81 protein-coding genes, 1 pseudogene and 1 CRISPR repeat array are annotated in these 100,322 nt (G+C 67.7%); of the genes and pseudogenes, 48 read left to right on the top strand and 34 right to left on the bottom strand.

The annotated features are described in order from the left end of the window. The first annotated feature begins 122 nt into the window (after positions 1-122). A CRISPR array of direct repeats spans positions 123-3,332; the repeat unit is 28 nt; unit sequence TTTCTGAGCTGCCTGTGCGGCAGTGAAC. Between the two features lie 130 nt (positions 3,333-3,462). The 7 genes and pseudogenes from cas6f to M0L44_RS19125 form a co-directional block, all read right to left on the bottom strand. After that, positions 3,463-4,023, bottom strand: a complete 561-nt coding sequence (gene cas6f / locus M0L44_RS19095) for a type I-F CRISPR-associated endoribonuclease Cas6/Csy4 (protein ID WP_252771717.1) — start codon at positions 4,021-4,023, stop codon at positions 3,463-3,465. Positions 4,024-4,030: 7 nt separating this feature from the next. Continuing rightward, a complete protein-coding gene (gene csy3, locus M0L44_RS19100) occupies positions 4,031-5,071 on the bottom strand; it encodes a type I-F CRISPR-associated protein Csy3 (protein ID WP_252771719.1) in 1,041 nt (346 codons plus the stop codon). An 18-nt stretch (positions 5,072-5,089) separates the two neighbouring features. Further along, positions 5,090-6,109: a type I-F CRISPR-associated protein Csy2 gene (gene csy2 / locus M0L44_RS19105; protein WP_252771720.1), complete on the bottom strand. Its 1,020-nt coding sequence runs from the start codon at positions 6,107-6,109 to the stop codon at positions 5,090-5,092. Further along, positions 6,106-7,437: a type I-F CRISPR-associated protein Csy1 gene (csy1, locus tag M0L44_RS19110; RefSeq protein ID WP_252771722.1), complete on the bottom strand. Its 1,332-nt coding sequence runs from the start codon at positions 7,435-7,437 to the stop codon at positions 6,106-6,108. Before csy1 ends, csy2 begins: the two co-directional genes overlap by 4 nt. Next, the gene (gene cas3f / locus M0L44_RS19115) at positions 7,434-10,847 is read right to left on the bottom strand and encodes a type I-F CRISPR-associated helicase Cas3f (RefSeq protein WP_252771724.1); all 3,414 of its coding nucleotides are present in this window, start codon (positions 10,845-10,847) and stop codon (positions 7,434-7,436) included. Before cas3f ends, csy1 begins: the two co-directional genes overlap by 4 nt. After that, positions 10,844-11,857 carry a type I-F CRISPR-associated endonuclease Cas1f gene (gene cas1f / locus M0L44_RS19120; protein WP_252771726.1) on the bottom strand — a complete coding sequence of 338 codons (1,014 nt, stop codon included), beginning with the start codon at positions 11,855-11,857 and terminating at the stop codon, positions 10,844-10,846. The genes cas3f and cas1f overlap by 4 nt, the downstream gene beginning before the upstream one ends. 67 nt (positions 11,858-11,924) lie before the next feature. Continuing rightward, a pseudogene (locus tag M0L44_RS19125) lies at positions 11,925-13,138 on the bottom strand (CaiB/BaiF CoA transferase family protein). Positions 13,139-13,272: 134 nt separating this feature from the next. Here M0L44_RS19125 and aqpZ point away from each other — a divergent pair. Together aqpZ and M0L44_RS19135 are read left to right on the top strand one after the other, a co-directional pair. Beyond that, positions 13,273-13,965 carry an aquaporin Z gene (aqpZ, locus tag M0L44_RS19130; RefSeq protein ID WP_252771727.1) on the top strand — a complete coding sequence of 231 codons (693 nt, stop codon included), beginning with the start codon at positions 13,273-13,275 and terminating at the stop codon, positions 13,963-13,965. Then, the gene (locus M0L44_RS19135) at positions 13,962-14,792 is read left to right on the top strand and encodes a hypothetical protein (protein ID WP_252771729.1); all 831 of its coding nucleotides are present in this window, start codon (positions 13,962-13,964) and stop codon (positions 14,790-14,792) included. Before aqpZ ends, M0L44_RS19135 begins: the two co-directional genes overlap by 4 nt. A gap of 22 nt (positions 14,793-14,814) precedes the next feature. On the opposite strand, the gene M0L44_RS19140 is transcribed toward M0L44_RS19135, so the two are convergent. Continuing rightward, a complete protein-coding gene (locus tag M0L44_RS19140) occupies positions 14,815-15,642 on the bottom strand; it encodes a 23S rRNA (adenine(2030)-N(6))-methyltransferase RlmJ (protein WP_354004153.1) in 828 nt (275 codons plus the stop codon). Between the two features lie 121 nt (positions 15,643-15,763). Here M0L44_RS19140 and M0L44_RS19145 point away from each other — a divergent pair, with 121 nt between their 5' ends. Then, positions 15,764-16,867, top strand: coding sequence for an alkene reductase (locus M0L44_RS19145; RefSeq protein ID WP_252771732.1), 1,104 nt, complete (start codon positions 15,764-15,766; stop codon positions 16,865-16,867). Positions 16,868-16,903: 36 nt separating this feature from the next. Here M0L44_RS19145 and M0L44_RS19150 read toward each other — a convergent pair whose 3' ends face one another. From M0L44_RS19150 to M0L44_RS19175, 6 genes are all read right to left on the bottom strand, one after another. Next, on the bottom strand, positions 16,904-17,497 hold the full coding sequence (locus M0L44_RS19150; RefSeq protein WP_252771855.1) for an MOSC domain-containing protein: 594 nt from the start codon (positions 17,495-17,497) through the stop codon (positions 16,904-16,906). Between the two features lie 47 nt (positions 17,498-17,544). Next, positions 17,545-18,735 carry an Ig-like domain-containing protein gene (locus M0L44_RS19155; protein ID WP_252771856.1) on the bottom strand — a complete coding sequence of 397 codons (1,191 nt, stop codon included), beginning with the start codon at positions 18,733-18,735 and terminating at the stop codon, positions 17,545-17,547. A gap of 18 nt (positions 18,736-18,753) precedes the next feature. Then, positions 18,754-19,644: a hypothetical protein gene (locus tag M0L44_RS19160; protein ID WP_252771734.1), complete on the bottom strand. Its 891-nt coding sequence runs from the start codon at positions 19,642-19,644 to the stop codon at positions 18,754-18,756. Between the two features lie 186 nt (positions 19,645-19,830). Next, positions 19,831-20,088: a hypothetical protein gene (locus M0L44_RS19165; protein WP_252771736.1), complete on the bottom strand. Its 258-nt coding sequence runs from the start codon at positions 20,086-20,088 to the stop codon at positions 19,831-19,833. A 16-nt stretch (positions 20,089-20,104) separates the two neighbouring features. Further along, on the bottom strand, positions 20,105-22,012 hold the full coding sequence (gene feoB, locus M0L44_RS19170; protein ID WP_252771738.1) for a ferrous iron transporter B: 1,908 nt from the start codon (positions 22,010-22,012) through the stop codon (positions 20,105-20,107). A gap of 10 nt (positions 22,013-22,022) precedes the next feature. Then, positions 22,023-22,271: a FeoA family protein gene (locus M0L44_RS19175; protein ID WP_252771740.1), complete on the bottom strand. Its 249-nt coding sequence runs from the start codon at positions 22,269-22,271 to the stop codon at positions 22,023-22,025. A gap of 350 nt (positions 22,272-22,621) precedes the next feature. On the opposite strand from M0L44_RS19175, the gene M0L44_RS19180 reads away from it, so the two are divergent. The 5 genes from M0L44_RS19180 (at position 22,622) to M0L44_RS19200 (ending at position 28,676) form a co-directional block, all read left to right on the top strand. Then, positions 22,622-24,493, top strand: coding sequence for a phosphoenolpyruvate carboxykinase (GTP) (locus tag M0L44_RS19180; protein WP_252771741.1), 1,872 nt, complete (start codon positions 22,622-22,624; stop codon positions 24,491-24,493). A gap of 40 nt (positions 24,494-24,533) precedes the next feature. Further along, positions 24,534-25,310: a metallophosphoesterase gene (locus M0L44_RS19185; RefSeq protein ID WP_252771743.1), complete on the top strand. Its 777-nt coding sequence runs from the start codon at positions 24,534-24,536 to the stop codon at positions 25,308-25,310. A 77-nt stretch (positions 25,311-25,387) separates the two neighbouring features. After that, the gene (locus tag M0L44_RS19190; protein WP_252771745.1) at positions 25,388-25,810 is read left to right on the top strand and encodes a universal stress protein; all 423 of its coding nucleotides are present in this window, start codon (positions 25,388-25,390) and stop codon (positions 25,808-25,810) included. A gap of 150 nt (positions 25,811-25,960) precedes the next feature. After that, a complete protein-coding gene (locus M0L44_RS19195; protein WP_252771746.1) occupies positions 25,961-27,271 on the top strand; it encodes a D-amino acid dehydrogenase in 1,311 nt (436 codons plus the stop codon). Positions 27,272-27,359: 88 nt separating this feature from the next. Continuing rightward, a complete protein-coding gene (locus M0L44_RS19200; RefSeq protein ID WP_252771749.1) occupies positions 27,360-28,676 on the top strand; it encodes an Hsp70 family protein in 1,317 nt (438 codons plus the stop codon). A 27-nt stretch (positions 28,677-28,703) separates the two neighbouring features. Here the strand turns inward: M0L44_RS19200 and M0L44_RS19205 are convergent, their stop codons facing one another. Together M0L44_RS19205 and M0L44_RS19210 are read right to left on the bottom strand one after the other, a co-directional pair. Then, positions 28,704-29,426 (bottom strand): YecA/YgfB family protein, encoded by a 723-nt coding sequence (locus M0L44_RS19205; protein WP_252771751.1) that lies wholly within the window; start codon positions 29,424-29,426, stop codon positions 28,704-28,706. A gap of 180 nt (positions 29,427-29,606) precedes the next feature. Beyond that, positions 29,607-30,578, bottom strand: coding sequence for a LysR family transcriptional regulator (locus M0L44_RS19210; protein ID WP_252771753.1), 972 nt, complete (start codon positions 30,576-30,578; stop codon positions 29,607-29,609). Between the two features lie 93 nt (positions 30,579-30,671). On the opposite strand from M0L44_RS19210, the gene M0L44_RS19215 reads away from it, so the two are divergent. The 3 genes from M0L44_RS19215 to trhA all read left to right on the top strand — a co-directional run bounded on the left by M0L44_RS19215 (position 30,672) and on the right by trhA (position 33,726). After that, complete coding sequence (locus M0L44_RS19215) at positions 30,672-32,192, top strand: CoA-acylating methylmalonate-semialdehyde dehydrogenase (RefSeq protein ID WP_252771755.1); 1,521 nt, start codon at positions 30,672-30,674, stop codon at positions 32,190-32,192. A 107-nt stretch (positions 32,193-32,299) separates the two neighbouring features. Then, entirely contained in the window at positions 32,300-32,971 is a 672-nt protein-coding gene (locus tag M0L44_RS19220) for a class I SAM-dependent methyltransferase (protein ID WP_252771756.1), read from the top strand. Positions 32,972-33,066: 95 nt separating this feature from the next. After that, positions 33,067-33,726: a PAQR family membrane homeostasis protein TrhA gene (gene trhA / locus M0L44_RS19225; protein WP_252771758.1), complete on the top strand. Its 660-nt coding sequence runs from the start codon at positions 33,067-33,069 to the stop codon at positions 33,724-33,726. A gap of 10 nt (positions 33,727-33,736) precedes the next feature. Here trhA and M0L44_RS19230 read toward each other — a convergent pair whose 3' ends face one another. The 10 genes from M0L44_RS19230 to glpD form a co-directional block, all read right to left on the bottom strand. Next, complete coding sequence (locus M0L44_RS19230) at positions 33,737-35,050, bottom strand: sensor domain-containing diguanylate cyclase (protein ID WP_252771760.1); 1,314 nt, start codon at positions 35,048-35,050, stop codon at positions 33,737-33,739. Positions 35,051-35,073: 23 nt separating this feature from the next. Then, positions 35,074-35,601, bottom strand: coding sequence for a YfiR family protein (locus M0L44_RS19235; protein ID WP_252771761.1), 528 nt, complete (start codon positions 35,599-35,601; stop codon positions 35,074-35,076). Continuing rightward, positions 35,598-37,535 (bottom strand): TonB-dependent receptor plug domain-containing protein, encoded by a 1,938-nt coding sequence (locus M0L44_RS19240; protein ID WP_252771763.1) that lies wholly within the window; start codon positions 37,533-37,535, stop codon positions 35,598-35,600. Before M0L44_RS19240 ends, M0L44_RS19235 begins: the two co-directional genes overlap by 4 nt. A 97-nt stretch (positions 37,536-37,632) precedes the next feature. Continuing rightward, positions 37,633-39,366 carry an ABC transporter substrate-binding protein gene (locus M0L44_RS19245; RefSeq protein ID WP_252771765.1) on the bottom strand — a complete coding sequence of 578 codons (1,734 nt, stop codon included), beginning with the start codon at positions 39,364-39,366 and terminating at the stop codon, positions 37,633-37,635. A 108-nt stretch (positions 39,367-39,474) separates the two neighbouring features. Further along, positions 39,475-39,783: a DUF2160 domain-containing protein gene (locus tag M0L44_RS19250; protein ID WP_252771767.1), complete on the bottom strand. Its 309-nt coding sequence runs from the start codon at positions 39,781-39,783 to the stop codon at positions 39,475-39,477. After that, on the bottom strand, positions 39,783-40,595 hold the full coding sequence (locus M0L44_RS19255; protein WP_252771769.1) for a carbohydrate ABC transporter permease: 813 nt from the start codon (positions 40,593-40,595) through the stop codon (positions 39,783-39,785). Before M0L44_RS19255 ends, M0L44_RS19250 begins: the two co-directional genes overlap by 1 nt. Further along, positions 40,588-41,484: a carbohydrate ABC transporter permease gene (locus M0L44_RS19260; protein ID WP_252771771.1), complete on the bottom strand. Its 897-nt coding sequence runs from the start codon at positions 41,482-41,484 to the stop codon at positions 40,588-40,590. Before M0L44_RS19260 ends, M0L44_RS19255 begins: the two co-directional genes overlap by 8 nt. Beyond that, entirely contained in the window at positions 41,481-42,554 is a 1,074-nt protein-coding gene (locus M0L44_RS19265) for an ABC transporter ATP-binding protein (RefSeq protein WP_252771773.1), read from the bottom strand. The genes M0L44_RS19260 and M0L44_RS19265 overlap by 4 nt, the downstream gene beginning before the upstream one ends. Before the next feature lies 1 nt (position 42,555). Next, positions 42,556-43,635: an ABC transporter ATP-binding protein gene (locus M0L44_RS19270; protein ID WP_252771775.1), complete on the bottom strand. Its 1,080-nt coding sequence runs from the start codon at positions 43,633-43,635 to the stop codon at positions 42,556-42,558. Next, positions 43,626-45,209 carry a glycerol-3-phosphate dehydrogenase gene (gene glpD, locus M0L44_RS19275; protein ID WP_252771776.1) on the bottom strand — a complete coding sequence of 528 codons (1,584 nt, stop codon included), beginning with the start codon at positions 45,207-45,209 and terminating at the stop codon, positions 43,626-43,628. Before glpD ends, M0L44_RS19270 begins: the two co-directional genes overlap by 10 nt. A 178-nt stretch (positions 45,210-45,387) precedes the next feature. On the opposite strand from glpD, the gene M0L44_RS19280 reads away from it, so the two are divergent. Together M0L44_RS19280 and glpK are read left to right on the top strand one after the other, a co-directional pair. Continuing rightward, a complete protein-coding gene (locus M0L44_RS19280) occupies positions 45,388-46,155 on the top strand; it encodes a DeoR/GlpR family DNA-binding transcription regulator (RefSeq protein WP_252771779.1) in 768 nt (255 codons plus the stop codon). Between the two features lie 56 nt (positions 46,156-46,211). Next, the gene (glpK, locus tag M0L44_RS19285) at positions 46,212-47,708 is read left to right on the top strand and encodes a glycerol kinase GlpK (protein ID WP_252771781.1); all 1,497 of its coding nucleotides are present in this window, start codon (positions 46,212-46,214) and stop codon (positions 47,706-47,708) included. Positions 47,709-47,748: 40 nt separating this feature from the next. Here the strand turns inward: glpK and M0L44_RS19290 are convergent, their stop codons facing one another. From M0L44_RS19290 to M0L44_RS19305, 4 genes are all read right to left on the bottom strand, one after another. Beyond that, positions 47,749-48,189, bottom strand: coding sequence for a potassium channel family protein (locus M0L44_RS19290; protein WP_252771782.1), 441 nt, complete (start codon positions 48,187-48,189; stop codon positions 47,749-47,751). Positions 48,190-48,208: 19 nt separating this feature from the next. Continuing rightward, positions 48,209-50,050, bottom strand: coding sequence for an AMP-dependent synthetase/ligase (locus M0L44_RS19295; RefSeq protein WP_252771784.1), 1,842 nt, complete (start codon positions 50,048-50,050; stop codon positions 48,209-48,211). A 49-nt stretch (positions 50,051-50,099) separates the two neighbouring features. After that, positions 50,100-51,410, bottom strand: coding sequence for a DUF805 domain-containing protein (locus tag M0L44_RS19300; RefSeq protein ID WP_252771785.1), 1,311 nt, complete (start codon positions 51,408-51,410; stop codon positions 50,100-50,102). A gap of 90 nt (positions 51,411-51,500) precedes the next feature. Then, on the bottom strand, positions 51,501-52,805 hold the full coding sequence (locus M0L44_RS19305) for a tryptophan--tRNA ligase (protein WP_252771787.1): 1,305 nt from the start codon (positions 52,803-52,805) through the stop codon (positions 51,501-51,503). A gap of 131 nt (positions 52,806-52,936) precedes the next feature. Between M0L44_RS19305 and M0L44_RS19310 the strand changes: the two genes are divergently transcribed. The 9 genes from M0L44_RS19310 to M0L44_RS22230 all read left to right on the top strand — a co-directional run bounded on the left by M0L44_RS19310 (position 52,937) and on the right by M0L44_RS22230 (position 67,853). Beyond that, on the top strand, positions 52,937-54,382 hold the full coding sequence (locus M0L44_RS19310) for a HAMP domain-containing sensor histidine kinase (RefSeq protein ID WP_252771790.1): 1,446 nt from the start codon (positions 52,937-52,939) through the stop codon (positions 54,380-54,382). Continuing rightward, the gene (locus M0L44_RS19315) at positions 54,375-54,974 is read left to right on the top strand and encodes a hypothetical protein (RefSeq protein WP_252771792.1); all 600 of its coding nucleotides are present in this window, start codon (positions 54,375-54,377) and stop codon (positions 54,972-54,974) included. Before M0L44_RS19310 ends, M0L44_RS19315 begins: the two co-directional genes overlap by 8 nt. A gap of 44 nt (positions 54,975-55,018) precedes the next feature. Next, a complete protein-coding gene (locus tag M0L44_RS19320) occupies positions 55,019-56,446 on the top strand; it encodes a sigma 54-interacting transcriptional regulator (protein WP_252771794.1) in 1,428 nt (475 codons plus the stop codon). Positions 56,447-56,752: 306 nt separating this feature from the next. Continuing rightward, a complete protein-coding gene (locus M0L44_RS19325) occupies positions 56,753-58,288 on the top strand; it encodes an OpgD/OpgG family glucan biosynthesis protein (protein WP_435526447.1) in 1,536 nt (511 codons plus the stop codon). Between the two features lie 2 nt (positions 58,289-58,290). Further along, a complete protein-coding gene (gene mdoH, locus M0L44_RS19330) occupies positions 58,291-60,465 on the top strand; it encodes a glucans biosynthesis glucosyltransferase MdoH (RefSeq protein ID WP_252771797.1) in 2,175 nt (724 codons plus the stop codon). Between the two features lie 223 nt (positions 60,466-60,688). Beyond that, complete coding sequence (locus M0L44_RS19335) at positions 60,689-63,778, top strand: type VI secretion system Vgr family protein (protein ID WP_252771799.1); 3,090 nt, start codon at positions 60,689-60,691, stop codon at positions 63,776-63,778. Between the two features lies 1 nt (position 63,779). Next, on the top strand, positions 63,780-65,501 hold the full coding sequence (locus tag M0L44_RS19340; RefSeq protein ID WP_252771801.1) for an esterase/lipase family protein: 1,722 nt from the start codon (positions 63,780-63,782) through the stop codon (positions 65,499-65,501). Beyond that, positions 65,498-66,547: a T6SS immunity protein Tli4 family protein gene (locus tag M0L44_RS19345; protein WP_252771803.1), complete on the top strand. Its 1,050-nt coding sequence runs from the start codon at positions 65,498-65,500 to the stop codon at positions 66,545-66,547. Before M0L44_RS19340 ends, M0L44_RS19345 begins: the two co-directional genes overlap by 4 nt. Before the next feature lie 7 nt (positions 66,548-66,554). After that, a complete protein-coding gene (locus M0L44_RS22230; RefSeq protein ID WP_252771805.1) occupies positions 66,555-67,853 on the top strand; it encodes a type VI secretion system Vgr family protein in 1,299 nt (432 codons plus the stop codon). On the opposite strand, the gene M0L44_RS19355 is transcribed toward M0L44_RS22230, so the two are convergent. Further along, positions 67,831-68,957, bottom strand: a protein-coding gene (locus M0L44_RS19355) for an IS3 family transposase (RefSeq protein ID WP_435526446.1) whose coding sequence is annotated in 2 segments (ribosomal slippage) — positions 67,831-68,696 and positions 68,696-68,957 — 1,128 coding nt in all. Because the reading frame shifts where the segments join, the coding sequence is not laid out codon by codon here. The genes M0L44_RS22230 and M0L44_RS19355 overlap by 23 nt on opposite strands. Positions 68,958-69,122: 165 nt before the next feature. On the opposite strand from M0L44_RS19355, the gene M0L44_RS19360 reads away from it, so the two are divergent. Genes M0L44_RS19360 through M0L44_RS19370 form a run of 3 tightly spaced genes read left to right on the top strand, consistent with a single transcriptional unit; the run spans position 69,123 to position 72,219 of the window. Then, complete coding sequence (locus M0L44_RS19360; RefSeq protein WP_252771810.1) at positions 69,123-70,031, top strand: DUF4123 domain-containing protein; 909 nt, start codon at positions 69,123-69,125, stop codon at positions 70,029-70,031. Positions 70,032-70,071: 40 nt separating this feature from the next. Then, positions 70,072-70,533, top strand: coding sequence for a DUF3304 domain-containing protein (locus M0L44_RS19365; RefSeq protein WP_252771811.1), 462 nt, complete (start codon positions 70,072-70,074; stop codon positions 70,531-70,533). A 24-nt stretch (positions 70,534-70,557) separates the two neighbouring features. Then, positions 70,558-72,219 carry a phospholipase effector Tle1 domain-containing protein gene (locus M0L44_RS19370; protein ID WP_252771813.1) on the top strand — a complete coding sequence of 554 codons (1,662 nt, stop codon included), beginning with the start codon at positions 70,558-70,560 and terminating at the stop codon, positions 72,217-72,219. A gap of 92 nt (positions 72,220-72,311) precedes the next feature. On the opposite strand, the gene M0L44_RS19375 is transcribed toward M0L44_RS19370, so the two are convergent. Further along, positions 72,312-73,832: a M16 family metallopeptidase gene (locus M0L44_RS19375; RefSeq protein WP_252771814.1), complete on the bottom strand. Its 1,521-nt coding sequence runs from the start codon at positions 73,830-73,832 to the stop codon at positions 72,312-72,314. Next, a complete protein-coding gene (locus M0L44_RS19380; RefSeq protein ID WP_252771816.1) occupies positions 73,829-75,202 on the bottom strand; it encodes a M16 family metallopeptidase in 1,374 nt (457 codons plus the stop codon). Before M0L44_RS19380 ends, M0L44_RS19375 begins: the two co-directional genes overlap by 4 nt. Before the next feature lie 168 nt (positions 75,203-75,370). Between M0L44_RS19380 and M0L44_RS19385 the strand changes: the two genes are divergently transcribed. From M0L44_RS19385 to M0L44_RS19400, 4 genes are read left to right on the top strand one after another with little or no spacing between them, the layout of a single operon-like run. Next, positions 75,371-75,751: a VOC family protein gene (locus tag M0L44_RS19385; RefSeq protein WP_252771818.1), complete on the top strand. Its 381-nt coding sequence runs from the start codon at positions 75,371-75,373 to the stop codon at positions 75,749-75,751. A gap of 14 nt (positions 75,752-75,765) precedes the next feature. Continuing rightward, positions 75,766-76,473 (top strand): helix-turn-helix transcriptional regulator, encoded by a 708-nt coding sequence (locus M0L44_RS19390; RefSeq protein WP_252771819.1) that lies wholly within the window; start codon positions 75,766-75,768, stop codon positions 76,471-76,473. 25 nt (positions 76,474-76,498) lie between these two features. After that, positions 76,499-77,392, top strand: coding sequence for an EamA family transporter (locus tag M0L44_RS19395; protein WP_252771821.1), 894 nt, complete (start codon positions 76,499-76,501; stop codon positions 77,390-77,392). Between the two features lie 59 nt (positions 77,393-77,451). Further along, positions 77,452-77,739, top strand: a complete 288-nt coding sequence (locus M0L44_RS19400) for a hypothetical protein (RefSeq protein ID WP_252771823.1) — start codon at positions 77,452-77,454, stop codon at positions 77,737-77,739. Positions 77,740-77,754: 15 nt separating this feature from the next. On the opposite strand, the gene M0L44_RS19405 is transcribed toward M0L44_RS19400, so the two are convergent. Then, positions 77,755-79,122, bottom strand: a complete 1,368-nt coding sequence (locus M0L44_RS19405; protein ID WP_252771825.1) for a tetratricopeptide repeat protein — start codon at positions 79,120-79,122, stop codon at positions 77,755-77,757. 395 nt (positions 79,123-79,517) lie between these two features. Here M0L44_RS19405 and M0L44_RS19410 point away from each other — a divergent pair, with 395 nt between their 5' ends. From M0L44_RS19410 to M0L44_RS19500, 19 genes are all read left to right on the top strand, one after another. Further along, positions 79,518-80,489: an EpsD family peptidyl-prolyl cis-trans isomerase gene (locus tag M0L44_RS19410; protein WP_252771826.1), complete on the top strand. Its 972-nt coding sequence runs from the start codon at positions 79,518-79,520 to the stop codon at positions 80,487-80,489. Beyond that, positions 80,486-81,301 carry a polysaccharide export protein EpsE gene (gene epsE, locus M0L44_RS19415; protein WP_252771828.1) on the top strand — a complete coding sequence of 272 codons (816 nt, stop codon included), beginning with the start codon at positions 80,486-80,488 and terminating at the stop codon, positions 81,299-81,301. Before M0L44_RS19410 ends, epsE begins: the two co-directional genes overlap by 4 nt. A gap of 13 nt (positions 81,302-81,314) precedes the next feature. Continuing rightward, complete coding sequence (gene epsF / locus M0L44_RS19420; protein WP_252771830.1) at positions 81,315-82,733, top strand: chain length determinant protein EpsF; 1,419 nt, start codon at positions 81,315-81,317, stop codon at positions 82,731-82,733. Between the two features lie 15 nt (positions 82,734-82,748). Next, complete coding sequence (locus tag M0L44_RS19425) at positions 82,749-83,660, top strand: polysaccharide biosynthesis tyrosine autokinase (protein ID WP_252771832.1); 912 nt, start codon at positions 82,749-82,751, stop codon at positions 83,658-83,660. A gap of 15 nt (positions 83,661-83,675) precedes the next feature. Further along, entirely contained in the window at positions 83,676-84,554 is an 879-nt protein-coding gene (gene xrtB, locus M0L44_RS19430; RefSeq protein WP_252771833.1) for an exosortase B, read from the top strand. After that, complete coding sequence (gene epsI, locus M0L44_RS19435) at positions 84,547-85,257, top strand: exosortase-associated protein EpsI, B-type (protein WP_252771835.1); 711 nt, start codon at positions 84,547-84,549, stop codon at positions 85,255-85,257. The genes xrtB and epsI overlap by 8 nt, the downstream gene beginning before the upstream one ends. 44 nt (positions 85,258-85,301) lie before the next feature. Beyond that, positions 85,302-86,789 carry a flippase gene (locus M0L44_RS19440; protein WP_252771837.1) on the top strand — a complete coding sequence of 496 codons (1,488 nt, stop codon included), beginning with the start codon at positions 85,302-85,304 and terminating at the stop codon, positions 86,787-86,789. Beyond that, entirely contained in the window at positions 86,786-88,231 is a 1,446-nt protein-coding gene (locus M0L44_RS19445; protein WP_252771840.1) for an O-antigen ligase family protein, read from the top strand. The genes M0L44_RS19440 and M0L44_RS19445 overlap by 4 nt, the downstream gene beginning before the upstream one ends. Beyond that, on the top strand, positions 88,228-89,247 hold the full coding sequence (locus tag M0L44_RS19450) for a glycosyltransferase family 2 protein (protein WP_252771842.1): 1,020 nt from the start codon (positions 88,228-88,230) through the stop codon (positions 89,245-89,247). Before M0L44_RS19445 ends, M0L44_RS19450 begins: the two co-directional genes overlap by 4 nt. A 59-nt stretch (positions 89,248-89,306) precedes the next feature. Continuing rightward, positions 89,307-90,449, top strand: a complete 1,143-nt coding sequence (locus tag M0L44_RS19455; protein WP_252771844.1) for a glycosyltransferase family 4 protein — start codon at positions 89,307-89,309, stop codon at positions 90,447-90,449. Beyond that, entirely contained in the window at positions 90,446-91,348 is a 903-nt protein-coding gene (locus M0L44_RS19460) for an acyltransferase family protein (protein WP_252771845.1), read from the top strand. The genes M0L44_RS19455 and M0L44_RS19460 overlap by 4 nt, the downstream gene beginning before the upstream one ends. Before the next feature lie 17 nt (positions 91,349-91,365). Beyond that, positions 91,366-93,252: a WecB/TagA/CpsF family glycosyltransferase gene (locus M0L44_RS19465; RefSeq protein WP_252771847.1), complete on the top strand. Its 1,887-nt coding sequence runs from the start codon at positions 91,366-91,368 to the stop codon at positions 93,250-93,252. Between the two features lie 32 nt (positions 93,253-93,284). After that, complete coding sequence (locus tag M0L44_RS19470; RefSeq protein WP_252771848.1) at positions 93,285-94,469, top strand: glycosyltransferase; 1,185 nt, start codon at positions 93,285-93,287, stop codon at positions 94,467-94,469. Further along, the gene (locus tag M0L44_RS19475) at positions 94,466-95,230 is read left to right on the top strand and encodes a hypothetical protein (protein WP_252771849.1); all 765 of its coding nucleotides are present in this window, start codon (positions 94,466-94,468) and stop codon (positions 95,228-95,230) included. The genes M0L44_RS19470 and M0L44_RS19475 overlap by 4 nt, the downstream gene beginning before the upstream one ends. A gap of 29 nt (positions 95,231-95,259) precedes the next feature. Continuing rightward, positions 95,260-96,267, top strand: a complete 1,008-nt coding sequence (locus M0L44_RS19480) for a glycoside hydrolase family 5 protein (RefSeq protein WP_252771850.1) — start codon at positions 95,260-95,262, stop codon at positions 96,265-96,267. A 100-nt stretch (positions 96,268-96,367) separates the two neighbouring features. Then, the gene (locus M0L44_RS19485) at positions 96,368-97,456 is read left to right on the top strand and encodes an acyltransferase family protein (protein ID WP_252771851.1); all 1,089 of its coding nucleotides are present in this window, start codon (positions 96,368-96,370) and stop codon (positions 97,454-97,456) included. Beyond that, positions 97,456-98,502, top strand: coding sequence for a glycosyltransferase (locus M0L44_RS19490; protein ID WP_252771852.1), 1,047 nt, complete (start codon positions 97,456-97,458; stop codon positions 98,500-98,502). The genes M0L44_RS19485 and M0L44_RS19490 overlap by 1 nt, the downstream gene beginning before the upstream one ends. Positions 98,503-98,554: 52 nt before the next feature. After that, a complete protein-coding gene (locus tag M0L44_RS19495; RefSeq protein WP_252771853.1) occupies positions 98,555-99,742 on the top strand; it encodes an acyltransferase family protein in 1,188 nt (395 codons plus the stop codon). A gap of 6 nt (positions 99,743-99,748) precedes the next feature. Continuing rightward, a partial coding sequence (locus M0L44_RS19500; protein WP_252771854.1) for a dTDP-glucose 4,6-dehydratase occupies positions 99,749-100,322 on the top strand: 574 nt, incomplete at its 3' end.

Raw genomic sequence — 100,322 nt, forward strand, 5'->3', positions numbered from 1 at the left:
ACCAGCGCACCGCCACCATCGACCCCGGCGACGGCATGACCTGGCGCGTGGGCTTCTCGCTGCTGCGCCACGTCGTCGACATCTGATCGAACTTCGTCAAGAGGGCCTTGGGGCCGCGCTTACTTCTGAGCTGCCTGTGCGGCAGTGAACTCGGCCCGGGGCCGGAGACCATCACCCTCACCTTTCTGAGCTGCCTGTGCGGCAGTGAACATCGTCATATCTACGCCGTTGATCTTCATGGTTTTCTGAGCTGCCTGTGCGGCAGTGAACATCAAGGCCAAGATGGGCGAGAGCCACATCAATTTCTGAGCTGCCTGTGCGGCAGTGAACACTCGGCACTGTACGTCTACCTGGTGGCGGATTTTCTGAGCTGCCTGTGCGGCAGTGAACATACATGGCCGAGTGGTGTTTGCGGTACATCCTTTCTGAGCTGCCTGTGCGGCAGTGAACGCTGGCCCTTGCTCGATCAGGCAGGCCAGGATTTTCTGAGCTGCCTGTGCGGCAGTGAACAGCTTCTCGGTTCCCTCATCCAAGGGGGCAATTTTCTGAGCTGCCTGTGCGGCAGTGAACCGCAATCACCCTGCCCGCGTGGGCTTGAAGAATTTCTGAGCTGCCTGTGCGGCAGTGAACCCGCGCGGGTTGCCATGTTCCTGGCGCAGATCTTTCTGAGCTGCCTGTGCGGCAGTGAACACCCGGCGGTAATTGGTGCTGTCGTTCCAATTTTTCTGAGCTGCCTGTGCGGCAGTGAACTCCAATGCCACCGGCGTGGTGAACACAGGCGTTTTCTGAGCTGCCTGTGCGGCAGTGAACAGGAAGAGCCACCGCTGCCAAAGAGGCCGGACTTTCTGAGCTGCCTGTGCGGCAGTGAACTATGTCAATGGCAACACCACAAAGTCCAGGGTTTTCTGAGCTGCCTGTGCGGCAGTGAACCTTCGGTCGGTGGGCGTTGATAGTGCGACAACTTTCTGAGCTGCCTGTGCGGCAGTGAACGTCATAGTCCACCGCCCATAAATCACCGGCCTTTTCTGAGCTGCCTGTGCGGCAGTGAACGCAGCCACGCAACAGGCCGGACAGCTCATATGTTTTCTGAGCTGCCTGTGCGGCAGTGAACCCAGCGTCAGGCCATCATCGACCTCTGGTACGTTTCTGAGCTGCCTGTGCGGCAGTGAACATCCGCCCGGTAAGTTCGGCTTACACACTGGTGTTTCTGAGCTGCCTGTGCGGCAGTGAACGGTCCGCTCGATCAGGCCGCGTGCACGTGCTTTTTCTGAGCTGCCTGTGCGGCAGTGAACTCGGGCGTCATCAAGAGCGGCAGCGCGCCAGCTTTCTGAGCTGCCTGTGCGGCAGTGAACGACCCTGTACGTGCGTGGGGGCTACAGCCAGTTTTCTGAGCTGCCTGTGCGGCAGTGAACGCCAAAGAGACATGGACCAAGCGCGCCTTGTTTTTCTGAGCTGCCTGTGCGGCAGTGAACATGCGGTACAGGCCGCCGTCCTCGATGTCGATTTTCTGAGCTGCCTGTGCGGCAGTGAACGAAGCGACATCAGCTGCGAGGAAGCTGGCATATTTCTGAGCTGCCTGTGCGGCAGTGAACCAGGGCAATTTCGTCGAGGATCAGCTTGGATGTTTCTGAGCTGCCTGTGCGGCAGTGAACGGTGACGGTGAAGGCCGGCGCACCTTCACTGTTTTCTGAGCTGCCTGTGCGGCAGTGAACAACCTGCCTTCGGCTTCACCAGCGTGCTGGACTTTCTGAGCTGCCTGTGCGGCAGTGAACGTTGACACGACTCAGACGCTCTTCATCCGGGTTTTCTGAGCTGCCTGTGCGGCAGTGAACGTCCTACGTGCAGTACACCGGCAGCTCTGTGCTTTCTGAGCTGCCTGTGCGGCAGTGAACTGCGCTGGCGGCAGAGGGGAGGCGGAGAGCATTTTCTGAGCTGCCTGTGCGGCAGTGAACGCCGTTTTCGCCGATGTCGCCCACCTTCAAGCTTTCTGAGCTGCCTGTGCGGCAGTGAACTCACGGGCCTGGCGCTGGGGTCAGTGCTTAACTTTCTGAGCTGCCTGTGCGGCAGTGAACTTCTTCAGGATTGTTCGGCCAGCGTTCACAGTTTTCTGAGCTGCCTGTGCGGCAGTGAACTTCTTGTCCCAGCGCAGGAATTGAGCCGATGCTTTCTGAGCTGCCTGTGCGGCAGTGAACCGCGCCAGTACACGCTGCGTTCAGCGACACCATTTCTGAGCTGCCTGTGCGGCAGTGAACGCACTACGGGCATAACAGCCGCAAGCCGACATTTTCTGAGCTGCCTGTGCGGCAGTGAACGAGTCAGGCGAAGTAATAGCCGAGTGGGGTGTTTTCTGAGCTGCCTGTGCGGCAGTGAACATCGAACGCTTGAAGGCCGTTCGCCCTGATGCTTTCTGAGCTGCCTGTGCGGCAGTGAACGACGGTGACATCGTCGCCTACCGCGTTGTGAATTTCTGAGCTGCCTGTGCGGCAGTGAACATCCAGGCGAAAGGCGTCGATCAGATCAGCATTTTCTGAGCTGCCTGTGCGGCAGTGAACTGCAGGACCGGCACAAGGTGCTGGTGCCCGGCTTTCTGAGCTGCCTGTGCGGCAGTGAACGAAATAATCGCCCGTCATGCCGTCGCGCACGATTTCTGAGCTGCCTGTGCGGCAGTGAACATCGTATCGACCTTCGCAGACCTGCACGCGCATTTCTGAGCTGCCTGTGCGGCAGTGAACAACATCTCGAATGGGATCACCTCGGTCTTGACTTTCTGAGCTGCCTGTGCGGCAGTGAACAGAACCGCTGAACAACACTTCGCCTTGCGCGATTTCTGAGCTGCCTGTGCGGCAGTGAACTGCCGCAGCTTCGCCGGCATTGCGTGCGTCGCTTTCTGAGCTGCCTGTGCGGCAGTGAACTCGTTGAAAGTCATGTCGCTCTCCTGGTTGCGTTTCTGAGCTGCCTGTGCGGCAGTGAACACTACACGCACGGGAATTTTGAAGGTCTGAGCTTTCTGAGCTGCCTGTGCGGCAGTGAACGATGTGGTGAAACACTACAAGCTCGTCAGCATTTTCTGAGCTGCCTGTGCGGCAGTGAACAAGGTGGGCTCCTGCGCTTCGGCCTCGGCGATTTTCTGAGCTGCCTGTGCGGCAGTGAACAGGGGATTGGGCTTCTGCTGTGGACGCGGTGCTTTCTGAGCTGCCTGTGCGGCAGTGAACGACCGGCTCCGAGGCGGGTGCCCTTCCAGGCATTTCTGAGCTGCCTGTGCGGCAGTGAACGGCGCGTTCCTGCCGCCGATCGATGTGCAGATTTTCTGAGCTGCCTGTGCGGCAGTGAACTAGCCTGACCTTGGCTCTAAGTATCTATCGGCCATGACTTTTCGGCTCGGCATGGCTGGTCAACCCTTTCGGCAGGCGTTTGCACAAGTGCTTGAGAATCAAACACTTGCGGCCCCCGCCAGAAAAAGGGTCAGAACCAGGGGATGGTCGCAGTGCCGCTCAGGCCGTAGCCGTTGAAGTCGCCTTCCTGTGCTGCCTGGCAAGGTCCCAGTCGCAGGAAGAGCTTGAAGCGCTGTCCGGTGCTGCCACTGGACAATGACAGGAAGGGCAACCTCAAAGTCTCGGCGCAACTGTCGGGTATCTGTTCCAGTGCTTGTTCCGGCGTTAGGTTGTGCCGGCGCATTTGGCGCCGCCGCAGGCGGTCAGGGCTGCTCTTGGCCTGTACGCGGCGCAGGGGGCGCTGAGAGGCCTCCGCAGGCACAGCTGCCATGGGCCGCACATCCGAATGGTCGTGCATGCCTTGCAGCCAGTTGTGCTCCATCAGCCGTGTCAGCTCGGCTGCAGTGCCGATCAGCCGCAGCGTGCGGCCTAAGGTTGCAGGGGATTCGGCATAGCCCGGAAAGCTCACGGCGATCTGCTGGCTCTGCACCTGTGCCAGCAAACGGTGCAGCTTGCCGAAGAGCGCGGCCATCAATTGGTGCGGTGTGAACTCTGGATCTGGGCGCAGATGGATGTCGATGTAGTGGTGCATGGTCCTTTCACTCCTTGCCGGCGTCGCCAAACACGCCGCCACGGATCAGCGTGGCCATCACGAAGTGCTGCTGATCCACCGGCGGCACTTTGTCCTTGAGCAGCCAGCCATCGAGCAGGTTGTAGAAGTCCAGCTTGTCGGTTGGCTTGCGGCAGGCCTTGCCCAGCGTGGTCACCGAGCCGTAGGGCTCTACGGCAATCGGCCCCAACTCGGCCACGTCGGGGTGCCAGGTGTCGATGGTGCGCAGGGCGTTGCCGAGCTTTTGTGAGTGGATGCCAGCCACGTTCAGTACCTGGTACAGCGTCTTGCTCTTCTTGCTATTGCCCTTGTCCAGAATGAGCTCCTGCGAGGGATAGACCTCCTGCGCAGCACCAATGCGGGCATAGGCCGTGACCTGCAGCAACACGTGGCTGCTGCCGGACAGGCCTTGAGAGATCAGCGCGGCCAGGGCGCCCAGTTCCGATTCGGCTGTTCCCGGCGCCGCGAAATCACGCAGTGGCAGGCTCAGCGCGTCGAACACCCAGGCTCGGGCCGCTTGGCCTTGCACCAGATGGACAACGTGAACCTCCACCTGTTCGGCACCCACTCGGTTGCGCCAGAGGAAGCGTGCATTGGCCAGGTTGTGGGCGTAGCGCCGGGCAAGCTCGGTAAAGCCTTGTGCCTCCACATAGCCCTTCACCGTGCTCAGCAGCTTGGTCTGGTAGTCGGCGTTGTTGCAGGCGGAGGGGAAGCCTGTGCCGCCCAGTACGCGCAGTGTGAAGCTGACCTTCAGCGTATCTGCGTCGGCGGGCAGGGCTGCCACATCCACGGTCTGCAGGTTGGGGTTTTCGATGGCGGCATCCAGCTTGGCCGGATCCTGGTCCTTGGTTTTGAGCCGATTGGAGATCGTTCCCCGCACGGACTTCTCATTGATCGTAACGGGGGCCCACCCTGCACTGTTGCTTCGGCCGTCCCACGTGCCCGCGAAGAACTGTGCGTCGGAGGGGTCCAGCTTGCGCTCAAAGGCGAGCACGGAAGCGGTCTTGAGGGTGGTTTCCTTGGTTGCCATAGTGTTCTCCCTGAAGGTTCAGTTGGGGGTGGCCGCGGTGGCCTGGGGGTCGATAAAGCAGCGATACAGGCCGTGCTCGCTGGGCTGAGTCGGGTCGTGGTCGTGCCCGCTTTGCCAGATCATCTCGTTGACGCACTGCAGCCTGTGCGGGCTGATCCACTGGCCAATGGACCACACGGTTTCGACGAAACGAAAGGGGGTGGCCATGTCCCGCGCACCAGCCACGCTGCCAGCCGCCAGCAGCGGTGACAGCGCGGTGAAGCCCACCGGGATAGGCACGATCCAGCCCGGGCGAGGGTCGGTCACCCACGCGGTGTGGCTGTCTGGCGCGCCTTCGGTATCAGTAGTTGAGCGTGCAACCGCCCGGCTGGTCCAGCGCGTCAGGTCCAGCCAGGCATCCAGCGTGCTGGCTTGTGGATGCTGGACACGCAACTCGGCCAGACGTTGCGCCAGGAGGTCATCGCGCGCAATCAGCGCAAAGCCCGGCATCAAGCGTCGCGCCAGCCGGCGGAACTGCTCGCGCTGCTCCTCGGGATCGTCGGGGACCAAAGCCAGCAGGGGCCGTGACGGCCGTCGTTTGCTGGAGGCTAAGGGTGGCATCACGCTGCCCCCCGCCAGGCGCATACCGGCCAAGGTTTGGACCATGTGCTCTGCCAGGGTTTCACGCGCGGCATCGTCGAGCAGCGCCTCGGCCAGCCTCACCTCGAACACCAGGCTGATGTCCAGGTGCACGCGGCCTTCCTCTACGATGGCCGCGGTGCTGCCGTCTTGAAGCACGGGGTTGCGGGTGAGGTGAAAGGCCCGTGTGTAGCCTTCCGTTGTGACCTGCGCCTCGAAGCCATGGCACACCACGCCAACGCCCAGCAGGTTGATGCCGGCTTGCGGGCCCAGTCGGCGCTCCAGCGCGGTCATCAGGCCGGTGAAGGCGGTGATGGCCGGGAAGCCCCAAGTGAGCGGGCTGGAAATGGCATTGGCGTTCTGCACCCGGATGTGCGGCAGCAGCAGCACGCCGAGGTGGGGGAGATGGGTTTGGCTCACAGCACGCCCTCCCGTTCCATGGCCTTGAACAGCTCTCGGGCCTGCTTGCGCCAGCGCAGATACTCGGGGTCGCCCATGGGCAGCGGGTCACACAACTCGTGGTTGAGCCAGTTGGCGAAGTCCTGGGCCAGTTCGTCGATGAGATCAGGCACCGGGTCGCTCTCGCCATCGGGGTCCAACCAGGCGCGGTGGGCGGCCGGCAGCTTGCATCGCGATCCTGACGACCAGCCGGGTTCCAAGGTCTGCTGCTCCGCGGTGAACAGCATCAGTTCTTCCAGGAGCGCTTCCACCCACTCACCGCGTTGGGTGCGAGTGGCCAGATTGCTTGCGGGATCGCCTTCCAGGAAGCGGCGCAGCAGCAGCGTCAGTCGGCGAGCTTCCGGTCGGTGGCGAAAGACCTTGAACAGCGAGACCGTGCCCAACACGGGGCGGACCTCTGCCGAACGCCACACCGGCGGCAGCGAGGCCAGCAGCAGGTTGTCGCCCCGCCGCTCGCTGTTGAGCTGGCTGATGTTCTGCGGTTTGGTGCCGCCCAGCTTCTGAATGGCCAGGTGGGGATACTCGCGCACCGGGCGTTCGTGCCAATGCCCCGCCTTCCTGGCCTCTCGGGCGGCCTTGGCTTCTTCGCTGAAGCGGTCTTCTTGCAGCGTCTGGTAGACGCGATGGACCAGAGAGGTGGGATACAGCGGTGCCAGCAGGTGGTAGCCCGTGTCGTCGTGCGGGTCGTCTCCAACCGGCCAGTAGAGCTGCTTGGCCAACGTGTGTGAGCTGAGGCCCCCCCGCGCTTCGGACAAGCCCGCAAACGTTGCCATCCAGGCATTGGCTTGGGCCGCGTCGTCACTGAGGGCCGCGCCCAGATCCGCGTCGGCCTGCGCCGTCAGGCCCAGCAGGCTCTGGCCCTGGTGCGTCAGCTTCAAGAACTTGTAGACATCCAGCGCGGCGGCGTTGCCCACCACGTCGGTGTCAAACGCGTCCCCCAACGCGTGACTGCCCAACTCATCCAGCGGCGACAGCGAGCTGGGCTCGCGGTACAGGCTGCTGCCTTTTGCCTCGGGGTGGATGGGCTTGAGCGAGTGAGTGACCGCCTGGATCTGCCCGACGCGGCGGGCTGCATCCCCCAGCCAGGCGGCGGGCTGGAATTGCGCCTGCAACTCAGCGCGTTTGGGGTCGTCTTCGGCGAGCTTTTCCAGCTTGGCTGCAAGCCGCTGTTGTAGAAACTCTGTGATCACCGATCGGATGGCGGTGGTTCGCAGGGAATCGGGTGGTGACATTCGGTTCTCCCTGAAATGGATCGTGAGTAGGTCGGTCAAGTGGGTGGCGTGCTTCACCTCCTTTTCGCAAAGCCAAGTGCAGGGTGGTAGCGCCACCCATCGGTGCTGTCAGGCACGGCCACCGTGCCAAAGCGCTTCGCGCACAGATCGAGGGGCAGGTCCAACGCTTGGGCCAATTCGGCCAGAGCGCTGGCATAGTCGGTGATCCCCCAAGCCTCCATGCGGTCACTCCGCACGGCCTCGTCCTGCAGACGGTGGTGCAGGGAGCGATCGATGGACACGTAGAGGCTTTGACCGCGCTTGGGACCCTCCATCACACGGTGCAGCAGGACATCGTCTCCGTCTCCGTCTTCGTCTTCGTCAGGCAGCAGCACCAAGGTCACGTCAGGCGAAGGCGGCTCCTGGCGGAAGGGCTGGGCGCGTTGCAACACAGCGGTGAGCGTGGCGTCTTGCGGGGCGGCATGCCACCAGGTGCTTGCGTTGAGTTCGGGCGCTGGCGGTGTCGCAGCCACCTGGCTGCGGGCACGGCTCATCAGCCCTCGTACAGGCGTGGGCGCTGGCGTGGCGCTGGGCAGCATGTGTCGCTGCAGCCGGGCGTGCTCCAGGTCCACCAGGCGCTGCTGGGCTTGCAGCACTGATGGCGGCACGATGCGGGGGCGGGCGTCGATGGCGGCCAGTTCCTCAGGGCGCAGCAGAGCATGGAGATCGTGGGTGCTCAGGTGGAACGCGGGCTCGTCCGTCTCGAAACCGGGGCGGCAGAAGGCCGCCCGGCCAGGTTCGCGGAAGTGGCGCAGGTTGTGGTCGAAGACCAGCACATTGGGGCTGTCCACCGGCCCGGGCCGGTGCCGACGAACGCGGCCGGCCAGTTGGATCAGGGAGCGCATGGACGAGGGCTCCACCACCGCCCAGTCGTAGTCATGGTCCCGGCCTACTTCCGTCACGGGCGAGCCGAGCACGATGAAGAGCTGATCGGGCTCGGGCGTGGTATCCAGCCGCTGGCGAATGTCCGGCAGCGAGAACACGGCCGATGGGTCATGCCGGGCCAGGGCACGGTCGAGCTGCTGTTCAATCGCCGAACGGATCAACAGTGGGTGGCGGGAGTGGTAGACGCACAGGTGCACCCGGCAGTCAGGTGGCATCGGCTGGCGGAACAGGGCCAGGGCTACTTCGAACAGTGGTTCGATGTTGGCCATGCGGACCAGACCGAAGCTGACGCGGTGGCCGCTGACGGGATCCACGCTGTGATGCAGTCGGTGCAGGCTCGCTGCGGCGGCCAGCATGGCCGGCGCCCAGGCGGCAGCCAGGGCGGCGAGGTCTTTGGCCCCCAGCTGGGGCGGCGCGGGGGCGGGCAGCAGCGCAGCGCGGCGTCGCGGCTGAGCCGCCAGCCGGGCCAGTGCGGCTTGGCGCTGTTGGGCGAACTGGGCGTGAGTGCGGGCAAAGCTGGCGGGATCCGGGCAGTCCTGCGCTTGTTGGTCGAACTCATCCACCCAGGCGCAACAGACCACCGGTGGGGTGTCGGCGCCCCCGGGGTGGGCACCGCAGTTGCGTTGAAAGTGGTGGCGGCCATTCCGGTAGGCCTCGAACAGCCCCTGGATGAGGGCCGGCGGCAAGGTGGCCGAAGACAGCAGCACCCGCGCGCCCAGCAGACCGGCCCAATGCACAAGCCGAGTGAGTGCGGGCAGATCGGCCAGGTCAAAGTCGTCGGGTTCGTCCAGCACCAAGTCCCCACTCATCAGGCGCAACATGGGGGCGATCTGTCGGCCCCCACGCTGGCTCTCGGTGGCTGGGGTGAGGTGATCGATGGTGCACACGAGCAGTGGCGCCAGCAGCAGCTTGTTGACTTCGGGGTCAGCCACGGCACGGCGCAGCAGGGGGTGCTGGTCGGGCGCACCTTCGAACAGCACATGGCCGTCTTCCTCCAGAAGCGCCTGCCCGGAGGCTGACCCTCGCGCCTCGGCCTGGGTCTCATAGAACTCGAACAAGGCTCGACTGGCTGAGCCACCGACGCGGATGGCCAAGTCGTCGTCGCCCAATCCGAGCAGGGCACGGAAGGATTGACCGGTTTGCAGCGTCAGCGTTCGCAAGCCCAAGGCAAAGGCGCAGCGCAGACCTTGAGAGGGATCGGCCAGTGCGTACATGATGCGGGCATTGGCCAGGGTTTTGCCGCAACCGGTGGAGGCCATGTTGACGAGAAAGGCACCCTGCTCCTGGGCACGCTCGCGCAGGCCGGCGGCCAGCTCGGCCGACTTGTCCTGCCAGCGAAAGCGCTCATCGCGTGTGCGCTGCCTCAGCTTCCTATGGGCACCCAAGCGGGGCAGATGTTGGGCCAGCCGGGGTAGAAATCGAGCCACTTCCGAGCCATGCTGGGCCACACCCAGCAGATGCTCGTCGAGTCGCTGGTTGGGGCGACCACCTTCAAGGGTGTTGGCCCACAAGGGGTGCTCGTCGTCGCCTTTCACTCGCTCGGCGCTGTCGCCCTTCAGGCGGGAGTAGTGGTGATCGGCCAGCATCAGGCTGAGCCGGCTCAGGTGCATCACGAAGGGGTTGTTCAGCAGGCTTTCCGCGGTGGGCTGGCGGGTTCGCCAGTCGGCCAGACGCCTGGCGATGCGGCTGGCCCGGCGGCGCCAAGCCTCGCTGCTGACGGGGAGACCCTGCGAGAAGTGCCAATAGGGGGCGAAGGCGGCCGGTTCGGCCTGATCAAAGGCCTGCTCGTTCCAGGCGGGCTGCACCTGCGTGAGCAGGCCGCGAAGCCGCGACATCTGAAACTTGTCGCTCCCGTCTTTGCTTCTGGGCAAGGCCGGCAGCCGGTGGTGGGTGACCACCAGCCAGCCCAGCGCCAACGCCAGCGGGGCGTTCTGCAGGGTCTTGAAAGGCGAATCGAAGTGACCCTGGAGTCCGTCGCAACGGAGTTCCCGCAGCCAGCGAGCATCGTCTTCGGGGCTGGGGCAGGTCAGCCGACCCAGCCAAGTCGCATCGTCGTCATGGCCGACAAAGGCCTCCAGCAAGCGCAGCGACACCCACTCATGTCGAATCAGGTTGCGGCCTTCCAACTGGCCTTTCAAGCGAGCCTGGAAGGCGTCGATGGATTTGCCCAGGTCATGCAGCAAGCCGGCCATGTCGACCAACAGTCGGATCAGCTCACCGCTGTGCCATTGGTTCTCATCGGCACTGCGCAGCACATTGCGTCGGGTGGTGTTGGTGGGCACCGCACCTTGCTCGTTGAACCGCCGCCGATCGCCCACCACCCACAACAGCTCCGAGTGATCAATGCCCCGGATCCAGTGGCAGGCCACAGCGGTGTTCTTGCGAGCGGTCTTGCGCAATAGGCGCCGCAGCGTGTCCAGACCGTCCTGCGTGATGGGCGTTTGCCAGGTGCGGTCACCGCGCCGCTCGGCGAACTGGTCCAGGATGCGACGGGTTTCGCTCAATGCGCGCTTGTCGCACTGGGAGACGAGCAGAACGTTCATGTCGTGGAGCTTTCACTGGCCGGGGCGGAGCTGCCTTGCGCCAGTCGGCCAAAAGCCTCTGCCGTGGCCTTGACCGTGTCGATCATGAAGTCCAACGCCTCGCTGCGGGTCAGCGCTTCGATGCAGGCCTGCCGGAATTCCTGTTCGCTGTGTCCGTGCATGGCCGAGACAAAGGCCTGCGGCAGGATCACCGCATCCTTGATCAGATCGGCCACGTCGAAGACCAGTCCGCCGCGCCGGGTTTTGCCGTGTAGCACCGCCAGCCCATGCGGAAGACCCAGCACCCAGGTGGCTGTTGCGCCCAAACCATAGGCCAGATAGTTGCCATGGTCCAGGAACCGGTTGGCCGCGTCGGTGCTGTCACCGCGCTTGGCACGTGTGAATTCGCCGTAGCCGCTGGCCAGGCTGGCCATCCGGTAGAGCTGCTTGCTCATCCGGGCTTCTTCGGTGAGCAAGGTCATGGTGTCCGGGGCCGCCGTGATGGGGGGCAGCGTGCCCTGGATGGCAGAGGTCAGGGCATTCAGATCAGGGTTGAATCCTTGCTCTTTCAGACTCTTGCTGCCTGACCAATGTTGTTGAAGGCGTATCAGTCGGGCCTTTTGAAACGCCTTGGCAGCGCCGAGTCGCAAGGCATCGTCAAACCAGAACCGCACCCAGTGCTGCAGGTACTCGGTGGGCCGGTACTCGCTTTGGGCGGGCATCCAGGCTACTTCGAGAGATGACTCGGTGCCCGCAAACAGCGGCGTTCCGCCTCCGCCGCAGAAACCCAGCATCACGCCCGCCTTGGCCAGCTCGCGCACTGCGGCTTGAGTGATGGACGTGCCTGTCCCCAGCAACAACGTGGTGGTATTGGCGATGGGAATGTTCCAGTAGAGCGACTGCTGCCCTTGCTCCGTCACATACTCGACGCGTCCACCATTGACCAATACCCGGCAGTGCTCCAGATAGTAGAGATTGGCCCGCTTGGAATGCAGGATGGTCTTGAGGTCGCCTGCTGCAATTTGATCCATGGTGTCCCCATGCGAAGTCAAGGGACATCCTAGGCATCAAGGTGGCTCACCAGGCGAACTGGACATTTCAACAGTTCGAGGGACGTCCCTCCATTGGGGGATGCCGCAGCAGGGCCTCATCGTGCTCCCCCAGTGCGGGCGCCCGCGTGCGAATGGCCCCCGGCGTGGCCGAGAGCTTGGGCACGATGCCCGGCACCTCCAGCACCTGGCCGGTGGCGGTGACGATGCGCTCGATCATGCCGCGGGCCCGGTAGTGCGGGTCCTCGGCGATGTCCTGCACCGTGTAGATGCGGCCCACCGGCACGCTCACCGCCTGCAGGGTGGCCACCACCTCGGCCACCGGGCGCTGCACCGTCCAGGCGGTGATGGCCGCGTCGATCTCGTCCACCCGGGCAGCGCGGCCGGTGTTGTGCGCCAGGTCGGGGGCCTCGCCCAGGTCGCCGCGGCCGATGGCGGCCATCAGGCGCTTGTAGATGCTGTCGCCGTTGCCGCCGATCACCACCTGGCCATCGGCGCAGCGGTAGGCGTTGCTGGGGGCGATGCCCGGCAGGGCCGAGCCGGCCGGCTGGCGCACCAGGCCGGCCGCGCTGTACTCGGGCAGCAGGCTTTCCATGCAGTTGAAGACGGCCTCGTACAGGGCCACGTCCACCACCTGGCCGCGGCCCTTGGGGCCTCCGGGCCGACGGACTTGGTGCGGGCCTGCAGGGCCAGCAGCACGCCGATGACGCCGTGCAGCGCGGCCAGGGTGTCGCCCAGGCTGACGCCAGCGCGCACCGGCGGCCGGCCGGGCTCGCCCATCAGGTGGCGCAGGCCGCCCATGGCCTCGGCCACCACGGCAAAGCCCGGCAGGTCGCGGTAGGGGCCGTCCTGCCCGTAGCCGCTGATGCGCAGCATGATCAGCCCGGGGTTGCGGGCCGCCAGGGCCTCGTAGCCCAGGCCCCATTTCTCCAGCGTGCCGGGCTTGAAGTTCTCGATCAGCACGTCCGCCTCGTCGATCAGGCGGCGCACCTCGGCCCGGCCCTCGTCGGTGCGCAGGTCCAGCACCACGCTCTGCTTGTTGCGGCTCTGCACCTGCCACCAGACGCTGGTGCCGTCCTGCACCACCCGCCACTGGCGCAGCGGGTCGCCGGTGCCCGGGGGCTCCACCTTGATGACCTGGGCGCCGAAGTCGCCCAGGGTCTTGCCGGCAAACGGACCGGCGATCAGCTGACCCAGTTCGACGACCTTCAGGCCGGCCAGCGGGCCGCCATCCTGCGTCGGGGGGATGTGCGGAGTTCTCATCTCTGTTGCAGTTTGTCTCTGGGAGAAGTTCGTCATGGTGACATTGATCACGCGATGTCAGCTTGGGGGATGGCCCCCGCCCTCAGCCCTCCCTAGGCTGCCGGCTCCTTCAACACCTGGGAACGGGGACTGCGATGAATTCACTTTCCAAAGCACTGGCGGCCGAATGCCTGGGCACCTTCTGGCTGGTGCTGGGCGGCTGCGGCAGCGCCGTGCTGGCGGCGGCCTTTCCCGGCCTCGGCATCGGCTTTGCCGGGGTGGCCCTGGCCTTCGGCCTGACGGTGCTGACCATGGCCTATGCCGTGGGCCACGTCTCGGGTGGGCACTTCAACCCTGCGGTGTCGCTGGGTCTGTGGGTGGCTGGCCGCCTGCCCAGCGCTCGGCTGCTGCCCTATGTGCTGGCGCAATTGCTGGGTGCGGCCCTGGCAGGCGCGGCGCTCTATGCCATCGCCACCGGCAAGCCTGGGGTGACCCTGGGTGGCTTTGCCTCCAACGGCTATGGTGAACACTCGCCCGGCGGCTACGGCCTGGCCGCCGCTGCGCTGACCGAGGTGCTGCTGACCGCGGTCTTCCTCATCGTCATCCTGGGCGCCACCAGCGAGCGCGCGCCCGCGGGCTTCGCGCCGATCGCGATTGGCCTGGCGCTCACGCTGATCCACCTGATCAGCATCCCCGTCACCAACACCTCGGTGAACCCGGCGCGCTCCTTCGGCGTGGCGCTGTTTGCCGAGCCCTGGGCCCTGCAGCAGCTCTGGCTGTTCATCGTGGCGCCGCTGGCCGGCGCCGTGCTGGGGGCCCTGGTCCACCGGAGCCTGCTGGCCGAATGAACGCCTTGCCCTCACCCTCGCCGAGCCCCCAGCCCCGCTACCGGGTGCTGGCGGGTCACCTGGTGTCCAACCGGTCACTGGTGCAGCTGCGCCAGGCACTGGAGCGCCTGGCTGGCTGCACGACCGATGCCTGGGTGCTGGGGCCGGCCGAGGAGGCCGACGTGGTGCTGCTGCCGCGTGGCGTGCCCATGCCGCCCGTGGCGCCGCCGGTGCGCCTGGTGTGGGTGGATGCAGCCGAGCGGGTCGCCACGCCGGGGATGGGGCAGGGGTGTTCGCTGGCCGAGCCCTTCGAGGCCTCGGCGCTGCTGGCGGTGCTGCGCGACGTGGAGCGCAAGCAGCCGGCGCGCCGTCGTCAGGCGGGGCCGCCGTCCTGGCACCGACCCCGCCCGCCGGAGCCCGCGGCGGTGCCCTCGTCGGTGTCCCCCGCGGTGCCGGCGATGCACGCCGTGCCGCCGGGCGTCGCGGCGGCGTTGCCCCAGGCCGTGCCGACGCCGCGCTGGAAAGCCGGCCCGCATCTCTACCGTCTGCGCCGCTGGCCGGCGCCGGGCAGCCTGGTGCACCACCGTTACCTGCCCCGCCTGGCCAGCCTGCTGCTGTCGCGTTCGCTGAGCCTGGCGGGGCTGGCCGCGCTCAGCAATGTGGGCGAGACGGAGTGCGAAGGCTTCCTGGCTGAGATGGACCGCCAGGGGCTGCTGAGTTGCCTGACCGAAGAGGAGCCGGCTGCTGTGCCGGACCCGGCAGGGCCGGCGGCCGGCGACGCGCGCGCCGCGCCGTCCACCGAAACCGGCTGGATGGCCCGGCTGCGCGCCCGCTGGTCGGCGGGCTGACGCCAACCGGCCGGCCGCCAGCTCAGGCCGGCTGTTCTTCCAGCAGGTAGCTGGCGCCGTCGAACTGGGCCAGCGTGTCCACCAGGAAGGGCAGCTCGGCGGCCAGTTCCTGGTGCAGGGGCCAGGGCGGGTTCAGGATGAACACCCCGCTGCCCACCAGGCCGAAGCCCTGCGGGTCGGGTTGGGACACGGTCAGACGCACGTGCAGCCAGCCCTTGGGCGCCAGGGCCGTCAGGCGCTTGGGCAACTGCACCGCTTCTACCCGGCTGACCTGCGGGTACCAGACCATGTACACGCCCTCGGCAAAGCGCTGCACCGCGTCGCGCAGGCTGGCCACCACCTTGCCGTAGTCCTGCACCAGTTCGTAGGACGGGTCGATCAGCACCAGGGCCCGGCGGGGGGAGGGCGGCACCTGGCCCTTGAGGCCGGCAAAGCCATCCTCGTTGAGCACCTGCACCGTCTTGGTATTGCCGAAATGGGTGGCCAGGGTGCGGGCGTCGGCCGGGTGCAGCTCAAACAGGCGCATCGAATCGCCCTTGCGCATCAGCTGGCGGGCGATGGAGGGCGAGCCTGGGTAGAGCGCCAGCGGCGGCGTCATGCCCTTTTCCAGCACCGGGGCCTGGCCGTCCTCGCCGGGCTGCAGGTTGAACTCCTGCACCAAGCGCACGTAGTCGGCGGTCAGCGGCGGCAGGTCGGCACGGCTCCACAGCCGGCCGATGCCCTCGCGGTACTCGGTGGTCTTCTGGGCCTGCGCACCCTTGAGCAGGTAGCCCCCGGCGCCAGCGTGGGTGTCGATGTAGCGGAAAGGCTTGTCCTTCTCGCCCAGGTAACGCAGGACGCGCGTGAGCACCAGATGCTTTAGCACATCCGCATGGTTGCCTGCATGGAAGCCGTGACGATAGGCCAGCATTCGGGGGGTCTTTCAGGACAGATCAATCCCGCACTGTACCGGGCTCGCTACGCTTCGCGCCATGGACAAACTCTTCACCCCCTTCCAGGCCGGCGCGATCGCGCTGGACAACCGCGTCGTCATGGCGCCGCTCACCCGCAACCGGGCCACGAACCAGGTGCCCAACGACCTGATGGTCGAGTACTACCGCCAGCGCGCCAAGCCGGCCAACGGCATGGGCCTGATCATCACCGAGGCCACGCCGATCAGCCCGATGGCCCACGGCTACCTCGACACCCCGGGCGTCTACACCCCCGAGCAGGTGGCCGCGTGGAAGAAGGTGACCGACGCCGTGCACGCCGAGGGCGGCAAGATCGTGGTGCAGCTCTGGCACGTGGGCCGCATCTCGCACAGCTCGCTGCTGCCTGGCGGCGCGGCGCCGGTGTCTTCCACCAGCAAGGTGGCCAACAGCAAGACCTACATCGCCGGTGGCTTTGCGCCCACCTCGGCGCCGCGCGCGCTGACGGTGGAGGAGATCGCCGCCACGGTGCAGGACTACCGCCATGCCGCGCGCTGCGCGATGGAGGCCGGTTTTGACGGCGTGGAGATCCATGCCGCCAACGGCTACCTGATCGAGCAGTTCCTGCGCGACAGCTGCAACGACCGCAGCGACGCCTACGGCGGCTCCATCGAGAACCGCGTGCGCTTCCTGCGCGAGGTGGCCCAGGCCATCGTGGCCGAGATCGGCGCCGGGCGCACCGGCATCCGCCTGTCGCCCATCACCCCGGCCAACGACATTGGCCAGGACAGCCACGCCCAGGCCCTGTTCGCTGCGGTGGCCGGCGTGCTGGCGCCGATGAAGCTGGCCTATGTGCACGTGGTTGAGGGCGCCACCGGCGGCCCGCGCGACCTGTCCGACCAGGGCATCACCTTCGACTTCGCCGCGCTGCGGGCGGCCTTCGACGGCGTGGCCTGGATGGTCAACAACGGCTACGACCGCGCCATGGCCATCGCGGCGGTGGACAGCGGTGCGGCCGACCTGGTGGCCTTCGGCAAGCCGGCCATCTCCAACCCGGACCTGACGCGTCGCCTGCGCGAGAACGCGCCGCTCAACCCGGTGGACCCGGCCAGGCTCTACGGCGGCAGCGGCCCCGAGGGCTACACCGACTACCCGACCCTGGGCTGAGTCCGCACGGTGGGGGCGCGGCCGCCGGCCGCGTCCTCAGTCCACCTTGTTGCGGTGCATCTTGGCCCGGAACAGCTCGGGCAGGGCCAGTTCGCGCGGACCGGGCTCCAGCTCGAAGGCATCCCCAGCCTGCACCCAGCCCGGCTGCAGCACCGCGAAGTAGCTGCCGCAGAAGCCCGACTGGGCCATCATCTTGGCGGCCTGGGCAAAGCCCATGGCGGCGTTGAATTTGAAGCAGGGCTGGCGCGGCTCGCTGACCACCAGCACCGCCCGCTGGCCATCCCGTTCGGGCAGGTGCAGCCGGTCGCCGATCCACAGCTGGCGCTCGGTCAGGCCTTCCAGCGTCAGGTTCTCGCCCACCAGGCCGGGTGGCACCTCGGCGTCCCAGCCAGCCACGCGGGCCTGGGCCCGCACCGTGCGCCAGAAGGCCAGGTGCTCGCTGGGGTAGGCGTAGACGGCCTTGGACAGGCCACCATGCACCGTGGGGTCGGCCTGCTCGTCGCCGGCCAGGCCCATCGGCCCGATGGCCACCGGCCCGCTCTGCGGCCGCTTGGCGATGGCCGTCATCACGCGTCGACCACCGATCTGCACCGGCTGCGCGGTGCCCACGTTCACGCTCAGAACTCTCATGGCCCGCATTGTGCGGGTGCGCGCCTGGCCGCAGGGCGGCCAGGGTGTCAGGGGCCGTTGCCGCCCAGCCCGGCCAGGTCCTGGGTGGCCCGGTCCACGTCGTTCTGGTACTCGGTCAGGTAGCGGTTGCGCTCCTCGCTCTGCCATTCGGCGTCGGAGAAGCGGTCCAGCCCGTAACGCTGCGAGGTGTGCACCACGCCGGCACGGCGCGGCAGCATGGCCCGGTCGGGGAACTGGTCGGGCAGCAGCAGAAAGCCCTCCACGTCCTGCAGCCGCAGCGGGAAGGCCGGCTGGGCATCGCGGATCAGCCTGCCGAACAGCGTCAGGCGGAAGCGCTGGGCCCCGGTGCCCACTTCGTCGTTGAAGGTCAGCAGGGCCAGGGGCTGGCCGCGGGCATCCACCACCCGGGCGTTGACCACGTAGCGCCCGGCCTGATGCACTTGGGCCTGCAGGTCGAAGACCAGCGAGCCGTTCACCACCGATTCGCGGATGCCGCCCCATTCGGCGGGCACCAGCGGCTGGTAGACCACGTCGAAGGACACCATCCCGCTGCGGCCGTCCTGGTTGAGCTCCACCTGCACGCGCACGGTGCCGGCGTAGTCGGCAAAGCCCTGCAGCGACGGCGCCAGCAGCGCGCTGTAGGTGCCGTCCCCGGCCAGCAGGTCGGCGCCCAGGCCGGCGTCGTTGAAGTCGATGGCCACCTGCGGGCGGCCGGCGGCCTGGCGCGGGTCGGGCAGGTCGAAGGCCACCGCGCGAGGGATGGTCAGCGGCATGCTCTGGCCGTTGTCGTCCACCGCGGCGACGGTCAGCTTCACCGTCTCGGCGCCGCTGGCGAAGACCTTCTCCTGTGTGGTCACGATGTGCACGCCCGAGGCCGGGGCCTGGCCAGGGCGGCGCAGCGGCAGGCTCTGCTGGATGGGGGCGAAGGGGCGCAGCTGATCCGGGTGTTCGCGCAAGGGGCGCGACTCCGGCGGGTAGACCGTGGCCTGGCGGTAGCTGGCCAGCGTCTCCTGCGCGCGCGCCAGCCGCTCCTGCGCCAGGGACAGGCGGCGGTCGCGCTGCTTCAGGCCGGCGGCACTGTAGGGCGCCCGGGAGGCGACAGCGGCCGGCTGCGCGGGGGCGGGCGCTGACGCGGGGGCGGGTGCTTCGGCCGGGCCGGGCGCGGCGCCAGCCGACCACCAGCCCAGGCCGGCGGCCAGCAGGCCCGCGCCCAGTGTCATCCACACCCGCTTGCGCACCGTCGGCTCCTCCTGCGCTCAGCGCGCGTTGTTGACCATGTCGGTGCGCACCAGCGACACCACGCCACCCCAGTTGCCGTTGGTGTAGTGGTTGTAAGCCTCGTTGTCATCGCGGAACTTGACCGAGTGGTAACCCCACTTGGCGCGGCCGCCCTCGTTGGCCGCAGTGCCCAGCGTCAGATCGTTGCAGAGCCAGTCGCTGGGGTTGCAGAACGAGGCGCCGCTGCTGCCCGAGACGCCGCCCGAGGAGTGGTAGGCCACGACCTCGTCGTCCTGCCCGGGCAGGACGGCCGAATACAGCGTGCCGGAGGCGCCGGCGTACATGTAAAACCAGGTCGAACGGGTGCTGCTGTGGTCGTACATGGCCCGGGCGGTGGTGGTCTTCAGGTCCGACACCAGGGGCTCGGACATCGCCCAGTCGCCCAGGTCGGCCAGCTCACTGCCACCGGCCGCACCGGCGGCGATGTCCACCCACTTGATGTTCCAGCCGGTCTGTGTGCCGGCGCCGCTGGCGCTGCATACGCCCGCGCTGTTGGGGCTGGCGTTGGTGATGGTGCGGCTGCTGCCGCCGTACATCGCCAGGGTGTAGCCCATCATCAGGTCGCCCGCGCTGTGGGCGGCGATATAGCACCAGTTGCTGCCGGTGCAGTAGCAGTCCAGCGCGTTGCGGATCAGGTAGTTCTGGTCCGAGATGTGGTTGTAGCCGTCCCAGTTGACGGCCTTCTTGTTCACGCCCGCGGCGGTGGAGGACGGGCCCCAGTAGGTGAAGTCGGCGTAGTTGCCGGCCACGCCGCCGCCGCCGCGGCCATTGACCCAGAGCGAATAGTTGGTGGCCAGGGCGGTGCCCGCCACGGCCATGGCGGCCAGGGCGGCGAACGCCCACATCCAGGTGCGTGGTGCCTTCTTCACGGTGCCTCTCCTCCTCGCGGTGTTTTCGCACGAACGAACGGTCGTGCGGCGCGATGGTCGCGTGTCCACGGGGGCGGGCGCCATCACGGAAAACCCCAGTCTGGCGGGGCAGCGCGGCGCGGTGGTGACAGCCGGGATGGCCCGGCTTGACGCGATCGGAGGAGCGCGGTGGCGGGGAGAGCGCGCTCAGTGGCGCGGCATGCGGTGCAGCGTCACCGGCTTGGGTTGGGCCGGGTCGCTGTTGCTGCTGCAGCCGCAGCAGCCATCGCCACCACCGCAACCCCCACCCGTGCTGCCGGCGGCCTTGCGCAGCCAGGCGGCGTTGGGGGCCAGGGGCAGCAGCTTGCGGGCCAATGGGCGGCGCAGGGCGGCGGGCAGCAGGGTCCAGGCGGCGTACAGGCCGGCGCCTCCAACGATCAGGGCCACGATCAGATGTTGCAGCATGGTGGGGCTCCTTGCTTCAGGCAGTGAGTGCCAGGGTCACGTGGTAGGTGACGAAGGCGGCCCCGTAGGCCAGGGCGAAGAGGTAGATCGCCATGGCCGCGGGGTAGCGCCAGGAGTTGGTCTCGCGGCGCACGGTGGCCAGCGTGGAGATGCACTGCGGGGCGAACACGAACCAGGCCAGCAGCGACAGCGCGGTGGCCAGGGACCAGCTGTGGGCGATCACCGGGGCCAGGGCATCGGCCACCGCGTCATCGGCGGCCGAGAGGGCGTACACCGTGCCCAGGGCGCCCACCACCACCTCGCGGGCGGCCATGCCCGGCACCAGGGCGATGGCGATCTGCCAGTTGAAGCCGATGGGTTCGAAGACGACCTCCAGCAGGCGGCCCAGGTGGCCGGCGAAGCTGTACTGGATGGCTGCGCCGGGGGCGCCCGCCGGTGCCGCCGGATAGGTGGCCAGGAACCACAGCACCACGGTCAGCGCGAAGATGATGGTGCCCACCCGGCGCACGAAGATGCGCGCCCGTTCCCACAGACCCAGGCCGAGGTTGCGCAGGCTGGGCAGGCGGTAGGGCGGCAGCTCCAGCATCAGCGGCTGGTAGCGGCTCTTGTGCCACAGGCGCTTGAAGAGCCAGGCCACCAGCACCGAACCCAGCACGCCGGCCAGGTAGAGCGCGAACAGCGTCAGGCCGCGCAGGTTGAAGGGCCCCATCGTGGTGTTGGGCACGAAGGCGGCGATCAGCAGCGCATAGACCGGCAGCCGGGCCGAGCAGGTCATCATCGGCGCGATCATGATGGTCGTCAGCCGGTCCTTCCAGTTGCTGATGGTGCGGGTGGCCATGATGCCGGGCACCGCGCAGGCAAAGGAGGACAGCAGCGGGATGAAGGCCCGGCCCGACAGGCCGACCTTGCCCATCAGCGTGTCGAGCAGGAAGGCCGCCCGCGGCAGGTAGCCGGAGTCCTCCAGCACCAGGATGAAGGCGAACAGGATCAGGATCTGCGGCAGGAAGACCAGCACGCTGCCGGCCCCGGCGATGGTGCCGTCCACGATCAGGCTGCGCAGCGGGCCGTCGGCCATGTGCGCGCTGACCCAGGCACCCAGGGCCTTCATGCCGCTGTCGATCAGGTCGGTGGGCACGCTGGCCCAGGAGAACACCGCCTGGAAGACGATGAACAGCAGCACCGCCAGCAGCAGTGGGCCCACCACCGGGTGCATCACCCAGCGGTCGAGCTGGGCGTCCAGCCGGGGTTTGCTGGCCACCGGCGGCTGCACCCGGGCCAGGATGCGGCGCACCTGCTGCTGCAGGGCCATCACATCGTCCAGCGAGGCCTCTTCGTTCACATTGATGCAGGCTGGCACATGCTGGCCGGCGGCCGCCGTGAGGCTGGGCCCCAGCTGGGCCAGCAACTGGGCATGGCCGTCGTTGCGCACGCCCACGGTTTCCACCACCGGGCAGCCCAGTTCCTCGGCCAGGGCGGCGGTGTCGATGGCCAGGCCGCGGTCGCGGGCCACATCGGCCATGTTCAGGGCCAGCACCATCGGGCGGCCCAGGGCGCGCAACTCCAACACCAGGCGCAGGTTCATGCGCAGGTTGGTGGCATCGACCACGGCCACGATCAGGTCGGGCACATCCTCGCCCGCGCGTCGGCCCTCGATCACCTCCAGCGTCACCTGCTCGTCCAAGGTGGCCGGGCGCAGGCTGTAGGTGCCGGGCAGGTCGATCACCGAGACGGTGCGGCCATCGGGCAGGCGCACCTGCCCCATCTTGCGCTCCACCGTCACGCCCGCGTAGTTGGCCACCTTCTGGCGGGCACCGGTCAGCAGGTTGAACAGGGCGGTCTTGCCGCAGTTCGGGTTGCCCACCAATGCCACGCTCGGGGCGCGTTGCTTGAGTTCGCCCAGGGTGGCGGCCACGGTCTCGCTCATGGTCGTCTCCTCAGGCCGCCACGGGCGTCACCGCCACGCAGCCGGCTTCCACCAGGCGCAGGGCGAACAGGGTGTCGCCCACCAGCACGGCCAGGGGTTCGCGCCCACCCGGGCCGCGCTGCACGATCTGCACCGGCTCGCCAGGCAGAAAGCCCAGCTCCGCCAGCCGCAGCAGCGTGCCGTCATCGATCACGGGGCTGGCCGCTTCCAGGCGGTCAACCAGGGCGCGGGCGCCCGTGGGCAGTTGGGACAACAACATGGCGCAAACCAGATCCGGGTGGAACGTGAATGAGATTATGTCTCATTTGCACTGATCAGGGTGAACCCGCAACGTTCAGTCGACATGCACATTCGGTCATGCGTCTTTGGCATGGCTTCCCCGGAGGCACGGCGGTTACCACCGAATTACACTGAAAAACCACCCCCTTGCGCAGCCGGGGCAGGGCCGCCCGTTCACACCCGATCGGGGCCGACACCTGGACCGTGGCTGCCTGTCTGCCCCCTTCACGGGATGGGGCGAGTGCCTCGGGCGAGTTCCTCGCCAGAGGCCCGTCCCGGCCTGCAGGTGCTGGCCCCATTCCGCGTTTCCCCTCTTGAGGAGCACTGTCCATGAACCATCCTGCCGCCCCCGGCGTGTCGTTGAACGCACCGGCCTACGTCAAGAATGCCCGCCTGCTGGCCTGGGTTCGCGAGATCGCGGCCCTGACCCAGGCCAAGGACGTGTACTGGTGCGACGGCAGCCAGGAGGAGTACGACCGCCTGTGTCAGCAGCTGGTCGACGCTGGAACCTTCAAGAAACTCGACCCGGTCAAGCGCCCGGGCTGCTACCTGGCCGTGACCGACCCGTCCGACGTGGCCCGTGTGGAGGACCGCACTTTCATCTGCAGCCAGAAGAAGGAAGACGCCGGCCCCACCAACAACTGGATGGCCCCGGCCGAGATGCGCGCGCTGCTGCAAAGCGGTGAGCAGGCCCTGTTCAAGGGCTGCATGGCCGGCCGCACGCTGTACGTCATTCCCTTCAGCATGGGTCCGCTGGGCTCGCCCATTGCCCACATCGGCGTGGAGCTGTCGGACTCGGCCTATGTGGCCGTGAACATGAAGCTGATGACCCGCATGGGCAAGGCTGTGATCGACCTGCTGGGCACCGACGGCGACTTCGTGCCCTGCGTGCACACCGTGGGTGCGCCGCTGGCCGAGGGGGCGAAGGACAGCACCGTCTGGCCCTGCAACCCGACCACCAAATACATCGTCCACTACCCCGAAACCCAGGAGATCTGGTCCTACGGCTCGGGCTACGGCGGCAACGCCCTGCTGGGCAAGAAGTGCTTCGCGCTGCGCATCGCCTCCACCATGGGCCGCACCCAGGGCTGGCTGGCCGAGCACATGCTGATCCTGGGCGTGACCAACCCCGAGGGCAAGAAGTACCACGTCGCGGCCGCCTTCCCCAGCGCCTGCGGCAAGACCAACTTCGCCATGCTGATCCCGCCGGCGGCCTTGGGCGGCTGGACCGTCACCACCATCGGTGACGACATCGCCTGGATCAAGCCCGGCAAGGATGGCCGCCTCTACGCCATCAACCCGGAAGCCGGCTACTTCGGTGTGGCCCCGGGCACCAACTTCAAGACGAACCCCAACTGCATGGAGTCGCTGAAGAGGGACGTGATCTTCACCAACGTCGCGCTGACCGACGACGGCGACGTCTGGTGGGAAGGCATGGACGGCGAGCCGCCGACCCACGCCATCGACTGGCAGGGCAAGGACTGGACGCCGCAGATCGCCAAGGAGACCGGCGCCAAGGCTGCGCACCCGAACTCGCGCTTCACCGTGGCCGCCACCAACAACCCGGCGCTGGACCCGGCCTGGGATGATGCCAAGGGCGTGGCCATCGATGCCTTCATCTTCGGCGGCCGCCGCAGCACGACGGTGCCGCTGGTGACGCAGGCCCGCACCTGGACCGAGGGCGTCTACATGGCCGCCACCATGGGTTCGGAGACCACCGCCGCCGCCTTCGGCGCCCAGGGCGTGGTGCGCCGGGACCCCTTCGCCATGCTGCCCTTCTGCGGCTACAACATGAGCGACTACTTCCAGCACTGGCTCGACATCGAGCACAAGCTGGAGGGCGAGGGCGCTCACCTGCCCAAGATCTTCTGCGTCAATTGGTTCCGCAAGGGCGCCGACGGCAAGTTCGTCTGGCCGGGCTATGGCGACAACGCCCGTGTGCTGAAGTGGATGATCGGCCGCATCGAGGGCCAGGCCCTGGGCGAAGGCCACTTCTTCGGCGTCAGCCCGCGCTACGAGGACCTGGACTGGACCGGCCTGGACTTCTCCAAGGCCCAGTTTGACAGCATCATCGATGCCGACCCTGTGGCCTGGAAGGACGAACTCGCCCTGCACCAGGAGCTGTTCGACAAGCTGGCCTACCACCTGCCGACCGAGCTGAGCGCCACCAAGCAGAAGCTCGAGGCCGCGCTGGCGCGCTGAGCCGATCTGCCCGAGCCCGCATGGGCGACACTTGCCGCCCATGCGACTCCAGCTCCTGTCCGACCTGCACCTCGAGACCGAGACCTTCGACCCGACGCCGGCCCCCGGTGCCGAGCTGCTGGTGCTGGCCGGCGATGTGGACGCCACCTGGGACGGGCTGGCGTGCTTTGCCGACTGGCCGGTGCCTGTGCTCTTCGTGCCTGGCAACCACGAGTTCGACCGCCGCGACATGGACGAAGCCCTGGCCGGTCTGCGCGCGCGCTGCGCCGCGCTGGGCATCACCCTGCTGGAGCACGACGAGACGCTGCGCACCGGCGCCGACGGCCGGCGGGTGCGCTTCCTGGGCACGGTGCGCTGGAGCGATTTCGAGCTCTTCGGTCCCGCCCAGCGCGAACGCGCGATGCGCGCGGCCGGCTACTTCACCCGGGTGCAGCAGAGCACCCGCGGCGGGGCGGTCTTCGACCCTGAGGCGGTGCGCGCCGCTGGCCTGGCCGACCGGGCCTGGCTGGAGACGGCGCTGATGCAGCCGGCGCAGGGCGCCTGGGATGCCACCGTGGTGATCACCCACTTTGCCCCCAGCCTGCGCAGCGCCGACCCGCGCTACGGCCAGCAGCCGGGCACGGCCAGCTTCTGCAACGCCGATGACGACCTGATCCCGCGGGCCGACCTGTGGCTGCACGGCCACCTGCACTGCCGCCACGACTACCGCATCGAGCGGCCGGGGCGTGCGCCCGCGCGGGTGGTCTGCCAGGCCCGCGGCCTGGCCAAGAAGGGCGAGGCCGACGGTTTTGAACCTCACCGCCTCATCGAGGTCTGAGCCACAGACTTGATCCCGGGCAAGAGAGACCGGGACTGTCCTGACACACTTGAACCAGAACTCACCAGGAGATGACGATGAAGATCCTCGTGCCCGCCGATGGCAGCCCCTACACCAAGCGCATGCTGGCCTACCTGGCCGCGCACGACGAGTGGCTGGGTTCCCAGCACCAGTACACCGTCATCACCGTGGTGCCCGCCGTGCCGCCGCGCGCCGCCGCGGTGCTGGACAAGGCGATGCTGAAGTCCCATTACGACGACGAGGCCGAGAAGGTCTTCAAGCCCATCCGCACCTTCTTCAATCGCCAGAAGATCGCGGCCGAGTTCGTGGCCAAGGTGGGGCCGGCGGCCGACCAGATCACGGCCCAGGCCAAGAAGGGCGGTTACGACCTGCTGATCATGGGCTCGCATGGACATGGCACCCTGGGCAACCTGGTGCTGGGCTCGGTGGCCACCAAGGTCATGGCCGGCTGCGAGGTGCCGGTCTTGCTCGTGCGCTGAGATCGCCCATCCCCTCCGCAGGATCATTAGAGAAACTGATCGCCTCTGAAATTCATTAAAGAACCTTCATTGCCGCGCCACCCCTGCGCAGAATGCGTCCATTGACATCGGTCAGGTGTCGGGTTCCATTTTTTCTTGCGAGGTTGCGGCATGAAGGTCATCGTTCTCGGCGCGGGCATCATCGGCACGGCCACCGCCTGGTTCCTGTCCCAGGAAGGCCATGAAGTCACCGTGGTGGACCGCCAGCCGGACGCCGGTCTGGAGACTACCTACGCCAACGGCGCGCAGATCTCGGTCTGCTTCTGTGAACCCTGGGCCAATGCCAGCGCGCCCTTCAAGGTGGCCAAGTGGCTGCTCAAGGACGATGCGCCACTGCTGTTCCGCCCCCACCTGGACCCGTACCAATGGCGCTGGGGCCTGAAGTTCCTGACCCAGTGCACCGACGCGGCCTTCGCCCGCAACGTGCAGCAGCTGGTGTCCCTGGGCATGTACAGCCACGCCGCGCTCAAGGAAATCCTGGCCAGCACGACCATCGAATACAACCGCCTGGAGAAGGGCATCCTGCACTTCTTCTCCTCGCAAAAGGACTTCGAGGCCGGTGCCCAGGCGGCCGAGCTGATGCGCGACTACGGCGTGGACCGCCGCATCCTCAGCCGCGAGGACATGCTGAAGATCGAGCCGGCCCTGGCCCACTCGACCCAGCAGATCTTCGGTGGCACCTACACCCCGAGCGACGAATCCGGCGACGCCAAGGTCTTCACCCAGCAGCTGGCCCAGCGCTGCGCCGAGCGCGGTGTGAAGTTCCTGTGGCAGCACGAGGTGCAGGGCTTTGACCTGCGTGGCCGCGAGGTCTCGGGCGTCAAGCTGGTGGACCACAGCACCGGCCTGTCGCGCACCGTCACCGGTGACCAGGTGGTGGTGGCCATGGCCTCCTACACCCCGGCCCTGCTGCGTCCGCTGGGCATCGACCTGGACATCTACCCGGCCAAGGGCTACTCGGCCACCATGCGCCTGAAGAAGCCCGAGGCGGCCAGCATGGTCAGCCTGCTGGACGATGGCGCCAAGGTTGCCATCTCTCGCCTGGGCGACCACATCCGCGTGGCCGGCACCGCCGAGATGGCCGGCCTGGACACCCGTCTGGACACGCCCACCGCCAAGGCCCGCTGTGCGGCCCTGGTGCGCCGCTACGAGCAGCTCTTCCCCGGCGTGGCCGACACCAGCGAGCCCAACTTCTGGACCGGCCTGCGCCCGAGCACGCCCAACAACATCCCCTACATCGGCCGCAGCAAGATCAGCAACCTGTGGCTCAACGCCGGCCACGGCACGCTGGGCTGGACCCACGGCGCCGGCTCCGGCAAGGCCATGGCCGAGCTGATCAGCGGCAAGCGTCCGGCGCTGCAGTTCGGCTTCTGCGGCGAGGCCCTGCCTGCCGGCAAACCCCAGGTGGCCGTGGCTGCCTGAGCACCGCTTTCCCTGGTTGCGCCCGACCCGGGCGGCGAGAGTGGCCCTTGCGTGCCACAATCGCCGCCCTTTTCGTTTCCGCGCCGCCATGACGACCGCTTCGCTCTCCGCCGGCGCCACCGCCGCCCCCGGCTTCTGCGCCATCGACTTCGGCACCTCCAACTCGGCCATCGCCTTGCCGGTGGCCCCGGGCCAGGTGCGCCTGGTCGAGGTGGAGCCCGGCCAACGCACCATGCCCACCGCCGTCTTCTACGCGCTGGAAGACCTGGCCCCCGACCAGGCGCCCGAGCGCCTGTACGGCCGCGCCGCGCTGCGCGCCTATGTGGACGGCGTCGAGGGCCGGCTGATGCGCTCGATGAAGAGCGTGCTGGGCTCCTCGCTGATCGAGCAAAGCACCGACCTGGGCGAAGGCCATGCGGTGACCTTTCTGGAGGTCATCGCTGGCTACCTGCGCCACCTCAAGACCCTGGCCGAGCGCGAGGCCGGCCACGCCATCCCGCGCGCGGTGCTCGGTCGGCCGGTGTTCTTCGTCGATGGCGACCCGGCGCGCGACGCCCAGGCCCAGGCGGCGCTGGAGGCCGCCGCCCGCCAGGTCGGCTTCCAGGAGGTGGCCTTCCAGTTCGAGCCCATTGCCGCGGCGCTGGACTATGAAGCCACGGTCGACCACGAGCAGCTGGTGCTGGTGGCCGACATCGGCGGCGGCACCTCGGACTTCTCGGTCGTGCGGGTGGGGCCGCAGCGCCGTTCGCGCATCGACCGCGCCGACGACATCCTGGCCAGCCACGGTGTGCATGTGGCCGGCACCGACTTTGACCGCCATGTGGAGCTCAGCGCCATCCTGCCGCTGGCCGGCTACCGCGCCCGGGGTCCCAAGACGGCCGAGCGCGAGGTGCCCAGCAAGGTCTATTTCGACCTGGCCACCTGGCACCTGATCAACACCGTCTACACCCTGCCGCGGGTGATGGAACTGCGCAGCATGAAGGCCTTCTATGCCGATCCGGGCCTGCACCGCCGTCTGATGACCATTGCCGAGGAGCGCCTGGGCCATGGCCTGCTGGCGCAGGCAGAGGCCGCCAAGATCGCGGTGGCCGAGGGGCGCGAGGCCAGCATCGCGCTGGGCAGCCTGGAGCGCGGGCTGCAGGCGCAGTTGGGTGAGACCCAGGCGCTGGACGCCATTGAGGCGGACCTGGAGCGCATCGTCCAGACCGGGCTGGAGACGGTGCGGCTGGCCGGCGTCACGCCCGAGCGCATCGAGGCGGTCTACCTGACGGGGGGCTCCACGGGCTTGGCGCCGCTGGCCCAGCGCATTGCCGCGCCCTACGCCCAGGCGCGCACGGTGCGCGGCGACCGGCTGGCGTCCGTGGCCCAGGGTCTGGGCCTGCACGCCCAGCGGGTCTTTGCCTGAAAGTCAGCGCCCGCTTCAAGGCGCTTCTCAGTGCTTGGGACCCGGCTTGCGGGGGCCGCTGCCCGGGCCGCGGGGGGCGGCTTGGCCCGGTGCCCTGGCACCGGGGCGCGGGCCGGCGCGGCGGGTGCCGCCGGCTCGGGGCTGACCCGACTGAGGACGGGTCACGTCGGCCAGCATCAGCGCGCCGCTGACCAGGGCCTCCACGGCTTCGCCCAGGTCGGCCGGGGGCTCCAGTTCCTCGATGGCGGCCAGCAGCTCGTCGGCATCTTCCAGGTCGTCCGGATCGAAGGCGCGGTAGATGGCTGCCAGCGGCTCCATCACCTTCTGTGGCTCCAGTCGCATCAGCTGCGGGAAGAACTCCATCGCCAGCGCGAAACCGGCAGCCCAAGGCATCACCGTGGCCAGCGGGTCCATCTCGTCGCCGTCCTCGTCTTCCAGCTCGAAGATCCAGGGGTCGAACCACTGGCGGCCGTGGATGGCACGGTTCAGTTCGGCATGGCGGCGGCGGGCCAGGGCGGCAATGGGGGCCGGGTCCACGCCCTTGGGCAGCGGCCGGCCCTCGGCGTCGAACACGTGACGCAGCCACTCGGCGTCGGGGACCGGGGTTGGCTGCAGCAGCACGCCGGTCAGAAAGCCGTCCAGCATCGACAGGTCCAGCGGCTCGAGCGGGGCGGGCAGGGCATCCAGGGCGGATTCCAGCGCGTCCATGTCGATGTCGGACAACGGGGTGGTGGGGTTTGAAGCTGCCATCGTGACATTGTCACGCCGCGCAGGGTGTCCCTCTTCGGAGGGATACCGCAAAAGCGGAATTTCCCTACAGTGACGGGCATGGAAGCGCCATCTGCTTCCCCCGGTCCCAACGACGTCCTCTTGGAGGACTTGAGCGACCTGCCCCGCAAGGGGTGGGTCGTTTTTTTTGCCTGAGCTCCGTCAGGCGACGGGAGCATCCGGGCCAAAACCCTCCTGGAAGGCGTGCCGCAGAAACTCGACCAGCAACTGCACCGTGCGGGGCACCTGGGCCGTGCGTGGCCGAATGGCCCACAGATGGCGCCCGAACACCCCCACCGGCCGCCAGCCGGGCAGCAACGGGGTCAGCAGGCCGGTGCGCAGGGCGGCCTGGATGCTGAAGTCCGGCAGCAGGGCGATCCCCAGGCCGGCCAGCGCCGCTTCGCGCAGGGCCTCGCTGTTGTTGGCGGCCAATGGCCCGGCAATGCCCACCGTCACCCGCTCCTCCCCGCCGCTTTCGGGCTCGAAGCTCCAGCCCGGGGCCTCGTCCGCCCGGGGGTAGAACAGGCAGCGGTGCCGGGCCAGCTCGGTCGGATGGGTGGGCGTGCCCTGGGCCGCCAGATAGCCGGGGCTGGCCACCAGCAGGGTTTCGGTGGGGCACAGGGCCCAGGCCACATGGGTCTCGGGCGGGTTGTCGGTGTGGCGCAGCGCCAGGTCGAAGCCCTCGGGCGCCAGGGCCACCAGCCGGTCCGACAGGTCCAGCTCCAGCCGCAGTTCCGGGTAGGCCTGCAGGAAGGCCGGCAGGCGCGGAAAGAGCTGCTGGCGCGCCAGGGCGACCGGGGCGGTCAGCCGCAACAGGCCGCGCGGCTGGCCGGCCAGGTCGTGCACGCCGGCAAAGGCTTCGGCGATGCTGGCAAAGGCCGGGCGGGTGCTGTCGGCCAGCTGGCGGCCGGCCTCGGTCAGGCGCACGCTGCGGGTGGTGCGGCGCACCAGGGGCACGCCAGCAGCGGCCTCCAGTTCGCTGATGCGCAGACTCATGGCCGCCTTGCTCAGGCCCAGGCGGCGGGCCGCGGCGGTGTAGCTGCCGGCCTCGCCCAGCACGGTCAACGCATGCACATGCGCCCAGAGGCTGCCCAGGGGGCGGGAGGCGTCGGCACGCAAGGATTCATTGTTCATTTCAGTGAACAATGATTCCAGAATCTGGGCATTGGCGCCAGGCCGGTCGCTGCCTAGACTGAGGGCCTCTCAGAACCTACACCGGAGACCGCCATGGGCGCCCCTGAAGCCTTCACCCGCAGCACCGACATCGGCCACTTCATCGGCGGCAAGCCGGTGCCTGCCAGCAGCGGCCGCAGCCAGGCCGTCTACAACCCCGCCACCGGTGCGGTGAGCTGCCAGGTGCAGCTGGCCAGCGCCGACGACGTGAACGCCGCCGTGGCCGCCGCTGCCGCCGCCTTCCCGGCCTGGGCCGACACGCCGCCGATCCGCCGCGCCCGCGTGCTGAACAAGTTCCTGGCCCTGCTCAACGAGCACCGCGACACGCTGGCGGCCATGATCACCGCCGAGCACGGCAAGGTCTTCACCGACGCCCAGGGCGAGGTGACCCGCGGCATCGAGATCGTCGAGTTCGCCTGCGGCGCACCGCAGCTGCTCAAGACCGACTTCACCGACCAGGTCTCCACCGGCATCGACAACTGGACCCTGCGCCAGCCCCTGGGCGTGGTGGCCGGCATCACGCCGTTCAACTTCCCCTGCATGGTCCCGATGTGGATGTTCCCGATGGCCCTGGCCACCGGCAACACCTTCGTGCTCAAGCCCAGCGAGCGCGACCCGTCGCCCAGCCTGTTCATCGCCGAGCTGCTCAAGCAGGCCGGCCTGCCCGACGGCGTCTTCAACGTGGTGCAGGGCGACAAGCTGGCGGTGGACACGCTGCTGAACCACCCGGACGTGAAGGCGGTGAGCTTCGTCGGCTCCACTCCGATCGCCCAGTACATCTACGAGACGGGCGCCCACCACGGCAAGCGGGTGCAGGCCCTGGGTGGCGCCAAGAACCACATGGTGGTGATGCCCGACGCCAACCTGGAGCAGGCGGTGGACGCGCTGATCGGTGCGGCCTACGGCTCGGCCGGTGAGCGCTGCATGGCGATCTCGGTGGCGGTGCTGGTGGGTGACGTGGCCGACAAGATCATCCCGATGCTGGCCGAGCGTGCCAAGACGCTGAAGATCAAGAACGGCATGGAGCTGGACGCCGAGATGGGCCCCATCGTCACCCGCGAGGCGCGTGACCGCATCGAGGGCTACATCGCCGCCGGCGTGGCCGAGGGCGCCACCCTGGTGGTGGATGGCCGCGGCACCACCGTGGCCGGCCACGAGAAGGGCTTCTGGACGGGCGGCACGCTGTTCGACCACGTGACCCCGGCCATGCGCATCTACAAGGAAGAGATCTTCGGCCCGGTGCTGGCCTGCGTGCGGGTGAAGGATTTCGCCGAGGCGCTGGACCTGGTCAACGCCCACGAGTACGGCAACGGCGTGGCCTGCTTCACCAGCGACGGCCAGGTGGCGCGCGAGTTCGGCCGCCGCGTGCAGGTGGGCATGGTGGGCATCAACGTGCCCATCCCGGTGCCCATGGCCTGGCACGGCTTCGGCGGCTGGAAGAAGAGCCTGTTCGGCGACATGCACGCCTACGGCGAAGAGGGCGTGCGCTTCTACACCAAGCAGAAGAGCATCATGCAGCGCTGGTCCAACAGCATCGCCAAGGGCGCCGAGTTCGTCATGCCCACGGCCAAGTAAGCCTGGGGCTTTCCCTCGGCATACCCCCATGGGTTGACGAGGATCAGGCGGACGACTGGACAAGCCGGGCGGGTCGGCCTGAAGCTGTGGCTTCGGGAGGATCTGCCATGGCCCCTGTCACCGCATCCCCATCGCCGCCGGGCGCGCCGGATCTGGCGCGCGCTCAGGCGCTCTACCGCCAGCGCGCCGCGTTCTATGACGCGGAGCTGGCGCCCTTCGAGCCCCTGCGGCGCGAAGCCGTGGCCCTCCTGGGCCTGCAACCCGGCCAGCAGGTGCTGGACCTGGGTTGCGGCACCGGCCTGAGCCTGCCGCTGCTGGCCGAACAGGTCGGCCCCACGGGTCGCGTCTGGGGGCTGGAGCCCTGTTCCGAGATGGCCAGCCTGGCCCGCCAGCGTTGTGCCGGGGCCGGCGGGGCCCCGGTGCAGATCTGCCAGGCCGATGCCCTGCATGCCGACTGGCCGGGGGATCTGCAGGCCGACGCGGCCCTGTTCCAGTTTGCCCACGATCTGCTGCAGCAGCCCGAGGCGCTGGCGGCCGTGATGGACCACCTGCGCCCTGGCGCCACAGTGGTGTCCTGTGGGCTGGAGTGGGCGCCGACCTGGGCCTGGGCAGCCAATGCCTGGGTCTTCAGCGCGGCGCTCTACTCGATGACCACCCTCGACCGGCTGCACCAGCCCTGGCAGCACCTGGCCCGCTGGCTGCCGGATCTGCAGGTGCACAGCACCTGGATGGGCTGCATCTACTTCGCCATCGGCCACAAGCCCGACAGGGGCGGCTGACGTGCGCGTCTCCCAGGTTTGAAGGTGGGGTGGATCCCGAGCGCTCCCGCGTCCAAGGGACGCCAGAGACTTTCGCTGCGGTGCACAATGAGCATATGAACACCCGGTCCCTCACCGCCGACCGCCCCCAGACCCTGGGGGAGGAGATCGCCAACGCGATCAGCCATGGCTTGGGCTTTTTGCTGGCTGTGGCCTCTTTGCCCATCCTGCTCTGGCAGGCCCAGCGCCAGGGGGGCGGCACGCTCAATTTGGTCGCCGTCAGCGTGTTTTCCGGCACGATGATGTTGCTGTACCTGGTGTCCGCGGTCTACCACGCCCTGCCGCAGGGCCGTGCCAAGCTGTGGATGAACCGGGCGGACCATGCCGCCATCTACCTGTTCATCGCCGGCAGCTATACCCCCTTTGCCCTGGGGGCTTTGCGCGAGCACGGCGGCTGGTGGCTGCTGGGGGTGATCTGGGCGCTGGCGGTGGCTGGGGTCACCGTCAAGCTGCTGGACCGGCTGCGCCACCCCTGGTGGTCCACCGGCCTCTATGTGGCCATGGGCTGGCTGGCGCTGTTCGCGCTCAAGCCCATGGTGGCGCAGATGGCCATGTCCGGCCTGCTCTGGCTGGTGATCGGCGGGCTCAGTTACACGCTGGGCGCGGTGGTCTTCATGCTCGACAACCGGGTGCGCTACGCCCACTTCGTGTGGCACCTGTTCGTGCTGGGCGGCAGCACATGCCACTTCTTCGCGGCCCTCTGGCACGCGCAGTGAGCGCAGGCTCTCAGCCGAAGGTCGAATCCACGGGCGTCTGGCCCGGCACTGCCTGCCCCGTCTCGGACACTGCTGGCACATAGCGCCGCCAGGTGCGCTTGCCCGCCTGCTTGGCCTGGTACATGGCCTGGTCCGCGCAACGCAGCAGGGTTTCCCGGTCGCGCGCGACGTCGGCAAAGCTGCACACGCCAATGCTGGCCGACACATGGTTCACCGTCTGATCCTGCAGCCCGTAGGGGCGCGAGAGCGCGTCCACCAGCTGCCGGGCGATCCCGTCCAGGGCCTCGGCCGAGCCGGTGTTCTCCAGCAGGACGGCGAACTCGTCCCCGCCCAGCCGACAGACCACATCCGTCTGCCGCAGCTGGGCGCGCAGGCGCTGCCCCACCTGGCAGAGCAGGGCGTCGCCCTGGTCGTGGCCCAGGGTGTCGTTGACGCGCTTGAAGCCGTCCAGGTCGATGTAGATCAGCGCTGCCTGGTCCCGGCCCAGGGCCAGGTCCAGCTGCTCCATGAAATAGTGCCGGTTATTCAGGCCGGTCACCGGGTCGGAATAGGCCAGGTCGTTCAGCCGGGCCTCGGCCAGCCGGCGCTGCCCCAGTTCGTGGTGCAGGCGCACATCGCGCTGCTGCAGCTGCTGCATCATCTGGTTGAAGGCATTGCGCAGGGCGAGCACCTCGGCACTGCCGCCGGCTTCGGAGCGCAGCGAGAAGTCGTGCTGGCGCCCCACCTGCAGGGCGGCGTCGACCAGCGCGGCCAGCGGGTCCGCCACGCGGGCGGCCACCCGCCGCCACAGCGGCACCGAGATGGCGAAGGCCGCGCCGGCCACCAGCAGGCTGAAACCCACCGCCCGCAGCAGGGCCCAGTAGGTGGGCCGCAGCGTGGCCTCCATGGCCAGCGTGCCCACGACGGTGCGGTGGCGCACCACCGGCTGGTAGCGCACCACGCTGCACCAGCGCAGCTGCCAGCCCTGGCCGTCCGCCCGGGGCTGTTGGCAGTCGGGCGCCGACGCGCCGGCTTCGGCCGGCCGCTGGTAGCGGGCCAGCAGGCTGCCGTCGGGCAGGAACAGCCAGGCCCGGATCACTTCCGGCGAGCCGCGCAGCGAGCCCAGCAGGTCCTGGGCCTCGTCACCGCTGTTGAACATCACCGCGGCTTCGCTGTTGGTGGCGATGACCGCCGCCAGACTGGCCAGGCTGGCCTCCAGGTGGGCACGGCGACTGAGCATCTCGTGCACCAGCATCACCGCCACCACGCCGGCCAGCAGCGCGGCTGTCAGCAGCAGGCCGAAGGTGGTGATCAGGCGGCGGATGGGGGGCGCGGTGACGGCCATGCGGTGGGGGAGGGAATGCCGGATCAGCGGGCGCCGGTGACGAAAGTCGCCATTTTCAGCATTCGCGGGCTGAAGTCGATACGCACCTTGCGTGCCATGGCCAGGTTGACCTCGAAGCCCAGCTTCAGGTCCCGCTTCTGGATCTCGATCATCAGTCCCTGCTCGGCCAGCCCGTCCCCGTCGGTGATGGTCAGGATGGGGGCCTGTTCCAGCCGGGGCAGCAGCTCAGGCAGCCAGCGCCGCTGGCTGTCGTCCAGGTACAGCGCATGGCACTTGCCCAGTGCATCCTGGGGTCCCACATGCACCACGGCGATGTGCAGCCCGTTGAGCACCGTCTTGCCCGCCAGCTTCTCGAGCTGGGCATCCAGCGGGGTCTGGCCCACCACGCACAGGCGAAAGGGTTCGTCCGGGGCCACCGGCCACTGGGCGAACTGGATGAAGTTGTAGAGGTAGGCGGCCTTCATGGCCCGCTCATCCACCTGGGCGTGGGCCAGCGGGCCGGCCCCCAGCAGCGGCAGCAGGGCCAGCAGCGTCAGCAGGGGGCGTCTCATCGGAAGCTCCCCTGCAGGCCCACCCAGGCGTAGCGGGCCCGCCGGGCCGGGTCCGGCGGCGCGCTGTAGTAGCCATCCAGGGTGTGGTCGGGGCTGTTGCCCACGTTGCGCCAGCCCACGGTCAGGTCCAGGCCCGCCACCGCCTTCAGGCCCAGCAGGGTCAGATCGATGCGGGTGCTGGTGGGCACGGCACTGTCCGAGGCCGTGCGGTAGGCCCCGGTGTGGCGCAGGGCCGTGCTCAGGCGCCAGCGCTCGCTGCCCAGCGGCACGCTCAGCTGCAGCTTGCCGATGTGGCGCGGCGCATAAGCCAGGGTGCCCCCCAGGTTGTTGCTGGCGTGCTGGACGACCTGGCTGGCCCGCAGGCGCAGGCCCTGCCATTGCCATTCGCCCTCCAGCTCCGCGCCGTGGCTGTCGAGCTGTTCGACCTGCGGATCCGGCCAGATCAGATGGCGCACGCTGGAGCGGTAGACACTGGCCAGCAGGCGCAGGTCATCGTGCCGGTACTCGGTGGACAGCTCCCGGTGCAGTGCGCGTTCGCCGTGGGTTTGCGGGACCTCGCCAAAGCCCTCCTCGGCAGCCGAGGCAAAGCGCGTGGCGCGCCCCACGGAGGCCTTGACCTGCCAGTCGGGCGTGGCCCACCACACCAGGGCCGCATGCGGGCTGGCGGTCCAGTCCACATGGGAGCGGCGGTCCCCGCGCACCCCCAGGGTCAGCCGCCAGTCCGGCGCCAGGCGCCATTCGTCCTCGGCCGACACGCTGACGCTTTTGCGCTGCATGCCGTCCTGCACGAGCAGGCCCTGGTTGTCCTGCTCCCGGTAGCGCAGCACCGGGTCGGCCCGCAGGCGCAGGCCCAGGGCCAGCCGGTGGTCGGTCCAGCCCGCGTAGCCGGCCTGGCCCTCCAGGCTCCACCAGTGGCCGTTGGAACGGATGCCGCCCAGGTAGTCGCCCGCCGAGGGCCAGTCCAGGGTGTAGTCGTACTTCTGGGCGCCCCACTGGGCGCGCAGCAGGGTCTGCCAGCCGCTGTCCCAGGCATGCTGGTGACCCAGGGCCAGCACGTCGCCACCATCGGTGTGGCGCTCGTCGGCCGGGTCCCAGGGGTAGTGGCGCTGCACGCTGCGGCGGCTGCCCAGGGCCTGCAGGTCGAAGTCCTCCCACTGACCCTTGAAGAAGTAGCTCAGCGCGTTGGCCTGCCCGGCCATTGGCAGGTGGCCCACCTCGCTGGTGGGCACGCTGTCGTTGCGCCGCATCGTGAGCGAAGCCAGCCATTCGCGGCCGTCATCCAGGCGCCGGCCCGCGCTCAGCCGGGCCTGGCGGTCCTGGTTGGCGCCGGCGGCCAGCGCCGCCTCCACCCCGTCCAGGTCACGGCCGCGCCGGGTGACGATGTTGATCACGCCCAGGAAGGCGTTGTTGCCGTACATGGCCGAGCCGGCGCCCGGCGCGTACTCGATGCGCTCGATCAGTGCCGGGTCCAGCAGACCGTCCTGCCCCAGGAAGACCTGGTCGAACAGGTTGTCCACCGCGGCGATGCCGTCCACCAGCATCAGCACCCGGCCGGCATAGGCGCCGGGTCCGCCGATGCCCCGGGCGCCCAGGTAGACGTAGTCCAGGTCGGTGCTCAGGTGCAGGCCGCGCATCTGGTCCAGCACCTCGCCCAGGGTGCGCAGGCCCAGGGCCTGGATGTCCTGGGCGGTCAGCACCGAGACGGCGGAGGCCGCATCGGTGATCTGGCGGGCGAAGCGGGCCGCGCCCACCACCTCGGTGTCGAGCAGCTGCTCCAGTGGCAGCTGCGTCAGGTCCGGGCCGGCGGTTGTCTGCGCGGCGCCCACCAGGGGCAGGGTGCCCAGGGTGGCCAGGGCGGTCAGGGCCTTCCAGCGGATCGGTCGGTGGCGGGGACGAGGGCGGGTGGGCTGGGATGAGGTCGCGTAGCGGGGCATATCGCTTCATATCGGCGATGTGTCCCAAAGGTGAAGGCCCCTTCCCAAAAGAAGGTGCCCTGCCGGGCACCTTCTGCCACCGCCCGGGCGACCGGGCTCAACGCACCTTGCCGGCCTTCCAGGCGTTCAGCAGGGTGTCATAGGCGATGGTCTCGCCCTTGGGCTTCTCGTTGGCCAGCTTCTTCCACGGGGCGTGCTGGTCCGACAGCCACTTGTCGGCGCTCTCCTTCGGGTTGAGCTTGGGCGCGCAGTGGCTCATGCCGGCGCGCTGCAGCCGGGCCATCACGTCGTCCATCTCCTTGGCCAGGTTGTCCATCGCCGCCTGCGGGGTCTTTTCGCCCGTGACGGCCTGGGCCACGTTCTTCCACCAGAGCTGGGCCAGCTTGGGGTAGTCGGGCACGTTGGTGCCGGTGGGCGTCCAGGCCACCCGGGCCGGGCTGCGGTAGAACTCGATCAGGCCGCCGTACTTGTCGGCGTTCTTGGTGAAGTACTCGCTGCGGATGTCCGAGTCGCGGATGAAGGTCAGGCCCTGGATGGACTTCTTCAGCGAGGTGGTCTTGGCCGTCACGAACTGGGCGTACAGCCAGGCCGCGGCGGTGCGGTTGGGATCCCCGTTCTTGAAGAAGGTCCAGCTGCCCACGTCCTGGTAGCCGTTCTGCATGCCGGGCTTCCAGTACGGGCCGTTGGGGCCGGGGGCCATGCGCCACTTGGGTGTGCCGTCGGCGTTGACCACCGGCAGGCCCTTCTTGGTCATGTCCGCGGTGAAGGCGGTGTACCAGAAGATCTGCTGGGCGATCTGGCCCTGGGCGGGCACCGGGCCGGCCTCGCCGAAGGTCATGCCGGTGGCTTCCTTGGGCGCGTACTTCTTCATCCAGTCGATGTACTTGGTCAGCGCGTACACCGCCGCCGGCGAGTTGGTGGCGCCGCCCCGCTCGACCGAGGCGCCCACCGGGGTGCACTTGTCGTCGGCCACGCGGATGCCCCATTCGTCCACCGGCATGCCGTTGGGAATGCCCTTGTCGGCCGAACCCGCCATGGACAGCCAGGCGTCGGTGAAGCGCCAGCCCAGCGAGGGGTCCTTCTTGCCGTAGTCCATGTGGCCGTAGATGGGCTTGCCGTCGATGGTCTTCACGTCGTTGGTGAAGAAGTCGGCGATGTCCTCGTAGGCGCTCCAGTTCAGCGGCACGCCCAGCGCATAGCCGTACTTGGCCTTGAACTTCTCCTGCAGGTCCTTGCGGGCGAACAGGTCGGCACGGAACCAGTACAGGTTGGCGAACTGCTGGTCGGGCAACTGGTAGAGCTTGCCGTCGGGCGCGGTGGTGAAGCTGGTGCCGATGAAGTCCTTCAGGTCGATGCCCGGGTTGGTGAACTCCTTGCCCGCGCCGGCCATGTAGTCGGTCAGGCTCATGATCTGGCCGTAACGGTAGTGGGTGCCGATCAGGTCGGAGTCGCTGATCCAGCCGTCGTAGATGGACTTGCCCGACTGCATGGAGGTCTGCAGCTTCTCGACGACGTCGCCCTCCTGGATGATGTCGTGCTTGACCTTGATGCCGGTGATCTCCTCGAAGGCCTTGGCCAGCACCTTGGACTCGTACTCGTGGGTCGTCAGCGTCTCCGAGACCACCGAGATCTCGTTGACACCCTTGGCCTTGAGCTTGGCGGCGGCGTCGATGAACCATTTCATCTCGGCCAGCTGCTGGGTCTTGTTCAGCGTGGAGGGCTGGAACTCGGTGTCGATCCATTTCTTGGCGGCGGCCTCGTCGGCCCACGCACTCTGGCCGACGATCGCGCACGCGGCGGCCAGCGCCAGTGCGGTGTGGTGCAACTTCATCGTTTGTCTCCTCGATGGTTCAACTGCGGACTCGCTGCCCCGATCTGTGGTTGGCTTCGCCATGGCCCCGGGGCAGCGCCGGGCCGGACGTCAACGGTGGGGCTGGTCTCAGCCCTTTCTCATCACCCAGGCCAGAAAGCCCATGGACAGCACGAAGCTGAACCAGATGCTGGGCTCCTGTTCCAGCTTCAGCCATTCGGCGATGTGGCCGGCCAGGCCGACGAAGGCCAGGTTGATGTAGGCGGCGCTCAGCAGGCCGATGAACAGGCGGTCGCCCCGTGTGGTGGCGATGGGCAGAAAGCCCTTGCGCAGCGTGGTGGGCGACTTGATCTCCCACACCGTCATGCCGATCAGCATCAGCACGATGGCACCGAAGAACACCGCCACTGGCGTGGTCCAGACCATCCAATCCAACATCACACTCTCCCCATGGCAAAGCCCTTGGCGATGTAGTGCCGCACGAACCAGATCACGATGGCGCCGGGCACGATGGTGAGCACGCCGGCGGCGGCCAGCGTGGCCCAGTCCATGCCGCTGGCGCTGACCGTGCGGGTCATCGTCGCCACGATGGGCTTGGCGTTGACGCTGGTGAGGGTGCGTGCCAGCAGCAGTTCCACCCAGCTGAACATGAAGCAGAAGAAGGCCGTCACGCCCACGCCGGCCTTGATCAGCGGCAGGAAGATCGTCAGGAAGAAGCGCGGGAAGCTGTAGCCGTCGATGTAGGCGGTCTCGTCGATCTCGCGCGGAATGCCCGACATGAAGCCCTCCAGGATCCACACCGCCAGCGGCACGTTGAACAGCAGGTGGGCCAGCGCCACCGCGATGTGCGTGTCCATGAGGCCCAGCGTGGTGTAGAGCTGGAAGAAGGGCAGCAGGAACACCGCGGGCGGCGTCATGCGGTTGGTCAGCAGCCAGAAGAACACGTGCTTGTCGCCGATGAAGCTGTAGCGGCTGAAGGCATAGGCCGCCGGCAGGGCCACGGTGATCGAGATCACCGTGTTCATCGCCACGTAGATCAGGCTGTTGATGTAGCCCGAGTACCAGCTCTCGTCGGTGAAGATGGTGGCGTAGTTGGCCCAGGTGAAGTGGGTGGGCCAGAGGCTGAAGCCGCTGAGGATCTCCTCGTTGGTCTTGAAGCTCATGTTGACCATCCAGTAGATGGGCAGGAGCGCGAACACGAGGTAGGCCAGCAGGAACAGCGTCCGTTTCTGAAAGCGGGGTTCAGCCATGGCTGGCTCCTTCCTTCTCGGCCTGACCCAGGCGCTGCATCCAGTTGTAGAGAACGAAGCAGAACAGCAGGATGATGAGGAAATAGATCAGCGAGAAGGCCGCGGCCGGGCCCAGGTCGAACTGGCCGACCGCCTTCTGCGTGAGGTACTGGCTCAGGAAGGTGGTCGCGTTGCCGGGCCCCCCGCCGGTCAGCACGAAGGGCTCGGTGTAGATCATGAAGCTGTCCATGAAGCGCAGAAGCACCGCGATCATCAGCACGCCGCGCATCTTGGGCAGCTGGATGTAGCGGAAGACGGCCAGCTTGCTGGCCCCGTCGATGCGGGCCGCCTGGTAGTAGGCGTCGGGGATGGAGCGCAGGCCCGCGTAGGCCAGCAGCGCCACCAGCGGCGTCCAGTGCCAGACGTCCATCAGCAGCACCGTCAGCCAGGCCTGGGTGGCGTCGCCGGTGTAGCTGTAGTCGATGCCCAGGCGCTCCAGGCTGTGGCCCAGCAGGCCGATGTCGGTGCGGCCGAAGATCTGCCAGATCGTGCCCACGACGTTCCAGGGGATCAGCAGCGACAGCGCGACGATCACCAGCGTCACCGAGGCGCGCCAGCCCGCGGCCGGCATGGCCAGCGCCAGGGCGACCCCCAGGGGCAGTTCCACCGCCAGCACCGCCAGCGAGAAGCGCAGCTGGTTCCACAGGGCGCTGTGCAGTTCCTCGTCGCGCATCACGGCGGCGAACCATTCCGTGCCGACGAAGACGCGGCGGTCCGGACCGATGATGTCCTGCACCGAGTAGTTCACCACCGTCATCAGCGGCAGGATGGCCGAGAAGGCCACGCACAGGATGACGGGCAGGATCAGGAACCAGGCCCGCTGGTTCACCGGTTTGGTCTGAACGCTCATGCGATGAGCTCCTCGTCGAGGTAGTAGCAGGTGTGCTCGCCCAGCAGCTGCGCACCCACCGGGGCGCCCACCGCCGGTGCCTCGGCCTCGGCGGGCAGGCGGGCCTTGAGCGTGTGGCCGGCGGCCTCCAGCGTGACCAGCAGGTAGGTGCCGATGTCCTGCACCTGGCGCACGGTGGCCGGCAGCGCGCCGGGCCCGCCGGCAGGCTGCAGGCGCAGGTACTCGGGGCGGATGCCCAGGCGCAGCGCGCCGGCGGGCAGCGCGCGCCCGGCCGGACCCAGCCGCTGACCGGCCACCTGCAGCTCGCCGGCCTCCACCGTCACCGGCAGGAAATTCATGCCCGGCGAGCCGATGAAGTGGCCGACGAAGGTGTGGGCCGGCCGCTCGAACAGGGTGTCGGGCGCGCCCAGCTGCATCACCCGGCCGCGCGACATCACCACCACCTGGTCGGCGAAGGTCAGGGCCTCCACCTGGTCGTGGGTGACGTAGATCAGCGTGAGCTTGAGTTCGTGGTGGATCTGCTTGAGCTTGCGCCGCAGCTGCCACTTCAGGTGCGGGTCGATCACCGTCAGCGGCTCGTCGAACAGCACGGCCGACACGTCCGGCCGCACCAGGCCGCGGCCCAGCGAGATCTTCTGCTTCTGGTCGGCCGACAGGCCGGCGGCGCGCTGGTCCAGCTGGTGGCTCATGCCCAGCATCTCGGCGATCTGGCCCACCCGCTGCCGGATGGTCGCCGCCGGCACCTTGCGGTTCTTCAGCGGGAAGGCCAGGTTCTCGGCCACGGTCATGGTGTCGTAGATGACCGGGAACTGGAACACCTGGGCGATGTTGCGCTGCTGCGGCGTGGCGCGGGTCATGTCCTGGCCATCGAAGCGCACCGTGCCTTGCGAGGGCACCAGCAGGCCCGACATGATGTTGAGCAGCGTGGTCTTGCCGCAGCCCGAGGGGCCCAGCAGCGCGTAGGCGCCACCGTCCTCGAAGCACATGGACATGGGCAGCAAGGCGTAGTCGCTGTCGGTCTTGGGCTGGGGCTTGTAGGCGTGCGCCAGGTCGAGTTCGATGCGGGCCATCTCAGCACCCTCCCGGTCGTTGCGGCGCGAGCAGCAGCTCGCCCCGGGCGTCGAAGACATGCACCTGCGCCGGGCTGACGTGCAGGCTGATGGGGGCGCCCAGCGCGAACTCGTGCACCCCGGTGAGCTGGGCCACCAGCTCGCCCACGGCGGTCAGCACATGGACGAAGGTGTCGGAACCGGAGATCTCGGCCAGCTCCACCGTGCCGGCCAGGGCCACGTCGCCCGCACGCGGGGCCACGCGCAGCGCGCTGGCGCGCACGCCCACGGTCAGCTCCCGCAGGTCGGTGGGGGGCAGGGCCAGGGCCAGCGCCGGGCCGCCGGCCAGCTGCAGGCCGCCTTCGGTGGCCAGGGCCGGCAGCAGGTTCATCGGCGGGTCGCTGAAGGCCCGGGCCACGCGGATGGAGCGCGGGTGGTGGAAGACCTCGGCGGTGGGCCCGTACTGCAGCAGCTCGCCCTGGTCCATCACCGCGGTCCAGCCGCCCAGCAGCAGGGCCTCGGCCGGCTCGGTGGTGGCGTAGACGACGGTGCCCTGGCCGCTGGCAAAGAGCTGGCACAGCTCCTCGCGCAGTTCCTCGCGCAGCTTGTAGTCCAGGTTGACCAGCGGCTCGTCCAGCAGCATCAGCGGTGCGCCCTTGGCCAGGGCCCGGGCCAGTGCGACGCGCTGCTGCTGGCCGCCGGAGAGCTCGGCCGGCAGGCGCTCGAGGAAGACCCCGATGTGCAGCCGCTCGGCCAGGGCCCGCACCTGGCGGTCGATCTCGGCCGCGGGCCGGCCCCCCAGCCGCAGCGGCGAGGCGATGTTGTCGTACACCGTCATCGACGGGTAGTTGATGAACTGCTGGTAGACCATGGCCACATTGCGCTGGCGCACCGGCAGGCCCGTCACGTCCTGGCCGTCCACGCGCACCCGGCCGGTGCTGGGCGCGTCCAGGCCGGCCATGATGCGCATCAGACTGGTCTTGCCGGCCTGGGTCGCGCCCAGCAGCACCGTCACGGCACCGGGCTGCGGGGCCAGGTCCATCTCGTACAGCCAGGGCGCGGCCCCGACCCGTTGGCTGATGCCTTCCAGCGTCAGCTGCATGGGTTCACCTTCATGTCGGTTCCGTCGTTCTCGGGGTGGGGGTGCGATCGCAGCCAGTCGCTCACGCGTTGGCGTTCTTCGGGGGTGTAGTGCAGGCCCAGCTTGCTGCGCCGCCACAGCACGTCGTCGGCGTCCTGGGCCCATTCCTCGCGCTGCAGCAGGCGCAGCTCGGCCTCGTACAGGCCCGGCGCCACCTCGGCGCCCAGCCCGGCCAGGGAATGGGCCTGGCCGATCAGCGCGCCCACCCGGGCCCCGTAGGCCCGCGCCAGGCGCCGCGCCAGCGGGCCCGGCAGCCAGGGGTGGCGCTGGCCCAGGGTCTGCACCAGGCGCTCGAAGTCGGTGTCCGGGCGGCGGGCCGGGCCGATCCAGTCGCGCAGGTCGCCGCCGGGCAGGAAGGCGCCTTCGGTCCAGGGCCGGCGGGCCTCGCCCAGCATCTGGCCGACCTCGGTGGCGGCATCCTCGGCCAGCTTGCGGAAGGTGGTGATCTTGCCGCCCCACACGCTCAGCAGCGGCGCGCCCTCGCGGTTGGGCTCCAGCAGATAGTCGCGCGTGACGGCCGAGGGGTCGCCCGAGGCATCGTCCAGCAGCGGTCGCACGCCGGCATAGGTCCACACCACGTCGGCCGGCGTGACCGCGCGCTTGAAGTAGCGGCTGGCCTGGGCGCAGAGGTAGGCGATCTCGTCCTCGGCGATGGCCGCGCCGCGCGGGTCGCCGTGGATCTCCTGGTCGGTGGTGCCGATCAGCGTGAAGTCCCGCTCGTAGGGGATGGCGAAGATGATGCGCTTGTCCGGGTTCTGGAAGATGTAGGCGTGGTCGTGCTCGAAGCAGCGCCGCACGACGATGTGCGAGCCCTTGACCAGGCGCAGGCTCTTGGTGGCCAGGGCCTCTTGGCCGGCGGGCCGGGCGGTCTCGCGCAGAAAGCTCTCGGCCCAGGGGCCGGCGGCGTTCACCAGCGCGCGGGCCCGCACCGGGCAGCGCCGGCCGTCGGCCAGGGTCAGTGTGGCCTGCCAGCCCTGGGCGTCGCGCTGGGCGTGGCTGACCCGCGTGCGGGTGAACACCTGGGCGCCGTGGGCGCGGGCGTCGATGGCGTTGAGCACCACCAGGCGGGCGTCGTCCACCCAGCCGTCGGAGTAGACGAAGCCGCGGGTGAAGCGGTCCTGTAGCGGCGCGCCCACCGGGTGCTGGCGCAGGTCCACGCCGTGCGAGCCGGGCAGCACCTCGCGGCGGGCCAGGTGGTCGTACAGGAACAGGCCCAGGCGGATCAGCCAGGCCGGGCGCATGGCCGGGTCGTGCGGCATCACGAAGCGCAGCGGCCACATGATGTGCGGCGCGCTCTTGAGCAGCACCTCGCGTTCCTGCAATGCCTTGCGCACCAGCGAGAACTCGCGGTACTCCAGGTAGCGCAGCCCGCCGTGGATCAGCTTGGTGCTCGACGATGAGGTGTGCGCGGCCAGGTCGTCCTGCTCGGCCAGCACCACGCGCCAGCCGCGCCCGGCCAGGTCGCGGGCAATGCCGCAGCCATTGATGCCGCCGCCCACGACCAGCACGTCGCAGTCCAGCGGGGCAGCAGCCATGGCGTCACCGGGGGTCGCCGGTGCGGACGAGGCGTTGGGCAAGCGGTGTCTCCTGGGTTGAGCGGGCACCGGAAGGGTGCGCGCTTGTTCTTATTTTTTCGTTTTAACTAAAGCGGTGTTCGTTTGCAATGGGGATTTCATCGTTTGCTTTCGTTTTGGGGCGGTGACAATGCCATCCATGACCCCCAATCCCCGCCAATCCCAGCTGCTGGACGAGGTGCGTGCCCGTGGCGCGGTGACGGTCGAAGCCCTGGCCGAGCGTTTCAACGTCACGCTGCAGACGGTGCGTCGGGATGTGAAGCTGCTGGCCGAGGCCGGCCTGCTGGCGCGCTTCCATGGCGGCGTGCGCCTGCCGCACTCCACCACCGAGAACATCGCCTACCGCCAGCGCGAGTCGCTCAACGCGGAGGGCAAGCGGCGCATCGCGCGCGCGGTGGCGGCGCGGGTGCCCCACGGCTGCTCGCTGCTGATCAACCTGGGCACCACCAACGAGGCGGTGGCCCGCGAGCTGCTGCAGCACAAGGGCCTGCGGGTCATCACCAACAACCTGAACGTGGCGCGCATCCTGGCCGACAACCCCGACTGCGAGGTCATCGTCACCGGCGGCGTGGTGCGCCACCGCGACCGCGGCATCGTCGGCGAGGCCACGGTGGACTTCATCCGCCAGTTCAAGGTGGATATCGGCATCATCGGCATCTCGGGCATCGAAGCCGATGGTTCGCTGCGCGACTACGACTACCGGGAGGTCATGGTGGCGCGGGTCATCCTTGAGCAGAGCCGCGAGGTCTGGCTGGTGGCCGACCACGGCAAGTTCAACCGCCCGGCCATGGTGGCGCTGGCCCGGGTCGACCAGATCGACCTGCTGTTCACTGATGCTGCGCCGCCCGAGCCTTTCCCGGCCCTGCTGGCCGAGGCGGGCGTGCAGCTGGAACTGGCCGCGCCCTGAGCCGTCCGTCCGGCCCGCGCGCCACGCCACAGAAGCACAAGACAAGGAGACACGCAGTGAGCCACATCCTGGCCCTGGATCAGGGCACGTCCAGTTCGCGCAGCATCGTGTTCGACGAGCGCGGCCACATTGTCGCCATGGCCCAGCGCGAGTTCCGCCAGATCTACCCCCAGCCCGGCTGGGTCGAGCACGACCCGATGGAGATCTGGGAGAGCCAGTGGGCGACCGCCCGCGAGGCCCTGGCGCGGGCCGGCCTGGAGGCCCGCCAGCTGCGGGCCATCGGCATCACCAACCAGCGCGAGACCACGGTGGTCTGGAACCGCCGCACCGGCGAGCCGCTGCACCGCGCCATCGTCTGGCAGGACCGCCGGGCCGAGGGCATCTGCAGCGCCTGGCGCGAAGCCGGGCTGGAGCCCCAGGTGCGCCAGCGCACCGGGCTGCGCCTGGACCCGTACTTCTCGGCCAGCAAGCTGCGCTGGCTGCTCGACCATGTGCCCGCCGTGCGCGAGGCCGCCACGCGCGGCGAGCTGGCCTTTGGCACGGTGGACAGCTGGCTGCTGTGGCAGCTCACCGGCGGGCGGGTGCATGCCACCGACGTGACCAATGCCTCGCGCACGCTGATGTACAACCTGGCCCAGGGCGGCTGGGACGAGGCCCTGGTGCAGGCCCTGGGCCTGCCGCCGGAAGCGCTGCCCGAGGTTCATCCCAGCAGCCATTTGTTCGGCCAGACCGAGTCCCACCTGCTGGGCGCGCCCGTGCCGGTGGCCGGCATGGCGGGCGACCAGCAGGCCGCGCTGTTCGGCCAGGCCGGCTTCGGCCCGGGCATCGCCAAGAACACCTACGGCACCGGCTGCTTCATGCTGCTGCACACCGGCGGCCGGGCCCAGCTCAGCACCCACGGCCTGGTGACCACGGCCGCCGCGGCCGCGCCGGGCCAGGGGCCCCAGTTCGCGCTGGAAGGCAGTGTCTTCATCGGCGGGGCGGTGGTGCAGTGGCTGCGCGACGGCCTGCGCGCCATCAGCGCCAGCTCCGAGGTGCAGGCCCTGGCCGAGAGCGTGCCCGATGCGGGCGGCGTGATGTTCGTGCCCGCCTTCACCGGCCTGGGCGCGCCCTACTGGGACACCGAGGCCCGCGGCACCATCGTCGGCCTGAGCCGCGGCAGCACCGTGGCCCACATTGCCCGTGCCGCGCTGGAGAGCATCGCCTTCCAGAGCGCGGCGCTGCTGCAGGCCATGAGCCAGGACGTGGTGGCCGCCGGCGGTGAGCCCGTCAGCGAGCTGCGGGTGGACGGCGGCGCCTGCGTCAACGACCTGCTGATGCAGTTCCAGGCCGATCTGCTGGGCATCCCGGTGGTGCGGCCGGCGGTCGTCGAGACCACCGCGCTGGGGGCGGCCTACCTGGCCGGCCTGGCCACCGGCGTGTGGGACGGGCCCGAGGCCCTGGCCGGCCAGTGGCGGGTGGAGCGCCGCTTCGAGCCCACGCTGCCGCGCGAGCAGGCCCGCGAACGCATGGCTCGCTGGGACCAGGCGGTGCGCCAGGCCATGGCGGGTTGATCGGGTCGAGCGGGCTGAGCGGGCTGAGCGGGCCCGCGGCTCAGCGGTCGGCCGAGGGCCGCGCCTCGCGCCAGAAGCGCTCCATCGCCAGGTAGGCGTAGGAGGCCGACCAGCCGATCAGCACCAGGCCGTTGAGCGCCTCGGCCCCGGCCAGCAGGCGCAGCGGGCCCACCGGCACCAGATCGCCAAAGCCCAGCGAGGTGAAGGTCTCGGCCGAGAAGTAGAGGCTGCTGCCCCACTCGGTGCGTCCCGAAGCGGTCAGGCTGCCCAGTTGCAAGCGCTGCAGGGCGTAGAGCGTCAGGCCGTAGAGCGCGATCTCCAGGGCATGGGCCACAAAGGCGGCCAGCATCACCACCAGCAGCTTGCTGCGGCTGGGAATGCGCAGCCGGGGCAGCAGGGCGTCGACGCGGCTGAGCACCTCGTAGTGCACCAGCGTGGTCAGGGCCAGCAGCGTCAGGACGGAGAAGACAACCAGCAGCATGGGCTCTGAACGCGCGAATTCAGCGCGGTGCGTACAGGGCCTGAAGCTCGTTCTCGAAGCGGGCCATCAGGTTCTGGCGCTTGAGCTTGAGCGTCGGCGTGAGCATGGTGTTTTCGATCGTCCAGGGCTCCAGGCTCAGCACCACCGCCCGCGGCACCGCGTAGCGCGGGAAGCCGGCGGCGCGCTGGGCCAGCCGCTTGAGCACCGCCTCGTGGGCCACGCTGCTGCGCAGGCTGGCCGGGTCCTGCCAGTCCAGCCCGAGGCTGAAGGCCAGGCGACGCCATTCGTCCTCGTGCAGCACCGCCAGGGCGCCGATGAAGGGCTTGTTCTCGCCCACCACGCAGCACTGGGCGATCAGCGGGTCCTCGCACAGGGCCTGTTCCAGGTCGACCGGCGGGATCTTCTCGCCGGTGGAGGTGACGATGATGTCCTTGATGCGGCCGCGGATGTAGATGCGCCCGTCGAGGATCTCGGCCTGGTCGCCGGTGCCCAGCCAGCCGTCGGGCGTCAGCACCCGGGTGGTGTCCTCGTCGCGGTGCCAGTAGCCCTGCATCACCGAAGGGCCCTTGACCTGCAGCTCGCGGTTCTCGCCGATGCGCACCATCACGCCCGGCAGCGGCCGGCCCACGCTCATCGGGTCGTTGCTCTCGAGCCGGTTGGCCGAGACGATGGGCGAGGTCTCGGTCATGCCGTAGCCCTGGATGATGGGCAGGCCCAGGCCCAGGAAGGTGCGGGCTACCGCGGCCGGCAGGGCCGCGCCACCGCTGACCGCCACCCGGATGCGTCCGCCAAAGCGCGCCAGCACCGGCCGCGCCACCAGCAGTGACAGCAGCGGCCAGACCAGGGCGTCCAGCAGGCGCGGCGCGCCGTCGGCGTCCGGCGGCAGCTCCTGGCGGGCCCGGAAGCGCCGCCAGCCCACCGCGATCGTCCAGTTCATCAGCCGGGCCTTGAGCGGTGAGGCCGCCATCACCTCCTGCAGCTTGGCGTAGACCCGCTCGTAGATGCGCGGCACCGACACCAGCACGGTGGGCCGCTGGATCAGCATGTCCTGGGGCAGCTCGCCCACCGAGCGGGCGTAGGCCACGCAGCTGCCGGTGGCGATGGGCAGGTAGTAGCCCACCGTGCGCTCGAAGGTGTGCGACAGCGGCAGGAAGGACAGGAAGCGGTCCTGCGGCGTGGGGGCCACGCACTGCAGCACGGCGTTCAGGTTGGCCACCACGTTGCGGTGGGTCAGCTTGACGCCCTTGGGCCGGCCGGTGGTGCCCGAGGTGTAGACGATGGCGGCCAGGTCTTCCGGGCCCGGCCCGGGGCGGTCCGCCGAGGGCACGCCCGCGGCCAGCCACTCGGCCAGACCCAGCACCGGCACATGGGCCGAGGGCAGGCGGGAGAGGTCCTCGGGGCTGGCAGTGGCGTCGCCGGTGACCACCACGGCCTTGAGGGCCGGCAGGATGGCGCCGGTGTGCAGGATGGCCTCCCACTGGCGGCGCGTCTCCAGCACCAGCAGCGAGGCGGCGCTGTCGGCCAGGATGTAGCCGATGCTGCCCGGGTTGTCGATGGCGTGCAGAGGCACCGGCACCCGACCCAGGGCCATCGTGGCCTGGTCGATGCTCATCGCGTTCAGGCCGTTGGGCAGCAGGATGGCCACCCGCCCGCCCTCGGGCAGCGGCATGGCGGCCAGGGCGTCGCGCCAGCGGGCCACGCGCTCGCCCGCCTGGGCCCAGCTGATGGATTCCCAGCGCTGCTTGGCGGGATCGAAGGCCCGATAGGCCTCGCCCTGCGGCGACAGGGCCACGCGGGCCGTCAGCAGGGCCGGCAGGGTGGAGACGTCGGTGATCGGGGCGGTGAGGGAGGAAGGACTCATGGCGAGTCTGATTGTGACCGCTCGCCCCGGCCCGGCCCAGGGCAGGGACTCAGTTTTCCGGCAGCACCCAGTCCTCGTCCAGGTGCACCAGCTGGCAGGCCACCCCGCCTTCGGGGCGGCGGCTGTTGCACTGGCGCAGGGCGTCGGTGGCGGCCTCGTCGGGCGAGGCGGCTTCGGTGCGCAAGCCCCAGGCGGCCCCGCTGGGCGAGCGGGCGAAGGCGCGGTGGCCGCGCCCGGTCACGTACTCGCGGTTGAAGGCCCGCACCGCCCCCGGGCTGCCCAGCACCGACTCGAGCGTGACCTTGGGCAGATTGGCCTGCTCGGCCTGGGCCTCCTCCTCGTCGTCGGCCATGCGCTCGCCCCAGCGCTTGGCCGCATGCAGGCTCAGGCTGACCGACAGGCCCAGCACGATCACCGCCGCGATGGCCAGACCCGAGTGCCGCTCGCGCTGGGGTTCGCCGTAGTCGTTGGGGTGTTCGTCGCCCGGCACCAGCATGATGACGATGCTCAGGATGGGGCCGATCACCGGCAGGCCGAACAACAGGGCCCACCAGCCGCTGCGGTTGAAATCGTGCATGCGCAGCGTGGTCAGGCGCCAGCTGAAGAACATGACCCAGATCACCACGCCCAGCAGCAGCGCACCGGTCATCCAGCCCGGCCATTTGATCAGCAGGAACAGGCTCAGCGCCATGCCGGCCCAGGCCATCAGGCTGCCGGCCAGGTAGCTCATGCGGCCCAGGCGACCATCGAAGCTGCGGCCCAGCAGGGGCACCTCGTCCTCGGTCACGAAGCGCTCGGCGGCCGGGTCGGGCAGGGGCTTGAGGCCCCGCCGGGCCCGGGCCGCGGCCACGCGCTCGGCCCGGTCGGCGGCGCGTCGTTCCTCCTGGGCGGCCAGGGCGCGGGGGATGTCGGTGGCGCACTGGCGGCACAGGATGCGGCGCGGTTGTCGCTCGCCGCAGGTGGGGCAGGTGACCTCGTCCAGGGCGGCGGGGTCCGGCGCCAGGCGCATGGGCGGCTCCGGCTGCGCCGGGGCGGGCGCAGGCTCGGTGGGGACCAGCGAGAGGCCCGGCTCTGCCGGGGCGGGGGCGGGTGAGGGTGTCGGGGCCGGGCGCACGCTGGCCGGCATCGGGGTGTCGGGCTCGACCTTCAGCTCGGCGCCCAGGGCCGCAAAGCGCTGCACCCAGGCCGCCGCCTGCTCGGCCGGCAGGCCGCGCTTGATGACCACCGAGCGGCCGGAGAACAGCTTGTCCAGCCGGGGGCCGTCGAGCTTGAGCCAGGCGCCCAGCTTGTGCTGGACGGTCGCGCGATCGAAGCCATCGCGCACGGTGCCGGCGAACACCAGCCGAACCGGAGTATCCATGGGCCCCTCAGGGTGTTGATGCGCCTCGCAGGCTAGGGGGCAAGGGTCGCTTCGGCAATCCCCTGTGCGGGGGGCTGGGTTGGATCCAGATCAAGCCTCGGCCTGTTGCAGGGCCGTCAGGGCCTGGCCGACCTCGTCGGCCAGCACCCCCTCGCCCAGCGCCACCGGGGCGCCGGCCAGGGCGGCGGCGCCTTCCAGCTTCAGACGCTTGACCCATTCGCCGGCCTCCCGGCCGCCGGCAAAGCCCTGGCTTTGCAGCAGCACGCGGCCGTCGTGGGCGCTGAGCTTGAAGTAGAACTGGCCGTCGGCCTCGCGGTACTGCTTGAAGACGGGCAGGGCGGCCTTGGCCTTGGCCACCGGCGCCGTGCTGGCGGCCAGCGGCTGGAAGCGGCGCAGGCCCACCGCGTGGCGCAGGCGGTCCAGCAGCGGCCGGGCCAGGGCGCGGGCGCGCTCGGCGCCCTTCTGCAGGATGGCTTCGATCTCCTCCGGGTGGGCCATCAGCGCGTCGTAGCGCGCACGCATCGGGCCGATCTGGCGGTTGATCTGCTCGAACAGGCGGGTCTTGGCCTCGCCCCAGGCCAGGCCGGCGCGCAGCTCGGCGCGGAAGGCGGCGCGCTCCTCGGCCGTGGCGAAGGCGTCGAAGATGGTGACCAGGTGGGCGCTGTCCGGGTCCTTGGGCTCGCCGGGCAGCTTGCTGTCGGTCACGATGCGGGCAATCGCCTCGCGCAGCGCCTTCTCGCCGCCCTCGAACAGCGGGATGACGTTGTCGTAGCTCTTGCTCATCTTGCGGCCGTCCAGGCCGGGCAGCAGCTCCATGGTCTCGTCCACCTGCGCCTCGGGCAGCACGAAGAACTCCTCGCCAGCCCCGAACAGGTGGTTGAAGCGGGTGGCCACGTCGCGCGCCATCTCGATGTGCTGGATCTGGTCCTTGCCCACCGGCACGCGGTGGGCGTTGAACATCAGGATGTCCGCGGCCATCAGGATGGGGTAGCAGTACAGGCCCATGGTCACGCCGGCATCGGGCTCTTCGCCAGCCGCCGTGTTCGCGTCCACCGCGCCCTTGTAGGCATGGGCCCGGTTCATCTGGCCCTTGCTGGTCACGCAGGTCAGCAGCCAGCACAGCTCGGGGATCTCGGGGATGTCGCTCTGGCGGTAGAAGACCACGCGCTCGGTGTCCAGGCCGGCGGCCAGCCAGGTGGCGGCGATCTGCAGGCGCGAGCGTTCGATGCGGGCCGGGTCGTCGCACTTGATCAGCGCGTGGTAGTCGGCCATGAAGAAGAAGCTCTCCGCGCCGGGCTCGCGGCTGGCGGCGATGGCCGGGCGCAGGGCACCGACGTAGTTGCCGAGGTGCAGGGTGCCGGTGGTGGTGATGCCGGTCAGGACACGCTGTTGCATGGGAAGGGGGGTGAATGCGGATGTGGGGGCCATTGTCGCAAGTCGGCGTCGCCCTTGGTCACGCCTGGGCCGGCGCGGCCGGCCTACACTGCCGGCTGCTTCACTCTGCTCCATGGCGGAGCCCACCTGCCTTGGTCCTGCGCACCTCCTTTCGCCAACTGCTGCTGCTGGCCTTCGTGCTGACCGCCGCCGCGCTCGGCGCGGTGTCGCTCAGCGGCCTGCAGGCGCTGCAGGGGCTGATGGCCAAGAGCCGGGAGGCGGCCCAGCAGGCCGTGGTGCTGAACCTGGCCGTCAGCGGCCTGGGCGACCGGGCCACTGACATGGAGCGCGCCGCCCGTCAGTACCTGGTGTTGGGCGACCCGGCGCTGCGCCAGCGCTACGACGCCGCGGTGCGCGAGGCCCGCAACGCGATGCAGCCCCTGGTCGATTTCGAGCCGACGGCCACGCAGGCCCGCCATTGGCTGTCGGCGGCCGGCCAGATCCGCCGCCTGCTGGACGACGCCGGCCTGGGCTCGCCCGAGCGCGACCAGGCCCTGAGCCAGGGCTTCGACCAGTTGGGCGAAGGCACGCGGCGCCTGACAGTGCAGGTGCAGCGCAGCATCGCCGAGCGCAACCAGGCGGTGCAGGACGCACTGGAATCCCAGCGGGCCCGTCTGGTGCGCCAGGTGGCGGTGGCCATCGTGGTGGTGGCGCTGGCGGCGCTGGCCTTCGGCCTGTGGCTGACCCGGCCGCTGCGCCAGTTGGGCCGCGCCATCACCGCCCTGGGGGAGGGGCGCATGGCCGAGCCGGTGGAGATCTCCGGCCCTTCGGACCTGGCCCGCCTGGGCCACCAGCTGGACTGGCTGCGCCGGCGCCTGATCGAGTCCGACGCCGACAAGGACCGCTTTCTGCGCCACACCTCGCACGAGCTGAAGACACCGCTGGCCGCGCTGCGCGAGGGCGCCTCGCTGCTGCAGGAGGGCGTGGGCGGGCCGCTGAGTGCCGGACAGGCCGAGATCGTCGGCATCCTGCGCCACAACACTGCGGTGCTGCAGCAGCAGATCGAGGACCTGCTGCGCTACAACGCCGCCGCCTTCGACGCCCAGCGCCTGCAGCGCCGGCCCACCCGGCTGCGCAGCCTGGTCGAAGGGGTGGTCGAGGCCCAGCGCCTGAGCTGGCAGGCCCGCCACATCACGGTTGATGTCTCGGGCGGTGAGCGCCTGGAGGCGCCGGTCGACCCCGACCGCCTGGGCATGGCCCTGGGCAACCTGATGATCAACGCCATCCGCTTCACGCCCGAGGGCGGCACCATCCGCTGGCGGCTCTGGCGCGAGGGCGAGCAGGCGGCGCTGGAGATCCAGGACAGCGGCCCGGGCGTGGCCGAGCCCGACCGCGAGCACATCTTCGACCCCTTTTTCCGTGGCAGCCTGCAGCCCGAGAACCAACCTCGCGGCAGCGGCATCGGCCTGTCCATCGTGCGCGAGCAGGTGGCCGCCCACGGTGGCAGCGTGGCGCTGCAGCCCGGCCCGGGCGGCGCCAGCTTCCGTATCCTGCTGCCCCTGGGCGACACCCGCACACCCCGAGCTCCCCATGTCTGACGTGATCTTCCTGTTCCGCCGCCCCGCCCCGGCATGGGCCCTCTGCCTGCTGGGCCTGCTGCTGGCGCTGTCCGGCTGCGACACCCTGCCGCCCCCGCCTGTCGAGGGCCCCGCGGCCGAGCCGCCGCAGGCCAGCGCGTCGGCCCCGACCTGCGAGCTGCCTGTCGCTGCGCCCACCCACAGCGACCGCGACCTGAGCGGCCGCCGCCTGTTGCAGTGGCAGGACGAGCTGCGCAATGCGACCGGCGAGCCGCTGCCCGCCCGCATCGCCCGCCTGAGCGCCGACACCCCCACGCCGGCCCACCAGGTCGAGCTGGGCCTGGCGCTGCTGCACACCCGCAACCCCGGCGACGCCGCCCGCGCGCAAGGCCTGCTGGAGGCCGTGGGCAAGGCCAGCGGCGACGAGGCGGCGGCCTGGGCGCCCTGGGCCCGGCTGCTGGCCGGCCGGGCGGCCGAGCAGCGCCGGCTGGAGGAACAGTCCGACCGCCTGGCCCAGCAGCTGCGCGACAGCCAGCGCCGCATCGACCAGCTCAGCGAGAAACTCGAGGCCCTGAAGGCCATCGAGCGCTCGCTGGGGCCCAAGCGGCCCTGAGCCTCCGCCCGAAAGACGCCCTGAGCCGGCCCCGAGGAACGCCCATGCCCACCTCCGCGACCTCCAGCGACACCAAGACCCCCATCCTGGTGGTCGATGACGACCCCGACCTGCTGCGCCTGCTGTCGCTGCGCCTGGGGGCTGCCGGCTACGCGGTGACGGCGGTGGCCACCGCCGAAGAGGCCCTGGCCCGGCTGGAGCTGGCGCGCCCGCGCCTGGTGCTCAGCGACGTGCGCCTGCCCGGCATGGACGGGCTCAAGCTCTTTGATGCCATCCAGGCCCGCTACCCCGGCCTGCCGGTCATCCTGCTGACCGCGCACGGCACCATCCCTGACGCGGTGGACGCCACCATGCGCGGCGTCTTCAGCTACCTGACCAAGCCCTTCGACGGTCAGGAACTGATGGCCGCGGTGGACCGGGCCCTGGCCGTGTCAGCCGCGGCCACCCCGCATGCCAGCGAGGCCGGCGAGGCCTGGCGCGCCGAGATCGTCAGCCGCTCGGCGGTGATGGACGAGGTGCTGGCCGAGGCCCGGCTGGTGGCCGCGGGCGATGCCTCGGTGCTGATCCGCGGCGAAAGCGGCAGCGGCAAGGAACTGCTGGCCAATGCCATCCACCGCGCCAGCCCGCGCGCCAAGGGCCCCTTCGTGGCGGTCAACTGCAGCGCCATCCCCGAGGCCCTGCTGGAGTCCGAACTCTTCGGCCACGTCAAGGGCGCCTTCACCGGCGCGGTGGCCAACCACCGGGGCCTGTTCCAGAGTGCCGATGGCGGCACCCTGTTCCTGGACGAGATCGGTGACATGCCGCCCGCGCTGCAGGTCAAGCTGCTGCGGGTGCTGCAGGAGCGCCAGGTGCGCCCGGTGGGCGCCCAGCAGACGGTGCCGGTGGATGTGCGCATCCTCTCGGCCACCCACCGCGACCTGGACGCGGCCATGGCCGCCGGCGAGTTCCGCGAGGACCTCTACTACCGGCTCAACGTCGTCACCCTGACCCTGCCCACGCTGGCCGAGCGGCGCGAGGACATCCCGCTGCTGGCCCAGCACTTCCTGCAGCGCCTGGCGGCCAAGTACCAGAAGCGCCTGAACGGCTTTGCCCCCGACGCGCTGAGCGCCCTGACGACCGCCGCCTGGCCGGGCAATGTGCGCCAGCTGCACAACGTGGTGGAACAGCTCTGCGCGCTGGCCACCGCGCCGCTGATCCCGCTGAGCCTGGTGCAGCGGGCGCTGCGGGTGCCCACGGTGGAGGTGCTGCCCTTTGCCGAGGCCAAACGCCGCTTCGAGCACGACTACCTGGTGGGCTTGCTCAAGCTGACCGACGGCCAGGTGGCCGACGCCGCCCGCCTGGCCGAGCGCAACCGCACCGAGTTCTACCGCCTGCTGCAGAAGCACGGCCTCACGCCCGGCCTGTTCCGCGGCGAGTCGCCGGATGGCGACGAGGGCGGGGCCCCTGTCGCCGACGAGCGACAGGACAAATAGCCTTGTGTATCAGGCACTTGGCTGAATTGTTGCGCTGCAGCGAAAAAGCCTGTCGCTGATCGGCGACGCTTTTGCCCCTGAAAACCGGGGTTGGGCTGGGCGTTGGTTCGCAAGTCATTGACTTGAAACGACTTTTCCGTCTGGCACGGGCTTTGCCCTGTCAGCGGCATGACTGCACCTGTCCGCCGCTTCTCCACCGCCCCCAGCCCGGCCCGCCGGATGCTGCTGCTGCTGGCGGTGGCGCTGCTGGCCGCCCACGCCGGTGCCCGTGCCGCGGCCCCTGAGGCCACGCCGGCGCCTCTGCAGATGGCGGCCGCTCCCGCGGCTTCCTCCGCCGTGCCCACGGCGCCCACCGCGGCCTCCACCGCGGCGGCCGTCGTCGCCCCCTTCTTCGACCGCCTGGGCGAGCGGGCCCGCAGCCTGGCCGGCCAGCCCTATGCGCCGGTGCCCAGCCGCACTCCGCAGGCCCTGAAGGACCTGAGCTACGACCAGGCCCGCGACATCCGCTTCCGGCCCGACCACGCCGTCTGGCGCAGCCTGGGCCTGCCCTTCGAGCTGATGTTCTTCCACCTGGGCAAGTACCAGACCGAGCCGGTGCGCATGCACGAGCTGTCGCCAGATGGCGAACGCGCGCTGCCCTACCGGCCGGAGGACTTCGATTACGGCGCCAACACCGCCTTGCAGCCCGCCGCCTGGGGCGACATCGGCCACGCCGGTTTTCGCGTGCACTACCCGCTCAACGGCAGCGCCTACAAGGACGAGTTGATCGTCTTCCAGGGCGCCAGCTACTTCCGCGCCCTGGGCGCCGGCCAGCATTACGGCCTGTCGGCCCGCGGCCTGGCGGTCGATTCGGCCGGCGGCAGCGGCCCCGAGGAATTCCCCCGCTTCACCGACTTCTGGGTCGTGCGGCCTGAGGCCGGCGCCAAGGTGCTGACCGTCTTCGCGCTGCTGGATTCCCCGCGCGTGGCCGGCGCCTACCGTTTCGACATCCAGCCCGGCCAGAGCACCGCGGTGAACGTCCAGGCGCGCGTCTTCCTGCGCCAGACCACCCAGCCCATCCGCATCCTGGGCATCGCGCCGCTGACCAGCATGTTCCAGTTCGGCGAGAACCAGCCTAACAAGGACGACTTCCGCCCCGAGGTGCACGACAGCGACGGCCTGATGGTGGCCAGCGGCACCGGCGAATGGCTGTGGCGCCCGCTGCAGAACCCGCGCTGGCCGCTGGTCACGTCCTTCACCATGCCCTCGCTGCGCGGCTTCGGCCTGATGCAGCGCGACCGCAGCTTCGCCAGCTACGAGGATCCCGAGGCCCGTTATGAAAAGCGGCCCTCGGCCTGGGTGACGCCGGTGGGCGACTGGGGCGCCGGCCGCGTGGAGCTGATGCAGCTGCCCACGCCGGACGAGACCAACGACAACATCGTTGCCTACTGGGTGCCGGCCCAGCTGCCCGCCGCGGGCCAGCCGCTGAACCTGGCCTGGCGCATCGACTGGCAGGGCGACGCCCAACAGCGCCCGCCCGCCCTGTGGGTCAGCCAGACCCGCGCCGGCCGCAGCTTTGCGCCGCTGGCCACGGGCGAGCGCCAGTTCGTCATCGACTTCAACGGCACGGTGGGCGGCAAGCCCCTGCCCGACAACGCCGCCGTGCAGGCGGTGGTCAGCAGCAACGACGCCGGCCGCATCACCGAACAGAACGTCTATCGCGTGGACGCCACCGGCGCCTGGCGACTGACCCTGCGCGTGCAGACCCTGGACCCGGCCCGGCCGGTCGAGCTGCGCGCCTACCTCCGCACCGGTGCCGACACCGTGAGCGAAACCTGGACCCAGATCCTTCCTCCGCAATGACCATGACCCACACCCGCACTCCGAGCACCACCCCGTCGGGCGCCACCGCGGCGCCGGGCATGCCCCCCATCCACCGCGGCAGCATGAAGCCCCAGCCCTGGCTGGGCGTGACGCGCCGCCTGCGCGGCGAAACCGCCCCGGCCGACGCGCCCTGGCGCGAGAGCGCCGCGCGCAGCGCCGCTGCCCCCGCCGCCTGGGAAGCCGCCGCCAAGACCCGCCGCCGCTGGCTGCTGTTCTGGGTGCTGTCGGCCACCCTGCTGTCGGCAGGCCTGCTCTGGAGCATCCAGCCCAGCGCCGGCACCAATGTGGTCGAGCTGGCCCAGGTCGCCCTGTTCACCCTGCTGTTCGCCTGGGTGGCCGCCGGAGCCATCACCGCGGTGATGGGCTTCTGGGTCACCCTCAAGGGCGACCGCCACACCCTGTCGGCCCAGGACGCCGAGGGCGTGACCCTGCCGGCCGATGCCCGCACCGCGGTCATCATGCCCATCTGCAACGAGGACGTGACCACCGTCTTCGCCGGCTTGCGCGCCACCTGCGAATCGCTGACCGCCTCGGGCGCCCAGCGCCTGTTCGACGTCTTCGTGCTGTCGGACACCAACCGCCCCGAGGTGCGCGCCGCCGAGCTGCGCGCCTGGCAGACGATGCGCGAGCAACTGGCCGCCGGGGGCAGCGACATCCGCGTGTACTACCGCTGGCGCCAGCTGCGCACCCGCCGCAAGGCTGGCAACGTGGCCGACTTCTGCCGCCGCTGGGGCCGTGACTACCGCTACATGGTGGTGATGGACGCCGACAGCGTGATGAGCGGCGACACCCTGGTGACGCTGGCCCGCCTGATGGAGAAGAACCCGCGTGCCGGCATCCTGCAGACCGCTCCGCGCGCCTGCGGCCATGCCACCCTGCACGCTCGCGCCCAGCAGTTCGCCAGCCGCGTGACCGGCCGCCTGTTCACCCTGGGCATGCAGTTCTGGCAGCTGGGCGAGGCCCACTACTGGGGCCACAACGCCATCATCCGCGTCGAACCCTTCATGAAGCACTGTGGCCTGGGCACCCTGCCGGGCACCGGTGCGCTGGCCGGCGAGATCCTCTCGCACGACTTCGTCGAGGCCGCGCTGATGCGCCGCGCCGGCTACGAGGTGTGGCTGGTGGGCGACCTGGAAGGCAGCTACGAGCAGCAACCGCCGCACCTGCTGGCCGAACTGCAGCGCGACCGCCGCTGGTGCCAGGGCAACCTGCAGAACGCCCGCCTGATCGCCGAGCCGGGCCTGAAGGGCGTGCACCGCGCCATGCTGGCCACCGGCGCCATGTCCTATGTGTCGGCCCCGCTGTGGCTGGCCTATGTGGTGCTGGGCGCCGGCATCTGGATGAACAGCAACGACGACACCGTGCCCACCCTGCTGACCCATCGCAGCGTGATCACGCTGTGGATCACCACCGGCCTGATGCTGGCCCTGCCGCGCGTGCTGGGTGTGTGGGCCGTGCTGCGCCGCGGCGAACAGGCCGCTTTCGGTGGCACCGTGCAGCTGATCGCCAGCTCGGTGCTGGAAGCGCTGATGTCGGCCATCCAGGCCCCCATCCGCATGGCCGCCCACAGCCTCTTCGTCATCGGTGGCCTGACCGGCTGGACGCTGGAATGGAAGTCGCCCCCGCGGGAAGCCAGCGACGTGAGCTGGACCGAGGCACTGCGCCGCTTCGGCCCACTGACCGCCGTGGTGGCCGTGGCCCTGGTGGCGGTGTCCAGCGTGTCGCCCGCCACCACGCTGTGGCTGCTGCCCATGGGCCTGCCGCTGCTGTTCTCGGTGCCCTTCACGGTGCTGAGCAGCCAGGGCGTGCTGGGCCAGCGCCTGCGCGACGCCGGCTGGCTGACCATCCCCGAAGAAGCGCGCTCGCCCGCCGTGCTGCGCCAGGCCTGGCACTACGCCCAGCTCTACGCCAACCTGCCGGCCCTGGCCACCGCGCTGCTGTCGGACCTGCCGCGCCTGGCGGCCCTGGCCATGAAGGCCGTGGGCCCGCGCCACACCGGCCAGGGCCTGCGCGGCGAAGCCCGCCGCCAGCGCATGCTGCAGCTCAGCCGCAACGCGCAGGACGCCGCCGCCGCCGAGCAGCTGCACTTCCTGAACGAGCCGCACAGCCTGCGCCTGCTGCACGCCGCCACCGCGGGCCAGGCCATGCCGCGCTGAGCTGCGGCCCCCGTGCCTCCTGCCAAGGGCCCTTCGGGGCCCTTTTTTGTTGCTGCTGGTGACAAGCATGACAGCCCGTATGAAAACTCCCCCGGATGGGTGACGGAGTGCCCGAACCCCCTTCCTAGAATCCGCGCGACCCGGGGCGTGCGAGTGTGACGAGTGTGGAGTGGGCGTGCGCTGCGAGGTCCACACAACAGCCGGCCAGGGAGGGCGGCACACCATGATCAGCAGCCTGACGAGCGCCTTGGCGAGCACCTTGGGGCTCTTCGACGATGAGCAGCGCCTGTACCGGCTCGATTCGCCCTGCGCCGAGCTGGCGGGCCTGCACGTGCAGGCCTGGGCCCTGCGCGAAGCGCTCAGCCGCCCCTGGGAGCTGCAGCTGCTGGCCGTCAGCGAAACCCAGGGCCTGGACCTGCAGGCCCTGCTGGGTCAGCCCCTCACCCTGGTCACCCGCCTGGCCGACGGCAGCGAGCAGCGCCGCACCGGCCAGGTGCTGCAGGCCGCGGCCGAGGACAGCGACGGCGGCCTGGCGCGCTACCAGTTCACCGTCCAGCCCTGGCTGGGCTTTCTGGACCAGGCGCTGCGCAGCCAGGTCTGGCAGGACACCCTGCTGACCGACCTCATCGACAGCGTGCTCGGCCGCTATGCCGCCTGGGCCAGCTGGCGCTGGGCACCCTGCGTGAGCGAGCACCTGGGCGCCTCGGCCCAGGCCGGCGTGCGGCCCTACACCGTGCAGTATCGCGAGACCGATCTGGCCTTCCTGCAGCGCCTGCTGGCGCGCGAAGGCCTGGCCTACCGCTTCGAGGAGTCCGAAGACGGCCAACCCGGCCCCGCCGTCGTCTTCTTCGCCGACAGCACGGCCAGCCAGAGCTGCCCGGAGGACGCGGGATCGGCCGCCTGGGGCGGCGTGCGCTTTCACCGCGACGGCGTGCAGGAGGGGCAGGACACCCTCCAGGCCTTTGGCGGCCAACGCCAGCAGGCCGTGGCCGTGCTCAGCGCCACCCGTTACGACCCCGAGCAGGCCCGCCTGGTGGCCGCCGAGGTGGCCACCGTCGGCAGCGTGGGCGGCGAAAACGCCCCCTGGCTGGAAACCTACGAGAGCCTGGGCGAGAGCGGCCACGGCGCCCTGCTGGCCGACAGCGGCCAGCTCCAGCGCAGCCTCACCCTGGCCCAGCAGGCCGTCGAAGCCCGCCACAAGACCTGGCTGGGCCGCTCGGTGGTGCGCAGCTTCAGCGCTGGCCAGCGCTTTGCGCTGACCGATTCCCCGCTGGACGCGCTGGACGAGCTGCGCCCCGAAGAGGACAAGCAGTTCCTGCTCACCGAGCTCACCCACGCCGGCCTCAACAACCTGCCCAAGGACCTGGCCGAGACCCTGGCGCGCCAGTTCCAGCCCTGGGGTGGACGGCGCCGCCACGACCCGCTGGCCGAGTTCTGGCCCGAGTGGCTGGAGCCCGCGCTGATCCGCCAGGCCCAGGCCCGCGGCTACGCCAACGCCTTTGCCGCCATCCGCGCCCACGTCCCCTGGCGGCCGCTGTGGGTGGATGAGCACGGTCAGTGCCTCTACCCGCGCGCCGTGGCGCCGGGCCCGCTGCTGGCCACCGTGGTGGGCCCTGACGGCAGCACCAGCCCGCAGGGCGACCAGGAGGTGCACACCGACCGCCTGGGCCGGGTGCGCATCCGCTACGAATTCCAGGGCAGTCCACAGGCCCAAGGAGACAACGCGCCGGGCACCGCCCAAAGCAACGGGCTCTCCAGCCCCTGGGTGCGCGTGCTGCAGCCGCTGGCCGGCGAAGGCCAGGGCCTGCAGTGGACCCCGCGCATCGGCCACGAGGTGCTGGTGGGCCATGTGGACGACGACCTGGAGCAGCCCATCATCCTGTGCGGCCTGTACCACGGCCGCGGCGAGGGCGGCGTGCCCGCCACGCCGGGCGGGCAGGGGGCCGAGGCGGACACGAGCAGCTTTGCCAGCAGCAGCGACGCCAGCCCCTCGGCCCAGGGCAACCTGAGCGGCGGCAACAGCCCCGCCTGGCACGGCGGCGCCCCGGGCGAGCTCAGCCAGGGCGGCCAGCGCAACGCCGCGGCCCTGTCCGGCTACAAGAGCAAGGAATTCGGCGGCAGCGGCTACAACCAGCTCGTGTTCGACGACAGCGACGGGCAACTGCGGGTGCAACTGGCCAGCACCCAGCACGCCAGCCAGCTCAACCTGGGCCACCTCATCCACCAGGCCGACAACCACCGCGGCAGCTTCCGCGGCACCGGCTGGGAGCTGCGCACCGACGCCTACGGCGCCGTGCGCGCCCGCCAGGGCCTGCTCATCAGCACCTTCGGTACACAAGCCGCCGAGCCCGCGGGCGACAACGCCGCGGGCATCGCCCTGGCCCGGCAACTGGGCACCCTGAGCCAGACCTTCAGCCAGGCCGCCGCCACCCACCAGACCGTGGCCTTCTCCGGCCAGCTGGGCAGTGCCCAGGCCGGCCAGAGCCTGGTCGACCCGAAGGCAGCGCCCATCCCCGCCTGGCTCACCCAGGTCAGCGGCATGGTCAGCGCCCAGGACGCGGACCAAGCGCAAGCCGATGCGGCCGGCAAGAACACCCAGGCCAGCGACGACAAGCTGCCCCACAGCACCGACGCCATCGCCGCTGTGAGCGCCCGTGGCGGCCTGCTGCAAACCGCGGCGGCCGACATCGTCTACGCCGCCGGCGAGAACATCCACCAGGCCAGCGCGCAGGACATCGACCAGGCCGTGGCCGGCGCCTGGCGCCTGCACACCGGCCAGGCCATCGGCATCCTGGGCGGGGCCATCCAGCCCGGCAGCCAGGCCGCGGGCACCGGCGTGACCCTGATCGCCGGGCAGGACCCGCTGAGCATCCAGGCCCAGGCCGGCACCGCCCAGCTGGCCGCGCAAAAGCAGCTGGCCATCCAGAGCCAGAGCGCCAGCGTCAACTGGGCCGCAGCCAAGAAGATCACCCTGGCCACCGCCGGCGGCGCCTCCATCACCCTGGAGGGCGGCAACATCACCTTCGAGTGCCCGGGGACCATCACGGTCAAGGCGGGGACGAAGAGTTTTGAGGGGGCCAGCAATGAGCCCATCCAGATGCCGGAGTTGCCTCGGGGCAGCATGAACTTCGACGAGAAATTCCAACTGGTGGATGACGCCGGTGATCCTCTGGCCAACATGAGAGTTCTGCTCACCAGAGCGGATGGATGGTCTTCAGAGTTGGTGACAGATGCAAGTGGCCATTTGCCAGTGCAGCAGAGCTTTGCCAAAGAGGCCTTGACGATCACGGTTGTGGGACGAGTGGGAGTGTGAGATGAGTTCTGTGCCGCCAAGCAATGAGAGATCTCGGCAAGCAGTGGTCGACAAGGACGGTCGGCCCAGTTTTCAATGGTCGCTTACCCGCTCTTCGCTGACCGACACGGTGAAATTGGTCGCAGGGCCGTTCAATGTGCTGCCTGTGGTGTTTGTGCCGGGGATCATGGGGTCGAACTTGAAGGACTTGAGCGGTCAACCAGTTTGGCGACTTGATAATGTGGTCGGAGGCAAACCGCTTAAGCTTGCCAAGCAATGGGCATTTGCAAAGCCCGGGGAGAGGCAACGTGTTTTGCATCCAGCCAAAGTGAAGGTGGATGACCATGGGGCCGTGCCCAAGGGGTCCAAAGCGCAGCATTCTGCCGACGTCTATCGATCCAGAGGATGGGGCACTGTTTCAGAAACCTCATATCATGAATTCCTGCTGTGGCTGGAGGAAATGCTGAATCCCACTGAGAGAAATCCCGCGCGATGGCCTGATTTCTATCAGACAGAAGCCACGATAGGCCCGGTTCCAGCATCGGGCGAGGAGCCCAAGCTGTTTCCAGGTATCAGGATGGGGTTGAAGGGGGAGCCATTCCACGCGGAGAAGATTTTTTCTCCGCTGCTGACGGACGATCTGCTCAAACGATCCAAGTATCTGATGCCGGTTTATGCAGTGGGCTATAACTGGCTGGATGACAACAAGAACGCAGCTAAATCGCTGGCCGAAAGGATTCAAGGTATTGTCAAAGCGAATAACCAGGGTAGCTTCCGATGCCAGCAGGTTCTTGTTGTTACCCATAGCATGGGAGGCTTGGTGGCTAGGGCGTGTGCAGCTTTGCCTGGTATGGAGTCAACGATCGCAGGTGTCGTGCATGGCGTGATGCCGGCCGTTGGCGCAGCCGTGGCGTATCGGCGCTGCAAGGTGGGGATGGCTGACGAGGACTATGGCACCGGGCTGGTGATCGGCAACACCGGCCAAGAGGTGACGGCCGTGTTCGCACAGGCGCCGGGTGCGCTGGAGCTGCTGCCCACCCAGCAATACCGCGATGGCTGGCTGAAGGTTTACGACGCCAAAGGGCAGGTCATTGGGTCAACGTTGCCGGCGGGTGACCCCTACGAAAGCATTTATCTGGAGCGCAAGCAGTGGTGGGGGCTGGTGAATGAGGCTTGGTTGGCGCCAGCAGACGGGGCACCGATGAAGTGGGATGTGTACAGGTCTAACATCATTCTGGCTGAGAAGTTCCATACCAAGCTGGAAGGTAGCTTCCATCCTGAGACCTACGCCTTCTATGGCGCCAACGCCAAATCCGATGACAAGAAGACCAGCTTTGAATGCGTCACGTGGCGTTTGAAAGAGGGTTTGTCGTCGAGTGGTAGGTCTCGTCCCGCACCGACATTCGTGAGGCAGATGGCGCGCGAGAAAATTCGTGGAGAAGGCAGCAGTCCAGCCTATGTGGGTGGTTCCACGGTCGTGATGCCTTCCTTCGGCGAGGGGCCGCCTGTTGTCTACGAAGCCAGTGATTGGGAAATCCGAGCCGATCGATGGGATGGGCATGGCGATGGCACGGTTCCCATCAGTTCAGGTAGTGCACCGCTGCACCTGGGGGGGGCTAAGGTCAAGCAGCAGTTCAGGATTCCTAACATCAAACACGAACCCGCATACAACGATGGCACGTCAAGGATGGCCACTTTGTACGCCCTCACCAAGTTGGCCGGTCAAGCAAGGATGCCGACATGATGAACATGCGGCGCCGTAGTCTGATCGCGATAATTATCGGGGCCGCGCTTGCGCTGGCTGCTTGGGCCTTCTGGAGACACGAAATAATCATGGACGAGAAAATCATACTGCCACCCATGAAGACGATTTGCGTCGGTCGCCACCTCATGGCCTTGCCCTCAGATTTGTCGCTCAGGGGAGATGTGGATCTCGTCTATGGTCTGGACAAGAACTTCAAGACAGTAAAGGTCGAGGTTCTGCGTGAATCGGGGACGACGCCTACATTTGATGCGTTGGTGGCTAAGAAGGTTGGCGAATTGACCGCGCAGTCCAATGAAGACGTCCCGAGCAAGAACATGCTGGCGGGCTGGCGCAAGATTGACGAAGACACTGTGCTGATTCGAGCGAATACGGATATATCCGAAAGAGGTTTTTTTACGGCGCTGGTCGTGGTTCAGCGAGGGGCGGCCGTTGGTCTGGTTACGGCCGACATCTTCGACCACGACAAGCCCGAAGACATCGAGGCCAAGGCGTTGGCTGTTGCCAAGAGCATCAGCTTTGTGAGCGATCCGGAGAAAGCAGGCAAAGGCACGTGCCTGGGGCCATTGTTGATTGATGCGAAGCAGGACGGCGAATGGATCAGCGTGAGTGGTAGAAGCGCCAGTCATCCAGATGTTGACGTGGATATTTATGTAAATTCCCTTGTGGCCGAGTCGGATGGGGGATTGTTGAAGCGGGTTGAAGAAAAGTCGGGGCCTATGGCTAAAATGGGCATGCTTTTTAAGCCTATACGCAAAGGAAATGTCGTTATTGCTGGAAGGCCCGGAGAGGAGTTTCTTGAGTCAGATAAGGATGAGCAGGGTAAGGTGTTCCGGCTTTACAACGCGGAGACCTTGCTTACGAAGCCGTCGACATTTTCAGAGCCGAGCTTTACTTTTCATCTGAACATGGGCGGGCAATTGCCCGATAGTGATCAGTATGTCGATGCCAGCTTCGACGAAGCTCAGAGCCTTGCCTTGTGGGACTCCATCATCAAGTCCATTCGGCTGAGACCAGGGAGTATTTGATCGAGCAGTGCAAGCCCTGGCCGGCGAAGGCCAGGGCCTGCAGTGGACCCCGCGCATCGGCCACGAGGTGCTGGTGGGCCATGTGGACGACGACCTGGAGCAGCCCATCATCCTGTGCGGCCTGTACCACGGCCGCGGCGAGGGCGGCGTGCCCGCCACGCCGGGCGGGCAGGGGGCCGAGGCGGACACGAGCAGCTTTGCCAGCAGCAGCGACGCCAGCCCCTCGGCCCAGGGCAACCTGAGCGGCGGCAACAGCCCCGCCTGGCACGGCGGCGCCCCGGGCGAGCTCAGCCAGGGCGGCCAGCGCAACGCCGCGGCCCTGTCCGGCTACAAGAGCAAGGAATTCGGCGGCAGCGGCTACAACCAGCTCGTGTTCGACGACAGCGACGGGCAACTGCGGGTGCAACTGGCCAGCACCCAGCACGCCAGCCAGCTCAACCTGGGCCACCTCATCCACCAGGCCGACAACCACCGCGGCAGCTTCCGCGGCACCGGCTGGGAGCTGCGCACCGACGCCTACGGCGCCGTGCGCGCCCGCCAGGGCCTGCTCATCAGCACCTTCGGTACACAAGCCGCCGAGCCCGCGGGCGACAACGCCGCGGGCATCGCCCTGGCCCGGCAACTGGGCACCCTGAGCCAGACCTTCAGCCAGGCCGCCGCCACCCACCAGACCGTGGCCTTCTCCGGCCAGCTGGGCAGTGCCCAGGCCGGCCAGAGCCTGGTCGACCCGAAGGCAGCGCCCATCCCCGCCTGGCTCACCCAGGTCAGCGGCATGGTCAGCGCCCAGGACGCGGACCAAGCGCAAGCCGATGCGGCCGGCAAGAACACCCAGGCCAGCGACGACAAGCTGCCCCACAGCACCGACGCCATCGCCGCTGTGAGCGCCCGTGGCGGCCTGCTGCAAACCGCGGCGGCCGACATCGTCTACGCCGCCGGCGAGAACATCCACCAGGCCAGCGCGCAGGACATCGACCAGGCCGTGGCCGGCGCCTGGCGCCTGCACACCGGCCAGGCCATCGGCATCCTGGGCGGGGCCATCCAGCCCGGCAGCCAGGCCGCGGGCACCGGCGTGACCCTGATCGCCGGGCAGGACCCGCTGAGCATCCAGGCCCAGGCCGGCACCGCCCAGCTGGCCGCGCAAAAGCAGCTGGCCATCCAGAGCCAGAGCGCCAGCGTCAACTGGGCCGCAGCCAAGAAGATCACCCTGGCCACCGCCGGCGGCGCCTCCATCACCCTGGAGGGCGGCAACATCACCTTCGAGTGCCCGGGCGTAAGCTCACCTGTCAAGCAGACAGTTGATTCCTAGAGTCTGCGGCGGTGGTGGTGATCAATCTGGGCATGAACTGCTTGGGCGGTACGCCGCCCAGCGCGTCATGCGGTCGGTACTCGTTGTACTGGGTCAACCAGTCGTCGGCGATGGCCTGCACCTGCTCGATCGAGTTGAACAGGTAGGCATCGAGCACTTCCGTTCGGAACGTCCGGTTGAAGCGCTCGATGTAGGCGTTCTGGTTGGGCTCGCCGGGCTCGATGTAGTTCAGGGCAATGCCTTTGCGCTGGGCCCATTCGACGAAGTCGTGGCTGGTCATCTCCGGGCCGTTGTCCATGCGGATCGACAGCGGTGCGCCGTACCAGTCCACCAGCCGGTCCATCGTGCGGATCAGCATCGAGGCAGGCAGCGACTGAGCCACCTGGATGGCCAGCGCCTCGCGGTTGGCCTCGTCGATCACGTTGAGCGTGCGGAACCGCCGGCCGTCGTAGAGCACGTCGTGCATGAAGTCCAAGGCCCAACCCTGGTTGACGAGCGATCCCGCAGCCAGCGGCACCGGCTCGCGCTTGGGAATGCGCCGCTTCGTGCGGCGAGGAATGTTCAGGCCCAACTCGCAGTACACCCGCCAGACCCGCTTGTGGTTCCACGCCCGCCCATCCAGGCGCAGTCGGTCGAAGCACTTCCAGAACCCCCAGCGGCCATTGCGCTCGACGACGCCGTTGAGCGCGTCGATGACCTCGGCGTCTTTCTCCTGAGGCAGCGGCGGCACCTTGTAGTACGCCGCCCGCGACAAGCCTGTGGCTCTGCAGGCTCGCTGAATCGACAGGCGATGCTCGGTCACCATGACCGCCACCGCCTGCCGCTTCGCGGACGGCGTCAGAATTTTTTTCCCAGCACGTCCTTGATCGCCGCGTTCTCCAGCGCCAGGTCGGCATACATGCGCTTGAGCCGTGCGTTCTCCGCCTCCAGCTCACGCATGCGGGTCAGGTCAGACACCGTCGCGCCTGCGTACTTGCTCTTCCAAGCGTAGTACGTCGGCGAGCTGATCCCGTGCTTGCGGCAGACCTCCGCAACAGGCACGCCAGCTTCGCCCTCCTTGAGGATCGCCACGATCTGGCTCTCCGTGAACTTGCTCTTCCTCATCGGCCTCTTCCTTTCGGCTTGGGCCGCATTCTCTGTTTTCAGCTGTCTACTTGGTGGGTGAGCTTACGCGGGGACCATCACGGTCAAGGCGGGGACGAAGAGTTTTGAAGGAGGGGAGAAGGTGGATCACCCGATGCCGGTGATGCCGCAGCAGGTGTGTGTGGCATGTCTGCTGGCCGCCGCGGGTTCGGCTGCACCGTTTTCTCCGAAGGGATGACCATGGCCAGCGCAGAGCAATTCCCGTGGAAAGGCATTGGGTTGCCTGATTTGGCACCAGAGTCCGGGGATGTGCAGTTGGTCGCCATGGTGGACGCGGCCCAGGTCTCAAGCTTCTCGATGTTGAAGTGGCCTTGGGTGCGTCATGCCGTGCTGGTAGAACCGTTGGCAGAGGACAGGTTCAATGCGACACCGCATTTGTTCGAACTGACTGACCCGCAGGATATTGGGCGGCTGGCCGCCAAGCTGAAGGGGCAAAGTCAGTCGCACGGAGCGCTCAGTGTGTTTGTGGCTCGTCGACCGATCTCTGCATTGGCTGCGGCCATCCGTCGGCGTTTGGATGCTGTCTTGCCTGATGGGCTGGATTGCATGAACCGCTTCTTTGATGGTCGTGTTGCCCCTCATGTCGTTGCTGCCCTCACGCCAGATCAGCGCCGTTCGTTTTGCGCTTTTGCCAGCCAATGGTGGGTGGTGGGGCCCGATCTGCGATGGCTGTCTTTGGAAACAAGCGAGGCAGAAGATGGTGATCCATTCGACCCTCCCCTCCGGCTGAACGAGTTCCAGCAATCGAAGATCATCGATGCCTGCTATCCCTATGCATTGATCGAGCACTTCGAGCGGACCGATGAGGAGTTGCTGCACCGCATTCCGATTGAACGGCGCTACAGCGTTCTGGCCAATGCGTTGCGAGCCGCCGAACGTTACGGCTTAAGCGATGGTCCCGATGCCATGTTGTTTTGCACGCTGACGATGACACGTGGCGAGCGCTTCTTTGAGCGAGCGGATTGGCAATCGGCCTTGAACCGTGTGCAACGGGGCGAGATGAAGCTGAGAGACGCCATGAAGGCCATTCCTTGATCGGGCCACGGAGAACTGACTTGAACGACAGGAGTCGTGGATGATCGACACCATGAAACGACATTGGTTGAAGTTCTTGGGGGCTGCCTTGATGGGCGGGTGCGCGCAGGCGCAGCCTGCGGGGCGCGCTGTCACGACCGTAACCTTCAACTACACGGATCGCTATCTTGGGGACATCGCCGTAGATGGGGCCTGGACGGGGGGGGCTGATGCATTCGGGATGGGGGGGGGAGCAGAAGGATTGCTTGCTCCTTCCGATCCCAGCCGTAAGGCCGTGCTACACGTCAGATGGGTTGTTGCGGACATCTACGATGTGGCGTCCAACACCTATTCGAGGCGGCCTGATGAGCCACGGACTGCAGAAGTGCCCGTGGCTTGGCCCTATCCCGCCAGTCCAGACTATCTGGTGCTTCATTTCTATCCAGATGGGCATGTGGAAGCAGAGTTGGAAGCAGATCGACCAAAGCGGCGGATTCCTCCGCCTCCGGGTTACCACCGGTGAGTCGCTGATCGGATGGAGCAAGTGATGGAATCCGCAGTCAAGGACCCCACCTACGTCGAAAACCAGCGCGACGAGACTGCTGGCTCAATGGATCCCTTGCCAGGCGCGGGAGCGGCTCAAACGGCGCGTCGCCCGCCAGGACAACGCGCACTTTCCGATCAGGAGAGGGAACAGCGCCAGATTGCCTTGTGTGCCACCGTGCCCGACAAGCAGCAGGCCATGTGCCAGTGCAGCAAGGTCATCCATTACAGCGTGTTCTTCGACGGCACGGGCAACAACCGCTTCGACGAACTTGCCAAGGAGCCGGATCAGCAGGCGCTTTCGAACATTGCCAAGTTGTTTGATGCGCACAAGATGGATATGTCCGCGGGAATCGTTCGAAGTTATGTCCCGGGCATCGGTACTAAATACCCTGAAATCGGAGACACGGGGGGTGGCTTGGCGCAAGCCACCGGAACTGGAGGGAAAGAGCGCATTAAGAAGGCGCTTGACATGCTGGGCGATGAAATTGCCAAGGTGCCATCTTCCCAGAAGGTCCGATTGATCAATGTTGTGGTCTTTGGCTTTTCCAGAGGTGCTGCCGAAGCACGTGCTTTCATTCGGGATCTGGCTGCGAAATGCACAGCCGTTGGTGGCGCCTATCGGTACAAAGATATTCCGTTGCGAGTGGCCTTTGTTGGCGTCTTTGACACCGTCTGTTCCGCCTACGATGGCTTGCCTTCTGCCGCAGTGACCTGGAACGGAGGGCACAACGGATGGGCGGACGGCATGAAATTGCCCCCCATGGTGGAGCAATGTGTTCACATGATGGCCGCGCACGAGGCACGTCGGCGATTCCCATTGGACTCCACTCGTATCGATGCGGCGTATCCGGATAACACCATTGAGATCTGGTATCCCGGGGTGCATGCGGATGTGGGCGGAGGTTACTCTCCCATGTATCAGGGCCGGGAGAACACGGTCTCTCGTTTTGCACTCAACGAGATGTTCGATCTTGCCTTTGCTGCGGGGGTTCTTTTCAATCCGGTGGAGACCCTCCCTGGACGGGTTCGGGATGAGTTCAATAAGGACGATCCGAAGTTGCGAGAGGCCTTCTCTGCTTATCTAAGCGCCGTTCCTCTGAAGACTGGGCCAATGGAAGAAGTGCAGGCCGCGCACATGGAATTGCTGCACCGATGGGTCAAGGAGCGCATTCATCAAGGCGACAGCAGTGAGTCTGTTCAGCGTCTGAAGCAGAAAATGCTGCAGGCCAAAAAAACAAAGACACAGCTGGAGCGCCGCCGACAAGCCATATTGGCGCAGGCTGTTATCGTTGATCCGACAATGCCGCCAATTCTGCCAGCCGACAAGACTCAGGAATACGACCAGATCAACCAGGAAATTCGAAAGGTTGATGAAGCCTACGACGAAGCCGATTCAGCGTTGAGCGATCTGGGACAAGAAAACGTGAAGTTCGAGATGGATGCTGAGGCGATTTCAGAGAAGGCGCAGCAAGGGTGGAAACTGACCCTGAGGGAGAGAACCATCCTTGAAGCTTGGCAAAACGAGAAACCTTTGCCTGACGGCGTTCGAAAATTCTTTGACCTATTTGCGCACAATTCCATTGTGCATTTCAATTACGACACGAGTCGCTTGAGCGACTGGCGAACCATTTTTTTTGGCGAAACCAAATACAAGCCGAGTTGATCCGAGATAGAGGGAAGGTCACCAAAAAGGGGCACGCCTTCCGGCGTGCCCCTTGTCATTTCCAGCCTTCGCAGGCGCGAAGTGAATGGCGCTCAGCGTGCCTTCATCAGAGTCGGTGATTCCAGGTCCAGGTCCTTGGCATCCAGCGTCAGCGGCTTGTCGGCCACGGGCTTGAGGCCTTCGGCGGACTTGGCCATGTCGCCCACCACCACGGTGCGCAGGGCCATGGGGGACCACTGCTTGGCGGCGTAGTCGCGCACTTGCACGGCGGTCACGGCCTGGATTTCGGGGACGTGGGTCTGGGCGTCGCTCAGCGGGCGATCGCGGCCGATGAGGTCCAGGGCGACGGCGGCCAGGCCGGCGGTGGTTTCCACCTGGCGGCCATAGCTGCCCACCAGCGCGGCCTTGCGAGCCTCCAGTTCGTCGTCGGCCGGCAGTTCCTGGCCCATGCGGACGATTTCGTCGCGCATCAGCTGGACCACCTGGCCGGCCGTGGCGTTGTTGGTCTGGGTGCGGGCGCTCAGCACGCCGCCCACCGGCTGGAAGTCCAGGCCGGCGCCTGCGCCGTAGCTCAGGCCGCGCTTGATGCGCACTTCCTGGTTCAGGCGGGCCGAGTAGCCGCCGCCCAGCACCGCGCCGGCCACCTGGGCCACGCGGCGGTCAGGGCTGTCGTAGGGCACGGCCGGGGCCATCACCACCACGCCGCTCTGGCCGGCGCCGGGCAGGTTGATCAGCACGGTCGACGGGGTCTGGGCCTCGGCAGCCTCGCTGCGGGGCTTGGGCAGGGCCATGCGGTTGCCCTTCCAGCTGCCCAGCAGCTGGGTGGCCAGGGCCTTGGCCTGTTCCAGCGTCACGTCGCCGGTCACCACCAGGGTGGCCAGTTCAGGCCGCAGCTGCAGGCGGGTGAAGTCCTGCACGTCCTTGCGGGTGATGCGGGCCAGACTGGCCGGTGTCACCGAGCCACCGAACACGCTGCTGCCCCACCAGGCGCGCCGGGCCGTCAGGCCGGCCAGGGCCATGGGGTCGGACAGGCTGAGCTTCAGGCCGTCGGCGGCCTGCTGCTTCAGGCGGTCCAGCTCGTCGGGGGCCAGCGTGGGGTACAGGGTGCTGTCCACGATCAGGCGGGCGGCCTCGGCCAGCTTGGGTGTGGCCACGGTCATGGTCAGCGCGCTGCCGCGCCAGTCGGTGGCCGAGGACAGCGAGCTGCCCAGGGCTTCGGCCTGCTGGGCGATCTGGCTGGCGCTCAGCCGCTTGCCGGCCACGGTGGCGCCCTGGCTGCGCAGGTCGTTGGCCAGACCGGCCAGGCCGGCGCGGCCGTCCGGGTCCGCCGCCGAGCCCAGGTGCAGGTACAGCGCCACCGACACCAGCGGCAGCGCGTGACGCTCGGCCACCACCACCCGCACGCCGTTGGGCAGCTGGGCTTCGGTGTAGCTGGGCACTTCCAGCGGGCGCGGGGTGCCGGGCACCGGCGGCTCGTCCACGCCGGGCGTGCCGGCCAGGGCCGGCGCGGCCACCAGGGCCGAGGTGAGGGCGGCCAGGGCCGCCGCAGCCAGCGTGCGGCGGCGCAGGGGGAACAGGGTGCGCATCATCGTTGTCGGAGCCAGGCGGTTCATCCCTGGGCCCCCTGGCTTTCTTGGGTGTAGGTGAGGGTGACGACCGGGCGGCCGATCACGTACTGGCGCAGCACGCGCTGCACGTCCGCGGCCGTCACGGCCTGCAGGCGCTGCAGTTCGCGGTCCACTGCGGCCGGGTCGTTGTACTGGATCATGGCCCAGCCCAGGGCCTGACCGCGGCCCATGGCCGTCTGGCGTTCGTTCAGGGTCGAGGTCAGCAGCTGGGTCTTGATCTTGTCCAGCTCTGCCGCGGCAATCGGGCCGCGGGCCAGGGCCTCGATCTCGCGCATCAGCGGGGCCACCAGGGTCTGTGGCTGGCGTTGGCCCGACGCGATGGCGTAAGCCGCCAGCAGGCCGGCGTCGGTGTGCAGATCGGCCTGGAAGCCGGCCGACTGCGCCACCCGCTGGCGGTACACCAGGGCCTGGTTCATGCGCGACGAATCGCCCGCGCTCAGCAGCGCCTGGGCCACCTGCAGCGCGGGGCTGTCCTCGGAGGTCACCTTGGGCCCCTGCCAGATCAGCATCACCGCCGGCAGCGGCACGTTGGGGGCGGTCAGCTTCACCTGGGCGGATTTGTCGCGCACCGGCTCGGCAACGTTCACGCGGGGGACGGGCGTGTCCGGGTGGGTCAGCGGGCCGAAGTACTTGTCCACCCAGCGGTCCAGGTCGGCCGGGTCGAAATCGCCGGTGACGATCAACACCGCGTTGTCGGGCCGGTAGTAGGTGGCGTGGAAGGCCCGCACATCGTCCAGCGAGGCGGCTTCCAGATCTTCAATGCTGCCGATCACCGGCCGCTTGTAAGGGTGCTGCAGGTAGCCGTTGGGGGCGATGGCCTCGAACAGCCGTCCATAGGGGTTGGCCAGCACGCGCTGGCGGAACTCCTCTTCCACCACCTTGCGTTCACTGTGGAAGTTGGCCTCGTCCACGTTCAGGGTGGACATGCGCTCGGCCTCAGCCCAGAGCAGGCGCTCCAGGTGGTGCGAGGGCACGGTCTCGAAGTAGGCCGTCGTGTCCTCGGCGGTGAAGGCGTTGTTCTCGCCGCCCACGTCCTCGGTCAGGCGGTCGAACTGCTCGGCCTTCAGGTGGGCCGTGCTCTTGAACATCAGGTGTTCGAACAGGTGGGCGAAGCCCGAGCGGCCCTGCGGATCGTCCTTGCCGCCCACGCGGTACCAGACCTGCACGCTCACGCTGCCACCACCGCCACCGGGTTGGGCCAGCACCTGCAGGCCATTGGCCAGGGTGCGGCGCTGCAGGGTCATCGGGGCCACCGCCAGGGTGGAAGCAGCCAGGGCCCAACCGGGCAGGCCGGCACTGGCGGCCAGCGCGCCACCCAGCCGCAGCCAGTCGCGCCGACGCATCGAGGAAGTCATCAAACACAGCTCCTGAAAGACAGGCCGGCAAGGATACAAAGGTGTCGGTCCCCTCGCCCCCCACGAATGGGGGGTGAGTCTCTGCTGACAGCACGCTGGCAGCAGCCCCTGCGCACCATGGCGACATGTTCAACACCGGCCTGCCGGTCCCAAAGGGAGTCCCCCGCCATGTCTTCAGTTCCCCAATCCGCCTTGCACTGGTTCGAAATCCCGGTGGCCGATATCGATCGCGCCCAGCGCTTCTATGAGACCCTGCTGGCTGTGTCCTTGCAGCGCCAGTCCATGGGGCCGCAGACGCTGGCCGTGCTGCCCTACACCCGGCCCGGCGTGGGCGGCGCGCTGCTGGCCGGCCCGGCAGCCCAGCCCGGCACGCAGGGCGTGGTGGTGTACCTGGATGGCGGCGCCCGGCTGGAGGAAGGCCTGGCGCGCCTGGCCCGGGCCGGCGGCCAGCTGCTGAGCCCCCGGGTGGACCTGCCCGACGGCATGGGCAGCTTCGTCCACTTCCAGGACAGCGAAGGCAACCGCGTGGGCCTGCACGCCGCGGGCTGAGCCATCATCGGCCCATGCGCCGTGCCGACCGCCTGTTCCGCCTGACCCAGCTCATCCGGGGCCGCCGCCGCTCCACCGCCGCCTGGCTGTCGGACCGGCTGGAGGTCTCGCTGCGCACCGTCTACCGCGACGTGGCCGATCTGCAGGCCCAGGGCGTGCCCATCGAAGGCGAGGCCGGCGTGGGCTACCGCATGGGCGCGGGCTTCGACCTGCCGCCGCTCATGTTCAGCGCCGAAGAGGCCTGCGCCCTGGTGGCCGCGCTGCGCCTGGCCCAGCCGCAGATGGATCCGGCCCTGGCTGCCCAGGGCGAGCTGGCGCTGGGCCGCATCCTCTCGGTGCTGCCGCCCAGCGTGCGGGCCCAGGCCGAGGGGCTGGCCCTGTGGGTGCCGGCCCCCGGCCCGGACGCCGCCACCCTGCAGCGCCTGGGCCTGCTGCGCCAGGCCATCGCCGGGCGCCAGCGGGTGCAGTTCCACTACCGCGACGCCGGTGCCCAAGGCAGCCAGCGCAGCGTGCGGCCGCTGGGCTGCTTCTTCTGGGGCCAGGTCTGGACCCTGGGCGCCTGGTGCGAGCTGCGGCAGGACTTCCGCAGCTTCCGCCTGGACCGCATCGACGCCCTCGCCGCCCTGGACAGCCGCTTCCGCCACGAACCCGGCCGCGGCCTGGCCGACTACCTGCGCCACGCCGGCGCCCCCGCGCATGCCCTGACCGGCGGTGGTGGCTGAGGCGCGCGCCTACACTGGCGCGCCTATGCCCTTGCGTCACCTGCTGCTCGCCCTGGCCGTCGTTGCTGTCTGGGGCACCAACTTCGTCGTCATCCGCTGGGGCCTGGCTGAGCTGCCGCCCTTCGCCTTCGCGGCGCTGCGTTTTGCGCTGTCCTCATTGCCCCTGCTGCCCTTCATCGCCCGGCCGGCCACCGGCTGGCGCACGCTGGCCAGCTTCGGTGTGCTGCTGGGCGTGGGCCAGTTCGGACTGCTCTTCCTGGCCATGCGCTCGGACATCTCGCCCGGCCTGGCCTCGCTGGTCATCCAGACCCAGGTCTTTTTCACCATCGGCCTGGCCATGTTGCTGCGCGGCGAGGGCCTGCGCCCGCTACAGATCCTGGGCTTTGCCCTGGCGCTGGCCGGCATGGGGCTGATTGGCCTGCATGTCACTGGCGCGGCCGGCACCGCCGGCATCAGCACCCTGGGCCTGTTGCTGGTGCTGGGCGCGGCCTTCAGTTGGGCCGTGGCCAACCTGGTGGCCCGCTCGGCCGGCAAGGTCGATCCGCTGGGCTTTATGGTCTGGTCCAGCCTGGCGGCGGTGCCGCCGCTGGTGGGCATCAGCCTGCTGGCCGAAGGCGGCCCGGCCCACCTGGCCCAGGTGGTGGGCGCGGCCAGCCTGACCGCCTGGGGCGCGGTGCTGTGGCAGGCGGTGGGCAACACCCTGTTCGGCTACGGCGCCTGGAACTGGCTCTTGGCGCGCTACCCGGCCGCCACCGTGGCACCCACGGCGCTGCTGGTGCCGGTCTTCGGCATGCTGTCGTCCAGCGCCGCGCTGGGCGAACCCCTGCCCCCCTGGAAGTTGGGGGCTGCCGCTTTGGTGCTGGGCGGGCTGGCATTGAACCTGCTGGCGACGCGCCTGAAGGGCCCTGCCCGCGCCTGAGCGCCCCTGGGCGCCCTGTTCTGGTGAGTTCTGGTGAGATGCGTCACAAGGAGACAACCATGATGCTGCACGACCGTACCCCCGCCATCAGCCGCCTGCGCACCACGCTGGACCAATGGTCCAGCGGTGCATTGCCCGCCGACGTGGTGTGTGCCCGCTTTCGCCTGGCCGCACTGGAATGGAATGGTTTGCCCGAACGCTATGAAAGCGTGCTGGAGCGCCTGCTGCAGCCGCTGGACACCGCGGTCATGCTGGGCGACGACAGCTGCGGTTTGAGCCGTGCCGACCTGGCCCAGGCCCTGCAGCAGTGGCTGGACCATGCCAGCCAGCTGCCGGCCCGGCACTGAACCGCGCTGGCGGCGTCAGGACAGGCTCAGCCGCAGTCGCTCGGCCCAGCGCCGGGTCAGCGGCGTGGCGGGCTTGGCCATCAGCCGTTCATTGAGCAGGGCCCGGCCCACCGGCGCGTGCGGGACTTGCGCAGCCGCCGCCATCAGCGTTTGGTCCACCAGGTCGCGCTGCACATGGCTGCCGCCCAGGCGGCGCACCATCGGCCGCACTGCCTGCAGCGTGGCCAGGGCCTGCTCGGCCTCGCCGCAGGCCAGGGCCAGCAGGCCGCGCATCACCGGCAGGCCCACCTCGCGCGCCACCGCATGGTTGCTGCGCCGGGCCTCTTCGGGCTGCATGGCCCGTGCGGCGCAGCGTGCCAGCCAGCCTTCCGCCTGCACCAGCTCCCCCGCGCCCAGGTAGGCCAGCATCAGGTGCACATCGTTGAAGGCCCAATGCCCGGCTTCTTCCGGTGGCACCGCGGCCTCGTGCAGCAGCTGCACAAAGCGTGCGCCCACGTCCTCGCCCAGCAGGTGCATGCGCCACAGCAGCGAGGCCGCGTCCAGCCGCTGCGCCAGCGTGGGCGTGGCCGGGCCGGTCAGGTGCGCGTCCATCAGCCGGTGCACGCCCGGCAGGTCCAGCGCCTCCAGGCGGAACAGGGCCATGTGCCACCACAGGTGGGCGGCAAAGACGTTGTCCTCGGCCCAGCGGGGCTGGTGCTGGCGCAGCCAGGCGGTGCCGTCTTCAAACCGGCCCTGCATGTCCAGCGCATGGGCCACCGCATGCACCGCCCAGGGCGCGCTGGGGCTGGCGCCCACCGCACGCCGGCCCACGTCCTCGGCCTGTGGATAGAGGTTGTTCTCCTCCAGGCCGAAGGCATACAGCCCCAGCATGTGCGGGAACAGCGGGTCGCTCTCGTCCCACTCGGGCAGGCTGCGCGCCGGGCGCAGGCGCAGGCTGAGGGTGTCACCCAGGCACAGGTCCCAGTGGTGGGCCCATTGCAGGGCCAGGGCGTCGCGCGGGTGTTCCAGCAGCAGTTCGTCCCACAGCCGGCAGGCCTGCTGCCAGCGGCCCTCGGCCACTGCGCGCAGCGCCACCAGGTGCGCCTGCTCGCGGGGAGGCGCTTCCGCGCACAGGGGCGCGGCTTGGTCCAGCAGGGCCAGCGCGCGCGGCAGGTGGGTGGCTTCGTCCAGGCTCAACCAATGGCCGGCCTGCATCAGCAAGGGCAGGCCCCAGGTCGGGTCGGCCGCGTGGGCTGTGTCCAGATCCGGCAGAGGGGAGCCTTGGAAGGACATCATGCGCGTCAGCGCAGATTCGGCATGGTCGGCCGCTTCGCGCACGGCCGTGCCCAGGCGCTGGTCGCGCGCATCCCGCAGGCACAGGCACGGAACGGGCGGCGAACTCACGGTGGCAGACTCCATGGGTGCGGTGGCGAATGCTTGCACTTTAAGGCATCGCCCACCCGCCGGTCTGGAATGCGCGTTGTCGGCCGCCATGGCCACGCGCAGAGGGGGCACCGAACGGCCGCTGAATGGGGTGTCGCCGGTGTTCCGCCTGGGCTCGAATGCACATCTTTCTTAACTCAAGTCAGGGCGGGTTCCATCGTCTGCCCGTAGGGGACCTGTCACATCTCCGTCGACGGTCGGAACCTCCCGCAGGGCTATAGTGACTTTCGCTCGGAAATCCTGAAGGATCGGGATGGCTGTTGCAGTCTGTCACTCGGGCTGGAACGGTTCATGCATTTTTCGGGCGCGCCCTGCGGTGGGTGCGCCGTCCGGGTCAAAGTTTGTCGGAAGTGCCAATGAAGAATCAGCGCAGTTCTTGTCTGACTCACCTGTGTGTCGCACTGGCGTGGTCCGGGGTGGCCTTGCTGGCAGGGTGTGGTGGACATGACGGGGGTGCCACGCAGGTGGCAGCCAAGGTGAATGGGCAGGAGCTCACGGTCCACCAGATCAACTTCGTGTTGCAGCAGAACCCCCAGCTGGCGGCCGCGGTGGGCAGCGAAGGCCCCCGGCAGGTGCTGGACCGCCTGATCGATCAGGAGGTCACGCTGCAGCAAGCTCAGGCGCAGAAACTCGATCGCGACCCGAACGTGGTCGCGGCCATCGAGGCCGCCAAGCGAGACATCCTTGCCCGGGCCTACATGGACCGTCAGCTGGAGAGGGTGCCCGCGCCCACACCGCAGGACGTGCAGGCCTACTTCGACAGCAAGCCGGAGCTTTTTGCGCAGCGGCAGATCTACACCTTGACCGAGGTGCAGCTGACCCTGCCGCCTGAGGCAGTGGCCGAGCTGCGGACCCTGCTGCAGTCTGGCAAGACCGCCGAGTCTCTGGCCCAATGGGCCGGCAGCAAGCAGTACCGTGCGCTGGTCAATCACCTTGTCCGGCCGGCCGAGGGGCTGCCGCTGACCATGCTGCCTCAACTGGCCTCCGCGGCGGATGGGCAGGGCGTGATGCAGATGGAGGGCGGCTTGGCCCATGTCTTTTTTGTAGAGTCTCGCCGTGCCGAGCCGGTGACCTTGGAGCAGGCGCGCGCCGCCATTCAGGCGGCGATCGTCAATGAGCGCAAGCGCCAGGCGGCGGTGGACGAGGTGAGGCGGCTGCGTGGAGCCGCCAAGGTGGAGTATGTGGGGCTGTTTGCTGCCTCCGCCCCGGAAGGGGCGACGGGGCCGCGTGACACGCCGCCTGCCACGATGCCTGTGGAGGCCGCCGGATCTGCGGCGTCCGCGGGGCTGGACGATGCAACCTTGAAGAAAGGCTTGGGCTTGAAATGAAGCAACTCCTGCGCAGTCTGTTCGTCGCGTTCCTGACGGCCTTTGTCGTCCTGTCGCCTGTTCGCGCCGCCGGGACGGTCGAGGTCCCGGAGTACCGCCTGGGCGGTGGTGATCTGATCAAGATCCTGGTCTACCAGAACCCCGACCTGACGCTGGAAACGCGTCTGTCGGACAGCGGCAGTGCGTCCTATCCCTTGCTGGGGACCATCAAGCTGGGCGGGCTGACCGTGGCGGAGGCCGAGCGCCTGATCGCCAATGGCTTGCGCAAGGGTGAGTTCGTCAAGGACCCCCAGGTCACCGTGGTGCTGGAGACCGCGCGGGGCAGTCAGGTGAGCGTGCTGGGGCAGGTCCAGAAGCCGGGGCGCTATGTGCTGGAAACGGGGCAGACCCACCTCAGCGATGTGCTGGCGATGGCCGGGGGCCTCACGCCGCAGCTGGGTGCGGATCAGGTCACCGTGGTGGGCTCGCGCGATGGCAAGCCCTTCCGCAAGGAAGTGGACCTGGCCCAGATGTTCGCCAGCGCGGAGCGTCCGAACGACCTGCTGATGCAGGGCAATGACGTGGTCTACGTGGATCGGGCGCCGGTCTTCTACATCTACGGCGAAGTGCAGAAGCCGGGGCAACTGCGGCTGGAGCGCGGCATGACCCTGCTGCAGGGCCTGGCCGCGGGTGGGGGGCTGACGCAGCGGGGGACCGAGCGGGGCATCCGCATCCACCGCCGCACGCCCACGGGCACGCAGATCCTGGAATCCGACATGCAGGCCCGGTTGCAGGACGGCGATGTGATCTACGTGCAGCAGAGTCTGTTCTGATCAGGCGGGCGCGATGAGCTTTTCCCAATTCATCTCCATCCTGCGGGCACGCTGGCGTCTGTCCCTGCTGGTCTTGACCGTGACCGTGCTGGCGACCATCGTGGTCAGCCTGAATCTGCCCAAGCGTTACACCGCCACGGCCAGCGTGGTGGTCGAAGTCAAGCCCGATCCCATCAGCGGCGCCGTCTACGGCGGCATGATGAATCCGAGCATCATGGCCACCCAAGCCGACATCATCACCAGCGACCGGGTCGCGCGGCAGGTGGCCAAGAGCCTCAAGCTTGCGCAGAACCCCGAGATCGTCAGCCAGTGGCGGGACTCCACCAAGGGGAAGGGGTCCATGGACGACTGGCTGGCCGGGCTGTTGAAGCGGCAGCTCGAGATCCAGCCCAGCCGGGAATCGAATGTCATCACCATCAACTACCAGGCGGCCGATCCGATTTTCGCGGCCGCGGTGGCGAACGCCTTCGTGCAGGCCTACATCGACACCACCATCGATCTGAGGGTGGAGCCGGCGCGGCAGTACAGCGGGTTCTTCAACCAGCGGGCCCAGGCTGCGCGCGAAAAGCTCGAGTCCTCGCAGACGCGCCTGTCCGAGTACCAGCGTGAGCGCGGCATCGTGGGGGGGGACGAGCGGCTGGACATCGAGACACAGCGCCTGAACGAGCTCAGCAGCCAGCTGGTGCTGTTGCAGTCGCTGGCGGCGGAGAGCTCGAGCCGGAGCGCGCAGGCGGCCAAGTCGGCAGATCGGATGTCCGAGGCGCTCACCGATCCCGCGGTCGGCAGCCTCAAGGTGGAGCTCAACCGGGCCGAGGCCAATCTTCAGGACCTGAACACGCGGCTGGGGCCGAACAATCCGCAGGTCATCCAGGCGCGGGCGTCGATCGCAGAGTTGCGCAGCCGTCTGGAGACCGAGACGCGGCGTGCCGTGGGCAGCGCCACCGTCAACGCCAACGTCAATGCGGCCCGGGTGGCCGAGGTCAAGTCCGCGCTGGAGGCGCAGCGGACCAAGGTGCTGAAGATGAAGGAAAGCCGCGACGAGATGAGCGTGCTGCAACGCGATGTCGACAACGCGCAGCAGGCGTATGACGCCATCGTGGGGCGGATGAACCAGAGCAGCCTGGAAAGCCAGACACAGCAGAGCAACGTCAACGTGCTGAGCTCCGCGGTGCCGCCGCTGACGCAGTCCAGCCCGCGCCTGGGGTTGAACATCGCACTGGCCCTGGTGCTGGGCACGATGCTGGCGGTGGCCAGTGCCATCGTTCGAGAGCTGATGGACCGCCGTGTGCGCGGACCGGAAGATCTCGTGGCGGCCCTGGGGCTGCCCATCGTGGGCGTGATGCCCCGTCCGGCCTTCAAGGGCAAGGCGCCCAGCCTGATGGCGCAGCGCGTGATCTCCGGCCGCCTGGCCGGCCCTGGCAAGAAGGCTTGATCTGACGTTCACACCATGAGCCAAACTCCTACTGACTCGGAAGACATCAAACCTGCCAAGGCCGTGCCCAGCGCCGAGGATGTTCGCAGCCTGGGCGAGATCATTCGCGACACCCGCAATCTCTCCGCCAAGCAGGTGGGTGAGATCCTGGAATACCAGCGCATCAACGGGCTGAAGTTCGGGGAGGCGGCCATCGCATTGGGCCTGGCCACACCGGACGATGTGCTGCATGCCTTGTCCAAGCAGTTCAACTACGCCTATGGCGGGCAGGAAACCCAGAACAGCAGCCCGGAACTGGTGGTGCTGGCCCAGCCCTTCGGTCATCAGGCCGAGGCCTTCCGGGCCATGCGGGCGCAGATCCTGATGCGCACTCAGCCCACCGCGGAGGAGGGCGCGCCCACCAAGAAGCGGGCCCTGGCCGTGCTGAGCGCCACCACCGGAGATGGCAAGACCTTCTTTGCTGCCAATCTGGCGGTGGCCTTTGCCCAGCTGGGTCAGCGCACGCTCATCATTGACGCCGATTTGCGCGGGCCTCGCCTGCACGAGGTCTTCGACCTCGCCAGTGGCACCGGTCTGGCGGGCCTCCTCAGCGGACGGCGAGGGGAGAGTGTGATCAAGCCCGCCAAGGGGGTGCCCAACCTCTTTGTCCTGCCCGTGGGCATCAGTCCGCCCAACCCGCTGGAACTGCTGGAGGGCCCGGCCTTCGGCCTGCTGCTGATGGAACTGCTGACCAAGTTCGACCACGTCATCATCGACACACCCGCCGCCAGCTTTGGTGCGGACGGCCTGGTGGTGGCTGCGCGTTGCGGCCTGGCACTGGTCATCGCGCGCAAGGATCAAAACAGCATCGAGGCGGTGCAGAGCCTGGTGGGCAGTCTCCATGCGACCCAAGCGGCCGTGGTCGGCGTGGTCATGAACGAATTCTGAGACGGGGCCGCAGGCATGGCCTCGTCCGGTTCCCCCGCTCGCTGGGATGGGTCACGGCATGCGCCGTGGCTGATGATGCTGGCGGGGCTGGTGGTCCTCTACGGACCGACGCTGTACGACCTTCTGTCGGGGCCGTGGCTGTCCGACCAGCAAGGGCATGGTCCCATCATCCTGTTGCTCGTCGGCTGGCTCATCCGGCAGCGGTGGTCTCAGGTGGACGATGCAACGCTGTCGGCGCCGGTGCCGCGGGTGGCCTGGCCGGTGTTGCTCATGGCCTGCGCCACCTATGTGATCGGCCGCTCGCAAGGGGTGCTTGTGTTCGAGCTGGGCTCGCTCATCCCCATGCTGGCAGGGGTGGTGCTTCTGCTGCGCGGCCCCCGCCAGCTGCGGGCCGTGGCATTTCCCCTGGTCTTCATGTGCTTCATGGTGCCCTTGCCCGGCGCCATCGTGGATGCCGTCACGATGCCGGTGAAGCTGGCGGTGTCCGCCACGGTGGGGCAAGTGCTGTACTGGGCGGGGTTTCCCATCAGCCTGTCGGGGGTCCTGATCCAGATCGGGCCCTATCAACTCCTGGTCGCGGATGCCTGTGCGGGGCTGACCACCCTGTTCACCCTGGAAGCGCTGGGGTTCCTGTACCTCAACATCGTGCGCTCCTCTTCGATGGCGCGGAATGTGATCCTGGGAATCCTGATCGTGCCGATCAGCTTCATGGCCAATGTGATCCGGGTGATGACTCTTGTGCTGATCACCTACTACCTCGGCGACGCCGCCGGGCAGGGCTTTCTGCATGGCTTTGCCGGACTGCTCTTGTTCGTCACGGCACTCCTGCTCACGCTGGGGGTGGATGGGCTGCTTCAGCGCAGCCTGCCAGGCCAAGGGGCCGCGCATGCCTGAGGCCCGTGCGCAGCCTTCCATCCTGGGGCGCGCGTGCCTGGCCCTGGCCCTCATGCTGTGCAGTGCGTGGGGGGCACACATCGGCATTCCCCGGACACGCCTGGCCGACCAGCGTGTGGCGCGTGTCGAAATCCAGGATTTTGTGCCGGTCCGTTTCGGGGCCTGGCGTCTGGACACCCGGGATGCCCTGGGCGTGGTCAACCCTGAGGCGGTCGAACTGCAGGACAAGCTCTACAGCCAGATCCTCACGCGGGTGTACCAGGACGACCGCGGACATCGGGTGATGCTCGTGGTGGCCTATGGGGGGGATCAGCGCGACCAGCTGGCCTTCCATTACCCGGAGATCTGTTACCCAGCACAGGGCTTTCTTGTGGCCCACTCGACCAATGTCGACATCCCCCTGGCTGGACACACATTGGCTGCCCGACGCCTCGAGACCTCCAAGGGGCCTCTGAGGGTGGAGCCCTTGACGTACTGGGCCGTGGTGGGTGACCGCGTGGTGCGCGGGCGGCTGGACCGCAACTTCGTGCAGCTGCGCTACGGCCTGCACGGCACGATTCCCGACGGGGTGCTGGTCCGTGTCTCCACCATTGGCACCGATGCACCCGCGGAGTTCGCCATGCAGGTGGCCTTCATCGAAGAGATGCTGGCTGCCATGAAGCCCGCGGCGCGGGACTTCTTCCTCGGGCAAGCGCAGCGCTGATCGCTTGGCGCCCAGACACCGTTTTCTCGCCATTGCCGTCACCCATGTTTGCCAAGTCCCTCGTCAAGAGTTCAGCCTGGAACCTGATCGGACAGGGTGCCCCCATCCTGTTCGCCCTGGTCACGGTGCCCCTGCTGCTCAAGACCATTGGCGAAGCCCGCTATGGCTTCCTGACGGTGGTCTGGGTGCTGATCGGCTACCTGGGGCTTTTCGACTTCGGTGTGGGCAAGGCCATGACACGGGTCGTGGCCGAAAGGCTGGGACAGGGGGACAGACCCGGCGCCGGCGTGGTTGCGAAGGCCGCGCTGATGATGATGCTGGGCATTGGCCTGGTGTCGGCCGCAGGCTTTCTGGTGTTCGCCGAATTCATCGTCGGGCGCCTGGCGCTGCCGCCCTCTCTTCACCAGGAGGGCGTGAACGCGATGCGCATCCTGGCACTGGGCCTGCCGTTCGTGATGCTCACCTCGGGATACCGGGGCTGCCTGGAGGCCTGCAACCAGTTTGGCCCGCTCAACATCGTGCGCGTGGGCATGGGGCTCTTCACCTACCTGGCGCCGCTGGCGGCGGTCCTGTGGTCTCCGCGGCTGGAGTCCCTGGTGGCGGCCGTGGTGGCCATGCGGGTCGTGGCCAATGTCGTGCACAGACTGCTGTACCAGCGCTACTGCAGCTTCGAGCTGGCGGCCGGTGTGCCGCAACAATGGCGCGTCGAGCTGCGCAAGCTGCTGGGTTTTGGCGGCTGGATGACCGTGTCCAACATCATCTCCCCGATGATGAACTCGCTCGATCGCCTCATCATCGGCACCATCGTCCCAGTGGCGGCCGTGGGCTACTACGCCACGGCCTACGACATGATCTCCAAGGTGCTGATGCTGCCTTACTCGATCACGGGGGCTGCCTTTCCCGCCATGGCCGGCATGGCCGATGATGGGCAGGTGCGCCGCGTCTACGCGGGCATGTTCAAGTTCATGGCCATCCTGGTCCTGCCGGTGCTGGCCGGTGCGGCCCTGCTGGCGGACGTGGGCTTTCACGCCTGGCTGGGCGAGCGATTTGCGCAGGAGGCCGCGCCAGCGCTGAAGATCCTGGCCGTCGGCCTGCTGTTCAACTGCGTGGCCCAGGTGCCGGCGACCCTGATTCTCACCCGCGGCTCGCCCCGCTGGATGGCCCTGTGCCATGTGGCCGAGGCGCCCTGCTATCTGGGACTGGTGATGTTCCTGACCACCGGGTGGGGGATTCAGGGCACGGCCATGGCCTGGGCCATCCGGGCCGCGGTTGATGCCATGCTGCTGGCCTATCTGGCCCAGCGCAAGCTGGTCCGCGGTGCGCTGACCCTTCCCCTGCTGCTCACCATCATGGCGCTTGCCGTGATCATGTTCGCTCCCGCCTTTGCCACAGGGCCGCTGATGTGGCGGCTGCTGGGCTTTCTGGCTGCCCTGGCGGCGGCGGGCGTCATCGTCTGGCGTCATCTGCTCACCGAGGCCGAGCGGCCGCAACTGCTGGCGGCCTTGCGGCGCCGCAAGGAGGGTTGGACATGAACTTGCATGGCATCGCTTCCAGGCCCCCCACCCCTGGCCAGCCCGTGTCGGGGGGCAACCGGCGGGACCTGAATGCCCTGAGCGTTGCGATCGTGCTGGTGCTGGCGCTGCTGTTCGGTCTGGCCACGCCGGTGCTGCCGCCGGCCCTGTTGTTTGCTGCACCCCTCGGGGTTCTGCTGCTGTATGCCGGCGCCCGATGGCCTCTGCTGGGCGTGTTCTTCACCTTGGCACTGGCCTTCGAGGTCATCCCATCTCAGCTCGTGCCCTCGGCAGGGTCCTTCAAGGCCCACGAGCTTCTGATGATGTATCTGCTGGGGGCCGTGGTCCTGCGTGCCTGGCTGGAGGGCACACCCCTGCTGACGCCGCTGCGCCCCTATCTCCTGCCCTTGCTGTACCTGGTGGCCTGCATTGCTGCCTCAAGCGTTTACGTCCACTTCTTCTCCCCCAATCCCTTTCTGCTGACCTCCTACCGTGTGTTCGTGCCCCTGTTCGTTCTGCCGGTCATCCTGATCAGCAGCCAGGCAAGGGACTGCACGCCCACCCTGGTGCGGGGCATGCTGGTCATCGCACTGGCGATGGCCTGCATTGCCATGCTTCAGTCGATGCTGGACATCCGCATCATGGGTGGCGCCCGCATGGACAGCCCTGAGGGGGACTCCGGGGTGGCTCGCTCCTTCACTGGTGGCGCCACCTATGTGATCGGCTTCGGCATCTATTACATGGTCAATGGTCTGGTGCGGTCGTTCGAGGGCGCACGGGTCTGGTATCCGCTGGGGCTGCTGATCCTGGCAGGGGGGTTGGCCATGACCTTCGGACGCGGGGTCTGGGTGGCCACGGGCCTGGGGCTGATCGTTTCGGCGGCCCTGTACCGAGGGTGGCGGGCGGGTCTGCTGGCGGGGGTGCTGGCGGGCCTGATGCTGGCCCTGCTCCTGACGGGGCTGTGGGTGGTCAGACCCCGAACCGCCGAGGCCGTGGTGGACCGTGCGCTCAGCACCGCCAACGAGCTGGAGAGCGGCGGCTCCTTTGGCTGGCGCCAGGCCGAGAACAGCTATGCCCTGAAGGCGATCGCCGCGCGTCCCTGGACGGGCGTGGGACTGGGCGGGGAATACAAGCAGACCACGGCGTCGCGGGGGCACTTCCTGAACGAGACCTACTACATCCACAACGCCTATCTGGCCTATCCGCTGCGCATGGGCGTGCACGCTACCGTGGTGCCCTTTCTCTTCATGCTGGCTTTTGCCGTGGTGTCCTACCGAAGCCTGCGGCTTGCGCAGGGGCGGCTGCGTGCCATCAGTGCTGCGCTCGCCGGGGCCTTCCTGGTGCCCTGCATCACCAGCTACACGCAGCCGGAGTGGATGGGGCAGGGGCTGGGGGCTTTCGGCCTGTTCATGGGGGCGCAGTACGCGGTCTGGCAGGCGGCCCTGCGGGAGCGATCGACATGATCGCCAGTGCAGACACCAGCATCATCCTGGTCAACTGGAATGGCTGGGCGGATGTCGTGGAATGCCTGGGGTCCCTGCTCCACCTGTCGGAGCCTCCGCGGTCCATCATCGTGGTCGACAACGCCTCGACCGATGGCTCGGTGCCGCGCATCGAGGCCTGGTGTGCCGGCGAATTCGAGCATGTGCCACAGGCCAGCCTGCCGGGTGTGATCTGCAGCCCGCGCGCGCCCGCGGGTCTTCGCTGGGCCAGTCTGGACGCGGGTGCGGCCATGCCCTCTCCCCTGCCGCAGGTGCTGCTGCTGCGTTCCAGCCGCAACACCGGCTTTGCCGGTGGCAACAACCTGGGCCTGGCCGTGGCGGCCGCGGCGGGCTGCCAGGCCCACTGGTTGCTCAACACCGACACCGTGGTGACGCCCCACAGTCTGGTGGCGCTGCTGCGGCGCCTGGACGCCTGTCCTTCGGCGGGGGCCGTGGGGTCCACCCTGGCCTACTACTGGCGGCCTGAGCATGTGCAGGCCCGAGGGGGGGCGGTGTTCCACCCCTGGACCGGCGGGGCCCAGCATCTCGGGGCGGATGGCCTGCTGTCGGAGCTGCCGCAGGATCCGGGGCCCACGGAGCAGGCCTGCAGCTACATCGTCGGCGCTTCCATGCTGATCACGCAGGCCTGGCTGGAACGTGTCGGGCCAATGTGCGAGGACTACTTTCTCTACTACGAGGAGATTGACTGGGCGGAGCGGGGGCGTCAGCAGGGCTACGCGCTGGCCTGGGCACCGGACAGCCTGGTGTTCCACAAGGTGGGGGGCAGCAGCCGAAAGCGGGCATCCCGTCTGTCGCTGCGCTACCTCTACCGCAATCGACTGGTGTTCACCCGCAGGTTCCATCCCCGCATGAGTGGCCGCGTGGTGCGGGCCATGGGGCGCCAGGTCGTGCACCACGCGCTGCGTGGGCATTGGGATGATGTGAGAGAGCTCGTGGGCGCGATCTGGGCCTTCCGTCGGGAATGGCTGGTCTTCTGATGGGGCAGGGTCCTCGCCCCGAAGCCAGCAGGCCCGCAGCCGGCACCACGCCCCCCGTGGTGCTGCTCTCCCATGGCTTCCAGGCCGAATACGAAGTGGCGTTTGCCAACGGTCTGGCGCAACGGGGCGTGCCAGTGACCGTGGTGGGGGCGGACGGCACGCTGGTCGAGCGGCTCGAGCCTGGCGTCGAGTTCCTCAACCTGCGCGGCAGCCAGCATGCAGGCCGGCGTGCCTGGGAGAAGTTGCTCAACGTCGGGCGCTACTGGTTTGCCTATCTGCGGCTGGCACGCCAGCGACCCGATGCGGTCTTCCATTTCAACGGCCTCTTCACCCTGCGCAAGGGCCTGGGGGTGTGGGTGGAGGCCTGGCTGGCGCACCGGTTCATTCCCCACTGGTGGCTCAGCGTGCACAACCTGCTGCCTCACGACGCAGATACACCCCTGCATCGGTGGATCTTTTCCTGGGTGTACCGCTGGCCGCACAGGCTGGTGGTGCACACCGAGGCCATGAAGGCGGCCCTGCACGCCGAGTTCGGCGTCGCCCCGGAACGCATTCTGGTGATCGAACACGGCATCGACCAGTTCCACCCCCCGGCGCCGGGCGACCGCGAAGCCCTCTGCCGTCAGCTGGGCCTGCCATCCGATGGTGCACTGTTGCTGCTCATGTTCGGGCATCTGTCACCGTACAAGGGCGCGGATGTGCTGTTGCAGTCCGTGGTGCGCGCGGGCCTGCCGGCGGGCGTCCGCCTGCTGCTGGTCGGGCGGATCGGCTCAGCGGACTACCGAGACTGCCTGCAGGCGGCTTGCGCCGCCATGGGAGAGGCCGCCAACCGGGTGCATCTGATCGACCGCTTCGTCCCGGATGCCGATGTTCCTCTGCTGCTGCGGGGCAGCGCGGCCATGGTGTTGCCCTATCGGCACATCGACCAGAGCGGGGCCCTGTTCGCGGCCCGGTCGGCCGGGTTGCCGGTGCTGGCCACCGACGTGGGCTCCTTTGCGCAGTATCTGGAGCCCGGCCGGGACGTGCTGGTGCCCGCCTGCACCGAGGACGACCTCGCCCGCGGCTTGCAGGCCCTGGTGCGTCAGCTCGATCCGGAAGATCGGCTTCACGCGGTGCAAACGGCCCAGCGATGGGCCTGGCGGGCCACCCTGGCGCCCTACGAGCAGGCTCTTGCCGCGCTCGTTTCGGGGGCCCGCGCATGACGGCGTCGAGACGCCAGGACATCGAGTGGCTGCGGGTGCTGGCCTGCCTGGGCATCGTCTGGTACCACGCACGTGGACCCGGGGAGGAATTCGCGCTCTCGGGGCTCATCGTCTTCGTGATGCTGTCGGTCGTCCTGGCACACCCCCAGGACGGGCCCCTGAGGGATCGCTTGCATGCGCGCGCCCAGCGTCTGCTCCTGCCCTGGGTGTTCTGGTGGGGGGTGTATGCCCTGCTGGACGCGGTGACAGGGCGGGCCGGACAGTGGACGGCCGCGGAGTGGCCGGTCCTGCTGCTGGCGGGCCCCAGCATCCATCTCTGGTACCTGCCCTTCACGTTCTTCGTGTTGCTGGCGATGGACATCTGGCACCGGTGGGTCCCGGGGCCGGCCCCGGCATGGGCCGGGTTGCTGGGGGTCTTCACCGCCACGGCATTGCTGCTGCTTGCGGCGCAGGGCGTGCTGATGCCTGTGTCGCTGGAATACCCCTTTGCGCAGTATGTTCAGGTTCTGCCGGCTGTGCTGTTAGGCTTGTTTCTGCGTTGCTGGAACACACAGCCGCCCTGGGCTCGGGGCCTGTCCCTGGTATGGGTGTTGCTGGGGCTGTGGGGCCTGGCCAGCCATCCCGTTCGGGGCACGAGCTGGCCTTACCTGATCGGATTTCCGCTGGGCCTGCTGCTGTTGCGGCCCGGCGTTCAGTACAAGGTGCCCTGGTCGGCCACCCCGCTGTCCAGGGCCACGCTGGGCATTTATCTGGTGCATCCGCTGGCGCTGATGTTGGTCGCCAAGCTTGGTTTCCTGGTGCGCGAGCCTGTTGTGATCTGGCTTGTCTTCCTGATGGCCTGGGCCGCCGTCTCTGGCGCGCACCGTCTGTTTCCGAATCTTGCCAGGCGGGTCATGTGATGTCTGAACTTCCTTCCTTGAATTCTCGAACCTGGTCTCCTCGCAGCAGTGGCGCTGGCGTGCGGCCGCTGCGCGTGCTGCATGTGGTTCGCCAGTACGCACCTGCGGTGGGTGGGCTCGAGAACTTTGTGGCCTGTCTGGCCGCCGAGCAGCGCAACGCCGGGCTGGATGCCCAGGTGCTGACCTTGGACTCGGTGTTCCATGCGCCGCCGGCGCCGCCGCTGCCTGCCCAGGAGCGTCTCGATGGCATCCCGGTGCGTCGCCTGGCCTGGCGCGGCTCGCACCGCTATCCCCTGGCCCCAGGTGTGCTCAAGCACCTTCGCGAGTTCGACCTGGTGCATGTGCATGGCGTGGACTTCTTTGCCGACTTTCTGGCCATCACCCAGTTCTTCCACCGACGTCCCCTGTTGCTCTCGACGCATGGGGGCTTCTTCCACACGGCCTACGCATCCCGCCTGAAGCGGCTCTTCTTTCACACCGTGACGCGGTGGTCCCTGCATCGGTATGCGCACGTGTTCGCCTGCAGCGAAGGCGACTTCGACACTTTTCAGGTCATCCGTCCGAATGGCATGACCCTGATCGAGAACGGCGTGGACACCGAGAAATTCCGGGGGGCGGCCGCGGCAGGCTTCCAGCCGGTGCTGGCCTTCGTGGGGCGCTTCTCCAACAACAAGCGGGTGGATCGGCTGGTGAGGCTGGTTGCGGATCTGCGCGCGCGAGGGTGCGCCGCGCGGTTGTTGGTGATCGGACGGGACTGGGACGGCAATCTGACCCGTCTAGAGGATCTGGTGAGGTCGCTGGGGGTGCAGGAGGCGGTCGAGATCCACACCGGGCTGAGTGACCCCCAGATCCGGACCCAGCTGGGCCGGGCGTCCTTTGTGGCCAGCGCCTCCGAGTACGAAGGTTTTGGCATGACCCTGGTGGAAGGGCTCTCGGCCGGGCTGATTCCGCTGGCGTCCGACATTCGCAGCTTCAAGGGCATTGTCGAGCGCGCCGGGGTGGGGCAGACGCTGGACTTCACGCAGCCGGAGGTTGCGGCCAGCGTGGCCCACCAGTTCATCGACCGGGTTGCGGCGGACCATCCTCGGTTTCGCCATGCTGCGCTGCAGGCGGCGAGCCACTGGAGCTGGCCCGCCACCGCCGAGCGGTTCATGGTGCAGTACGACCAGGTACCGGGTCACCAGGTGCGACGCCTGCAGGGGGTGGACATCGCGGTGATGACCGGCGAGCTCCTCATGCGTGAACTGGACGAGTGCGCCACGCGGCGTCGATCCGTGTATCTCGCTTTTGCCAATGCTCACACCCTGAACCAGGCGCGCCGGCAGCTGTCCTACCAAAATACCCTGAGGCATTTCCTCGTCGTCAACGATGGCGTGGGCATGGACATCGCGAGCCGCTGGCGTTATGGACACACCTTCCCCGAAAACCTCAATGGCACGGATTTCGTGCCCCGCTGGCTGCGCGAAAGCCGCTCCCGGCTTCGGGTCTTCCTGCTGGGCGCAAGGCCCGAGGTGGTGGACGCGGCCCACGCGCGGTGTCGCGAGCTCTTCCCGCGCCACGACTGGGTGGGCCATGCCCATGGCTACTTCGGTCCCGAGGACGAGGCTGCGCTTTGCGAGCGCATCCGGCAGGCGGCACCCGATGTGCTGCTGGTGGCCATGGGCAATCCGCTGCAGGAACACTGGATCGCACGGTGCGCGCCTGCGGCGGGCGTGCCGGTGGCGATCGGCGTGGGGGCGCTGTTCGACTTCTGGAGCGGCACGGCCAAGCGGGCGCCGGATTGGGTCCGCGCCATGAAGCTGGAATGGCTGTACCGGCTTTGGCGGGAGCCGCGCCGCATGTGGCGGCGCTACCTGCTGGGCAACATGCTGTTCCTGCGCGCCGCCTGGGGGGACCGGCAGTGAACCTGCGACGTGCCACAGCCCAGCCGCCTTGTGTGCTGCACCTGTCGGCCGACTATCCCGATGCCAACCGGGCCGAGACCACCCTGGCCGTTCGCAATTTCATCCAGGCCTGCCGAGGGCTGGACCATTTCGTGGTGTCGCTCAACCGTGTCGCACTGCCGTGGCAGGTGAACTGCATTGACGGAGATGGACAAGGCGACCCCCAGGTGGTGTCCATGCGCTACTGGGGCCTGCCGGGCGGCGTCCTGCTGGGTCTGTCGATGACCATCGTGGCCTGGCGCGTCTGCCGGCAGCTGCGTCGCCGGGGCCTGCAGGTCCAGATGGTGCATGCCCACAAGCTCTGTTTCGAAGGGTTGGCGGCCTGGTGGCTGAACCGCTGGCTGCGGCTGCCCTATGTGGTGTCGGTGCGCGGCGAAGCGGAGTCCAAGGTCTTCCGCTTCAAACCGCATTACCGTCCCTGGCTGCGCCGAGTGGTGCGGCAGGCTCGGCAGGTCTATTACGTGTCGGCCTGGTTCAAGCCCATCCTTCAGCGGCACTGCCAGCCTGCTCCGGAGGCGGAGCGCCTGTTGCCCAACTTCGTTGTGGAACGCGACAGACCCTCCTCCGGGCCCTGGCACCGTAACCATCTGGTCACGGTGATGGACCTCAACGTCTTCCGGAAGAAGGGGCTCGATCGCCTGCTGCCGGCGTTCAAGACCTTGCTGGCTTCGGCGAAGGACGCGCGGCTGGATGTGATCGGCCGCGGCAGCCCGGAGGTCATGGCCGAGGTCTCCGGCCTGATCGACCAGCTACAACTGGGCGCGCAGGTGACGCTGTGCGGCCCGATGCCCAACGACGAACTGCTGGCCCGGCTGCCGGGCTATGCCATGTTCGTGCTGCCCAGTCACAACGAGACCTTCGGCATGTCCTATGTCGAGGCCTTGCTGGCGGGAGTGCCCATCCTCTATTCAAAGGGCACCGGAATCGATGGCTTCGTCGACGATGTCTCGGCCGCCTGCGCGGTCGATCCATGCTCTGAAGACGCCATCGCACAGGGGATGTTGCGGATGCTGTCCGCCCAAGAGGAGAACCGGACGGCGCTGGCGCGGCAGGTCCCCGAACTGAAGAGCCGCTTCAGCAGCCGTGCCCATGTCGAACAGTATCTCCAGGTGGTGCGGCATGCGTGCGACGTGCAGCCCCTCACACTCGAGATTGCACAGGAAGGACGCATCCCGTGACGCGCCGAACCCTCATCGTGATGACCGCGACGATCACGCCGGCGCAAGGGATCGGCAACTCGGTGCGCGTGGACCCGGCATTGCGCCTCTCAGAGTACCTGGAGGCCTTTCGCCACTATGCGTCTCTGCCCGATGAATGGGTGCAGGGGATCCTCTTCCTCGAGAATTCTGGCCACGATCTGACGGCCTTTCGTGAACTGCAGCGCGCGCTCGGAACCCGGAAACAGATCGAGTTCCTCTCGACCACCACGGACTATCCTGCCGAGAAGGGCAAAGGCTACGGCGAGTTTCTGATGCTGGATCAGGGCATGAGCCGCCTGCGTGCGCTGGGCTGGCCGGGTGACACGCAGGTCTGGAAGGTCACCGGCCGCCTGATCGTGAAGAACATGGCCAGGATGGTGCGGCAGGCCCCGCCGGCATTCCAGCTCTATGCCGACTTCCGGCACTTGCCGGTGGTGGGCGCGCGCCTGGGGGGCAATGAATGGCTGGAGCTGCGACTGGTGGCGTTCAGTCTGGATGGGTATGACCGCTACTTCCGAGGGCATTACGGCGATGGCTATGTCATCGAGCGGGCCTTCTTCGATCGCTTGTTTCCGCTCGTCGAGACCCGACCCAAGGGGGTCTACCCGCGGTTCAGGACGCAACCGGAACTCGAAGGATTCAGCGGTTATTCCAACAAGAGTTATTCCAGTCTTGAGTACCGCATGAAAGGGGCGCTCCGGAGTTTCACCCGGACGGCGCTTCCATTCTTGTGGATTTGATGAGCCCAACGACCTCTGAGAGGTGCCCTATGCGACGCATCAGCGCATTGCTTCTGCTTCTTTGTGGACTGCAATTCTTGGTTGTTCGGGGGGCTGAGGGCGCTTGCTCAAGCCCCGTCCGTGGCATCAACCTGGTGCCGTTGCCCACGGGGTGGGTGAATGGACAGGTGGTCAATCAGTTCCCTGGCGAAGAGCACGTCACCTATTACAAGAGCGTGGGCTTCAATGCGATTCGGCTGCCCATCAATTGGGAGGCGGCTCAGCCGGTACTGATGGGCGAGCTCAGTTCCGCATACCTCAACGACCTCAAGCAGTTTCTGGCCAAGGCCGACGCGCAAGGGGTGCCGGTGATGGTCGAGGTTCACAACTATGACCGATACCAGGGGAAGCTGATCGGCAGTCCTGAAGTGCCCGTGGCAGCGTTTCAGGATCTCTGGCATCGGCTGGCGGACGCCCTCAAGGACCAGAAGATCGTCTATGGCTACGGCCTGATGAACGAGCCCCATGACACCAACGGCACCTGGCAGACCTCTGCGCAGTACGGTGTCAACGGTGTCCGCAGCGTCGACTCCAGCAGAAAGATTTATGTGGGTGGGGATGGCTGGAGCAACTCGCAACTGTGGCCCAGCAACCATCCCGCGCCGTTCGTGACAGATCCTGCCGGCAAGATCATCTATGAGGCACACATGTACCTTGATGATGATTTCAGCGGGATCTACAAAAATCCATTCAATCCGGCTGTGGATATTGTCAAGAGGGCGAACGACCGTCTGGCCCCCTTTGTGAACTGGCTCAAGACATATGGCCAGAAAGGTGCCATTGGGGAAACAGGTGTTCCCGGCAACGATGAACGCTGGATCCCGGGTTTGATGACCACGGTGCAGGTGGCCGATGCCGCCTGTGTGGAAACCTACATGTGGGCAGGGGGGCGCTGGAGTGCAGGCTACATCTTGAGCCTGGAGCCCACGTCAGCGGGTGACAAGCCGCAGATCAATGCGTTGCGGCCCTATTTCCAATCCACCGCCATCAGGCGCTGAGCTGGATCGCGGTGAACGACCATTGGGCATGGAGGGCGATCATCGCGCGAATGGGGGTGGCGGTCGGCGTTGACAGACCATTCTTGGGGGACCGTTCACGATGACGATGAATCTTCATGTGGAGAACGCGGCGCCCGTCGAACGGCTTGTGGGCATCCAGTACCTGCGGGCGGTTGCTGCGGTGCTGGTGGTCTGCTATCACTCGTCCCAGATGGTGGGGATGCCGAAATATCTCGGCGAAATCCCCTGGAGTGGATTCTGGAAGATGGGCTTCATCGGCGTGGACCTGTTCTTCGTGGTGAGTGGGTTTGTCATTGTTCTGGTGTCGGTTGATGCGAAATGGCATTACAGAGTGGGCTGGAAGGATTTTTTCATCAAGCGCTTTGTCAGGATCATTCCGATGATGTGGCTGGCCACCCTCATGTATGCCGTGGCCAAGGGCCTTGGGCGCGGTGATGTTGCCATTCCCCAGGTGCTGAGTTCCTTGATTTTGATACCCGGGAATGAGTTGGCGCCCAACGTGCTATGGACGCTTCGACACGAACTGTTCTTCTATCTGGTCGTGGGGGCAATGATTGGATTTGGCATTTTCCCTGCCTATTTGTCGGCCGTAGCCATGTTTCTTCTGGCTGTCATGGGTTCGCTAGGGGGTGTTGGTGCAGATTCCCCCTGGTATTTCATTTTTGCGGAGATGAACGCCCTGTTCGCTGTGGGGGTGGGTGGTTTCGCACTGTGGCGGCATCGGTCATTCAAGGGGGATTCGCATTGGGGGTGGGCCGCGGCGTTGGTTGTGGCGCTGCTTTCACTAATTTATATGGCGATTTGGCACTTGGGCTACGAGAGATCGAACGTTTCTCACTTATTCTTCATGGCCTCGTCGCTTCTCGGGTTGACCTGGCTTTCTCTGGGTTTGAGTGGTGTCGCCTCCTTGGGGCCTTTCCGGTGGCTGGAGCGGGTGGGTGATGCCTCCTATGCCATCTATCTCTGTCATCAACTCGTGATCTCTGCCTTGCTGGGGGTTCTTGCTGCGCGCTTCAAATGGGTTGGGGCGGAATGGGGTTTCGCCCTCTGTGTTTTCCTGGCCGTGGGTTTTGGAATCTGGGTCCACACCTGGCTGGAACGTCCCCTGATTCAGCGTCTGCGCGCCTGGATGACGCCCGTCCCCATGAATCAACGCACCGTCAAGTGATGCCCAAGATGCAAGAGAGGCCGCGGCTGCTGCTGGTAGCGCCCTATGTGGACGAGCCTGCGATGCTCCAGGCGCTGTCGCAAGGTCTGGATGTTGAGGTGCAGACTGAATTGTTTCGAACCAGCCGGAGCGTTGCAGCTAGCACGTTCCGTCGCCACTGGAATATCTTTCGCTCGGCGTGGGCGGCATTCAGGCAGCGCGATCGGGTGGGCTATATCGTGTTCGGCGAGCAGTTCATTGGGCTCTATTACGCGCTGCTTACCCGTCTTCTGGGGCGCGGCAAAAGAGGGGGGCCACGCACCATCGTCTTGCAATTGATCTACAACCGGCGGCCCGGGTGGAAGGGCGAGGTTTATCGCACCTTGTACGCGTGGCTGATTCGTTCTCCAGCTCTCACGCGACTCGCCTGTGCGGCTTCGATAGAGCGTCGTTACTATGCCGAAGAGTTTGGCGCCGTTGTTGCTGACAAGCTGGTATTTATTCCATTTGGAAGAAATTCCCCGTTGGGTACGGAGGCGCGTCGAGAGCCGGTGGCAGCGCCTGATGAGTCGCCATTTTTCTTTGCGGGCGGGACCAGTAACCGAGATTACAAAACCCTCATTGAAGCCTTTCGAGGTTTGTCGGCCGAGCTTCAAATTGCCTGCTATCCGTCAGATGTCGCAGATCTGAATATTCCGCCGAATGTGGTGGTCCTTCATGGCGTATTTGACGATGAATTCAAGCGGAAAGTGAGAGATTGCACGGCGATGATCATTCCAATCAAGAACACGGATGTCTCGGCAGGGCAACTTGTGTTATTGGATGCGATGCGGCTTGGCAAGGCCTGCATTGTCACCGCTGGGGGCTGCATGGAAGATTATGTGGATGAGAAATCAGCGATATGTGTGTCGGCTGGAGATTCTGATGCCATCAGGCGGGCTGTTCGTGATTTGGTCTGCAATCCGCGGCTGGTGATTGAGTTGGGCGAGGCGGCTCGCCTTCGCTACGAGAAGAGAAATACCAGGGCGGCTTTTGGGCGTGCGGTTGCGGCAAGTCTAAAGGGGTGAGGCCGATTGCGCCTTTCGTCATTCGTTTGATGGCCACTGATCGGGAGGGAGGGTGAAATTCATATCTACTGTTGCCGCTGGCCCTAGCTTGAAGCCATCGGCGTCGCGCGAGAGATTCCACGGACTGGATGGCTTGAGGGCGATTGCGGCGTTGCTGGTATTTTTTCACCACATTGCGATATCCAATGTGGCACTCTATTTTCGCCAGCATGATTCTCCAGCGCTGGCCAGCGCGCTATTTGGGTTCGGTGCATCTGGGGTGGAAATATTTTTCTGCTTGAGTGGTGTGCTTTTATTGCGCCCCTACCTTCGGTATGGAAGAAAGCTGGAGGTACTGGACTACCTCAGGCGACGCTTTCTTCGGCTCTATCCTCCGTTCTTCGTGGCCTGGCTGATATCTGGTGTCGCTGTGGGCTTGGTGTGGATCTATCCCACTTGGTGGACACGGTTCTCTGGTCTTCCTGGGTTTTATTGGCGTGATTGGCTACTGGAGTTGCCGGTAGGCATATTTACCGATGTGGCTTACAACTTGGCTTGGTGGAGCCTTGGGCTTGAGGTCTTGTTTTATTTGGGCGTGCCACTGTTGGTGTCGTGTCTGGTTTTCTTCAAAAGAACTGGGGTGGCAATAGGCGCTCTTGTGCTCATTTGCCTTTTTGTCTCGATTTTCACCCACGCTTTTATTCCATATCTTGGCAAGGCCGGGTTGTTTGCAGTCGGGTGGAATTTTGCTTCCTACGCGTTTTACTTTTCCATGGGGGTATTTTTGGCGCGTTATGACGTCACTGCTCCCGTGCGAAGCTACTTCTGGGTGATCGGGCTTGTGATCGTCTTGGCATCTTTGTTGTTCCCGGGCATTAACCATCATGTGGGTTATGGCCTGATTGGAGCGGCTCTGGTCGCAATGGCGGCGGATGGGACGAGTCGGCTGGGAAGATGGCTGTCGAGGCCTTGGTTTTTGTGGCTTGGCGAGCGATCCTATTCAATGTTTTTGACTCACTATGCGGCCATCAATCTGGGGTGCTATTTGGCCTCCCTTGTTCTGGATGGAAAGGGCATGGCGTACGTCATTTTGAGTCGCGGTTTGATATTTTGCCTTGCGCTGTTGTTTATGGTGTTGGTCTTCAATGGCGTGGAAAGAAGATTTGCGCGTAATTTGACGACTGCTGATTGGAAGTATCCGTGGCGAGGCGGGTTGGTGGCATCTCTGACAAACGGCCGGATGTCGGCACAAAAGGGGTAAATTAAGATGATTCTCGTGACCGGCGGTGCCGGCTTCATCGGCAGCAACTTCGTGCTGGACTGGCTGGCGGACCCCGCGGCCGAGCCGGTGGTGAACCTGGACGCGCTGACCTACGCCGGCAACCGCGCCAACCTGGCCTCGCTCGACGGCGACGCACGCCACCACTTCGTGCACGGCGACATCGGCGACCGCGCCCGGGTGGACCAGCTGCTGGCCACCCACCGCCCGCGGGCCATCGTCCACTTCGCCGCGGAAAGCCATGTGGACCGCTCCATCCACGGCCCCGGCGCCTTCATGAAGACCAATGTCGAAGGCACCTTCACGCTGCTGGAAGCGGCGCGGGCCCACTGGGGCACGCTCGAGGGCGAAGAGAAAGCGGGCTTCCGCTTCCACCATGTCAGCACCGACGAGGTCTATGGCAGCCTCAAGCCCAGCGACCCGCCCTTTGCCGAGACGAACCCCTACGAGCCCAACAGCCCGTACTCGGCCAGCAAGGCCGCCAGCGACCACCTGGTGCGCGCCTGGCACCACACCTACGGCCTGCCGGTGCTCACCACCAACTGCAGCAACAACTACGGGC

This window comes from Ideonella oryzae, from assembly GCF_024055665.1.
In the GTDB taxonomy this organism is placed as follows: Bacteria; Pseudomonadota; Gammaproteobacteria; order Burkholderiales; family Burkholderiaceae_C; genus Ideonella; species Ideonella oryzae.

Excerpts from the sequence above, each read along its gene's own strand:
- M0L44_RS19190 (WP_252771745.1), top strand. The coding sequence starts at position 25,388 with ATGAAGATCCTCGTGCCCGCCGATGGCAGCCCCTACACCAAGCGCATG.
- M0L44_RS19410 (WP_252771826.1), top strand. The coding sequence starts at position 79,518 with ATGAAGAATCAGCGCAGTTCTTGTCTGACTCACCTGTGTGTCGCACTG.
- M0L44_RS19485 (WP_252771851.1), top strand. The coding sequence starts at position 96,368 with ATGACGATGAATCTTCATGTGGAGAACGCGGCGCCCGTCGAACGGCTT.
- M0L44_RS19305 (WP_252771787.1), bottom strand. The coding sequence starts at position 52,805 with ATGCAACAGCGTGTCCTGACCGGCATCACCACCACCGGCACCCTGCAC.
- mdoH (WP_252771797.1), top strand. The coding sequence starts at position 58,291 with ATGACCCACACCCGCACTCCGAGCACCACCCCGTCGGGCGCCACCGCG.
- M0L44_RS19205 (WP_252771751.1), bottom strand. The coding sequence starts at position 29,426 with ATGGCAGCTTCAAACCCCACCACCCCGTTGTCCGACATCGACATGGAC.
- M0L44_RS19290 (WP_252771782.1), bottom strand. The coding sequence starts at position 48,189 with ATGCTGCTGGTTGTCTTCTCCGTCCTGACGCTGCTGGCCCTGACCACG.
- M0L44_RS19440 (WP_252771837.1), top strand. The coding sequence starts at position 85,302 with ATGTTTGCCAAGTCCCTCGTCAAGAGTTCAGCCTGGAACCTGATCGGA.
- feoB (WP_252771738.1), bottom strand. The coding sequence starts at position 22,012 with ATGAGCGAGACCGTGGCCGCCACCCTGGGCGAACTCAAGCAACGCGCC.
- cas6f (WP_252771717.1), bottom strand. The coding sequence starts at position 4,023 with ATGCACCACTACATCGACATCCATCTGCGCCCAGATCCAGAGTTCACA.
- M0L44_RS19180 (WP_252771741.1), top strand. The coding sequence starts at position 22,622 with ATGAACCATCCTGCCGCCCCCGGCGTGTCGTTGAACGCACCGGCCTAC.
- M0L44_RS19390 (WP_252771819.1), top strand. The coding sequence starts at position 75,766 with ATGCGCCGTGCCGACCGCCTGTTCCGCCTGACCCAGCTCATCCGGGGC.
- M0L44_RS19145 (WP_252771732.1), top strand. The coding sequence starts at position 15,764 with ATGGACAAACTCTTCACCCCCTTCCAGGCCGGCGCGATCGCGCTGGAC.
- M0L44_RS19340 (WP_252771801.1), top strand. The coding sequence starts at position 63,780 with ATGAGTTCTGTGCCGCCAAGCAATGAGAGATCTCGGCAAGCAGTGGTC.
- M0L44_RS19450 (WP_252771842.1), top strand. The coding sequence starts at position 88,228 with ATGATCGCCAGTGCAGACACCAGCATCATCCTGGTCAACTGGAATGGC.
- M0L44_RS19255 (WP_252771769.1), bottom strand. The coding sequence starts at position 40,595 with ATGGCTGAACCCCGCTTTCAGAAACGGACGCTGTTCCTGCTGGCCTAC.
- aqpZ (WP_252771727.1), top strand. The coding sequence starts at position 13,273 with ATGAATTCACTTTCCAAAGCACTGGCGGCCGAATGCCTGGGCACCTTC.
- M0L44_RS19220 (WP_252771756.1), top strand. The coding sequence starts at position 32,300 with ATGGCCCCTGTCACCGCATCCCCATCGCCGCCGGGCGCGCCGGATCTG.
- M0L44_RS19270 (WP_252771775.1), bottom strand. The coding sequence starts at position 43,635 with ATGCAGCTGACGCTGGAAGGCATCAGCCAACGGGTCGGGGCCGCGCCC.
- M0L44_RS19480 (WP_252771850.1), top strand. The coding sequence starts at position 95,260 with ATGCGACGCATCAGCGCATTGCTTCTGCTTCTTTGTGGACTGCAATTC.
- M0L44_RS19385 (WP_252771818.1), top strand. The coding sequence starts at position 75,371 with ATGTCTTCAGTTCCCCAATCCGCCTTGCACTGGTTCGAAATCCCGGTG.
- M0L44_RS19460 (WP_252771845.1), top strand. The coding sequence starts at position 90,446 with ATGACGGCGTCGAGACGCCAGGACATCGAGTGGCTGCGGGTGCTGGCC.
- glpD (WP_252771776.1), bottom strand. The coding sequence starts at position 45,209 with ATGGCTGCTGCCCCGCTGGACTGCGACGTGCTGGTCGTGGGCGGCGGC.
- trhA (WP_252771758.1), top strand. The coding sequence starts at position 33,067 with ATGAACACCCGGTCCCTCACCGCCGACCGCCCCCAGACCCTGGGGGAG.
- M0L44_RS19445 (WP_252771840.1), top strand. The coding sequence starts at position 86,786 with ATGAACTTGCATGGCATCGCTTCCAGGCCCCCCACCCCTGGCCAGCCC.
- epsE (WP_252771828.1), top strand. The coding sequence starts at position 80,486 with ATGAAGCAACTCCTGCGCAGTCTGTTCGTCGCGTTCCTGACGGCCTTT.
- M0L44_RS19320 (WP_252771794.1), top strand. The coding sequence starts at position 55,019 with ATGCCCACCTCCGCGACCTCCAGCGACACCAAGACCCCCATCCTGGTG.
- M0L44_RS19425 (WP_252771832.1), top strand. The coding sequence starts at position 82,749 with ATGAGCCAAACTCCTACTGACTCGGAAGACATCAAACCTGCCAAGGCC.
- M0L44_RS19185 (WP_252771743.1), top strand. The coding sequence starts at position 24,534 with ATGCGACTCCAGCTCCTGTCCGACCTGCACCTCGAGACCGAGACCTTC.
- M0L44_RS19365 (WP_252771811.1), top strand. The coding sequence starts at position 70,072 with ATGATCGACACCATGAAACGACATTGGTTGAAGTTCTTGGGGGCTGCC.
- M0L44_RS19315 (WP_252771792.1), top strand. The coding sequence starts at position 54,375 with ATGTCTGACGTGATCTTCCTGTTCCGCCGCCCCGCCCCGGCATGGGCC.
- M0L44_RS19260 (WP_252771771.1), bottom strand. The coding sequence starts at position 41,484 with ATGAGCGTTCAGACCAAACCGGTGAACCAGCGGGCCTGGTTCCTGATC.
- epsI (WP_252771835.1), top strand. The coding sequence starts at position 84,547 with ATGCCTGAGGCCCGTGCGCAGCCTTCCATCCTGGGGCGCGCGTGCCTG.
- M0L44_RS19280 (WP_252771779.1), top strand. The coding sequence starts at position 45,388 with ATGACCCCCAATCCCCGCCAATCCCAGCTGCTGGACGAGGTGCGTGCC.
- M0L44_RS19215 (WP_252771755.1), top strand. The coding sequence starts at position 30,672 with ATGGGCGCCCCTGAAGCCTTCACCCGCAGCACCGACATCGGCCACTTC.
- M0L44_RS19250 (WP_252771767.1), bottom strand. The coding sequence starts at position 39,783 with ATGTTGGATTGGATGGTCTGGACCACGCCAGTGGCGGTGTTCTTCGGT.
- M0L44_RS19395 (WP_252771821.1), top strand. The coding sequence starts at position 76,499 with ATGCCCTTGCGTCACCTGCTGCTCGCCCTGGCCGTCGTTGCTGTCTGG.
- M0L44_RS19400 (WP_252771823.1), top strand. The coding sequence starts at position 77,452 with ATGATGCTGCACGACCGTACCCCCGCCATCAGCCGCCTGCGCACCACG.
- M0L44_RS19490 (WP_252771852.1), top strand. The coding sequence starts at position 97,456 with ATGCCCAAGATGCAAGAGAGGCCGCGGCTGCTGCTGGTAGCGCCCTAT.
- M0L44_RS19245 (WP_252771765.1), bottom strand. The coding sequence starts at position 39,366 with ATGAAGTTGCACCACACCGCACTGGCGCTGGCCGCCGCGTGCGCGATC.
- M0L44_RS19360 (WP_252771810.1), top strand. The coding sequence starts at position 69,123 with ATGTCTGCTGGCCGCCGCGGGTTCGGCTGCACCGTTTTCTCCGAAGGG.
- M0L44_RS19265 (WP_252771773.1), bottom strand. The coding sequence starts at position 42,554 with ATGGCCCGCATCGAACTCGACCTGGCGCACGCCTACAAGCCCCAGCCC.
- M0L44_RS19135 (WP_252771729.1), top strand. The coding sequence starts at position 13,962 with ATGAACGCCTTGCCCTCACCCTCGCCGAGCCCCCAGCCCCGCTACCGG.
- M0L44_RS19325 (WP_435526447.1), top strand. The coding sequence starts at position 56,753 with ATGGCGGCCGCTCCCGCGGCTTCCTCCGCCGTGCCCACGGCGCCCACC.
- M0L44_RS19380 (WP_252771816.1), bottom strand. The coding sequence starts at position 75,202 with ATGACTTCCTCGATGCGTCGGCGCGACTGGCTGCGGCTGGGTGGCGCG.
- xrtB (WP_252771833.1), top strand. The coding sequence starts at position 83,676 with ATGGCCTCGTCCGGTTCCCCCGCTCGCTGGGATGGGTCACGGCATGCG.
- M0L44_RS19375 (WP_252771814.1), bottom strand. The coding sequence starts at position 73,832 with ATGAACCGCCTGGCTCCGACAACGATGATGCGCACCCTGTTCCCCCTG.
- M0L44_RS19195 (WP_252771746.1), top strand. The coding sequence starts at position 25,961 with ATGAAGGTCATCGTTCTCGGCGCGGGCATCATCGGCACGGCCACCGCC.
- epsF (WP_252771830.1), top strand. The coding sequence starts at position 81,315 with ATGAGCTTTTCCCAATTCATCTCCATCCTGCGGGCACGCTGGCGTCTG.
- M0L44_RS19230 (WP_252771760.1), bottom strand. The coding sequence starts at position 35,050 with ATGGCCGTCACCGCGCCCCCCATCCGCCGCCTGATCACCACCTTCGGC.
- M0L44_RS19370 (WP_252771813.1), top strand. The coding sequence starts at position 70,558 with ATGGAATCCGCAGTCAAGGACCCCACCTACGTCGAAAACCAGCGCGAC.
- M0L44_RS19210 (WP_252771753.1), bottom strand. The coding sequence starts at position 30,578 with ATGAACAATGAATCCTTGCGTGCCGACGCCTCCCGCCCCCTGGGCAGC.
- M0L44_RS19345 (WP_252771803.1), top strand. The coding sequence starts at position 65,498 with ATGATGAACATGCGGCGCCGTAGTCTGATCGCGATAATTATCGGGGCC.
- M0L44_RS19295 (WP_252771784.1), bottom strand. The coding sequence starts at position 50,050 with ATGAGTCCTTCCTCCCTCACCGCCCCGATCACCGACGTCTCCACCCTG.
- csy3 (WP_252771719.1), bottom strand. The coding sequence starts at position 5,071 with ATGGCAACCAAGGAAACCACCCTCAAGACCGCTTCCGTGCTCGCCTTT.
- M0L44_RS19335 (WP_252771799.1), top strand. The coding sequence starts at position 60,689 with ATGATCAGCAGCCTGACGAGCGCCTTGGCGAGCACCTTGGGGCTCTTC.
- cas3f (WP_252771724.1), bottom strand. The coding sequence starts at position 10,847 with ATGAACGTTCTGCTCGTCTCCCAGTGCGACAAGCGCGCATTGAGCGAA.
- M0L44_RS19175 (WP_252771740.1), bottom strand. The coding sequence starts at position 22,271 with ATGTTGTTGTCCCAACTGCCCACGGGCGCCCGCGCCCTGGTTGACCGC.
- cas1f (WP_252771726.1), bottom strand. The coding sequence starts at position 11,857 with ATGGATCAAATTGCAGCAGGCGACCTCAAGACCATCCTGCATTCCAAG.
- M0L44_RS19300 (WP_252771785.1), bottom strand. The coding sequence starts at position 51,410 with ATGGATACTCCGGTTCGGCTGGTGTTCGCCGGCACCGTGCGCGATGGC.
- M0L44_RS19200 (WP_252771749.1), top strand. The coding sequence starts at position 27,360 with ATGACGACCGCTTCGCTCTCCGCCGGCGCCACCGCCGCCCCCGGCTTC.
- M0L44_RS19165 (WP_252771736.1), bottom strand. The coding sequence starts at position 20,088 with ATGCTGCAACATCTGATCGTGGCCCTGATCGTTGGAGGCGCCGGCCTG.
- M0L44_RS19150 (WP_252771855.1), bottom strand. The coding sequence starts at position 17,497 with ATGAGAGTTCTGAGCGTGAACGTGGGCACCGCGCAGCCGGTGCAGATC.
- M0L44_RS19240 (WP_252771763.1), bottom strand. The coding sequence starts at position 37,535 with ATGCCCCGCTACGCGACCTCATCCCAGCCCACCCGCCCTCGTCCCCGC.
- M0L44_RS19235 (WP_252771761.1), bottom strand. The coding sequence starts at position 35,601 with ATGAGACGCCCCCTGCTGACGCTGCTGGCCCTGCTGCCGCTGCTGGGG.